Source organism: Labrenzia sp. CP4 (assembly GCF_001579905.1).
GTDB lineage: Bacteria > Pseudomonadota > Alphaproteobacteria > Rhizobiales > Stappiaceae > Roseibium > Roseibium algicola.
In genome coordinates this window covers 2,087,263-2,201,004 of record NZ_CP011927.1, presented here as the reverse complement: position 1 = coordinate 2,201,004, position 113,742 = coordinate 2,087,263, and the positions used below count along the sequence as shown (strand labels likewise).

Here is a 113,742-nt window from a genome sequence, read left to right as displayed (position 1 = left end):
TGTTAGTCTGTCCCTTGGTCCGGATGGGCCGCGAAGCTTGCGCGAGAAAAACGGTCGTTGGGGTCAGGCAATTCGATGAAAACCGAAGAAACGTCAATTGAAGGCGTGATTGTCCATGACCTGGTTTCGCACATCGATGATCGCGGCAGTTTCACCGAAATCTACCGGGAGACCTGGCTCACCGGTTTCAAGTCGATCCAGTGGAACATCGTCACCTCGAAAGAAGACACATTGCGCGGTGTTCACGTGCACAAGGATCACTACGATTATCTGATGGTCCTGTCCGGAAAGATGCTGCTTGGTCTGCATGACATACGCCGCGACAGCCCAACCATTGGAACATCGCAGTTTCTCGATCTTTCAGCGGAAAACAGACGAGCTGTTTCAATTCCGCCGGGTGTTTGCCACGGATTTTATTTTCCGCAAGCCGCGACGCATCTTTATTCCGTTTCCACCTACTTTGACCCGACGGACGAATTGGGCTGCAAGTTCGATTGTCCGGAACTGAACCTGTCTTGGCCAACGAAGGACCCTGTCCTTTCCGATAGAGACAGAACAGCCGACAACTATTCGCAGATGATTGTTAAATTCTATGCGGACGCCAATGCCTGATTACGCAGTCACCTGCAATTTCACATCGCCGGCTGTTGGACACAGCCATGACTGATATCGGTCTGGTTGGCTTTGGCCGGTGGGGAAAGCTCATCTTTCGCGATCTGCGCAGCTTGGGTGTAAACGTGCATGTGGCGGTGCCCGGTTCGGACAGCCAGAACGCAGCCCGGGAGGTCGGAGCCGCTTCGGTGTGCGATAGCGCTGCCAAGCTTCCTGACTGCGCGGGATATGTCATTGCGCCACCAACAGTGCTTCACGCAGCCTGCATCGACGCACTTGCACCGCGGAACCGGCCGATCTTCTGCGAGAAACCGGTCACCAACGACGCACAGACGGCGCAAAGACTTGCCGATACGCTGCAGGAACGTCTCTTCGTCATGGACAAGTGGCGCTATCATCCCGGCATTCTGAAACTTGCGGAACTGGCAAAATCCGGCGCTCTGGGCCAGATCGAAGCGGTGCGCACCTATCGGCTCGGCTGGGGCAATCCTCACAAGGATGTCGACAGCCTCTGGATCCTGATGCCGCATGATCTTTCGATCGCACTCGAAATCCTGGGAACATTGCCCAAGGCTCATTCGGCGATCGCCCAGATCCCGGGCCTGGGTGGTGAGGACCTGATTGCCCGTCTTCAAAACGATGGGGAACCGCTCACCGTCACCATGGAGATCTCTTCCCTCCATCCGGCCCCAAAACGCTCCGCCGTCGTGATCGGCAGCAAGGCGGTGGCCCAACTGGCCTCATCCTATGACGATCGCATTCTCCTTGCTCCGAGAGATCACGGCCAGAAGCCTCAGCAAATCGAGGTTGGCACGAAAATGCCTCTTCTGGCCGAACTGGAAGCATTCGTCGCGCACCTGGAAGGGGGGGCTGCTCCAAAGTCCTCGGCTGCAGAAGGCGCATTGATCGTCAGGCGCATTGCCGAACTCAGAGCGCTCGCAGGATTGCCGTGACCCATCCGCGCTTCACCGTCCTGCTGCCGGTCAACAGACCTCCCGCGCTTCTGCCTTTCGCCGTCGAAAGTGTTCTGGGCCAGTCCCTGCAAGATTTCGAACTGTTCATCGTTTGTGACGGCGCGCCCCAAGAGACCGTGCAGGAAGCGGAGAAGTTGGCTGGGCGTGACGAGAGGATCCGTGTTTTTTCCTTCCCCAAGGGAGAACGGCACGGCGAAGCTCATCGGGACACGGCTCTCAAGCAGGCAAACGGCAAATTTGTTGCCCAGATCGGCGATGACGACATCTGGTTTCCCGAACATCTGTCGGAACTGGGCCGCCTGCTGCAAACCTGCGACTTCGGTAATCTGCTTCAGGCTGAAATTCTGCCTGACGGGACGTTCAAGGTTCATATCGGACACCTGTCGGACGCGGACACGCGCCGCAAGATGCTGGAGACGCGTTGGAACTTCTTCGGCCCGTCGACGGTTGGCTATTCCCTTGAGGCCTATCGGTCTCTGGATGTCGGCTGGAGCCCGGCACCACCTGACTTCTGGACCGACCTCTTCATGTGGCGGAAGTTCCTGGCACGCCCGGACTTCACCTTTGCAACACGGCCCACGGTTCAATGCATCAAGCCTTCCGCCGTGCACCGTCAGGACATGTCGCTTGCCGAGAGGCAGGGTGAAATGATGGCGCTGATGCAAAGGTTTGCCGATCCGGCGGAAAGGCAGGATTTCCAGACCAGCTGCAATGAAATGCTGATCAAACACCTCAGGTCCGAAAGCCGGCAGCATGCGGACAACGCGGCCCGGCAGACGCAAACGATTTCCGCCCAGCAGGGGAAGATCCGAGAATTGCAGGCCGAACTCGACCTGCAGAAACGCCGTTACGACGCAATCCTCGCCTCGTCTTCCTGGAAGATGACGGCGCCCTTTCGCAAAAGTGGCAAGCTGCTTCGCAAACTCCTGTCGAAGCGTCCTTTTTGACCCCTCGACAGGCAACTGCCGGGAACTTACCTTTCGCACATGTTCATTACCTTCTTCACCGAACTGAAATCGGCCGGCATCCCGGTCTCGCTCCGCGAATATCTGACGCTGATGGAAGCGTTGGATAAGGATCTGGCAGAAAAGAGCGTCGAGGATTTCTACTATCTCGCCCGGCTCACGCTGGTGAAGGACGAGAGCAACCTGGACAAGTTCGACCGCGTCTTCGGCCACGTCTTCAAGGGGCTCGACCTCATGAGCGAGGTTGCCACCACCGAGATACCGGAGGAATGGCTGCGCCGCCTGGCGGAAAAGCATCTCAGTGAAGAGGAAAAGGCCCAGATCGAAGCACTCGGCGGCTTTGAAAAGCTGATGGAGACCCTGCGCGAACGCCTCAAGGAGCAGCAAAAGCGGCACCAGGGCGGCAACAAATGGATCGGGACAGCCGGCACGTCGCCGTTCGGTGCCTATGGCTACAATCCGGAAGGTGTGCGCATCGGCCAGCACGAAAGCCGGCACCGTCGTGCGGTCAAGGTCTGGGACAAGCGCGAATTCAAGGATCTCGACGACACCCAGTTGCTAGGCACCCGCAACATCCAGGTCGCCCTGAAGCGACTGCGCAACTTCGCACGAACGGGTGCTGCTGAAGAACTGGACCTCGATGACACCATCCGCGCAACAGCCCACAAGGGCCTTCTGGACATCAAGATGCGGCCGGAACGCCACAACGCGGTCAATGTGTTGTTGTTCTTCGATATCGGCGGGTCGATGGACGATCATATCCGGGTCTGTGAGGAGCTGTTTTCAGCCGCACGTTCCGAATTCAAGGTGATGGAACACTTCTACTTCCACAATTGCCTTTACGAGTATGTCTGGAAGGAAAACCGCCGCCGCCATACCGAGCGCATGCCGACGATGGACGTGCTGCACAAGTACCCTGCCGACTACAAGATCATCTTTGTCGGCGATGCGTCCATGAGCCCCTACGAGATTGCCTACCCTGGCGGCTCGGTAGAGCACTGGAACGAGGAAGCCGGAGCCGACTGGATGCAGCGGATCACCGGGCTTTACAAGAGCGCGGTCTGGCTGAACCCGGTTCGGCAGGAACACTGGCACTACACGCATTCCATCCAGATGTTGAACGAACTCATGGAAGGCCGCATGTTTCCCATGACCGTCGAAGGTCTGACGGACGCCATGAAGGAACTGGCCAGGTAGATTTTCCGCACAAAAGGCGCAGAAAGGGAACACATGGAACCGACCCCAAAACCCGTTCACCCTTTCGCGCAACCTGTTTCCCACGCAACCACCACCGGCATGTCCGGCGGAGGATTTTACAACGCCAACTCGGCTGCCCAATGGTCTGCCATCGAAAAGATATTGCCACTCGTTGAAGAGGCGATTGCGAGCCTGCCGGTTGAGGGTAGCGGTCCCGTTGGCATTGCCGACTACGGCTGCTCGGAAGGCCGTAATTCTGTTGCCGTCATGAAACACGCCCTCCCGGCATTGCTTGCACGCACCGAACGGCCGATCCAGACCATCCATTCAGACCTTCCCACAAACGACTTTTCTGAACTTTTCCGCAGCCTCAGACCGGATGGCGGCTCGGTCTTCGGGTCTGAGAGGGTTTACTCGGCCGCAATCGGTGGCTCGATGTACGATCAGCTCTACCCGCCGCAGAGCTTGCACCTTGCCACCACCTTCAACGCCATCGGCTTTCTCTCCTGCCGTCCCGTCGACAGGTTGCCCGGCTATATCCTTCCCAACGGCCCAAGTGTGGCACGGGCAAACGGTTATGTTTCCGAAGAAGACCGGCATGCCTTTGCCGAACAGGCGAAGAACGATATCGCCCGTTTCCTCACCGTCCGCGCAAGGGAGCTGGTTCCAGGTGGCAAGCTGCTGGTCCAGGTGTTTGGCTCCAAGGGACCGGCTCGAACCTGTGATGGCCTTTATGATCTTCTGAACGACGCGGTTCTGGACTTCGTCGAGGCCGGAGACATCAGCAGGGACGTCTACGACCGCTATTACCAGCCGGTGTACATGCGAGACCTGCAAGAACTTGCAGGCCCGGTCACCAACGATACATATGGAGCTGCCGGCCTCTATTCACTCGACCGGTCAATGGAGTACGAAATTGCGGTCCCGTTCGTCGACCGCTTCAAGCAGGACGGCGATCTTGACCGCTATGCCCGCGACTATGTCAATTTCTTCCGCGCCTTCACCGAAGCGGTGTTGCGCGCCGCCCTGCCTGAAAGCCCATCACGGAAGGATCTGATCAACCGGATCTTTGCAAGGGCCGAAGACCGCCTGAAGGCTGACACCAGCCTCTACCCCTTCCGTTATGCAGCCGTCGCCATGTTGCTGACGCGCAATGGCTGACGGCTGGGGTTCACGAGCCGATCGACCTTTCAAGGCCCTACAGCATCGAACAACCTGATCGCGGCTTGTCGCTCTAGCTGCGCAGCACCATGACCGAACACGGTGCATGACGGACAATGTGAGCGGCATTCGAGCCGATGAAGTAGGTCGACAGGCCGGGCTTGTGCGATGTCATCAGCACCAGGTCACAATTCGCCTTTTCGGCTTCCTCGATCACTTCATGATACACCGACCCCATACGCACGGTCACATCGACAGTGCCTTCAGGAACGTCCAGATCAGATGCGATCTTGTCGAGGATTTTCGCGGTTTCCTCGAATTCCCGCTTTTGCCAGCCTTCCGGAAGCTGGCTCGCCACGAAGCTTTGAACTTCCGGGCAAACGGCCATCAGGTGGATCTTGGAGCCATAGTCGCGGGCAAACTGCGAGGCTTTGGCAAGCGCCTCCGTGGCAAAGCCGCTTTCGGCCGGGTCAACGGGAACGAGGATTTTCTTGAACATGTCTTGTCTCCCCAAAAAATCAGGTCGACTTTTTGTGCGCCCGGAAGAGATGCACCGCCATGACAAGGATCAATCGGCTTCGACACCGTCAAAGTATCGGCCGGGTGTCACGCCGAAGGCCTTCTTGAAGGTCGAGACGAAGGCACTCGGCCCCTCGTAACCGAGCTTGTGGGAGACGTCGGAAACGCTTCGCCCGGACGCCAGCAACTCCAGAGCCCGGAACAGTTTCACCTGGCGGCACCAGGTTCGGTAGCTGAGCCCCGTCTCCGCTTTAATGCGCCGCTCGAAAGAACGCACGGAAGTCGCACACCGGTCCGCGGCCTCGCTGAGCGAGGGAATATGTGCCGGGCATCGGACGACGCCTTCGCACAGTTCGCGCAGACGGGCGTCCTGCGGCATCGGCAGTTGCAGGGGGGCAACCGGCAGCATCTTCAGCTGATCCAGGATTACCGCGGCGATCCGTGCCGCCGGTCCCTTGTCCGTCTCGGAGCGCGGATAGGACATGAATTCGAGAATGAGTGCCCTGAGCAGGGTCGTCACCTGCATCACCTGCGGTGTTTGCGGCAGATCCCTCGTGTAATCATACTGGACATAAATGTAACGCAGCTCCGTGTCGGTCAGATACCGGGTCTGGTGGCTGACCCTGGGCGGCAACCACACCGCCCGCTCGGGCGGCACGAAATAGGTGCCCATCTCCGTGTCGATGGCAATCGATCCCCTGATCACATGGAAGAGCTGCGCTGCATCATGCGAATGCCAGCCATTGTTCCGGCCCTGCAACTGGGTCCGCGCGTATCCGATAATCGGCGCGGCGACAGCCTCTTTCGGAAACTCGGCAAGTTCGGGATGAATGCTCATGCGCCGGATCGTATACCTTCACCCCGATATTGCACAGAGGGCCAATAGCACCAGAGGACCCGGCAACGCAGCACAATCGCGGCAACTATGCCCAGTTCCTGCCGGAAAGGTGAAAGGCTTTCCCTGCGCCAAGCCATGATTAACAAGGATAATTTCGCCTTATTACCGGATGCCTAGCGCAGCACCAGCCAGAATTTGGCGTGTCGGAAACATCTCATGACAAAACAGCGCTAACACGCAAACCCCAATTGGCGTTAGAAACGGCTCGCAACACTGCCGAACGTTTTCTTTTTCCACGGCCACACAATGTCTTACTTCACCCAGAATGCTCACCCGAACGAGGCGACCGGCTGGCGGTCTCCTGTGGTTCTCCTTATGATCATGGCAGGTGCCATGCAGCTCTCTTTTGCTGCCTGGTGGAACCTGATGAACAACTTCGCCGTCCAGGAGCTGGATTTCACCGGCCGGGAGATCGGCATTCAGCAATCGATCCGGGAGATCCCGGGCTTCCTGAGCTTCCTTGCGGTCTATCTCTTGTTGATGATGCGCGAGCAGACGCTCGCCTATGTGTCGCTGCTGCTCCTGGGCGTCGGCGTTGCCGTCACGGGCTATTTTCCGACCGCGATCGGCTTTTATGTAACGACGCTGATCATGTCGATCGGCTTCCATTACTACGAGACGATGGCGCAGTCGCTGTCGCTGCAATGGCTGCCCAAGGCAACGGCCGCTGCAAGCATGGGCAAGATCCTGGCCGTTGGCGCCTTCGCCCAGTTGATCGCCTATGGTGTCATCTTCCTGGCGTGGAAGATGTTCGAACTGTCCTTCACGGTGGTTTTCGCCATTGCCGGTGGGCTGACACTGGTCGTTCTTGTTTTCCTGATCTTCGCCTATCCGCATTTCCGTGAAGGCGTGCCGCAGCACAAGAAGCTGATCCTGAGAAAACGCTACTGGCTCTATTATGCCCTCACCTTCATGGCTGGTGCGCGGCGGCAGATCTTCACGGTATTCGCCGGCTTCCTGATGGTTGAACGCTTCGGCTATGACGTTCACGAAGTTGCAGGCCTGTTCCTCCTGAACGGCGCCTTCAACATGGTGCTGGCACCCAAGATCGGAAAACTGATTGTTCGCTTCGGCGAGCGAAAGGCGCTGGTTCTGGAGTATGTCGGCCTGGTCCTGGTGTTCATCTGCTATGCCTTCGTCACCAACGCGACACTGGCGGCCAGCCTTTATGTGATCGATCACGCTTTCTTCGCGATCGCCATAGCCATCAAGACCTACTTCCAGAAGATCGCCGATCCTGCCGACATTGCCCCCACCGCCGGTGTCGCCTTCACGATCAACCACATCGCCGCGGTGTTCATCCCGGTGGTATTCGGCTTCATCTGGCTGGTGTCCCCGGCTGCGGTCTTCCTGGCCGGCGCTGCCATGGCCCTGGTCAGCCTTGTGCTGGCAACCCTGATCCCGAGCAATCCGGAAGAAGGCCATGAAGTCGACTTCTGGTACCGCAAGCCTTCTGCCCAACCTGCAGAGTAAACTCTGTACCTGGACAAAACAAAACGCCCGCCGGAGTGATCCGGCGGGCGTTTTGTTTGAAATCCTGTCTGAACTGACCTGATCAGGCCTGCCGCTCAGGCACATGCACCACAAGGCCGTCGAGATCGGAAGTCACCTTGATCTGGCAGGACAGGCGCGAGGTCGGCTTCACGTCGTAGGCAAAGTCGAGCATGTCCTCTTCCATCGGCTCCGGAGATCCGGTCTTGCCGCTCCAGGCATCATCTACGTAAACATGGCAGGTAGCGCAGGCGCAAGCACCGCCGCATTCCGCCTCGATACCCTGGACCATGTTCTTGATGGCGTTTTCCATCACCGTAGAGCCTTCAGCGGCGTCAACGTCGGTCCGGGTTCCATCGGCGGTAACAAATGTGATTTTCGGCATATGTCGCGTCCAAGCCTGAATTTGCGGGTCTTCGAAGCACGACATAAAGATTTACGGCAAAAGGTCAAGGACCGTGCCATTTCCACGCGGCAATCTGCCTCTCCCCGTCCTGGGCGGGGTCTGTCCTTCAACCTTCCAGAAGGTCTCGGATGTAACGGTTTGCCTCATCGACCGCCGCAATCAGGCCTTCGGTGGCCGTATCGGTGCTCGAGCGCATCTTGCCTTCCAGATTTTCGCAAACGATCGCGACCCGCTCCGCGCCGATGGCCCGGGCAGACCCTTTCAGTGTATGCACGAGATCCAGGCGAACGGAATTGTCGGTTTCCTGTTTCAACCGCTCAAGCGTCGAGATGGACTGTGACTTAAACAGATGCAGGACCTGCACTTCTAGATCCCGGTTACCCAGCGTATTGGTTGCCAGCTGCACCAGATCGATCGGTGCCTCCGGACCGGCGCGTCCGGCGACGCGGGCCATGGAAGAAGGGGCCATAAGGGTGCTCCACATTACTCGATACCTGCCTGACGGCACCCCGCCGCAAGCTGTAGAGCCACAACAATGCGCCCCAAGCCCAAACACCCGGTTAAACCGGTTGCTCAAACCGTCCCTTTCGGCCCATGTCCCCAAAAAATTGATTTCATGGTTAATGCGTTTTAACGCAGGTTACGAAACAGGATTAAAAAAGTCCTTGCGTTTCCGCCGATTTCCTGAATCGCTAAAATTTTAATGATCTGATTCGCCGTTAACTTTTTTTGACTTTTTGACTTGCAGAAAGTGCTTCGATGGCGGCGGGCGTGAGCTTGCAGACCAGCCAGTCGGGCTTGATTGGGTTGGAAAACCAAGGCTCTGCCCAACCTGCATCGATACAGGAGCGGATTGTGCGCGCCGGAATTTCCCGGCCGTTGTCATCGAACAGAGGCAGCTTGCCTCCCGCCTGCCCGAGCCCTTTTTGCAACCACCGCTTTTGCGCAGCCGTCAACTTTCCCGCTTTGAGAGTAACTTCCAGAACCGTATTTTCAGCATCTGCCGATGCGTCAACCTGCTTTGAATCCGGCATCCAATCCGCCCCCTAAGTGACTCACGCTATTGCCGTTTCTTGTTCGTTAGGAGAGATTGTGCCATTACAGTTACTGATGCGGCAAGGTGGGGAGTGTACCGTCGAACGGAAAGTTCACGGTCGGTCAGCGGCGGCCCTCTCGCACGAACAGGTTTTGCGGCGTTGCCACAGCTGGGCAACGCTCGCAACGAGGACGCATCCGGTAGATAACTGTAAGGAGCTGCGCCAGCGGCTCTGCACGATTACCGGTGTGTAATGAGTACGGATGTGAGGCGACCCTAAATGGCAAATCCGACAAAGGCGAAAGATCCGGCAGAAGCGGCTCTCTCAGCAGTTGAAGAAGCCCTGAAACTTGATTTCGGCGGCCCGGATACCACAGAAACAACCTCCGCGGCAGAGGCTAGCCCTGCCCAGGCGGAACCGGCACGCCGGTCCCAGGGGGAAACGCGAGGCCAGTCCCAGCGCGAAGAGCAGCATCAGTCAAGACGCCGTGGCCGCGGCGGACGCCCGCCGGCAGCCAACGATGATCGCCGGAACATCGGCAACCTGATCTACTCCTTGCAGCGCCGTCCGTCTTCAGCGCCGTTCTGGGGCGCCCTCGCCCTCAGCGCCCTTTGGGCCGCGCTTGGCAGCAGCCTCTTCATGACAGCGTTCCCCGACAAGGTCGGATCGCTGACCGATCCCCAGACGCTGCTCAGCTCTCCTGAAATGATCCTGGCCGTCGTCGGCATCGTCGTTCCGATCATCTTCTTCTTCGTCATGGCAATGATGATCTGGCGCGCGCAGGAAATGCGCATTGTCGCCCGTGGCATGACCGAAGTGGCCCTGCGTCTTGCCGAACCGGAAGACATGGCCAAGGAAAGCATCCTCAGCGTTGGCCAGGCCATCCGCCGCGAAGTCGCCGCCATGGGCGACGGCATCGAACGCGCGATCGCGCGCGCCAGCGAGCTGGAAGTCCTTGTCCATAACGAAGTGTCTTCGCTGGAACGCTCCTATAATGACAACGAACTGAAGATCCGCGCCCTGATCGACGAACTGATCAGCCAGCGCGAGTCCATCGTCATGAACGCCGAGCGCGTGCGCGAAACCATCGCCGGTGCCCATGAGAGCTTCGCCTCACAGCTCTCCAGCACCTCCGGTGAACTCGGCAGCACCGTGGACCATGCTACCCAGCGCATGATCGATGCGGTCAACAGCCGTGTTGAAGAACTCACATCCACCGTCGACAGCCGCATCGAGTCTCTCGGTGCAACGCTGAACGCCTCCGGCAATGAACTGGTCGACAGCCTCACGGTCCGCGCGGAAGACTATGTTGCCCGCCTCTCGTCTACCGGCAACGATCTGGTCGACAGCCTGGCGGAAACCGGTTCCACCATGTGGGAAACGCTCACGGCACGTGGCAACGAGGTCAACGAACGCTTCGCGGACACCGCGAACACGTTCGTGGAAACCCTGTCCGCTCGCAGCACGACGATCAACGAGACCCTGGCAACTTCCAGCAACTCGGTGATCAACACCTTGAGCGAAAAGGCGGACGAGTTCCGGCTCACCCTGGAAACGACCGGCAACAACGTTGGCGAAGTGATCACGGCGCGCGGCGAGGAAATCAACGCCAACCTGTCGCTCACCTCCGGCCGTCTCATCGACACCATCACCTCGCGCACCGAGGAACTGGTGGCAACCGTCGACAACCGCGTCACCACGCTGGACGAGTCCCTTGCCGAGACCGGCAACCGTGTGGTCGAGAGCATTTCCGAAAAAGGCCAGGCAGTTACCGACACCATCTCGATCCGGGGTGCGGAAATCGTCGAGACCCTGTCCAGCCGGTCTACGGAAGTTGCGGAAATCCTGCGTGGCACCGGCGAGAGCATTGTGGTCGATCTGTCGCTGCGCGGCGGTGAAATCGCCTCCAAGCTCGACGAAACCGCAGGGTCCCTCACCCAGACCATCTCCGTTCGCGGTGGTGAGCTGGCCGAGAAACTCGACAATATCTCCGAACGTATCTACACCGCCATCTCCATCAACGGCAGCGAACTGGACGAACGTCTGGCTGCCCGCAGCAACGAGATGGCCACCATCCTGGAACAGCAGACCATTGGCTTCCGGGAGACCCTGGAAAGCGTCTCCGGCGAATTCTCCGCGAGCCTCGGCGACCAGACCGGAGCACTTACCCAGAAACTGGCGGAAACCGGAACCCAGCTTGCCGAACTCATCGGCAGCCGCGGCGACCGTGTCGCCGGCGACATCAACCAGATCAGCGGCAAGATCGCCGAAACTCTGGAAGTACGTGGCCAGGCGCTGCAGGACGGCCTGTCGAGCCGCCTCACCGAGCTGGAAACCATCGTCACCGATCGCGGCGGCCAGCTGATCGACGCTTTCGACACCAAGACCCTGCTGTTGTCCGAAGCGCTGGATTCACGCCTGTCCACGCTGGACACGACGTTCGCTACCCGTATCGACTCCATGGACGCCTCTCTGGGCGATCGCATCGCGACAATGGATGCATCGCTCGACCAGCGCTATTCGGCAATCGATGCAACCCTGACCGACCGTATCGCGGCCATGGATGCGACCCTCGAGCAGCGTTACACCGCCATCGACACGACCCTGACCGATCGTATCGCCACCATGGATGCGACCCTCGAACAGCGTTACACCGCCATCGACACGACCTTGACCGACCGTATCGCCACCATGGACAGCTCTCTGGAGCATCGCTTCACGACCATGGATGCGGGCCTTGGCGAGCGGATCGGCACCATGGATGCTTCGCTGGAACAGCGCTACGCTCTGATGGACGCCACCCTCACAGATCGCATCAGCACGCTGGACAATTCGCTTGAGCATCGCCTCTCGTCGATGGACAGCTCGCTCAGCGAGCGGATCTCCACGATGGACTCCTCTCTCGGCAGCCACATCAACACCCTGGACCTGACGCTCGATCAGCGGACCGCGGCCTTCGAGGCAACCCTGGAAGCCCGTACGCAGATCCTGTCCGATGCCATCGAGAACCGCACCACCGGCATCAGCGATGCGCTGGAGGAAAAGACCCGCAACATCACCGATGTACTTGCGGACCGTTCCGACGCCATCACGCTGCAGCTTGGTCAGCGCATCGAAGCGGCCGGCAACACCCTTGCCGAACGCGCCGAGGAAATCGGACAGTCCCTGTCGCAGCGCGTTGATACAGCAACGTCTGCAATGGCTGACAAGGCCGAGCTGATCTCCGCCTCCATGACCAGCGGGACCGACCGGATCGACGAGACCCTCGATGCACGTGCCCGCCAGATCTCCGAAACCCTGATTTCCCGCACAAAGGAAATCGCCAAGGCCTTTGTCGACGGTCAGGACGAGATGACCTCTGCCCTCGACAACCGTCTGGCGGAAGCCGGCAGCGTGCTGGGCAAGCAGAGCGAGCAGCTGACGGAATCCCTGTCCGAGCGGATCGCCGAGATCAACGTCTCCCTGGGTGCCAAGGTGTTCGAGGTTGCCGAAACTCTCGACAGCCGCGCCACCCAGCTGGAAACGCTGCTGAACGAGCGTCTGGAAAGCATTTCCGGCACCCTCACCGGCGAGAGCGAGCGTGCCCGTGACATTCTCACGGCCGTTATCTCCGAAGCCGGAGCAACGCTCTCCACCGAAAGCACGCGTCTGCGTGATGTGGTTCAGGAAGCGGTCACCGCCGCTGTCCAGACCCTCTCCGACGAACGCAATCGTACGGTCGAAATCGTCGACAGTGCTCTCAGCCAGGCGACGGAGAAGCTCTCCGGCGAAGGCGATCGCATGCGCCAGATCGTCCTGGGCTCCGTGGGCGAAGCTCGCGGCGTCCTGGTTGGCGAAAGCCAGAAGGCAGCCGATGCGGTTACCTCTGCAATGAGCCAGGCTACCGGCGCAATGTCCGGTGAAAGCGGCAAGATCCGCGAGCTGGTGCTCAGCGCGGTTGGCGATGCCGCCCGCGCCATGGCCGCCGAAAGCGAAAAGGCCCGTACACTCTACGCTGGCACCCTGGCGGAGTTCTCCGGGTCTCTGACCGGCGAAAGCGACAAGGTCCGCAACGAACTGTCCGGCCTGATTGCCGAAATCTCCGGCAACCTGTCCGCCGAAAGCGAGCAGGCCCGCATGACACTGGCGAAAACGCTGGAGGAAATCCGCGGCCAGATGTCGAGCGAAGCCGGCATGGTTCGTGCCCGCGTCAACAGCGCCGTTACCGAAGCAGCAGATCTTCTGGTCGGCCGCGGCAACGAGGTCGCCAACGAACTGCTGGACAAGGCAACCGCGCTCAACGAAGCCTTCGGCGCCCGTTCCGGCGAGCTGGCGAAGATCGTCGGCACCGACGGCAACGAACTCATCAGCGCCATCGAACTGCGTGCCAACGACCTTACCGGACGCCTGTCCGAGGTCCACACGGCGATCCTGGAAGCCATCACGGTCAAGGGCCGCGATGTCACCGATACATTCGCCCATACCGGCCTCGACGCGACCCGCTCGCTGGTGGAAGCCGGCGACCGTATCGTCGCCAGCATCAACGAGCGCAGCGAACAGGCAACCACCCTGCTCACCGACACCAAGCGTCGGCTGGAAGCGGACGTTACCGAGATCCTCAACAAGATCGAGACGTCCAACAGCAACCTGCAGGGCATCGTCGCGACTGCGGGCGAGAACCTCAACGAGGTTGAAGGCAACCTGGCCCGCCGCGCCGGCGAGTTCCGCTCTGCCGTCGACCGGGCGGTTTCGGAAACCAACTCCACCACGGCCCTCATCACCGAACAGGTTGCAAACCTGCGCGATGTGACGGACACCACGCTGGCGGACATCAAGAACCTCACCGGCCGCTTCGGCGACCAGTCGGAGGAACTGACCAAGGCAGCCCGTCACCTTGAAGACACCAACCGCTCCGTCGAGAGCCGTGTCTCCGAGCGCCGGACCGCAATCGAGGACGTTGCGGACACGCTTCTGGCGAAGACCGAAGCCGTCGACACGCTCATGCGCTCCTTCACCAAGACCCTGTCCGAAACGCTGGAAACAGCAGACGACAAGGCACGCGATGCAGCCAACATGCTGTCCGCGGCGGCTGAAGCAGCATCCAAGCAAGTGTCCGAGCAGTTCGAATCCATGCGCCTCACGGCAGGCATGGAAGGCCAGAAGGCCCGCGAAGCTATCCGCTCCGCACAGGACGACATCATCGCCGAGATGACCCGCACCGTTACCGAAGCGTCCGATCGCTTCAACGATGCGGCCGCCCGGATGCGCGATGTTGCCCGCGACGTTCACCGCGAGCTGGAAGCAACCCGCAGCGAACTGAAACAGGGTGTCCTGAACCTGCCGGAAGAAGCGGAAGAATCTTCCGCAGCGCTGCGCAAGGTGGTCAACGAGCAGATCCGCGCTCTGACGGAACTCTCCGAGATTGTCGCCAAGCAGTCCAACGCGCTCGACATCTCCCGGCCGCAGGCTCAGGCAACAGTGGCAAGCGCCGCTCCTGCTCCTGCCCCGCAGCAGCAGGCTCCGGTGAACTATGCGCCGGCAGCCCCTGCCCGTCAGCAGAGCGCTCCGGCAAGCGAACCGCGTCCGGCACCGGTCACCACTCGCCGGCAACAGCCGGCCCCTGCCGAAACCACCAGTTCCGGTGGCAAGGGTTGGGTTGCCGACCTGCTGCGCCGCGCCTCGCGCGACGACGATGCCGGTTCGGACACGGACATGAGCCGCACGCCGCTGCACACGGTTGAAAGCCTCAACTCGCTGTCGGTCGACATTGCCCGCGCCATCGATCACGAAACCTTCGTCGATCTGTGGAACCGCTACCGCAATGGCGAACGCCACGTGTTCACCCGCCGCCTCTACACACTGCAGGGTCAGCAGACCTTCGACGAAATCCGTCAGAAGTACTCTCGCGATCCGGAGTTCCGCACTGCCGTCGAACGGTATGTGGCAGACTTCGAGCAGCTCCTGGCCCAGGTATCGCGCAACGACCGCGACAACATGCTCGGCCAGACGTACCTGACGTCGGACACCGGCAAGGTCTACACCATGCTGGCCCACGCCAGCGGCCGGCTCGACTAAGAGACGGACAGTCAGACACGAAAAAGGCGGCCACTGGCCGCCTTTTTTATTTGCAGGGGCAAAAAACGGCCGCCGACTTCATCGCTGTACGCAAGCAACCCGTTCAAGGCCAATTACCTGCATGAGCTCAAAACGGTATCAAAATCCTCCCAAGCGAAGCAGAGCGTCGGGGGACACCCGCATTTCCGCTTGGATGGGACTGCGGGCATTCCAAAGTAACGCCCGCACCGACCCACCAACGCTCTGCAAACGAGTAGGCCCCGGGTCTCACTTCGTTCGCCCGGGGTGACGCCCTGCCTGGATTGATCCAGGGACGCAAAGCGACCGACGCCGCTTGACTTGAAGATGCAAAACGGTTGTACCGTCAAATGCAATTCACTTCAGAGGTGAAGCTTGACCTATTACGTTTACATCCTGGCAAGCCGGATGAACGGCACGCTCTACATCGGGGTGACAAACGATCTTGCCCGGCGCGTTGAGGAGCATCGCGGTGGGTCAGGCGGCGATTTCACCCGCAAGCACGGCATCGGCAATTTGGTATTTGCAGAAGCGTTCGACGATGTGAGCGAAGCCATCGCCATGGAGAAACGCCTCAAGAAATGGCGCAAATCCTGGAAAGTTCAACTAATCGAGAAGTCCAATCCCGAGTGGCATGATTTAATGGCACCCTAACCCCGGTGTCACCCCGGGCGAGCAGCGCGAGACCCGGGGCCTACTCGTTTGCAGAGCGTATGAGAGCTGGATGAGGCGATGCCTCTTTCAAGTCGGACGCAAGATCCGGCACGCAATGCCGTCTTAGGGCATCGCCCGGCCGCGGGAAGTCGAATGACCACCGCCTCTCAATCACTCACCCCGTCCAATTCGTCCGAGAGGTTTTCCCGGATCCGCCGGGTAACCGCGAGAAACCCCTCGATTTCCGCAGGTGAGAGGCCGCTGAGCATTTTCTGTTCGACGGCTTTCAGCTTGGGAGCAAGATCCTCGAAAGCCGCGCGTCCTTCCTCTGAAAGCTGCAAAAGAAAACTGCGGCCGTCGGCCTCGTTGCTTTCGCGTGTCAGAAACCCACGCTCTTCCATACGTTTCACGGCCCGGCTGACAACCACCTTGTCCATGCTGGAGCGGGCAACGATCTCGCTTGCCTGCAGTCCGCCAGAGGCCGAGCCGAGAATGGCCATGGTACGCCATTCGGCAGGCATCATGCCGTAATCGCGCTGGTAAACCGCTGAAAGAGCCCGTGTGACGTCGGAATAAAAGACACGCACCCGGTAGGGAAAAAATGTTTCCAGCTCGAAGTCGGGCAATGGCGTCTCCGGCGTTTCGCTCGCAATCCCAATGGCTTCTTGGGTCTCGGTCTCCGGATTGGTCAGCTTGGTCATCGGCGCTCAACAGTATTGGTTAGGTCGTCTGCACGATTTTACGATTGACTTGGTTTCATGTGTAACTATTTTGTTGCATATGTAACTATGTTTGGCATCACGTTTCAAGTCCGGGATCATACCGGCAAGAACGGCCTTCATGAAATGAAGGGGAGGAGAAAATCGTGAAACAGTTGAAGTGTCTTTCCATTCTCGCAGGTGTGGCAGCGTCCGCATTGACCGGTTTCATCGCCAGCGCATCCGCCGACGAACTGGTTCTGTCGTCCTGGCTGCCGCCGAAACACCCGCTCGTTACCGACGTGATGGAGCCCTGGGCAGCAGAAGTTGCCAAGGCTACCGATGGCCGCGTAACCGTGCGCATTCTGCCCAAGCCGGTCGGCTCGCCGCCCGAGCATTTCGACCTTGCCGCCGAAGGCATCGTCGACATCACCTACGGCCTGCACTCCTTCACGCGCGACGACCGTTTCCTGCGTTCGCGCATTGGCCAGTTCTCCTTCATCGCAAACACCGCAACCGAAGGCTCCAAGGCCTATTGGGACGTCTATGGCGGTACCCTCGACGCGCAAGGCGAACACAAGGGCACCAAGCTGCTCGGCCTTTGGGTTCACGGCCCCGGCATGTTCCACAACAACCAGCGCAAGATCGAAAAGCCTGAAGATTTTGCCGGTCTGAAGATCCGCACGCCGGGCGGCTATGTTGCGGACCTGTCTCAGGAACTTGACATCATCACCCAGTTCATGGGCCCGGGCGAAGTCTACGAGAAGCTGTCCCGCGGTGTCATCGATGGTGTCACCTTCCCCATGGAAGCGTTGCAGGCCTTCAATCTGACCGACTACACCAAATACTCCATGAGCCTGCCGGGTGGCTTCTACAACACCTCCTGGTTCATGGTCATGAATGAAGATGTCTGGGACGGCCTTTCGGAAGAAGACCAGGCGGCCATCGACAAGATTTCCGGTGAAGCCCTTGCCGAAATGGCCGGCGGCGTCTGGGATGGCGCAGATGCCCGTGCAGCTTCCTACATTGCCGACAAGGACATTGAGGTCTACGACGCACCGGCCCCGGTTCTGGAGGCGGTGAAGGAACTTGCAGCCAAGCATGAAGCCACCTGGGCGGCTGCCGTTGCCGAAACCGGCTTTGACGGCACCGCCGCTCTGGCCGAGTTCCGCGACAAGACCGGCATCAAGCACTAAGCATGTCTGCCGAATCCAACGGCCAGGCCCCTCGCCGGATCGATACGATCCGGCGAGGGGCCGGTTTCCTGCTCGGGCTGGCCTGTTTATGTGTGCTGGCCGCCCTGATCGGGCTAACCTGTGTCGACGTCGTCGCACGCTATGCCTTCAACAGCCCCGTGAACGGTGCCTATGAGCTGACGGAGCTGCTGCTGGCCACGCTGATCTTCCTGGCCCTGCCACTGACGACCGCTGCCGGCGAACATATCGAGGTGGAGCTGCTCGACGGGCTCAAGAGCGCCCTTCTCAAACGGCTCGGCACATTGGTTGCCGCTGTTTGCACGGTCGGTGTCCTGGCCCTGATCGCATTCAAGCTGTTCGAGCATGCCGAGAAGATGGACCGTCGCGGACAGGTGACGGATTCCCTTCAGATCCCGCTCTCGCTGATCGGTTGGCTGGGAGCTGCCTCCTTCGCGCTCTCCGCCATCGCCGCCATAGTCTTCGCGGCCAAGCGGTTCCGCGAAAAAGCTTGATACCAGTGAGTATTGAATATGCTTGAAGCTCTGATCGGTTTCGTTGCGCTCTTCGCGCTCGTGCTTCTGCGCGTGCCCATTGCAATTGCAATGATCATCGTCGGCACTGCCGGGTTCGCGGCCCTGCGCAACTGGAATGCCGCGCTGAACCTGCTCGGAAATGCGGCCTTCGAAACCGGCCTTTCGTTCACCCTTTCGGTGATCCCGTTGTTCATTCTGATGGGCAACCTGCTGACCATTTCCGGTGTCAGCCAGTCGCTATTCTCGACCGCTCACCACATGCTTCACCGCATGCGTGGTGGCCTTGCCATGGCGGCCATTGTCGCCTGCGGCGGCTTTTCGGCAGTTTGCGGCTCGTCTCTGGCAACGGCCGCAACCATGTCCAAGGTGGCCATGCCTTCCATGCGCAAGGCAGGCTATGCCGACAGTCTGGCAACCGGCTCCATCGCTGCCGGTGGCACGCTTGGCATTCTGATCCCGCCTTCCGTCATCCTGATCATCTACGGCCTGCTGACCGAGGCCGACATCGGCAAATTGTTCATTGCCGGCATCATCCCGGGCCTGCTGGGCGTATTGTTCTATCTCGGCGCCATTTACGTCACGGTTCTGCTGAAACCCGAGCTTGCGCCAACCGCGTCCGAAGACATGAAGCTCGAAAAGCGTGACGTCTGGGGTGTTCTGGCAGTTGTCGGGCTATTTGCCGTGATCATGATCGGCATCTACGGCGGCTTCTTCACACCGACAGAAGCAGCCGGCATCGGTGCTGCCGCCGCCTTCGTGATCGCGCTCGTGTCCGGTGGTCTGACGTTTGAAAAGCTCTACACCGCCGCGCTCAACTGTGCGCGTACCACGGCGATGATCTTCGCGATCATCATTGGCGCGGAAGTCTTTTCCAACTTCATCAGCTATGCCGGTGTGCCTGACGCATTGTTGACCTTCGTTCAGTCGCTCGACGTCAACGCCTATGTCGTCATTCTGGTTCTGGTACTGATCTACGTGGTGCTGGGGGCAGTGCTGGAAAGCCTGTCGATGATCCTGCTGACGGTCCCGGTCTTCTTCCCGCTGGTCAGCTCGCTCGATTTTGGTGGCGGTTTGCTGGCAGATCCGGAAATGGTGCTGATCTGGTTCGGCATCATCGTGGTGGTGGTGACCGAAATCAGCCTGATCTCGCCGCCGATCGGCCTCAACGTCTTCGTGCTTCGCTCTGTGCTAACGGACGTGCCGTTGAGGACGATGTTCGCCGGCATTCTGCCGTTCTGGCTGGCCGACATCCTGCGCCTGGCGCTGTTGATTGCTGTTCCGCTGCTGTCACTGGCGCTCATCTGAGGCTTTACCGGCCGGTGCATGGCCAGGAAAACCGAACGCCAAAGAATTGCCGGACGGTAGCCACACCGCCCGGCATACCTTTCATCAGGCCGCCAGCGCCTCTGCGTCGCTGCCGGCAGGAAGGTGGGCGGGACACGACGGATCGGTTACCGCCTGCCAGATGGCTTTGACCACATCTTCCGACCGGGTCGGTTCCTTGTCGGCATCTGCCATGAAGGCCCCCATCACTTCCTCGACAAAGGGCTTGTAGGCCGCAGGCGCCTCCATCGCGTCCGCCATCAACGCTCGTGCATTCGTGCCAAAGCTGGTCGAAGGTGCGCGGCCCGGCAAAACCAGCTGGACGCGGATGCCAAGCGGCGCAAGCTCCAGAGCCAGGCAATCGGTATAGGCATTCACGGCCGCCTTGCTGGCGGTATAGACCGGTAGCAGCGGCAAGGACTTCAGCGTGACACTGGAGGACACGTTGACGATAACGCCCTCGCCCTTCTCCCGCATCTGCGGCAGCACCGCGCGGATCATCTCGAAAGTCCCGAAGGTGTTGGTGTCGAATATCCTGCGCACCACGTCTTCCGACGTTGCCTCGAAGGGCGACAACCAGCCAACACCAGCATTGTTGACCAGCACGTCAACCGGGCCGGCGGCAGCCACGGCCTCGGCAATGCTGGTGTGATCTGTCACGTCCAGCGGCAGTATGCGCAAATGTTCGGAGGCCGGCAGCAAGGTGGCGTCGGGTTTGCGCATGGTCGCAACCACCCGCCAGCCCTCGTTCAGAAAATGCCGCGCCGTTTCCAGCCCGAAGCCGGAGGAACATCCAGTAATCATGATGGTCTTCATGACAAAGTCTCCTGTTGTTGGATGCTCCCCATATCGACACGACGGACAAAACTTTCTATCATGAGAAGTCTCAGTCTTTTTATCGAAAGTCCGAAATGGCAGATCCCCTGTCCGAAGTGATCACACTTCTGCGGCCCAGAGCCCCCTTCTCGAAAATCGGGGAAGCCTCCGGCCCCTTCCGGGTGCGACGGGACGATGTCAACGACGCGTTCTATTGCCTGGTGCTGATGGGGCGGCTCAACCTGGAAGTGGACGGTAGAGCACCGGTGATATTGTCAGCGGGTGATTTTGCACTGCTGCCCGCCGTTGGCGGGCTGACTGTCACCAGTCTCGATCCGCCACCACCTCCAGGCTATTTCAGCCAGCCTGTTTACGGGGAAGATGGTGTTGTGCGCGTCGGCATGCTGGACCCGCGTGAAACCCCGCCCCAGGTTCAGCAGCTGGTTGGCCATTGCAGCTTCGGCAGTCCGGATGCCGAGCTGCTGGTCTCTCTTCTGCCGGAGATGGTGGTTGTGCGCGGCGAAGATCGTCTGGCGTCGCTGGCAGCCCTGGTACGCGACGAGGCACGGGCCGATCGCCCTGCAAGGGATGTGGTGCTGGAAAACCTTCTACAGGTCCTCCTGATCGAGGCTTTCCGTTCAAGCGTCCAGTCCACTGCTTCCACCGGGCTTCTCAGCGGCCTGGCGGATGCTCGGGTGGCCCCTGCCCTGCGTGCCATGCACGGCGCACCGCAACAGGCCTGGTCGATCCGGGCGCTGGCCGGCGAGGCAGGCCTCTCCCGCTCCGCGTTCTTTACCCGTTTCAACCGCATTGTCGGCCTGCCCCCAATGAGTTACCTGCTCAACTGGCGCATGACGCTAGCCAAGCACATGCTGCGCTCAGGTCTCCACAGCATCGGCGAGATTTCCAGCCGGACCGGCTATGGCTCCACCAGCGCCTTCAGCACAGCCTTTACCCGGCACGTAGGCTGCCCGCCCGTCAGATACGGCAAGGCAGGTGCAACGACCTGAACACCGTCTATTGTTCCGAGAAACCCTCCCAGGATGGCTTCACCCGGCGCGTAATCGGCAGAAACTGACCGGCTTCGTAGTAAAGGTTCGGCGATATGTATCGGGCGCTGACCCAACCTGTCTGCCCTTCGAACTGTCCCTGGTACCAGATGCCGACCTTGTCTGCGCGGATCATGCAACCGGTCAAGGAGAGCGTGGCGCCGGCAGGCAACATACCCAGTACCTGCCCACCCACATCAGGGCTGGAGCGGAAATTCACATTGCTTTTCACCCGGCCGGACAGGCCACCGTTTTCACTTGCCCAGCTGTTTTTGGAAACAAGCCTGTTGTCCGAGCACCCAAGGACGTTCCCCATCAGACCCAGCGTTACAGGGTCTGAAACGACTTTCCTGGAAGCACACCAGCCCTGCAAGCCACCGTCGACCTCCTCGTTTCCGGGGCCCTGTTGCAGACAAAGAGGTTTGCCACGCCAGAGTGCAACGGACAGAGCCCCTTCTGGCGTCATCGACAGCTGGCAGGAGAACGTATCGGTATAGAGGGTTGCCGTTCTGCCTTTCAAAGCTTTCAAGTCCGAAAGCGAGAACTCCGAGTTCATGAACTGAAACAGGTCGGCGACCTCGTAGTAGGCCTTGAAGGATCGCCCTGCAACGTTGACGGTGTTGCAGATTTCGTTGGCATCGTAGTCGACACCATCTCCCACATGGACAAGGTTTGCTTCAGCTTCGTTGGAAACGGGAGAAAAGCCGAGGTTCCAGGTGTTAATTCCGCCGCGCAGATAGAAGAAGCTGTCTGCCGTCGAATGCTTCAGGGCTTCCATCATCAGTTCAGGCGGATTGATGTTGAAGCCAATCAGCTTGCTGTATTGTTCGGTCACCTGATAGCCAAAGGCCAGGATCTTGTCGATACGCTCGACCTGCGCGCCCTGATTTCCGGCCAGATATGCCATGTGAAAGCCAAGCTCCGCACCTTTTTCAACGTAGCGGGCATCGCTGGCAAAGGGGTGCACCATGTCCACGGACAGGGAGAATGCCAGAGCACAGGCAGACACACAGCTGGTATTCTTCAGCACGAAGACGCCACCGATGTTCGGATCCTGACTTTCAAGATTGTACCGGATGCTGTCAGCTATCTTGAACCCTTCGAGGAAATCGCCTCCAGGACTGTTGAAAACGAGGTAGCGTATCGACGGGCCACTTATGCTGTCCAGAAAGGCAGACAACTTGCCGGCATCGCCCTTTACGATCGGGCCTGAAAGCTCGATCACATGCGTTGCCATTTCCGGTTCCGCAGGATAAAGCGCAAACTGATCGATCTGCCCAACCTCCCCATCTTCCAAGTTCGGAAGCTGCGCCAGAACGCTGTGCGGTCCTTCAGGGGGATAGATAAGCTTGAGGCTTCTCAGGTGCGGCTCGAGATCCGGCCGCAGCCTGAAGTCGGCTGCATTTGCAAAGGGCATGGAAAACGCCCCCAGCAGAATAATGAAAAGCACGGCACCAGCCTTGCACCAGAGATCACCCGCAACTCTCGTCATGTCTCGTCTCACGTTGAACATTGGCCACCTGACTAGCAGGCAGCCGCCTTGTTCACTGCCCCCAGATAGGGAAGACGGCAACGATTATTTGTTCAGGACGCTGGATTTCAGACTGCATCAAGCAGACAAGCGCACACCGGAGAACGAGGATCATTCTCCGCCGCATGAGAGCCGGAGGCAACATGCGGATAAGGTTTCCCAATTGCGGCTGTTAAGGGTACCCGCCTCAGACGTTCTGCAGCGTCCAGGCAGCCATTTCTGCAAACACCCGGTCGGCTGAAGCGTTCATGGCCTCGACCGCCTTGTCGACGGTCGTGCTACCGGAAGACGTTTCCGCCCGGAAGACCTTGTTGGCAACTGTTCGACCGTTGCGGTCGTTGACGATGCGGGCCGAAATTTCGACGACACCGCGATTGGCACCCGCCACCTGCAGTTCGAAGGCACGGATTTCCGTCTGGAGCTGATAATCGATCAGCAGGCCGTCGCCCGGCAGGCCAACCCCGCGCAGGCGGTTGGTGTTTTGCAGGGTTTCGACCAGTTTCAGCTGCACCACGTTGGGCAGCGTGTCGGCCCAGGCAGAATCCGGGAAGTAGCTGTAGACCGGCCCCTTGTCGACAACCGCGATGTAACTGGTGTCGAGTGCTTTCAGCGCCCGGGGCGCGGAAACGAGAACCTGAACGCGGCTGGACCGGCCCTGAAGGCCACCGACGTCGGCCGCACCGATGCTGTAGTAGGCCGATGGCGCGGAACTGGCGCATCCGGACACAAGCACGCCGAGCCCGAGAGCGGTCAAGACGCCCCGGCGGGTCATGTCAGTGGTTGCCTTCGTCATACGCCCCTGCCTCTGCACATTCAGTCTCACCGGCGCCGCCCGCCGGAATATGTCGGCACATCTTCACCGCCGAAGATCACCCGGTTCGGACTGCGTTCAAAGCTTTCCGCCGCCCGCTGGATCGAGATCAGTGTCCGGTTAACCTGCGCCAGCGCCGCAGCGAAATCCGCAGAGCCCTGGGTCGCAAACTTGGAAAGCCCGCCGGCGATCGAATCTGCCCGGCTTTCAAACGCAACCGCAACCTTGCGGATTGCCTGCGCGGCCAACGTCGCTTCCTTGATCAAGCCTTCACCATCGCCGTCCACCATGGTGGAAACCTTCTCGACCAGGCTTTCGACACGCACCGAGGTGGAATTCAGCGTCGCAGTCATCTGCTTGGCATCGGTGATGATCTGGTCGACGTCAGGTGTCCGCTTCGAAAGATCGTCCGTCATCTGCTGAACGTTGTCTGCAGCCTTGCGGGCACTTTCCAGGATGGCCGGAATGCCGTCTTCCGGATTTGCAAGACCTGCTGTCGCCGTTTCGACGGAACCGACGATATTCGCAACCTTTTCCGGATCCACGGCCTTCATCAGGTCGTTCGCGGTCTGAAGCGTCGTCGCAAAACGTTCGGCAGCCGCCTGAACATCCGTTATCAGCGCCGCGATCCGGTCATCCTGGCCACGAACCGTCGCTGAAACCGCCTCGAAGTTCTGAACGGTGGACTTGGTGGAAGCGATGATCTCGTTGATCTGCGTCTGCTGATTGTTGAAGTTGTCGATGATGCTGGAAACATTGTCGACGGCCTTGCTGACCTTCTCCGGATCGACACTCGCCACAAGCTCGTCGACCTTACCCAGCGATGCATTGAGGCTGTCGGTGAAGGTGCTGACATTGGCAACCACTTCCTCGACCTTCAGCGGATCAATGGCAGCGGCAATTTCCACGCCGCGCGTCATGATGGCATCCACCTTGACCACGACATCACGCCCGCCTTGCACGATATCCTTGATCGCGCCTTCCTGGTTCCGGATGTTTTCCACCACTGCATTGACGTTCTGCATGGTTTCGCTGGTGGAACTGATCAGCTTGTCGATGTCCCCGGTGCGCTTCTGCAGCACCTCGCCAAGGGCTGCGGCCCCTTGCACCACCTTCTGCACATCTTCAGGATCAACCGCGCCAACAATCTTGTGAACGCGATCCAGCCCTTCATTCAGGTTCACCGTGAAGGTCTGCAGTTCCTTGGCCGCGCTCTGGGCATCGGCCATCAGGAGATCGATGTCGCTGCTGGCCTTGCCGAGACTTGCAGAAAACTTGGAAAGGTCATCGACAATGGCGGTGACCTTGTCGGAAGGCACGGCAGCCAGCAGGCGTTCACCTTCCTGCACCAGCGTCTCAAGCCGGCCGGACAGGCTGGAAAACGCATCGGAAGCCTTGCCGATGCTGGCCATGAAATCCTTCACGCCATCGGAATTGGCGGCCAGCGCGGCGGAAAAGGTCTCGGCGTTGTTGACGATCTCGGTGATTGCGGGGCCGTTGTCCTTCAGCAGGTCGTCGACCGTCTTCATGGTCGAATCCGCACGCTTGAGAACATCGCGGGCACCATCCACGATGTCATCGAAGAAGGACCGTTCGGCGTAGATGACCGGAACTTTGTCCTCGTCCTGGTCGTCGGCCATGCTCAGCAGAAGCGGCGATTCAGATGATCCGCCACTGAGGTCGACATAGGCGACGCCTGTCAGGCCGGTGAAATTCAGCGTTGCCTTGGTATCTTCGCGCAAGGGCGTCGAGGGCTTGATGCCAACGGTGGCCACAACCTTGGTCGGATCCCCCGGTGCAAAGTCCAGCGATTTCACATCGCCGACCTTGATGCCGTTGAAAAGCACCTGCCCCCCGACCGGAAGCCCCGTCACAGGTCCGGGATAGACGATTTTCAGTTCAACATTCTGCCTGGATTCCGCGGTGACGGCGAGCCAATACACAAAGCCGAACGCACCGATCAGGATTGCGACCATGAAGGCGCCGATCAGAATATAGTTCGCGCGGGTTTCCATTCAGTCCAACCTATACTCGGCGCAGGGCCCGTTCACCCCTGAAGTAAGATTTAATCCAGGGATCATCATTTTTCATCATATCGTCCATCGTGCCGATGGCCAGAACCCGCTTTTTCCCAAGAACAGCAATCCGATCACAGATAGAATGCAAACTATCAAGATCATGGGTGACCATATAAACGGTCAGTCCGAGGGTCGAACTGAGATTTGCAATAAGCGAATCAAAGGCCGCCGCCCCGATCGGATCGAGTCCGGACGTCGGTTCGTCCAGAAACACCAAATCCGGGTCGAGTGCAAGGGCGCGAGCCAGGCTGGCCCTTTTGATCATTCCCCCTGAAAGTTCCGACGGCAGCTTGTCGGCGGCATCTTGCGGCAGCCCGACCAGTTCCAGTTTCAGGGTCGCCAGTTCGTCCATCAATTGCGGTGAAAGTTTCAGGTGCTCCCGCATCGGCACCTGAATGTTCTGCTTGACCGAAAGCGAGGAAAACAGCGCGCCCTGCTGAAAAAGCACGCCCCAGCGGCGTTCGATTGCCGTGCGTTCCTTTGGGCTCGCGGTCGACAGGTCGTGTCCGAAAACCGAAATCTGCCCGGTTCGCTTGGGAGTCAGGCCCAGGATGGTGCGCATAAGCACGGACTTGCCGGTTCCCGATCCACCGACGAAACCAAGCACCTCGCCCCGGCGCACATCCAGGTCGAGATCCTGCAGAATGATCTTGGAACCGAATCCAACTGTGATGTCGCGCACGGACAGGACATTGTCCGACTTCTCGCCCGTCGCGGCGGTCTCTTTTGCAGGCGTCACGCTTTGGCTTGGCGTCATCGGTCGGTCAAACTCCAATCGCGGCAAAGAATATGGCGAAGAAACCATCCACCACGATGACTAGAAAAATCGCCTTCACCACCGACATGGTGGTGTGACGGCCAAGAGATTCGGAGGAGCCTTCGACTTTCAGCCCTTCCACACAGGCGATCAGGCCGACGATCAGCGCCATGAAGGGCGCCTTCACCAGCCCCACGACCAGCGTATTGATCGTGATTGCCGCCTGCAACTGGGTCAAGAAGGCGGCCGGTGGAATGTCCAGATAGGCCCATGTCACGATGCCGGACCCCAGCAGAGCCGCGAGATCCGAAATGAACGTCAGGATCGGCAGAGCAATCATCAGCGCCAGAATTCGAGGCAAAACGAGGACTTCAGTCACACTGAGGCCGATGACATGCAGTGCGTCGACTTCCTCCTGCATCCGCATCGCCCCAAGTTCTGCCGTGAAGGCGGATCCCGAGCGCCCTGCCACCATGATGGCGGTCAGGATCACGCCGATTTCCCTGAGGACCAGGATGCCTGCAAGGTCGACCACGAAGATGTCGGCACCGAATTGCCTGAGGTAGAAGCCGCCCTGCTGCGAGATGATGGCACCTATGAGAAAACTCATCAGCGCGACGATCGGCACGGCTCCAATGCAGCTCCGGTCGAACTGAACCGCGATCGATATGCTGCGCAGGCGTTTGGGCTGCAGCAGAACTGTCGACAGAACCAGACCGAGCGAGCCGAGAATATGCAGCATCGCCAGGGCGTCGTGATAGACGTCCACCATCTGGCGGCCCGTGGCTTCCAGGAAGCCGGCAATGGAAAATCCGTTCCTGTCAGGCTTGTATCTCGGAGGATGGTGGCTCTCGATTTCCTCGAACAGGGTCTGGCGGACGGGAGAGACACCGGTCAGGCCAACCTTGCGTCCCTCGAATTCCAGTCGGCCGCGCGTGCGGTGGATCAGCCAGGCGCCGCTCGTATCCAGATGCTCGATCTGGGACACATCGATGCAGGTCAGGCTTTTTTTGTCGATCGTGAGGCTGTTCAGCTCTTTTTCTGCGTCGGCGATGGTGCTGACGGTCCAGTCGCCGGAAAGGGCAAGGTATTGATGATCCGGCCCGTCTGCTTCCAGAACCATCTCCGGTGCGATGTTTTTTTCCAAGAATGCCATTCCGGCTGGCTGCCCTCTTGCCGCTGGTTCACCATCCCTCGTATACCTGATGGAGAAGTTCAATACCAACCGTCATTCACCATGAAGTTGGTAAACCCTCCAGCAGCCACTTGAAAGCTTAATCCATGGAAATTGCACGTCCTTACCTGTTGTTTCTCGGTGATGTTCCCGATGCCCTCGCCGCCAAGACCGCGATCGGCATCGTTGATTGGCGCAAGGACTGGTGCCTGGGCCAGGTCCGCATGCCCGGATGCGCCGCCGACACAGGCCTTGCCGACATGTCGATTGCAGAGGGGGCGGAAGCTGGCGCCAAGACGTTCATCATCGGAGCTGTGAACGCCGGTGGGCGCCTGCCGGAGCACTGGGTCGAATCTGTCGTCGAAGCACTCGATGCCGGCATGGATGTCGCTTCCGGCCTCCATGTGCGCCTTGCCAGCGTGCCGGCGATCAAGGAAGCCGCAGAACGGAACGGTCGACAGCTCCACGACGTGCGTCACAGCAGCATGGCTTTTGCCACCGGCAAGGGCACCAAACGCGCAGGCAAACGGATCCTGGCCGTGGGTACCGATTGTTCCGTCGGAAAGAAATACACCGCCCTTGCCATGGACAAGGCAATGAACGACCGGGGCTATTCCAGCACCTTCTGCGCCACCGGCCAGACCGGCGTGTTCATTTCCGGCCGCGGTGTCGCACTTGACGCGGTAATTGCCGACTTCATTTCCGGAGCTGCCGAGTGGATCTCTCCGGAGACCGATCCCGATAACTGGCAGATCATCGAAGGCCAGGGCTCGCTGTTCCATCCGTCCTTCGCCGGCGTCACACTTGGTCTTCTGCACGGCTCCCAGCCGGACGGTTTCATCGTCTGCCATGAACCGACACGCACCAAGATGCGCGGCGTCGAAGCGGCACTTCCGACGATCCAGCAGGTCATCGACATGACCATTGCCTGCGGCAAACTCACCAATCCGGACATCCGCTGCGTCGGTATTGCGGTGAACACCACCGCACTCGATGACGATGAGGCCCTCGCGTACCTGGCAAAGGTCGGTGAAAAGCACGGCCTGCCGGCAACCGATCCGGTCCGCTACGGCATGGAAGCCATCGTTGACAAGGTCTCGGCGGAATTCGGTGCGCCATGAGCCTTGAGGTCAGCATCGAAGCGCAACGCTTCGAAATCGCGGGAGGTTTCAGGATCTCCCGCGAGACCCGAACCCATGCCCAGGTCGTGGTCGTCACCCTGAGTGACGGCAAAGCAACCGGCCATGGCGAAAGCGTGCCCTATCCGCGTTACGGCGAATCGCTCGAAACCGTTCAGACGCAGATTGAGGAAATCGCACCCCTTTTGAAAAACGGCCTCAGCCGGGAACAGCTTCTGGAGGCGATGCCCGCCGGAGCAGCCCGCAATGCCGTCGACTGCGCTCTTTGGGACCTGGAAGCAAAACGATCCGGAACACCGGCAACGGACATTGCCGGTGTCGGTCCGCTGAAGCCGGTCACGACAGCCTTCACCATCAGCGTCGACACGCCGGAAAAGATGGCTGAAAAGACCCGCGCAGCAGCTCACCGCCCGCTTTTGAAAATCAAGCTTGCCGGGCCCGGTGATGACGAGCGGATTGCCGCCGTACGCCTTGCCGCACCTGAAAGCACCCTGATCGTCGATGCCAACGAAGCCTGGGACGAAAGCTGCTTTGAGATCAACATGGCCGCCTGCGAAGCTGCGGGCGTTGCCCTGATCGAACAACCATTGCCGTCAAAGAACGACGGCTTGTTGGCAGGGCTTGAGCGGCGTGTGGTGATCTGCGCGGACGAAAGCCTTCATCCGGGCAAGAGCATCGATGGCCTGCGCGCAAAATATGACGCGGTCAACATCAAGCTCGACAAGGCAGGTGGTCTGACGGCTGCGCTGAAGCTCTGCGATGAAGCGCGCGCCCAGGATCTCAAGGTCATGGTCGGATGCATGCTCGGCACGTCTCTCGCGATGGCGCCTGCGGTCCTGATCGCCCAGAAGGCGGATTTTGTCGACCTCGACGGACCTCTGCTCCTGGCCGAAGACCGCTCACCGGGACTGAAGTTCGAAGGCAGCACGCTCTATCCGCCTCAGCCGGAGCTGTGGGGGTAAGAACTTCAGCGCTGAACAAAAGAAAAGCGCCGGTTCCTTGTCATTGGGCCGGCGTTTTTTGTGGGTATGCATATCTGGACTATCGAAGGGCGCTGAAATCCCTCTTCAGCGGGAGAATACGGAAATTCCCCAAGCTCACTCCGCCGCCATGCGACTTCGCAGCATTGGCGTCATCGCCAGTGTCAACAGCGTGCCGATTGCCGCAACCACAGACATCACGAAGAAGGGCCAGTCCGGATTGATCTCGTAAATGGCGCCGGAAATGCTGAGGCCGATCGCCATCTGGATGCCCACGGAAGTCGCAAGCAGACCCTGCCCCGTTCCCGCCCAACGGCTCGGCACGACCCGTGCAAGGATCGCGACGGCCCCCAGATGGGCCGCGCCGAAAGAAAGGCCGTGCAAAGTCTGCAAGGCAGCCATGGCGGGGAGCGTGTCGGCGAAGGGGAACAGCAGCCAACGCAAGGTTGCCGCCACCCCGGCAGCCAGCAGAAAGATTGGCGGATCAAACCGTTGCGCCAGTTTTCCGGCAACCGTGAACAGGGCGATTTCAGCCGCAACACCCGTCGCCCACAAGAGACCGATCGCAAAGTCAGGCACATCCATTGCCTGCCAGTAGAGCGTCCCGAAGCCGTAAAAGGCTGAATGGCTCGCCTGGTACAATCCAAGTACCATCAACAACGGCCAGAACCAGACACTTTTGAACGGCGTGTCCTTGTGGTCGTCCGAAGTCCCGTCGGCCGCTTCGGAAGGCGTTGCACCACGTTTTTGCCGTGGAAGCGACATGGCAACAGCACCCGTTGCCAGGGACGCAAGGCCGACGGCAACCACGATGAGCCAGGACGTACCTTCCGCAGCCAGCGAACCTCCGAAGATGCTGGCAACCACGAAACCGGCTGAACCCCATAGCCGCATGCGGGCGTAATCCGCTCCCGTATTGCGCTGGACATCCAGCGCATAGGCATCGCTGAGCGGCACCACCGGCGCATTCATGACCATGTAGCCGATCACGGCGATGGAAAGAAACACAAGCCCCAGGGGCAGGAAATAGAGCCCGATGAAGGTCGCAGCCGCCAGCGAATAGATCAGGATCGACAGCCTGCGCTGGCCGGTGCGGTCGGAGAGATTCGACAGAAGCGGACTTGCCGCGATCCGGGCAATCGTGCCTATCCCCAGAACAAATCCGATTTCAGCCGCTGTCAGCCCGCGAAACCCGAGCACGACCGGAATAAACGGCAGAAACAGGCCAACGCCGAAGAAATGGCTGGCGAACAGGGCCGAGACACGGCTGCTGATACTGGAACGGTCAAGCGACATGGGATACCGGGCGAAGTAGCGCCCTAAAAGGATGTTAACGTTTTCCGCCTTACCTTGGGGGCGAAGTTGTCCGTGTTACGGCAATAAACGACCCTTAGGCAAGTTGAGATTCGCGTCCACATGAAAGCGGCAGCAGCACAGGAACAGCCGGAGCTGATCGGCGAAGCCGAATACCAGACTCTCGAACAGACCCTGATGGAGTCCGATCGCGGGCGCAGGTTCCTGAAAGAATTCCTCAATCGCAACAAGACACCGGAAACCACCGAAATTCTGACTGCGATTGGTCGGCTGGAAAAAATGATGACCCGGCAACGCAAGGTGCCGGATCTCGACAAGATCCGTCTCGACATTGCCGACATGCACGAGGCTATCGAGCGTACCAAGGCCGAGATTGCCAACATCAAGGCGGAAGGCGAGGAAAGCAACCGCTTTGTCGACGCCTCTCACGAACTCGATGCCATCGTCACCCAGACCGAAGGCGCGACCCAATCCATTCTGGAAGCTGCAGAGCAGATTCAGGAGAAGGCCTGGGTCCTGCGCGAGAATGGTGCGGACGATGCCGTGTGCGACGACATCGATGCCAAGGCGACCGAAATCTTCATGGCCTGTTCCTTCCAGGATCTGACCGGCCAGCGGACCAACAAGGTTGTTCAGGTACTGCGCTATCTTGAAAGCCGCATCAACCTGATGATCAACATCTGGGGCATCCAGGAGCTGGAAGCCGAAGCAACGGCTGGCCCGGTCGACACTCGTCCGGATGCACATCTCCTGAACGGCCCGCAGCTTGCGGGCGGCGTTTCCCAGAACAACGTCGATGAGCTGATGTCCGTCAGCGACGACGTGTTTGACGCCGCACTGAAGGAAACCGGCGCGGAATCAGCCCCGGCAGAAGCTCCGAAGCATGCCAGCGAAGCTGATGTTGATGCCATCATGGCAAGCGAAGCCGACGTCGATGCCATCATGGCCGGCGGTGACGAGCCGATGGACGCAGCCGCTATCGACGACATGTTCGCCTCCGCTCCTGCCGCCGACGAAGAGGAAGAAGACGACGAGTTCGCCGGTGCCGACCCGGACGCCACTCTGGATGAAGCTGCCATCGAACGCCTGTTCGACAGCGAAGTGGGTGGTGGCACTCATGAAGCGGCAGACGAAGCCGAGGCCGACGCCGAATGGGAGCTGACCGAGGAAGTCAGTGAAGAAGATGGCGAAGATCCGCTGAAACAGCTGTCCGAAGCCGAGCGCCAGGCACTCTTCAACTAAGAATGCATCCGGCAGGAAATTCGAAAAAGGCGCCCGTTACGGCGCCTTTTTTGTTGCCTCTACTATCGATTCTTGCGGATGGACCGCTACGGAATGCCGGGATCGGTGAACTGAAGGTCGGCGATAGTAAGGTCGCGAAAACGGTTGCGCCTCGGCTCTCCGGTCCCGGCTCGCGCTATGCTTGGCCGGGATGACGATGGGGAAGCTGGTTTTCCGGGCAAGCTAAGGTTTGGCGCTCTTTCCGCTTCTCGCACTCCCCCCCTCTCAGTCGGTCATCCCGGACGCAGCGCAGCGGAGATCCGGGATCGGGGAGCCGGGGCGCGCGAGCGGAAAACCCTTTGCCTCCGAGGTCCCGGCGCAAGGCCGGGACAGCAAGGTGGCGATCAGCGGCCGGAATTGATCTTGGCGAAGAACTGTTCCGCCTGCTGGCCGAGCTGGCCGGCCTGGTCTTTCAGCGCCGTCGACATGTCCTGAATGGTGCCGACAGCCCCCTCGACATTCTCGACCGACCCGCGCACAGCGGTAATCTCGTCGGTAAAGGCTTGGGTGCCCTGTGCAGCGATCTGGACGTTGGCCGAGATTTCTGCCGTTGCCGACGCCTGTTGCTCCACCGCGGAGGCAATGCCGGTCGCGATTTCGGACAGGGCGCCGATTATCGAGGTGATGCCTTCGATATCCTGCACAGACTGTCTGGTCGCCTGCTGAATGCTGGCGACCTGTTCGGTGATTTCTTCCGTCGCCTTGGTCGTCTGGCTGGCGAGTTCCTTCACTTCGGCTGCGACAACCGCAAACCCGCGGCCCATTTCCCCGGCACGCGCCGCTTCGATAGTGGCGTTCAGTGCCAGCAGGTTGGTCTGTTCGGCAATTTCAGAGATCAGCCCGATCACTGATCCGACCTGATCCGCGAAGCCGGCAAGTTTCGTTACGGAAGCGTTTGTGCTGCGTGCACCTTCCACGGCCTTCAGCGCCATCTCGCGGGACTGGCCTGCCTGGCGACCGATCTCGGTGATGGAAGCGGACATTTCCTCCGTTGCCGTCGCGCTTGACTGGACACCGCTTGCGGTTTCGGCAGACGTATTGTCCATCTTGACCATCCGCTCTCCGATGGAGCCCGTCTCGCGGCGCAGACTGCCCGAAGACACTTCAAGTTGTTCGGATGCCGCGCCAAGCGTGCCGACAGTACCGCCCAGAACGCCCTGAAATTCCTGGATGGCGGCCTTCAGTTCGGTCTCGCGTCCGACAGCGTCTGCCACCATTTTCTCGTGATAGGTGGAGATCGCGACATCCATGTCCAGCATGACCAGCTTCGTCATCACCTGCATGGCCCGAACGCGCTTGCCCGTCGACATGAAGCGCTTCTTCAGGACCGTCTCCGTCAGTTGCGTGAGGGCGAAGGAATAGCCACCGATGTACCAGCTGGGATCGAGGCCGATCCGCACATGCGTGAGGCCAATCTGCACAGCGCGCTCGTGGTAGGCTTCATCCGGACCAGATGCGAACAGCCCTTCCCAGTGGCTCATCTGTGCCTTCACCAGGCGCGACTGCTGGTTGCCGACAAGCGCCGCCAGATGCGGCACGGTTTTAACGTGTGCGTAGAACCCGTCCAGAACGCTCGGCAAGGCTTCCTTGATTGCCGGCCACACGGACTGAGCCACAGCCCGATCCTCGTCCGTGAAACGGAAAAACTTCAGCCGATCTTTCAAGGTGTTTGTCTGCATGAATGCCTCTTGGATCAGCCGATGGAGGTCCGGTTTGACGGGCCCGTGAGCTGATCGCTCTTTAGTTGCCGGATCTCCGAGCCTCTCAGTGAAGAGGCAGGAGATCCTGATTCAATAAAGCACGTGTCACCTGTTCCCTCGCGAACCCAAGTGGGCTGTTGAAAGGCACAACAAGGCGTTCCGCGCCATGCTCGATGCATCGGTACGCTGGCAATGTTCAGGTGATGAAAGGAGAAGACGCGGCGCCGTTGCCCGGCAATCCACGCTGGAATTCAATTTTCAGCAGCCCTGTTCGCGCCGTCCCGACGAAAAGGCAAACAGGACTGCCTGGTCCGGTCCCCTCCACCCGACTTCGGCAAGTCATGCTTGTGGAACCGCTCTAGCGGGTAGCCCCCTAAAGGCGCGTTAACGGGACAGCGCAGTCTTTAGCATTTGTGGATCGATGTTTCCGCCCGTCAAAACGATACCGACGGTCTTGCCCTTGAAAGGCAGCTTTCCGGCCAAAAGTGCTGCAAGTGCAACGGCTCCGCCGGGCTCAACGACGAGCTTCAGTTCAGTGAACGCAAAGGCGACGGCAGCCAGAGCTTCCTCGTCCGTGACAGTCACGCCTTCGCCCGCTACGCGGCTTAGAATTGAAAAGCCGATATCACCCGGCGAATCGGACAGGAGCGCATCGCAGACAGAGCCGGTCTTTACGGCATTGGAGAGCCGCTCACCGGCGTCAAGCGAGCGCTTGTAGTCGTCGAACAGCTCCGGTTCAGCAGTATGGAAGACCGTACCGGGCGACTTGGCTTCCAGCGCCAGGGCAATGCCGCTGGACAATCCGCCACCGCCGGTACAGGCGAGCACATCGTCCAGATGCAGGCCCAGCGCAGCTGCCTGGGCTGCCATCTCCAGTCCGACTGTACCCTGCCCTGCGATGACACCGACATCGTTGTAGGGGTGGACAAACGTCGCTCCTGACTTGGAGCACAGGTCTCCTGCAATCGCGTCACGGTCTTCGGTCTCACGATCGTAGGTGATCACGGTCGCCCCGTAGCCGCGTGTGCGCTCCAGCTTGATCCTTGGAGCGTCGGACGGCATGACGATGGTTGCGGGCATACCGAGCAGCTGCGCGCTTGCAGCAACGCCCTGCGCGTGGTTTCCGGACGAACAGGCCACAACGCCCCTGGGTCGGTCTGCCGGCGGGATGAGGCTGAGGCGGTTGAACGCCCCGCGAAACTTGAACGAGCCGCTACGTTGCAGGTTTTCCGGTTTCACGACGACAATTGCCCCGGTTACCTCATCCAGCAACGGATGCCTCAGAAGCGGTGTCACCAGCGCCTCGCTTCGGATCCTCTCCGCTGCGGCTTCAACATCCTCTATGGAAACGGTTTTACCGGCCAACTTCGAACCTGCTTCAGACACAGGCAGCGATTGCATATTCGTCATCGGAACTCGCTCTAAACGTCAAACAACTGCTCGGAGGCCTGCCGCAGAAGCGTACAAGGCAATGCCTCGGCCCCTTTCAGGGCCGGGTCTCGATGCAAGTGTTTTCACAGGAAAGCGGGCAGTTCCAGCGGGAACTTGTCTTGGTGTCAATTTCGTTTGCCGCACTGCGCGACGTCATCGCACATCAGGGCAGCCGCCTTATTCGGCGGCTTTTCCCTGCGTCGTACGGGCGTTGTGTATGTCCTGGGCTTCAATGCAATTGTCCAGGAACTGACGTGCGCTGGCCGCCCAGGTGTAATTCATGGCAATCGTGCGGCAATGTTCGCGTGGGATATCCAGCGCGGCTTCAGCCGCTTCGCGCAGATCTTCCGACAAGACACCCGCCCCCGTATCGCTGATGACGTCGAGCGGGCCCATTACCGGGAAAGCGGCAACCGGCACGCCGCAGGCCAGGGCCTCAAGCATAACGTTGCCGAAAGTGTCGGTGAGTGAGGGAAACACGAAGACATCCGCGTCGGAATAATGCCTTGCGAGATCCTCGCCAACCTTGGAACCGGTAAAATGCACCCCCGGGTACTCCCGGCGCAGACTGTCGAGCTGCGGGCCACCACCGACCACCACTTTCGATCCCGGCAGGTCGAGATCCAGAAACGCCTTGATGTTCTTTTCGATTGCGACCCGGCCGACATACATGAACACCGGGCGCGGCAGGTCGGCTGGCAGAACGGACCCCTCGTAAGGCTTGAACTGCTGCTCATCCACACCGCGCGACCAGCGCATCAGATTGGTAAAACCACGGTCACGCAGATCCTGCTCCAGCGACCGTGTTGCGACCATGCAGCCGCAGCCGGAATTGTGAAACCGGCGCAGCCAGCTGTAGGACCAGGTCAGCGGAACCGGCAGCCGGGCTGAAACATATTCGGGAAACCGGGTGTGGTAACTCGTGGTGAACGGACGCCCAGCCTTCTTGGCGACGCTTGCCGCCAGAAGCCCGAGCGGGCCTTCCGTTGCAATGTGCAGATGCTCGCAGCCGTAATCCTCGATCTTCCGACGCACGATGCCGCGATGGGTCAACGACAGGCGAATTTCCGGATAGGTCGGACATGGCAGCGTCGTGAATTCCTGAGGGGTCAGGAATTCCACCCGCACGCCGATTTTCTCGAGTTCTTCGGCCGTGCGCTCAAGCGAGCGAACCACACCGTTTATCTGGGGATGCCAGGCATCCGTCACAATCAGAATGGAACTCATGCGGCGACCGGTGCTTCCTTGGCTTTCGCCGGCACGGCCTCCTCCTGGGTACGGTCCACCCATCGGATCACCTCAAATGTTCCATCGTGGTGCTCGGCAACCGCAGTGCAGCTTTCCACCCAGTCACCCGTGTTGATGTAGTGAATGCCGTTCATATCACGGTCCGCGGCGTGGTGAATATGACCACAAATGACGCCATCGACGCCCTGCCGGCGCGCCTCGTCGGACAGGGCTTCTTCGAAACGTCCAATAAAGCTGACCGCGTTCTTTACCTTCAACTTGGCCCAGGCGGACAATGACCAGTAGGTCAGGCCGAGACGGCGGCGGACCACATTGAGCCAAGTGTTGACGCCGAGCGCGGTCACATAGGCCTTGTCGCCAAAGAAGGCCAGCCACTTGGCATGGCGGATCACCACGTCGAACTGGTCACCATGAATGACCAGGTAGCGTTTGCCGTTGGCAGCTTCGTGAATGATGCTGTCGGTCACTTCGACACCGCCGAAATGCGTACCGAGGAAGCTGCGCAAAAACTCGTCGTGATTTCCCGGAATATAGATGACCCGGGCTCCCTTGCGCCCCTTGCGCAGGATCTTCTGCACCACGTCGTTGTGAAGCTGTGGCCAGTACCAGGACCGCCGCAGACGCCAGCCATCGGCAATGTCGCCGACCAGGTAGATGGTCTCGGCTTCATTGTCCTTCAGAAAGTCCAGCAGCATCTCCGCCTGACAACCGCGCGTGCCAAGATGGACGTCGGAAATAAACAAGGCCCGGTAATGCCGCGATGCCTCAGCGGTAGACATAGCACTTCTCCAAATTCCCTTTGGAGCGCTATAGACGCGATTCAAGTATCACTATTATGACAAACGGCGTGACTTCCCCGGGCCTGTTTGTTTTCCTGCTTAATGATTAACACCGGCACGGATCGGGTATTGGCCTCCCTCACTTCATTCCGTTGCTTCACGAACATCTTGCCGGATGCTGACCGGCTCCATATGTCCCTGACGGCATTTGACAGCATCGGGTTTTGCCAGCAACAAAGCATGTCCAACCTGCATCAAGGAGAACGTTCATGGACCTCGGCCTCAAGGGCAAAAAGGCAATCATCTGTGCGTCAAGCCGCGGCCTCGGCAAGGGCTGCGCCGAAGCACTGGCGGAAGCAGGCTGCGACATCGTCCTGAACGGACGTAACGAAACGGTTCTGGAAGAAACCCGCATGCTGCTGCAGAACCGCTTCGGCGTGAGCGTTGCCGCCATCGCAGCGGATGTTTCCACACGGGAAGGTCAAGAAGCGCTTCTTGCGGCCTGCCCGGACCCGGACATCCTGGTCAACAACAACGGTGGCCCACCCCGGCGCGACTATTCCGAGCTGGACCGTGCGGCGTTGATGGAAGGTGTGGTGCAGAATTTCGTCACCCCCATCGAGCTGATCCAGGCGGTTGTTCCCGGCATGAAGGAGCGCGGTTTCGGCCGCATCGTCAACATCACTTCGCTTTCGGTAAAGATGCCGATCGAAGGGCTCGATCTGTCCAGCGGTGCTCGGGCGGGGCTCACGGCATTCCTGGCCGGCGTCTGCCGCCAGCTTGCCCCCCACGGCGTGACGGTCAACAACCTGCTGCCCGGCAAGATGGACACCGACCGTCTGAAGGGCGGCTTCGAGCGCGCCGCGCAGCAGTCAGGCAAAAGCATCGAGGATGTCCGGGCGGCACAGGCAGCGGAAATCCCGGCAAGACGTTTCGGTTCAGCCGAGGAGTTCGGCCAGACCTGCGCTTTCCTGTGCTCCCGCCACGCCGGTTACATCACAGGCCAGAACATCCTGATGGATGGCGGACTCTATCCGGCGGCGTTCTAAGCGTCCCAAGTCATGAAGAAAGGCCGGAGCATATGCCCCGGCCTTTCCTGAATGGCTGATCTTTCTGATCAGAACTTGTAGCGCAGCGCGGCAGAAATGATGTTGACGCTGCTGTCTACATCCCCCGAATAGGTACCGAATGCCGCGTTGTAGTCCTGGTGACTGGAATCGATGTTGATATCGGTCGATTCCGGAATGATGTGCGTGTAGCCGACATCGAACGCCAGGTGCTCGTTGAAGGTGTAGCTGGCACCAGCCGACAGCCACCAGCGGTTATTGTCCGGCAGACGCGTGGAGCGGATCTTTTCATCAATCGGCGAGATTTCGTAACCGACACCACCGCGGAAGGTCAGCTTTTCGTTGAAGTCGTATTCACCGCCCAGAGAGAAGAACCAGCCGTCGTCATAGTTGAAATGCAGGACGGTGGCCTCTGCGCCGGTTGCATCGTTGATCGCACGTGGCGACTTGAGCCGGCTCCAGTTGGTCCATTCCACCGTTCCAAGAACGCGGATCTTGTCGGTCACTTTCTGTTTTGCGGAAAGGTTGATCATGTCTGGCGTAACGACACCCAGGCCGATCGCCGTTGTGACACCACCGGCGAACAGGTCGCCGTCGAGATCGTGACCGACACCGGAGCGATATCCAAGTCCGATTTCAGTCCCCTCGAACGGTCTCACCGTCAGACCAGCCGTCACACCGAAACCGATGTCATCACCAGTGATCTGGTTCGAACGGGGGAAGCCCGCTCCGGAAGTGGCGTCGGCGGATTTCAGCGACACGTCCAGGTATTGCGCCTGAACACCGATCGCGATCGCGAACATGTCGTTGATCTGAAGCGCAACCGTCGGGTTGACGTTCAACGAGAACACGGAAGACGAACGGGAATAGAACTGGGCCGCCCAATTCTGCTCCGGTTTTGTCGACAGGCCGAAGGGTGCGTTGATACCGACACCGAAGATCAGCTTTTCATTCAGCCGGTAGGCTGCGTACGAAGCGGGAATGAACGCGTCGGAAGCAATGTCGCCACTGCCGATCGAAGACGTACCGAGGAACCCGCCGGACAGCGTGCCGTTGATATCCGAACTTGGAAAGAGCCCCGTATTATGCGCTTCGATGGTGAGACCCTGCTGAGCACCGATAAGCGACGCCGGGTTCCAGTACATCGAAGAGATCGAACCGCCGGACGTACCATACCCGGCAAAAGACATACCCTGAAAGTACGAGCTCTGCTCTCTAAGTGCGAAACCACCTGCGAACGCAGAACTTGCAACCATTGATAGAGCTACAGCTGTAGAAGCAAGTAGAACTGATTTCTTGTTTACCCACGGCATTGAGTTTCCTCCCATCCCCTAGCCACCGGATGCTTGATGACAACCTGAGACAGGGTTTTAGGAGAATGCCGTCCGTTTCAACTGAATATTTACGTCAGTTATGGGGTCGTTTTTTCATGCTGCAATGCGAAATGCGCGGCTTTTCTGGTAGGTATTGCTGCGTAGACATTCAAAACACTTCAAAAACGACAGGTTCAGAGTCTCTTCGTCATCGCACCGACACACTTTCAGACATTTGCCTAAAAAACAGGCACTCGAAATGTCAGTTTCCGATAACGTAATTTAACGGTGAATCGTTGCGGCTTTGCCACAGGTTTCGTGACGGAATGTGGATCTTTTGTAGGACAAGTTCCTTGATATTCCTTGGTAAAAACGCCAATCACCTTTCCTAACGGAAATCGCGTCGGCACACCGTTGCGCGGTAGCCTTTCCTTTCGAAATTGAATTTTTGTCAGGAAGTTTGTCAGCAGGCGACGCGCCACTGTCCGGCCAATTACCGCTTTTCCGGCAAGGCAGGTTGCAAGCTGCGAACCGGTGGGTTGCACCGGCTCGCAGAAAGAGACGGTCCAGGACCGCACTCCATTCCTTGTTTGCAGCCTCAAGCGGCAAGCCTAGCTGTCGCGAGCTTCGAGGAAGCGGCGCATGGCAACGTCACTCCAGGGGGCAAGGCGTGCCCGCGCAGCCATATGACTGTCGTAGATCCTCTGGCTAAGCGCATCCTTGCTCGCGAACTCGGACAGCACGACTGCCGAAGTCTCCCGCAAAGCGTCCAGAACGTCGTCCGGATAAGGACGGACGGTAACGCCGTCCTCTTCCTGCAGGAGCTTCAGTGCGCCTGCATTCTCCCAATCGCTTTCTGCAAGCGAGCGGCCGTTTTCTGCCTTGCAGGCCTCCAGAACGATGGCGCCAAGGTCTTCCGGCAGACCTTCCAGCGCCACCTTGTTGAACAGCGCTTCACCGGTGCCGTTGGGTTCATGGAACCCCGGCGTGTAGTAGGACTTGGCTGCTTTCTGGAACCCCATTGCCCTGTCCGACCAGGGACCCAGGAATTCGGTGGCGTCCAGCACACCGCTGTCCAACGCCTGGAACAACTCTGCAGGCGGCAGGCTGACAGGCGTCGCCCCAAGCCGGTGCATCACTTCACCGCCAAGGCCCGGCATGCGGATCTTCAGCCCCTTGAGATCGTCAAGAGTGTTGATTTCGCGCTTGAACCAGCCACCCATCTGGACGCCGGTGTTGCCGGCCATTACGGGCCTTAGTCCGAACGGGGCATAAAGCTCGTCCCAAAGCGCCTGGCCGCCCCCCTGCTCAATCCAGGTGATATGCTCATGCGGCAGCAAACCGAAGGGGATCGCGGTGAAATAGACCGAAGCTGGGATCTTGCCCTGCCAGAAAAACGAGGCCGTGTGCGCCATCTGCGCCGTCCCCGCCGAGACAGCCTCGAACACGCCCAGAGCCGGCACCAGTTCCCCTGCTGCATAAAGCCGAACGCGCAGGCGACCGCCGGACATCAGCTCGATCCTGTCGGCAATGCGCTGCGCCGTGATCCCGGGCCCCGGCAGGTTCTTTGGCCAGGACGTGACCATCTTCCATTCCAGCGTCGCCTGCTCCTGCGCCACCGCCGGGGCGGCCAACGCGCTTGCACCGGCGGCGGCGGAAGCCCCCAGAAGTCCGCGACGGCTGATCCGTCCGGTTTCTGTCTTTGGCTGATCGGTCATCTCACTTGCTCCAGAACGCGTGGAAATGATGGACTGGCCCGTGACCACTGCCGATGTGAAGCGTGTCGGCAGCGGCGATGGCGGCCTGAATATAGGACTTGGCGGATCTGACGGCCGCTTCCATGCCCTGCCCCTTGGCGAGACCCGAGGCAATCGCGGATGACAGGGTGCAACCGGTGCCATGCGTGTTGTCGGTCTTGATCCGCTCTGACCTGAGCCAGACCGCATTGCCGTTGCGATCCAGAAGCAGGTCGGCGCTATTCGCACCAGACCCGTGCCCGCCCTTGAGCAGAACCGCATTGGCTCCAAGACCGAGCAGACGTTCTGCCTGCGCCTGCATTTGCGTTTCGTCCGCGGCAACGTTGCCTTGCAACATGCGGGCAGCTTCATGCAGGTTCGGGGTAACAATATCAGTCAGCGGCAGCAGCAAGGCAATCAGCGTGTCGACCGCACTGTCGGCAAGCAACGGGTCACCGGAGGCAGCCACCATCACCGGGTCAAGCACGACCGGACCTGTCTCATGTGCCCGAAGCCCTTCAGCTACCACCTCAATCGTATCGACACGCGACAGCATGCCGATCTTTGTCGCCTTGACGGCAAGGTCCGAGAAGACGGCTGTAATCTGGGCCCGCACGAACTCCGGCGGCACATCATGGATGGCGCTGACGCCAAGCGTATTCTGCGCCGTCAGGGCTGCAATAACACTGGCACCAAAGACGCCGTTTGCGGAAAAGGTCTTGAGATCAGCCTGAATGCCGGCTCCGCCGCCGGAATCCGATCCTGCAATGGTTACCGCAATTGCGGTCATGGGAACCTCCTGGGAGTAGATGCCGAAAAGGCTGCGTCAGCCGGTCTTGAGACGGGCTTCAATGTCGCGGTCAGTCAGGCAATAGAGTGCGTCGAGCAACTCCGGCACCAGACTGCCAGGCCCGCCTGACCGGCTGGCTGCGATTTCGCCGGCAATGTTGAAGACGGACAGTCCGCATGCAGCTGCAAGCGCCCTGTCCTTTTCGATGCTCAGGAACGCCGCCAGAACAGCACCGCCGGCACAGCCGGTGGCCGTCACGCGTGACATCAGTGGATCGCCGTTGCGCAGCAGGAAATCCTCGCCGCGGCTCTCGACCCTGTCTTCCGGGCCAGTGACCGCAAAAACCGTTCCGGCCTCGATCAATGCATCGGCATCCGCCCGCTCCGGCAAGAGAGCAGTGAGTTCTTCCGGATTGAGCCGCACCAGATCCGGCTTCACGCCCAGCAATTCGCGCGCATAGACGCAGCGCACGGGTGACCGGTTGACGAAGACCGGATCGACACAAACCGGACGTCCGGCAGTCCTGGCAGCTTCGATCGCTAGCGGAATGGCCGCACGACGTTCCTCGTCAAGGGTGCCGAGGTTCACCAGCAGCGCATCAGCCCCGCCGGCAAAAGCCGCAACTTCCTCCCGCGCGATGGTCATGGAAGGAACCGCGCCGAGCGCAAGCAGCACATTGGCAGTGAAACTCTGGGCGACCGCATTTGTGATGGCGTGAACGCGCGGCGTTTTCTGCCGCACCCTTTCCAGAAGGGTGAAGACCTGTTCGGCGCACAGGGCTTGCGTGGAAGCAGCAACGGAAAGGCTCATGACGGCTCTCCTGCGACAGAAAGCCCGTTGCCGGTATTCCGGAAAGGACGCGTTGAAGGGAGTGGTGTGTGCATCATGATCTCAAATCCCTCCGCCGGTATCAGCCGGATCAGGTTCAAGGAGTTGGCAGGCCGCCTCTCAGCCCGGTCCAGGATAGCCGGGCACCCCCATGAGATGATTGCACTGCTAACAAGCCGGCCGTGCGATTGCAAGACCCGGCTTGTGCAGAGCGACTACTCGGCAATTGACTGACGGGAGGAGATAGGCGATGTCCTAGTCTGCTTTCGTGAATCTGTTGCCCGGCATGTTTGGCTGACCGAACAGCCCGGCTGATGGTTCAGGTGACACGTTCACCCCCTTCAAACACCAACTGCCCGGAGCGCCCCATGGTACCGTTTTTCGTGATGATCAAATGCCAGTTGGGCAAGACCTACCAGGTCGCCAATGCGATCGCCGATGCGGAAATTGCGTCCGAAGTCTACTCCACCTCCGGCGACTACGATCTTCTGGTGAAATTCTATGTCGACGACGGTTCGGACATTGGCCACTTCGTGAACGAGAAGGTCCACCCGATCGACGGCATTCAGGACACCAAAACCATCATTACCTTCAAGGCCTTCTGAACTCAGACCCGGAAATTTCCATGAAACTCATTAAAATCGCCGCCCTTTGCCTGCCCCTCGCTCTTGCTCCGATCGGATCGACCGCGTCCGCGCAAGGCATGCCGCCGGAGCAGATCAAGCAGATCCTGGACCTGACCAAGGCCAACTGGGTGTCATTCCGCGACTGGCAGGGCCAGGAGCTGATCTATTTCACCCACCTGGAATCCTGGAAGTGCGGCATCGACTATGTCTTCTACGGACTGAACGACGACCCGATTGAGCAGGAATGGCAACTGGAAGCCTGTGACCCGGACAACCAGAATGTCGTTCTGAAGGACAAGCCCTATCTGGAGCTGCCCCTGGGGTCGGCCCAGTCGATCAGCGTGCAGCTGATCTTCAAGGACGGCACCAAGAGCGCTGTCGAGCGGTTCGAATACAAGTCGCAGTAAGGCCGATTTCGGAAACCACCCGCATTCGCCGTCATTCCGGACAAGCGCAGTAAAGCTGCGCGCCGATCCGGGATCCAGCGCATCAGCGTGAGCAAAGCGAACTCTTCTCTCTTTGTATAATGCCGCGCCTAAGGCGCGAAATAAGTCTGGATTCCGGATCTGCGCACAGCATTGCTGCGCTTGTCCGGAATGACGGGGAAGACAGCGTGACCTGCCCTTTGTCTCTTCCTCCCCCCTACGAACGCGAGGGTGATGACGCCCGGCGTGCCTTTGTCCGGTCCAGCCCGAGCTTGTGCTCGCGGTAGATGACGAAAATACCGGCGGCTATCACGATCAGCGCCCCCAGCACCACTGCTGGCAATGGCGTTTCGCTGAACACCACCCAACCGACAATGATCGCCCACAGCATGTTGACATAGTCGAACGGGGCAATGGTGGAGGCATCCGCGAACCGGTAGCTCTGCGTCAACAGGATCTGGCCGACACCGCCCGCAAGGCCGATCAGCAGAAGCAGACCTGCCGTGGGCAGGTCCGGAATGATCCAGGCCTGACCCGGCAGCAGAAAGCCCAACGGCAGCGTGAGCAGCGACAGGACGGACGACATGCCCGCAAACCAGGTAACGATCGTGGACGTGCGCTCCGTCTCGCACAATTTGCGCACAGTGATCATGGCGAGCGCGGCAAAGCCGGCTCCTGTCAGGCCGATCAAGGCCCCGATCATCGAGTTGCTGTCCAACTCCGCGTCACCCAGATGCGGTGACAGCACAACCAGAATGCCGACAAAGCCGACACCGACTGCGCTCCAGCGATAGACCCGCACCTTTTCACCAAGGAGCAGAAACGCCAGCACCACCACGAAGAGTGGCGATGCAAAGCCGATCGCCGTCGCATCCGGCAAGGGCAGCAGAGACAACGCGGTAAAGCCGCAAACCATCGCCGTCAGGCCGACGGACGCCCGGGTAAGATGTCCCAGCGGGTTGGCCGTTCGAAAGGCGAGCCCCAGCTCCCGGCGCATCGCCACCATGATCAGCACCGGAAACAGCCCGAAGAAATTCCGTGCGAACACAAGCTCACCGATCGGCACCGTCTCGGCGGCGATCTTGAGGGCCGTTGCCATGACGAAGAACACCATGGTGGAGGCCACTTTCAGCGATATTCCGATAAGAGGTGCCTGCCGGGTCATCCCGGTGGGCGCCGGAGGTCCGGAGAAACGGGACTTCTGGCTCAAGAACGCCATGACAACTTCCAGGCCCGGCGCTCTTCATGAAGCCACGGGCGGTGCGTCGGACCGCGGAACCGCCGGGACAGAAAACTGGCTTGAACGTCTTGCGCAGACCTGACCTTAAGCTTGCGCCCCCGGTTCAGGAGTGGTGCCGCCGGCAACCGCGAGCTCCCGCTCGGCAATGGAGACCTCAAAGCCTTTCAGACGTTTGTAGATGGACAGGAGCTCGATGATCGTCGTCCAGGAATTCACCAGGAACTGGAAGGACGAGGACACCTGGCTGAAGGCCGTCAGGATTTGCTGCACGATACCAAAGGTGATCTTGCCCACCACAATCGTCGGAATGAGGATGAAATAGGAGAAGATGTTGTCCGACTGAAGGTAAATGCCGCGGGCCAGGTTAAAATAGAGATAGTGGAAGTAGAGCCGGAAATAGTTTTGACGGACAAAACCGAACAGCTCGCGCAAGGTCGCCGGATTGGCGCGATCTTCATGATCTTCCCCGTACACAAGTTCCTTACGGTAGGCTGCCTCAACGCGCTGGTTGTGGAACTCCAGTCCGGGCAGCTTGATTCCGACAAGGCCGAGCAAAACCGTCCCAAACAGCGACCAGATGATTGCCGCGGTGAACAATGGCGCCGGAATTTCGCCTACGATCGGCAGGGACGAGACATGACTTGAAAGCGCAAACAGCACCGGCAAGAAGGCAATCAGTGTCATGATCGAGTCGATGAATGCAACGCCAAGCCCTTCCATGATGGAAGCAAAGCGCATCGTGTCTTCCTGAATACGCTGCGAGGCACCTTCGATGTGGCGCACATTCGACCACTTTTCGACGTAGTAGTCGTTCATCGCCGTGCGCCAGCGGAAGACGTAGTGGCTGACGAAGAAGCGCGTGAAGATATAGAGAATGACCCAGACCGATGTAATCTGCGCGAAGATCAGCATCAGGTTATAGAAATCTGCTGCGGTGACACCGCTTTCCTCTCCATTGAGCGCGTTTTGCAGCGTATCGAAGAACGGTCTGCGCCAGTTGTTGATCGCGACTGACACCTGAACGCTGTAGTAGGTCATGAAAATGATCAGGGACGAGCCCCAGATCGACCAGATCTGCCAGCGGTGGTCGCGAGAGAACATCCACCAGAAACCGCCGAAGAGCAGCGTGCAGATGCCGTAATAGATATAGAACCAAAGAAAATCAGGTGTGACGAAATAGGGCAGCCCGATGGGTGGTTGCTCACCCTGTGGCGGCGTGCCGAAGCCCAGTGTTTCTGTCAGTCCTTCAGCAAACCCGTACCAGGCAAGGATTGCGGCGAGTGACCAGAGGAAGGCAGACAGGAAGAAAAGTTTGGGCTTGGGAAAGAAGGACTGAAACAACGGGAGGATCCTATTTCTTGAAGCGGAAGGATTCGCGCCACGCACCGATGAACCGCAAGATTGCGGCAAGAACCGGATAATTCATACGTTTATTTAAAAGAAACCACAGACACAATCTTGAGAACCGGGCTTCACCGGCGTCAACTTGCTGCCTGAAAGATAAAAGGCGCCTCGAAAGGGCGCCTTTTTCAGTTTCGGTTATTTTCCTGCCTGGATGGCTTCCCACACACGAAGCGGGGTTGCCGGCATGTCGATCAGCTCGTTGACCCCTGCCCCGTCCTTCAGCGCCTTCTGCACGGCATTCATGACCGATGCACAGCCGCCGATGGTTCCGGCTTCACCCGCGCCCTTGATGCCCATGGCATTGGTGGTCGATGGAACGTTGCGGGTCTCGAAATGAATGTCCGGCAGGTCTGCCGCACGGATCATGCGGTAGTCGAGCAGCGAAGCCGTCAGAAGCTGGCCGTCTTCGTCGTAGATCGTCTGCTCGCACAGGGCCTGGCTGAGTGCAGAGGCCGCACCGCCATGCACCTGACCGGCCAGAAGAAGCGGGTTCACCGTGACACCGAAATCATCGACGATCACGTAGTTGACGATGGCAACGTCACCGGTATCCGGATCGATTTCCACCTCGCACACGTGGGTGCCGTTCGGATAGGTCGCCTCGGTCTGATTGACCTCTTCGCGGGCGGTCAGGGTTTCCCCGGCGCCTGCCGCAATCTCGGCTAGTGTCACCTGCTGGTCGGTTCCGACCACACGAACCATGCCACCGTCGAGTTCAAGATCCTCGATCCCGGCCTCAAGCCGATCAGCGGCAAGTTCCTTCACCTTCTTGACCAGCGCAATGCCCGCATCGCGGACAGACGGCAGGCCGATGGGGATGGAGCGCGACCCACCCGTTCCGCCCCCCTTGCGCACCCGGTCGGTGTCGCCCTGGATAACGTCGATGTCCTCGATGGAGATGCCGAACTGTTCCGCAATCACCTGGCTGTAGGCCGTTGCATGGCCCTGGCCGTTGGTCTGTGTACCGATCAGCAACGTCAACGTACCCTTGTCGTTGAGCTCAAGGGTGGCTTCCTCGCTGCCAGGGAAGGCACAGGCCTCGATATAGGAACAGATGCCGATGCCGCGGTACTTGCCGTGCTTCGCACTGTCGTCCTGCCGGGCATTGAAGCCGTCCCAGTCGGCAACTTCCAGCGCCTTTTGCAGATGGCCGGAAAAATCGCCGGTGTCGTACATTCGCCCCGTCTGGGTCGTGTAAGGCAGTTGCTCCGGCTTGATGAAATTGCGCTTGCGGATCTCTACCGATCCGACACCCGTTTCCTCTCCCGCCTTCTCGATCAGGCGCTCGATCAGATAGGCAGCTTCCGGACGGCCCGCGCCGCGGAAGGCATCCGTCGGCACCGTGTGCATGTAGACGCCCTCGACCTTCGCAAAGACGGCCGGAATGTCGTAGAGACCGGAGGTCATCGATGTGCCGACGAAGGGAATGAACGGGCCGAACTGGTGCAGATAGGCACCCATGGCAGCCCTGACGTGCACCTTGAGCCCCAGGATCCGGCAGTCGGAGTCCAGCGCCAGTTCCGCGTGGGAGACATTGTCCCGGCCATGTGCATCCGTCACGAAGTGGTCCATGCGCTCACCTGTCCAGCGCACTGGCCGACCAAGTTCGCGAGCCGCGACCATGCTCAGCGGGTATTCGCGGTAGCAGAACATCTTGGTACCGAAGCCACCACCGACTTCCGGCGTGATCACCTGCAGTTTTTCAGCTTCCAGATCCAGAATGCTGCAGATGATGTCACGCAGACCGTGACCGCCCTGGGTGCCGACCGTCAGCTTGAACCGATCGCTCGCAGCGTCGAATTCGGCAACGCAGCCGCGCAGCTCCATGTAGTTGGCGACGATCCGGTTGTTGACGACGTCGATGGAAACAACCTTGTCAGCCTTTTCGAAGGCTGCGTCGGTCTTGGACTGATCACCCTGACCGTATGTGAAGGCAACATTGGTCCCGAACTCCGGCCAGACCTTCACGGCGTCCGGTGCAAGGGCCTGATCGATCCCGACGACAACGTCCAGCGGGTCGTAGTCGATTTCCAGCATCTCGGCGGCATTCCGGGCTGCGTTGACATCGTCCGCGACGATGAAGGCAATCGCATCGCCCACATAGCGTACTTCGTCGGAGCACAGGACAGGCTGATCGGGCGCCGCGAAATTGGAGCCGTCGATCTGCTTTGGACGCGCCCGGCAAGGCATCGTCCGGCCTTCCAGCTCGGCTCCGGTGAGCACGAGCCTGACACCGTCCATCTCACGGATCTCGTCCACATTTCCAAGGCTGATGCGCGCATGTGCCATGGCGGACCGAACGACGACCCCGTGCAGGCAGCCTTCCGGCATGTAATCGCCCGTATAGATGCCCTTGCCCGTTATGAGCGGCTCATCTTCCTTGCGGCGCAATGGGGCGCCAACACCGAACTTCGGAGTGACCATCTGGTTCATGAATCTGGACCTGCTTTTTTTGGGAAGACTTTCCCTTGGGAAATATCCACGCGCCGGGAGCGCCGGTTTTGTTCAACATAGTGCCCGAAAGCCGACGTGGCCAGAGGTTTGGACAATTCTGCTTCGCACAATTGTTTTTCCGGGCAAGCTGTGGGGGCTGAGACGGCTTGCTCATTCGGTGCCAGTGGCCCATCCATCAACATGAGCCAGCCCCTCCCCAGGAGCATGCGATAGGTGGGTGAGCTGCTGCACACGCGGAGGAACCCTGAAACCAAGCCGTCTCTAGATGATTTCGTCTTCGTCGAACAGCGGATCGGCCTCAAGCTGGGAAGCCAGGCTGTCGAGGGTCGTTTCAGCGTCGTATCGTTCGTTGAACTCGGCGATATGAAACAGCCCGTCCCCTTCGTTGACCACCGGAAGGTTGGTTCTGCCCACGATGAGCCCACCCAGTTCGGCCAGCACGTTCCGTTCCTTCTCGCCGAACGGATCAGAGGTGATGCCAAGCAGCATACCGGGTTCGACAACATCGCCGACCGATTTGAACGGCCGCAACAATCCACCGGCCGGCGAACGGACCCAGTAGCTCGTCTTGCTGAGGATCGAGCGGGCCTTTGGCCGCGTGATGCCTTTGGCTCCCAACATCTTCAAGGACCGCATCACGCGCAAGACGCCGGAAACGCCGGCCCTGATCGCCATTTCGTCAAACCGCAGGCCTTCGCCCGCCTCAAACACCAGGACGTCGGTTCCCTTCAGCTGTGCGGCCTGTCGCAACGACCCATCGCGCACCTTGGAAGTCAGGATGACCGGAGCACCGAAAGCTTTCGCGAGCGACAGCGTGTCTGCCCGTGAAGGCGAAACGCGGATCTGCGGCAGGTTGGTCCGGTGAATGGCCGCCGAATGCAGGTCGATGCCATAATCAGACCGGTTGACGATCTCGCTCATGAAAAGATGCGCCAGCCGCCCGGCCAGCGAGCCGCGCAGGCTACCGGGAAACGAGCGGTTCAGGTCACGCCGGTCAGGCAGATAGCGCGAATGGTTCAGAAAGCCGAACGCATTGACGATCGGGATGACCATCAGCGTACCCTTCAGCTTGTCCAGTTCCTGGATTTCGAGCTGTGGCGCTTTCAGGACACGGCGTGCGATCTCCACACCGATAACCTCGTCACCATGCACAGCCGCACTGACGAACATGACCGGCCCGGGTTTGCTTCCATGCAGGACATGCACGGACATCGTCACGGGCGTGTGGTCCGACAGCACGCTGACCGGCAGATCGATCGTACGCCGGGTTCCCGGTGCGATCTTGTGGTCGCCGATCTCGAAGGCTTTCACTTTTGTGGTCAACCGCGTCCCTTGGTCTTGGTTTTGCCAACCTGGGCATTCTTGGCAATAAAGTCGATGATCTTGCCGGCAACATCAATACCCGTTGCCTTTTCAACGCCCTCCAGCCCGGGCGAGGAGTTGACCTCCATCACCACCGGGCCATGGTTGGACCGCAGCATATCGACACCGCAGACGTTCAGCCCCATGGTCTTTGCCGCGCGAATGGCGGTCGAACGTTCCTCGGGAGAAATCTTGATGGCGGCCGCACTGCCGCCGCGGTGCAGGTTGGACCGGAATTCGCCCTCCGCACCCGTCCGCTTCATGGCCGCAATCACCTTGCCGCCAACCACCAGCGCACGGATGTCGGTGCCGCCGGCTTCCTTGATGAATTCCTGCACCAGGATGTTCACGTTGGCACCGCGAAACGCCTCGATCACCGACTTGGCAGAGCGCTCCGTATCGGCAAGAACCACACCGATGCCCTGCGTGCCCTCCAGCAGCTTGATCACAACCGGCGCACCGCCAGCGGTCGCCAGCACTTCCTCGGTCATCTTCGGATCGTGAGCGAAGGTCGTAACCGGCAGGCCGATCCCGTCGCGGGCAAGCAGCTGCATCGAGCGAAGCTTGTCGCGCGATCGTCCGATGGCAACGGATTCGTTCAGCGGGTAGACGCCCATCATCTCGAACTGGCGCAACACGGCCAGACCGTAAAAAGTGACCGATGCGCCGATCCTCGGAATAACCGCGTCGAAGCCGGTCAGCTTGCTGCCGTTGTAATAGATTTCCGGCCGCCGGGAGGCGATGTTCATGTAACAGCGCAGGGTGTTGATGATTTCCAGTTCGTGACCGCGCTCCTCGGCAGCGTCCTTCAGGCGCTTGTGCGAATAGAGCTCGGGATTCCGTGCCATCATAGCAATTTTCATTGGTTCAAGTCCCTCGGTCTCAGCCTCGTTCCGACCGGTGTTGCGACACCGAATTTTCAGTGATTGTTGTTTGCCACGTAAACGCGTGGCTTAGGGTATGGACCCATAAATGAAGACGAAATGGCATGAAAAATAGCAAAATCGCGCTAGGAAGTGTGCGCAGAGCGGGCTTTCTGCCCGGTCAAGCACGCTGACGACGCGCGGTGAAGCCATTTTCATGTCCTTCGGATTTGATCGGATTGGTCCTCCTCAGCGTTGCGAAAGCTTGAAAATGGGTCACATTTCCTGCGCTTCCGCGCCTTGAGGAAGACCAATCCACCTCAAACCATTTCATCTTCATTTATGGGTCCACACCCTAGTGTTTTGTTGCCAGCGCGGGCTTTCCCGCCAGGAAAGACCGGCCCGCATGCACCAGCACGTTGTGCCGCCTGATCGCCGTCCGGCCGAGGATCATGTCGAACCCCATGTTCGACCTGTCCGCCAGCGACACATCCACATGCCAGTGATGTTTTCCAAGATGAAGTAACGTCCGGATGACAATGCGCCGCTCGGGAACACCGCTGGTGTTCTTGATGTTGCGCTCGTCCAGAACCGGAACCTCCGCCCGGAAATCGCTGTGATGACGCGAGGCAGGCACCCGGAAACGTACCCAGGTCCGACCCTCGCGTTCGAACACTTCCTGTTCTTCGGCATGGAGCGCCGAGGTGCGTGCGCCGGTGTCGATCTTGGCACGCATATCGAAAACGCCCAGTTCGGGAAGGCTCACGATTTCACGCCAGCCGATGATATCGGCAGCGGCCAAGGGACGCCCCTTCTTAGCCATTGTCATTCAAAAAAACCCTGGAGCCCCCTTGCTGGGGCCTTTCCCAAACGACCTTGTTAACCGAGCATTGCATGGCCCGCCGGAGAGCGCAACACAGGTTGCGGTCCGGTCTGGAAACAAGATTTCGGACGCAGCTCATCATCATGATTCACATCGGCGCGCAAGCGAATTTGCGAGCGAGTGCAAAGAACGTCTGGCAGGTGCAACACCCGGATGACGCCCTACCGCTTGTACGGGTTCTTCGGGCGCCGGTCGTCAGACAGGCTGCGCCTCGTTTCGCGCGTCAACTGCTCGATGGCATCGGCAAGATGGACTTCCTGAATGTTGTAGTCGCCCCGCGCCACCCGGATCTTGTGTGCTTCCAGCATGACCTCGCCCATGGCGACGCCTTCCGGCGGTACGAAGCGATAGCTGGCCAGTTCGATCAGCAGCCCGAGCGGGTCACGAAAATAGATGGAATCCATGAAGCCGCGATCCTTCGGACCGCTGTGGGATATGCCGCGTGCATCAAGCCGCTCGGCAATCTGCCGAAAGGTTGCCTGCGATACGGCAAGCGCCAGGTGATGAACGCAACCGATTGTCTGGGGGGCCGGCTCCGGGTCCGGTTTGCGGTCTTCGTTGGTGAAGATCGTGATGAGACGGCCATCGCCGGGATCGAAATACAGATGGCTCTGGTTTTCATCGTCCAGATTGGGCTGCTCGAACACGAAAGGCATTCCCAGCAGCCCTTCCCAGAAATCGATGGAAGTCTGCCTGTCGGCCCCGACAAGAGTGATGTGATGCACGCCCTGCGTCTGGATTTTTTCCATGGAAGTCCTCCCTGTTCGGCGCAGTTTAAATTGCATCCGCTTGCAATGGCAAACAGCCGCCCTCTTTCCTTCTCAGCGAAAAGCGCTAAGCTTGTTTCAACTGCAACAAACAGCCTTATCCGAGTCTTGCCTGTGCTCCGGCCCCAATGCGCCGCCGCATCCGCATACCCTCCGGCAAGGATTCACGATGGACATGCCCACCCAACAGCCGGAGCCTTCCGAGGCAACCGGCAACCGTCTTCGGCGCAAGGTGACCAGCCTGACGGAGAACCTGCCGTCGAACACCATCGGCGCGCTCTGGATCCTTCTGGCCGCCTTTCTGTTCTCGATCATGGTCACCCTGATCAAGCTGCTCGGCAAGGACCTGACGGTGTTCCAGATCCTGGTGATCCGCCAGGGCATCATGCTTGCCATCGTTGCCCCGAAGATCCTCAGCGGATTGCCGACCTCACTGGCAACAAAACGTCCCGGACTTCAGCTGACCCGTATCGTGGTTGCCGCGACCGCCATGCTCTGCGGCTTCACGGCCGTCATCGAACTGCCGTTGGCCGATGCCACGGCAATCAGCTTCTCCAAGACGTTCTTCCTCACGATCTTCGCCATCTGGTTGCTGGGAGAAACGGTCGGTGTGCACCGCTGGGGTGCCACCATCGTCGGCTTTCTTGGGGTTGTTCTGATGCTCCGCCCGCAAGGCGACGGGCTGATCGATCCCTTTGCGCTGCTCGCCATCGCCGGGGCGGCCTGTGCCGGCCTGGTGATGATTGTCGTCCGCCTGCTGACGCGCACCGATCCCCCGGTCACCATCCTGACCTATCAGGCTTTCGGCGTCGGGCTGATCATGATCATCCCCGCCATCCTGACCTGGCAGAGCCCGACCCTGGCACAATGGGGAATTCTTCTTGGGATCGGCATCGTGTCCTGGGCGGCCCAGATGGCGAATATCCAGGCATTCCGCGCCGGCGAAGCCACCGCAATTGCCTCGCTGGACTACACCAGGCTGCTCTATGCCACCGTTTTCGGTGCGCTGGTGTTCCACCAGTGGCCGCGCGTGGAAACACTGGTGGGCGCTGCCGTCATCATCGCCGCGTCGATCTACACGGTCCGCCGCGAGGCCAAACGCGGCCAGAAACTAGCCAGGGCCTCGGACGGACGCGGGTACAATAGCTAGAGCAGCAGGCGATAAGGTTGCCTGCCGGCTCAGGCAAAAAGGTTGCCTGCCGGCTCAGGCAAGCACGTGCCAGAAATCCAGATCGACGCTGGCGGGATCAAACAGGCTCAATAGCGGCGCACAGGCCGCGTTCGACACATAGCCTCCGCAGATCTCCCTGGCAGCGCCTTCCGTTTCCACAAAGCAGATCTCCGAATAGGTATCCTCCCCTGCCCGCGCCATCAGATGCGCCCTGGTTTCCGGCAAGGGGGCAAGATACTCCCTCTCGATCCGTCCGGACGCAGCCATCAGCGCCTCTTCTGAAAAGCGGCCGTCGTCCCTGGGACGAAACGTACCGAATTCGATGGCGGAAAATCCGTTCGGCACCGCTTCGAGGTCTTTCATCAGACGGTTGAGACACAGGCGAATGCTGCCGGGCTCCAGCAGTTCCATGAATGCCCTTGAGCACGCAGCCTGCATATGCGCCTCGGACATGGCTGCGAAACTGGCCTCGTCCCTTGCCAGAATTGCATCGGCATAACCGCCTGTTGCATTGCCTAAGAAGCAGTGAAAGGCGATGCCCGGCTGGTTGCTCAGGAATTCCTTCTGCCACAGGCGGGCGGCCGCTATCAGTTCCGGCGCGCCAACGCCTGGTTTCGCCTCGTAGCGGGCAAACCCCATCACTTTCATCGGTCCCAGTTCTTTTCGCAGCATGAGATGTCCTTCCGTGTTTCTGCTGCCAGCTCTATAGAAGAGGTCAGAGACAGTTTCTGTCAGGGGGATGCGTCTATGGTCGCCAGAAACTGGACCGCAGCGAGCGCCTTGCAGAAACCTGCCGGAGACCGAAGCCCATGCGAACCATCAGGCTGTTTTCCATCCTGGATACCCTGCGCAGCCGCAGAGGCGCCGTTCCGGCCGCCATGCTTGCGGAGCTGCTGGGCGTGACGGAACGCACCATTTATCGGGACATGGCCACGCTTAAGGCGATGGGCGCTCCCATTCGCGGTGAAGGCGGTGTCGGCTACGTTCTTGAACGCGGCTATTTTCTGCCGCCAATGCAGTTCGATCCGGACGAGCTGGATGTCATCCTGCTCGGCATTCGCATGGTCAAGGCACGTGGCGACAAAACCATGAGCGAAACGGCCGAGCGGGTGCTCGGCAAGCTTGGAGCAGTTCTGTCCGAAGGCGAACGCTCGCTGAACCGTCCGTTGCTTGCGGTCGGCAAGGCCTCCTCGGCACAAGGACATGACGCCCTGTCTCCGCTGCGCGATGCCATCCGCAAACGGCGCAAGGTGCAACTCGGCTACAGCGACCTGCAGGACCGCTTCAGTGAACGCCTCACCCGCCCGCTGGGACTGACCGCCTTCGAAAGTGTCTGGGTGCTGACTGCGTGGTGCGAAGTACGGAATGGCTTCCGGAATTTCCGGCTCGATCGCATCACATCATTTGCGATCACCGACACACGGTTTCCGAAGGAGCCGGGCAAGGAATTTCAGGACTATTTGAAGACACTGTGAGGCAATCACGCCACTTCGTTGCAACGGGTTTATGCGACAGCAGTGTGACTGCTTGTCAGGTGGAATCCCGCTCTGCGTGACATGAAAATTGTGCCGGTTTAGACAGAAAGCATTGCGCGGAAGCGCTCGATTGAGAGCGCTCCCAGTGTTTTCAGGAACGGAGCGCTCAGGCGCTCCGGGCTTCCGCCGCTGCCCGCTTCTGGGCTTCTTCCTCGACTAGTTCCTTCTTCGACAATTTGCCGACCATGGTTTTCGGCAACTCGTCACGGAACTCATAGTCTCTTGGCAGTTCGATCGTCGACAAATGGTCCTTCAGGAAGGCCTTCATGTCATCGGCGGTGAGCGAATGGCCTTCCTTCAGCTTGATGAAGGCCTTCGGGCTCTGGCCGCGATAGGCATCCGGCACGGCAATGACGATGGTCTCGTCCACGGCCTTGTGCTGGTAGATCGCTTCCTCGATGACGCGCGGATAGACGTTATATCCAGAGCACAGGATCAGGTCCTTGATCCTGTCGACCAGATAGATGAAGCCGCCATCATCCTGATAACCGACATCACCCGTATGCAGATACCCGTCATGGGTGATGGTCTCGGCGGTCGCGTCCTCGCGCTTCCAGTAGCCCTTCATCACCTGGGGCCCATGCAGCAGCAACTCGCCCTTCTCGCCTGCCGGAACCACGGTTTCGCGGTCCTCGATACTCACGAAGCGGGCACTGGTCCCCGGCACCAGCCTTCCGATGGACCCCGCCCGGCGGCTGTCGTCCAGCGGGTTGACCGCGGCAACTGGCGACGTTTCGGTGAGGCCGTACCCTTCCACCAGAATGCAGCCCGTGATCTTTTCAAAGCTTTCCTTGACCTCCACCGGCAAAGGCGCGCCGCCCGACAAGCAGATCCTGATGCTGGTCAGATCGTAATTCGCTGTCATGGGCGAGTTGTTGATGGCCGTGTAGATCGTCGGCACACCCGGAAAGAGGGTCACTTTCTTGCGCTTGACCGCTTCCAGCAGTGACTTCAGCTCAAAGCGCGGCTGCAGCACCATTTCAGCGCCCAGAATGATTGACAGGTTCTGCCCCACCGTCATTGCGAAGACGTGGAAGAACGGCAGAACGCACAGCATCTTTTCTTCGCCCGGCCGCGCCTTTTCGAAGACGCAGCGCATCTGCTCGATATTGGCCGACAGGTTTCTGTGCGTCAGCATCGCGCCCTTGGGAACGCCGGTGGTGCCCCCGGTATACTGCAGCACCGCGATATCGTTTGCCGGATCGATTGCGACCGGCCTGGGCTTGTCTCCCCTCGTCTGCAGGTCTTCGAAACGAATGTGGGCGTCATCACGGGGAATGTCCGCCAGTTCCTTTCGCTTGAACAGACTGAACAGCACCTTCTTGATCGTCGGCAGGCACCAGGCCATCGGGCAGACGATGATCTTGTCGAGCGCCCGTTCCCTGCGAACCTCCTCGACCTTGTCGTAGATCACCTTCAGATCCATGGTCACCATGATGCGCACATCGGCATCTCGCGCCTGGAACGACAGTTCGCGCTCGACGTAGAGCGGATTGAAGTTGGCGACCGTGGCGCCGATCTTCAGAACCGCGAAATAGAAGATCGTGTAGAAAGGCGTGTTTGGCAGGCACAGGCCGACGTGAACACCCGGGCCGACGCCCATCGCCTGCAATCCGGCAGCCGTCCTGTCGACCAGCGCGCCGAACTCGGCATAAGTCCACACCTTGCCCATGAAATCACAGGCAGGACGGGTCCCGTATTGGGCAACGGTCGTCTCGAGATACTCGTGTACTGGACGGGGCTTGAACGCCGCGTTCCACTCCTCCGCAGTCGTCATTACGTTCTCCAACGCGTTTTATCGCTTCACTGCGCGGACGGGCCTTTATCCTGAAATTTCGTGATCCGGACAAAATCCGTACCGCGAAATGGTCCTCCTCAAGGGCCCGGCCACCAATGAGGCGTCACCTCTTTGGGTCTCTTCTGACATGACGCAACCTTCCGTTCACGTCAACTCGCGACGTAACGACACCTCGTCGTTTTTTTGCGCGTGAAGAACCATCCGCTTAAGATAAGCCAGCTGAGCCGGTTGGCAATAGAGACGTCAAATCAAAAACTTATAGACAACTCCGCAAAACAGGCGGTTTATCTCTTTGGCCAATTCCAGCGAGGTGTGTCAGCGCTATCCACAACCGTCTCGCCAAGTTCCTTGCGCAGATCGTAGCGCATGCAGCCTCTTTCCGACGACAGCACGGACACCAGTTCTTCCGCATGGGAAACGACGATCACCTGCGTCTTTTCCGCGGCCCGTGCAATCAGCCGGGCGAGAGGCTCCAGCAATGCCGGGTGGAGGCTCGTCTCGGGCTCGTTCAGCACCACCAAGGGCGCCGGGCGCGGCGACAGGAGCGCCGCCGTCAACAGGAGATACCGGAGCGTTCCGTCAGACAATTCACTGGCTCGTAGCTCGCGCAACAGCCCCTTCTGTTGCATTAGCAGTTCAAAATAGCCGTCGTTGACCGAAATCCTCACGGATGCTCCGGGGAACGCATCATCGACAGCCTCTTCCAAGGCCCTCTCGTCACCAATTTCCAGGATGGTCTGAAGAGCGGCTGCCAGATCCCCGCCATCCCCGCTCAGCACAGATGTCCGTGTTCCTATCTTGGGAAACCGCGCGGGAGCGTCCCTGTCGGTGCGCAGGTGATCATAAAAACGCCAGGCGCGCATGCGCTCGCGCATGACCAGAAGTTCCAGACCGTCTTTCGGATCGGCGGCATGGGTCATCATGCTGTCGAAGCGGGCAAGGTTCTGGAAAACCGGTATGCGCTGCCCGTGGGCATTGAGAACCCGAACCGTCGGGCCGTTTCTGGCCGCGATCTCGTTCGAGCGGGACAAGGCTTCGCCGGCCCAAAGGACCTCGGCCTTGATTTCCGGATCCATGGAAAACAGCGACCGCCCGGCGTCCGCCGGCAGACCGAGATCTATCGCATAGCCGTAATCCTCATCGGCAAAGCCGAGCTTCAGACTGACCACGCCCTTGCGCACGGTTCCCTGAACCGGCACTTCGCCCTGTTTCATGGCCCGGGAAAAAGCTTCAGGCCCTGCCCAGAGCGTCGAATTGAGGCCACCTTCCGCGGCCAGCGAGGCAATCGCCTGGCCTTGCGAGACTTCGGCCAGCAAACGAATCGACCGGTAAAGGCTCGATTTGCCGCTGCCGTTTGCGCCCGTCACCAGAGTGATGCGGTCGAGCGGCAAGACGATGTCGCGTAGCGAGCGGTATCCGGAAACGGCAAGAGTGAGGATCATCGAAAGACCTGTTTCAGCTCCCCTGATCCACCAGTTCGAACTTGTTGACATCAAAGATGCCGAAATCGGTGATCTTCAGATGCGGAATGACCGGCAACGGCAGGAAGGCGACCTGAAGGAACGGTTCGGCCAGCGTGCAGCCGAGATCCTTGGCGGCGGCGCGCAGGTGCTCCAGCTCCTCCTTCACCGTTTCAAATGGTTCGAGGCTCATCAGTCCCGCCAGCGGCAGAGCAAGTTCGGCTTTCACTCCGCCCTTGTCGGCAACCGCAAATCCGCCCTTCATGGCGATCACCCGGTTGACCGCGTGGGCCATGGCTTCCTCATCCGCGCCGACCACGCAGATGTTGTGGCTGTCATGGCCGACGGACGAAGCAATTGCGCCCTGTTTCATGCCGAAACCATTGACGAAACCGAGCCCGATGTTGCCCGTGCCCTTGTGCCGTTCGACGACAGCGACCTTCAGCACATCCTGGTCAAGATCGGCCAGCGTCTTGCCGCCGGTCACCGGCAGGGTGCGCTTCAGGTGTTCGGTGATGATCCTGCCCGGCACCACACCGATAACGTCGGCCTCGCTGTTGCGCGCCGGTATATCGAACTTTGACGCGGTGACCTCGCCGACATGCACGCTGTCGAGGCCAACCGGCGGGACAATGGTTCTTTTTGCAAAAGCTTCGTCCGTCGCCTGAACACCGCCGCAGATCACTTGCGCCACGCGGCAATCGGCAAAGTCGCTCAACAGCGCAATGTCTGCGCGCTTACCCGGTGCAATCACGCCCCTGTCTTTCAGGCCGAAGGCATTGGCTGCCGACCAGCTTGCGGCCCGATAGGCGTCAAGCGGACGAATGCCCTTGGCGATCAGGCGGCGGATCATGCTGTCGAGATGGCCTTCCTCGGCAATATCCAGCGGATTGCGGTCGTCCGTGCACAACGCGACGAACGCGGAAACATCCGGTGTCAGGATCGGGGCCAGCGCTTCCAGGTCCTTTGAGACGGAGCCTTCGCGCATCAGGATCGTCATGCCCTTGGCGAGCTTTTCCAGCGCCTCCTCGGCGGAGGTAGCCTCATGGTCGGTTCGGATGCCTGCGGCCAGATAGCCGTTGAGGCCGATGCCCTGAAGCAGAGGCGCATGGCCGTCGATATGACCGTCCTGAAAGGCGGCAAGCTTCGCCAGCACCTTGGGATCGCGCGCAAGCACACCTGGAAAATTCATGAATTCAGCAAGGCCGATCACGCTTGGATGATCGCGGAACGGTAGCAGGTCCTCGATCTCCAGACAGGCCCCGGCTGTCTCGAAAGCCGTTGCGGGAACGCAGGACGAGAGATTGACCTTGAGGTCCATCGCCGTTTCCAGAGAACTGTCCAGGAAATAGCGGATCCCTTCGGCACCCAGAACGTTGGCAATCTCATGCGGGTCGCAAATGGCGGTGGTGACACCGTGCGGCAGCACGCAGCGGTCAAACTCGAACGGTGTGACCAGAGACGATTCCACATGAAGATGCGTGTCGATGAAGCCGGGAACGGCGGTCAGTCCCGAACCGTCGATCGTTTCGGCCGCTTCATATTGCCCGTGCGTGCCGACGATCCTGTCACCGACGATCGCAATATCCGTTTCGACCGTAGATCCGTCGACAACGCTGAACAGGCTGACATTCTTTATCACCAGATCGGCAGGACGCTCCCCTGCTCCAGCGGCAATCGCCCGTTCAAGAAACGCTTCGTCATGTGTGGCCGGCATTTTTTGTCTCCGATTCTCGTCCCTCCCCGACAATACGGATGTTGAAAGCTCCGGCAACGATTTCGCGAAGGTGTGTTAGGATGTCCTGCACGAAAGAGCTGAAATACGGATCGCCCGTCAATCCCGTGCGCACCCAGGCTGCGCGGATGTGCCAGACCGGCCCCTGCCGGAAAAATATTACCGAGGCAGGCGAGAATTTTTCGTGTTGTTGCGCAGAGACTTACCGCGCCACAATATCGAAAACGTGCGTTGCAAAACAGATTGCGATTGACAGCCGGGCCACTTGGGCGAATAATTTTATCAAACTTATTTATTCTGATGCCGCCGACGAGAGCAGGCAGTTCCTGGGGAGGAGCAAGACCGGTGGAGGACACGCCAAAAAGCGGCCGTGGTTCGAATTCCGCGCAATTGCGCCGGTACAACGAACGCATCGTACTTCAGATCCTTCGGCGTGCCGGTGAGGCCTCCAAGGCGGAACTCGCCCGGGCGGTACAGCTGACAAACGCGGCCATCGGCGCCATCATCCAGAACCTCATCGAGGAAGGGTTGATCGTGGAAGCCGGCAAGCGTCACGACGGCAGCCGCGGACAACCGGCAACCATTCTCCGGCTTGCCCCGCGCGGCGCCTATTCCTTCGGGGTGCGGCTGGACCGGACCAACATGGAAACCGTGTTGATGGATTTTTCCGGCCAGCTGATTGCCCGCCGGCTTCATGACATGATCCTGCCTGCGCCCGAAGAGGCCATGGAAATCCTCAAGGACGATCTGGAATTCCTGCGCCAGCATCTGAGCAAGGAAGATCAGTCCCGCATCACCGGCATCGGCCTGGCGCAACCGTTCAACCTCGGTGCCTGGCTGCATGAACTGGGCCTGCCCCAGGCCGATTTCATGAAGTGGGAAGACTTCGACCTGACCGACGCCCTGGAAAAGGCTACCGGCCTGCCGGTGTTCAGCGAGAACGACGGCACGGCGGCCGCTGTGGCCGAACTCTTCTACGGGCTGGGCCGGCAGAACGACAATTTCGTCTATCTTTTCCTTGGGCCTGCGATCGGTGGCGGCCTGATCCTGAAGGGCGATGTCGTGCGCGGTGTATCCGGGAACGCCGGCGACGTCGCCATGATCCCCGTTCCGCCAAGCACGCTGACCACCGCACCAAAGGCCCGCAATTCCTGGGACCTGCTGCTGACCCGCGCATCGCTGGTGGCACTCGCCCGGCACATGTCGCCGGAAGATTTTCCAAAGCTCAACCGCTCCGATTTGCAGCACGCGGTTGAAACCGGAGATCCGAAATACACCGAGTGGCTGGAAGACTGCGCCGAAGCTCTCGCACTTGCCCTGCGCTCGGCCTATGCGCTTCTGGATGTTCCGCTGGTCGTCCTCGACGGCGACCTTGGCGGCCCGTTCCCGGAAACGTTCCGGGCCGCCTTGAAGAAGGCCGTGGAAAAGGCCGCGCCTGAGAAACGCCATTCACCCGACATCGAAATCGGCAGCTTTGGCCACGACGCAGGCGCCATCGGCGCAGCCAGCCTGCCGCAATTCTTCAATTTCTCGCCCAGGGCAGCAATCCTGACGGGCGGGAAAGACACCGGACCCGCCGGGGCTGGCAGCTCGGAGGATAGAGCCAGCTTTCCGGCACGGGCAGCACGGTTGGGGTCACATCTGGCCACACCCAACCGTTCAACCTGAATTGGCCAGGGAGGAAAAACGCAAATGATCCGCAAACTACTCGCGACCGGTTCCGTTCTCGCCGCCATGGCTGCCACCCCGGCAGTCGCAGCAGACATCTCCGCCTGCCTGATCACCAAGACGGACACCAACCCGTTCTTCGTGAAAATGAAGGAAGGCGCCACCGCAAAGGCTGAAGAGCTCGGCATCGAACTGAAGTCCTTCGCAGGCAAGATCGACGGCGACCATGAAACCCAGGTGGCAGCGATCGAAACCTGCATTGCTGACGGTGCCAAGGGCATCCTGCTGACCGCATCCGACACGTCGTCCATCGTGCCGGCTGTCCAGCAGGCGCGCGACGCTGGCCTTCTGGTGATTGCACTCGACACGCCGCTCGATCCCATTGATGCAGCCGACGCAACCTTCGCCACCGACAACTTCAAGGCAGGTGAGCTGATCGGCCAGTGGGCCGCGGCCAGCCTGGGCGACGAGGCAGCCAATGCCAAGATCGCCATGCTTGATCTCGGCATCAGCCAGCCAACCGTCGGCGTGCTGCGTGACCAGGGCTTCCTGCAGGGCTTCGGCATCGAGCTTGGCGACCCGAACAAGTGGGGTGACGAAACCGATCCGCGCATCGTCGGCAACGACGTGACCGCAGGTAACGAGGAAGGTGGCCGCAAGGCCATGGAAAACCTGCTTGCCAAGGATCCGATGGTCAACGTGGTCTACACGATCAACGAACCCGCTGCTGCCGGCGCCTATGAAGCACTGAAGGCCATCGGCCGCGAAAACGACGTGCTGATCGTTTCTGTCGACGGCGGTTGCCCGGGTGTTCAGAACGTCAAGGACGGTGTTATCGGCGCCACCTCGCAGCAGTATCCGCTGCTCATGGCATCGCTCGGCATCGAGGCCATCAAGGCCTGGGCCGACAATGGCACCAAGCCGGAGCCGACCGAAGGCAAGGACTTCTTCGATACCGGTGTTGCCCTTGTGACCGACAAGCCGGTTGAAGGCGTCGAATCCATCGACACCGCCAAGGGAACGGATCTCTGCTGGGGCTAAGACACCCCTGGACGAGATCAAAAGGGGCATGGGCGACCTTGCCCCTTTTTTCAAAACCGGCGCAAAGAAGGTTAAACGGGCATGACCTTAGAAAGCAAAACGGCCAAGGGGCCGGCGGACTACGAATCCGCTGCCACCTCCGGACCGCAAGCTGTCGCCTCATTCGATGACGAGCGTCATGGGATCGGGCATAAAATCCAGCACACGCTGCACCAGACCCCATCACTGGTTCCGCTGATCGTCCTGGTACTCTCCCTTGTCGTTTTCGGGCTGCTGCTCGGATCGAAACTGTTCTCCCCCTTCGCACTGACGCTGATCCTGCAGCAGGTCCAGATCGTCGGCATCGTGGCGGCAGCACAGAGCATCGTCATCCTGACCGCCGGCATCGATCTGTCGGTCGGCGCGATCATGGTGCTGTCCTCCGTCGTCATGGGGCAGTTCACCTTCCGCTATGGTTTGCCGGTGGAGGTCTCCATCGTCTGCGGCCTTATTTGCGGTACCTTTTGCGGGTATCTCAACGGCTTCCTTGTCGCCATCGTCAAGCTGCCCCCCTTCATCGTGACGCTCGGCATGTGGCAGATCGTGCTTGCCACCAACTTCCTTTATTCGGCCAATGAGACCATCCGGTCGCAGGAAATCGCCGAAGTGGCACCGCTGCTTCAGTTCTTCGGCAACAAGGTCAATGTCGGCGGCGCAGTCTTCACCTACGGCGTCATCTTCATGGTGCTTCTGGTGCTGGTGCTGGCCTACGCCCTGCGTCAGACAGCCTGGGGCAGGCATGTCTACGCCGTTGGCGACGATCCGGAGGCCGCGCAGCTTTCGGGCGTGCAGGTGAAGAAGGTTCTGATATCGGTCTACATGCTGTCCGGGCTCATCTGCGCCTTCGCCGGCTGGGCGATGATCGGCCGCATCGGCTCGGTCTCCCCGACCACCGGTCAGCTTGCCAACATCGAATCCATCACGGCCGTGGTGATCGGCGGCATCTCGCTCTTCGGCGGACGTGGATCCGTGCTCGGCACCCTGTTCGGGGCGCTCATCGTCGGTGTGTTCACGCTCAGCCTGCGCCTGCTCGGCGCCGATGCGCAGTGGACCTACCTGCTGATCGGCATCCTCATCATCGGCGCGGTCGCGATCGACCAATGGATCAGAAAGGTATCTGTGTGATGGAACCTGTCCTGCAAGCGCGTAAACTGGTCAAGCGCTACGGCCGTGTCGTGGCCATGGACCGAGCCGACTTCGAACTCTATCCCGGCGAGATCCTCGCCGTGATCGGCGACAATGGGGCCGGCAAATCCACCTTGATCAAGGCTCTCAGCGGAGCCGTGCAGCCAGATGGCGGAGAGATCCTGCTCGATGGCAAGCCCGTCCACTTCACCTCCCCCATCGATGCCCGTGAAGCCGGGATCGAGACGGTGTACCAGACCCTGGCCATGTCCCCTGCCCTGTCGATCACCGACAACATGTTCATGGGCCGTGAGTTGAAGAAACCCGGCTTCCGCGGCACCTGGCTGCGCCAGCTGGACCGAAAGAAGATGGAAGAGATCGCCCGCGAAAAGCTGAACGAACTTGGGCTGCTCACCATTCAGAACATCAACCAGGCCGTTGAAACGCTTTCCGGCGGTCAGCGCCAGGGGGTGGCGGTGGCACGGGCGGCTGCTTTCGGCTCCAAGGTCGTGATCATGGACGAGCCGACCGCCGCTCTCGGCGTCAAGGAAAGCCGGCGCGTGCTGGAGCTGATCAAGGATGTCAGGGCCAGGGGCTTGCCCATCGTGCTGATCAGTCACAACATGCCCCATGTCTTCGAGGTTGCCGACCGTATCCACATTCATCGGCTGGGCAGTCGGGCTTGTGTCATCAAACCGTCGGACTTTTCCATGTCCGATGCGGTGGCGATCATGACCGGAGCGATGGATCCGCCGGACAGCATGGCGGCCTAGGCCAGGGAAGACAAACGGGAGGTGCCTTTCATCCGGCGCCTCCTACCCGGGACCTCGTCCCGAAGAGAACCGAAAGGTTCATCCCGAAGGACGGGCGGCAAATTCGGTGCTTGTGGCCTATCCTTCGAGACGGGCCTATGGCCCTCCTCAGGATGAGGTGGTGGTTTGATAAGCCGCTGTAGGGAGGAGAAAGGTCATTCAACGGGTGCCATTGGCAGGCCTCGTTGGAACCAATAAGGGAACGGGAGACACCGGGTTCAGCACCTCTCCCACCCAAATCCTCATCCTGAGGAGAACCGAAAGGTTCGTCTCGAAGGATGGGCGGCAAATTCAGCGTTCGTGGCCCATCCTTCGAGACGGGCCAATGGCCCTCCTCAGGATGAGGTGGTGGTTTGATGAGCCGTTGTGGGGGCAGAGAAGACACATGCAACGAGCGCCATTGGCGCGCCTCGTTGAAACCAATAAGGTGGCGGGAGACACCGGGTTCAGCCCACTCCTACCCACACCCTCATCCTGAGGAGAACCGAAAGGTTCGTCTCGAAGGATGGGCGGCGAGTTCGGCGCCTTGCGGGCCTCCTTCGGATGAGGCGGTGGTCTCAAAGGCCGCTGCCGCGAAATGACACAAAGCCATGAATCCGCCGTCGATGCGGTTCCTGACAAACGACGAAAGACCAGAACGTATATGTTTTTGATTTGCGGCGAAGCACTGTTCGATCTCTTTGGAGAAGCCGGTTCCGGCGACAGTGTTTCTTTCGACGCCCGTATCGGCGGATCCCCCTTCAACGTGGCCATGGGGCTGGCGCGCCTTGAAGAGGACGCCGGGTTTTTCGGCGGCATTTCACGCGATGCCCTTGGCGAACGTCTGGCCCAGAAGTTCCGCAGTGAAGGCGTTTCGGAACGCTATATCCTGAGGACTGATTACCTGACGACGCTCAGCCTCGTCCAGAAGGATGAGCACGGCTCTCCTGCCTATACGTTCTACGGCGAGAACGCGGCTGACCGCATGGTAACCGTCGATGACCTGCCGCAGTTCGACGAACCGCCATTGTTTCTGCACATCGGGTCCTACACGGCACTGGTCGAGCCGGTTTCGGCCGCCTTCAGGGCTCTGATCGAACGCGAGCGAGACCATACGCTGGTCTCCTTCGACCCGAACATACGCCCGACCGTGGTGCCGGACATGGCGCTCTGGCGCCGCAATACGGAAAGCCTTGTTCCGTTGACGGATGTCGTCAAAGTGTCGGACGAAGACCTTGCCCTGATCGCTCCCGGTGAACCCGTCGAAACCATTGCCCGCGCCTGGCTCGGCATGGGGGCTTCGCTGGTCATCGTCACACGGGGCGGCGACGGTGCAACCGCATTTGCCGAAGGCATCGAAGTCAGCCGTCCGGGCATCAAGGTAACCGTTGAAGACACCGTTGGCGCGGGCGACACCTTCCAGGCAGCCCTGCTTGCAGGGCTGAAACATCTAGGTGCAACCAACCGTGATGCGCTTGCAGCCCTTGACGCCGGCCAGCTAAATCGTCTTCTTGACTTCGCTGTCGGGGCAGCTGCCATCACTTGCTCCCGGAGGGGAGCGGATCTGCCGCGCAGGAGCGAATTGGAAAAAGAGTGGTCGGCCCTGAAATGAGGGGCTGACAAGAGAATTAAATCGATTTAAAAGGCAGTCGAAAACGGTCCAGGCCGGAGCGGCCCATCGGACTGGCAGCTGTGAGAAGGGATGTTTTATGGCGGTACGCGTCATTGAAGTTGAAGAATTCGACCTCGTCGTTTTCGGAGCCTCCGGAGACCTCGCCCACCGCAAGCTTCTGCCTGCCCTTTACCACCGCGACGCGGACGGCCAGATGCCGGAAAACGCCCGCATCATCTGCAGTGCCCGCCGGGACTATTCCGACGACGACTATCGCGACTATGCCAAGGCCGCGCTTGAAGAACACGTCAAGGATCTGGACGACGAGCATCTTCAGCAGTTCCTGAAGCGCCTGCGCTACGTCAAGATCGACATCGCCACAGGCGACGGCTTTGAAGATCTGAGAACCATCCTGGACGAACGTCCTGAAGTCATCCGCGCCTTCTATCTTGCAGTCGGTCCGGATCTCTTCGGCACGATCTGCGAGAACCTCGGCCGGATCGGCGTCGTCAACGACCATTCCCGCGTCGTCATGGAAAAGCCCATCGGCAAGGACGGCAAGTCCGCCAGGGCGCTCAACGACACGGTCGGTGCTGTGTTCAACGAACACCAGATCTTCCGTATCGACCACTATCTCGGCAAGGAAACGGTGCAGAACCTGATGGCTCTGCGCTTTGCCAATGCCCTGTTCGAGCCGCTGTGGAACGCGGCCCATATCGACCACGTCCAGATCACCGTGGCCGAGTCGCTCGGCACCGGTGGCCGTGCCGGCTACTACGATACCGCAGGTGCCCTGCGCGACATGGTGCAGAACCACATCCTGCAGCTGCTCTGCCTTGTTGCGATGGAGCCGCCGGAAAGCATGAACGCCGACAGCGTGCGCGACGAGAAGCTGAAGGTTCTGAAAGCTCTTGCCCCGATCGACGAGCAGAGCATCGACAAGCTGACCGTGCGCGGCCAGTACCGCGCAGGGGCTTCGGCCGGAGGTGCGGTTCCCGGTTACCTGGAAGAGCTCGGCAACAACGAAAGCCGGACGGAAACCTTCGTCGCCCTGAAGGCGGAAATCGCCAACTGGCGTTGGGCCGGTGTGCCCTTCTACCTGCGCACCGGCAAGCGTCTGGCGCAGCGCGTATCGGAAATCGTCGTCCAGTTCCGTCCGATCCCGCATTCAATCTTCGACGCGGAAGCCGGGGCGATCACCGCCAACCGCCTCATCATCCGTCTGCAGCCCGATGAAGGCGTCCAGATGCAGATCATGATCAAGGACCCCGGCCCCGGCGGCATGCGCCTGCGTCAGGTTCCGCTCGACATGAGTTTTGCCGAAGCCTTCAAGGTGCGTAACCCGGATGCCTACGAACGCCTGATCATGGACGTGATCCGCGGCAACCAGACCCTGTTCATGCGCCGTGACGAAGTTGACGCCGCCTGGGCCTGGATCGACCCGATCCAGGCAGCATGGGCTGCGTCCAAGGAAACGCCGAAAGGCTACACCGCCGGCACCTGGGGCCCGTCCGCCTCCATCGCTCTGGTCGAGCGTGACGGCCGCACCTGGGCCGAAGACGACAGCAACTGATATCACTCGCGCAAGGCCCGGCCTTGCGCGTTTCCGGCCTCTTAAATCGATTAGAGAGCGGCAAGCTCGCCGCAACGCCCTATGTGCCGGACATAGGACCAGCCAGGCCGCGGCGCGGCTAGCAAAGGATTTGAAGCAATGACCATCCAGGATCGCATTGGCGACGTCACCGAACGGATCGTCAAACGCAGTCACGACAGCCGCTCAAGATATCTTGACCGCATCGGCAAGGCCGCCGACAAGGGCCCGCAGCGTTCGCGCCTGTCCTGTGGCAACCTCGCCCATGGCTTCGCCGCCTGTGGCCTCTCCGACAAGCAGGCCCTTTCCGGCGACGTGGTACCGAACCTCGGCATCATCACCTCCTATAACGACATGCTGTCGGCCCACCAGCCCTACGAGACCTATCCAGCCCTGATCCGCGAAGCCGCACACGAAATCGGCGCGGTTGCCCAGGTTGCCGGTGGCGTTCCGGCCATGTGCGACGGTGTCACCCAGGGGCAGGACGGCATGGAACTGTCGCTGTTTTCCCGCGATGTGATCGCCATGGCTGCTGCCGTCGGCCTGTCGCATCAGATGTTCGATGCAGCGGTCTTTCTCGGCATCTGCGACAAGATCGTTCCCGGTCTTGCCATCGCGGCCCTCTCCTTTGGCCATCTGCCGGCCGTGTTCGTTCCCGCTGGTCCGATGCCGACAGGCATTTCCAACGACGAGAAGGCCAAGATCCGCCAGCTCTATGCCGAAGGCAAAGTCGGCCGTGACGCCCTGCTGGAAAGCGAGTCCCGCGCCTATCATTCGCCAGGCACTTGCACATTCTACGGCACGGCCAACTCCAACCAGATGCTGATGGAGATCATGGGCCTGCATATGCCAGGTGCCTCCTTCGTCAATCCAGGCACGCCCCTGCGCGACGCCCTGACCAGGGAAGCGGCCAAGCGCGCTATCGCGATTTCCGCTCTCGGCAACGAGTTCACCCCCGCCGGTGAAGTCATCAGCGAAAAAGCGATCGTCAACGGCGTTGTCGGCCTGCACGCCACGGGTGGATCCACCAACCACACCATGCATCTGGTGGCTATTGCTGCTGCTGCGGGCATCAGGCTGACCTGGGACGACATCTCCGATCTCTCCGATGTCGTGCCGCTTCTGGCCCGCGTCTATCCGAACGGCAAGGCCGATGTGAACCACTTCCAGGCCGCCGGTGGCCTTGCCTTCCTGATACGCGAACTGCTGGGTGACGGTTACCTGCACCAGGACGTGAAGACCGTCTACGGCACAGACCTCTCCGGTTACACTGTGGAAGCGAAACTCGACGCAGACGGCAACGTGCAACGCGAAGAGGTTCCTGAGACCTCCGGCGACGAAACGGTGCTGGCTCCCGTTGCCAAGGCCTTCCAGCCGACGGGCGGCCTGAAGATGCTCACCGGCAACATGGGCAAGGCCGTCATCAAGATCTCGGCTGTTGCCAAGGAACGCCACATCATCGAGGCACCTGCCCGCGTCTTCCACGACCAGAACGATTTCCTGACCGCCTTCAACAACAAGGAACTGACCGGCGACGTTGCCGCCGTGGTCCGGTTCCAGGGCCCGAAGGCAATCGGCATGCCCGAACTGCACAAGCTGACGCCCTGCCTCGGCATCCTTCAGGACCGCGGCCACAAGGTCGCCCTGATTACCGACGGCCGCATGTCTGGTGCTTCCGGCAAGGTCCCGGCAGCAATTCATGTGACCCCGGAAGCTGCTGCCGGCGGCCCGATCGCCAAAATCCGTGACGGTGACATGATCCGCGTCGATGCGGTGACTGGTAAATTGGAAGTGCTGGTCGACGAAGCCGAATTCAACGCCCGCCCGCTGGCGGAAGCTGACCTGAGCCAGAGCCAGTTCGGCACCGGCCGGGACCTTTTCGCCGCCTTCCGCGGTGCAGTTGGTTCGGCCGATACTGGCGCACATGTGTTTGGTGAGTAAGGATCAGGCCCCGAACGGCCAGGTGAATTCGGCACGATAGATTTTGCGATCCGCTCTGATTGGCTTCGGTGCGGACGCGACAAGAAAGAGATTTTGGAGGCGATATGGCCCAGGACATTGAAAAGATCGAGAAGGTAATGTGCGCGGCACCGGTGATCCCGGTGCTGATCGTGGAGGATCCCAGGAAGGCCGTCCCCATGGCAGAAGCGCTTGTGCGCGGCGGCCTGCCTGCTATCGAGATCACCTTGCGCACGGCCCATGCCCTGGAAGCGATCAACGCGGTCAACGAGCACGTGGAAGGCGCGATTGTGGGTGCCGGCACGGTGCTGGACGGCAAGCAATATGATGCCGCCGTTTCTGCAGGTGCCCGTTTCATCGTCTCTCCTGGCGCAACCGCCAACCTGCTGGACGCCGCCGACCAGCACAGCGTGCCTCTGCTTCCAGGTGCAGCCACCGCATCGGAAGTCATGTTTCTGCTGGAACGCGGCTATGAGCGGCTGAAGTTCTTCCCCGCCGAACAGGCAGGCGGAGCGTCCTACCTCAAGTCTCTCTCCTCCCCGCTGGCGGCGGCCAAATTCTGCCCCACAGGCGGCGTCAGTCTCGACAAGGCTCCGGACTATCTGAAACTGCCGAACGTCCTGTGCGTTGGCGGTTCCTGGATTGCCGACGCAAAGGCGATTGCGGAGGACGACTGGTCCGGCATTGAAACCCACGCAAAGGCGGCAGCCGCCCTCAAAATCTGATCAGCAACCAGCAGATCAGCAATTTCGAACAAAAAGAGCCGGGCGACGGATCGCCCGGCTCTTTTTCATCTGTTCGACGATCAGTGGCGACTTGCCCACTCATCGACTTCGCGCTCTGCTTCGTCGCGCGACTTACCGTAGAGCTCCTGGATCTTGCCGGCAAGCTGGTCGCGATTGCCTTCGATCCGGTCCAGATCGTCGTTGGTCAGCTTGCCCCACTGTTCCTGGGCCTTGCCTTTAACCTGTTTCCAATTGCCTTCGATAATGTCCCAGTTCATTTTCATCACTCCAGTCAGGGTGCAGTCAGCTTCTCGACCGGATGCTCCCGGCCAACTGCTGCAGGTGTTGAGGTTTGAGAAAGTGACAGACGCCTGTTGAAGCCATCTGTCTCGGGATAGGCGTCCGGATATCGGGAAGGATCTCGATAGAACCGGACGCTGTGTCAGGCTGCCCCGGGTGATGACACCCGGAGCAGTCCACTACTCTTACTCAGCGACGTAGTCCGGCTGAGCTTCCAGTTCTTCCTTGGTGGCGCCTACATAGACGCGCAGGTCGGAACCGTCTTCGTTGCGAATGATCTGCAGCTCGTCAAAGGTGACGGCAACTTCACGCTCGCCGATACCCAGGAAGCCGCCAACATCAAGGATGACCTTTTCGATGGTACCGTCCTGGCTCACGATGAGTGAATCGATCTCACCGATGTCTTCATCGTTGGCGTCGTAGATGGTGGCACCTTCAAGATCATCTGCCGTAAGTTCGGCAACAACTGCTTCGGTGTAGCCATCACGCTCGACTTCGGCACGCGGCAGAAGCGCACGACCATCAGCATCGGTCTGGGGCGTCATCGCAGTTTCCGGAGCAGCCGTCACGCCGGCGTCGCTATCCTGGCTCATCGCGGTTTCGGTCGACGTGTCGGTTTCCGTCGTCATTGCCGTATCAGCAGGCTTCTCCATACCTTCGGAAGTCTGTGTGGCAGCCGTTTCCGCTTCGTCAGCATACGGGTTCTCATACGCCGCAGCATTGGTCAGCACGTCCTTATTGGCGTTGACCACCAGGAAGTAGCTATCGGCGTCATCCTGCTCGCGGACAACCTTCAGCTGCTCCATCGGAAGGGCGATGTCTTTCTCGCCAATACCAAGGAAGCCACCAACACCCAGGATAACGGCCTTTACCGAGCCGTCGAAGCCAAGGATCACATCGTTGACTTCACCGATGTCGTCCCAGTCTTTTTCTTCGTCAGCCTGAGCCTGATAGTCTTCGTTGAACCGGTCATAGTTTTCTTCGACCGAGTAGATCCGCATGCCAATCAGATCAGATGCAAGAACATCACTCATGTTTGCAGACTCATTGAATTCATAAGTCTGGAGCGGTTTTACTTCGTTTGCCGCGTAAAGTGACGTTGTCAGCATCAAGGACATCGCGGTAGCGGTGATAATCCGTTTCATAATATTACATCCTCTCACAGTGATTTCCCAAGCCGGCAACATCAGTATTGCTATTGATGAGGCGGTTACTGTGAGAACAACCGAGAGAGAAAGAAGTTCCGGCTTAAAAACTAAATTTTTGAAAAAAGTGACAATTGCCTTTTCGAAGACAGGCGGAAAACTCGCCCAGCACCCAAGGTACGGATGGACGCGCGAAACCACCGCTCGCCGCGTTTCTTTCACGTCCTCGCGGGAAGTTCAGTCAATTGTGGGAAGTTGATTGGGACACACGCCGACCGCAGCATAAGCGGGCCATGTCAGACGCTCTGGGATTCTTCGGTATCCGTTTCTGAGGTGACGTCGGTCTCGTCGTCGTCTCCGTGATCGTCGTCCTGCTCAAGCGTCCGATCCCACAAGAGACGCATGCCGGCGGAGGTGTCATTGCGCCAGGCGAATTCGGCGACGACCGGCCTTTCGAATTTTTTCATCGTCAGCAGAACTTCCTCTGGAAGCGCTGTCAGACCTTTGGCAGTTATGCGGCAACCGTTCTTGCCGGCATCAACGATCGTGCCACTGATTTCCGTAATTCCGTCCAGGTCCGCGATCTTTACCGGAATGCTGACGTTGTTCCGTTTCTCGCGACGCTTGTCCGAAACGGATTTCTCGCTTTTGGCGAAGACCACAGCGGCATCATTGCCCTTCACGGAAGTGACGTGAGCCTTCACCAGTTTGCTTGCATCCTTGGGCCGAACCCCGATGTTCTTGTAAAGCTCGCCGATATCCGGAGAGGTCAACCGGAAGCCCCACTCGCTGACGTTGGATGCAACCGCGTTGATAACCGAGAGATTGTCGAAATCAACCACGAGGACTTCTTCCTCGGCATCAGGTTGATCGAGCAGATGGGTGAGGCCGTGTGATTTGTTTTCGGAATTCATAGATTTAGTTTACCTTGAGCAAACTTTCATTTCACTTAAAATACAGTCAGACAATTCAATTTATCGTTGTTTTCCGCCAACTTCGGAGCTTTTTGCCCTGAACGGCGATTTACCCTGAGCAATTTTTGCAATTGGCGTTCCTTTCAAATGCGCGTTCAAATCATCCTCGCCTCTTCGGCTATCTTTTCTTGAAATGCGCCCAACAGCCTGCCTCAACCACATTCGCAGGAGACTACCATGGCGAAATACATCGGACTCACAATTGCGGCCCTCGCAGGCCTCGGTTTTCTCTCCCATACACAGGCAGAAGAGCTCTGTCAGGGTTTCGGCCCGCAAACTCCACGCGATATCTCGCAGACAGCAGGATTGAACACGTCTTCTGTCTCGATAGCGCCGTCCGCCGACAAGCTGAACCTGTGCAACATCCACACGCACACCAACGCGGAACACAAGGGGCCAGGCTTCACCGTCTTTGCCGGCGATGGAGATCATGGCGGTTACAAGTGCAACGAGACCGCCGACCTGACCGAGGCTGAATTGGCAGAACCCGCAGGGTCAGCTTTCCATGGCGTCAAGCCCGGCGACACGATCGAAGTCCACTGGGTGCATACATCCTGCAACATCACCCCGGGTGAAGGACTGGGCTCTTGCCTGAGCGATGCCTGCGCCAATCCGCAACTTCGTGTCGAGGCCCAGGTTTTCCTTGTCGTGAATGATCCCAAGGCACTGAGCTTTCTCGACTTCGATTATGACGGCAACATCGTGAATGGCCTGCATCAGGCCAAGTCATTGCCGGAAGGCACGGGTACGCCGGTCACCTTCATCGGGTCGACAACAGGGCCCAGCTTCACCCAGTCGACATGCTCCCCGCTTCAGGTGACCTGGAGCGTGCATCCACAATGCGCCAAGCTGGACATAAACTCGCTCAACGCCTGGGCGGAAAAAGGCAATGTCTTCAAGGAAGACCATTCCCACGGTATTCGCCAACTTGTGACAGCCCCAGAATTGCTGGCCCCTATTTCCAATTGATTGGCCTTCAGCCGCCGGAATCCACCTGCCTGTTTCCGGCGGCATTCTCCTTGAATTTCCTCTCCCCCTCGCAGGGCGGGTATGCTAATGGATGCCCCGCGCGCGTCGGCGCGAAAACAAGCTGTTAAATCGATTTAAGAGGATTGTTCATGGCGCTAGAAGCAGCATTTCAGGCTCTCAACCGGCAGGCGGAACAATTGAAGGGTACCTCCCTGCGGCAACTGTTTGCGGCCGCCCCCGACCGGTTCGACACATTCTCCGCCAGGACAGACGACCTGTTGCTCGATTATTCCAAGTCGCGGATCGACGACAAGGCGTTCAACCTGCTGCTCGACCTTGCCCGCGCTGCGGACGTGGAAGGCAAACGTGCGGCCATGTTTGCCGGCGAGAAGATCAACGGCACCGAAAAGCGCGCCGTCCTGCACACTGCGCTTCGCAACCAGTCGGACCAGCCGGTTCTGGTCGACGGTGCGGATGTGATGCCCGATGTACGTGCGGTCCTGGATGCGATGGCGGATTTTGCCGAAGCCGTTCGCTCCGGCGAACTGACATCTTCCACCGGCGACGCCTTTACCGACGTGGTCAACATCGGCATCGGCGGCTCGGACCTCGGGCCGGTCATGACGACAATCGCGCTCAGCCCCTATCATGATGGTCCGGAGCTGCACTATGTTTCGAACGTGGATGGCGCTCACATTGCCGATACGCTGGAAAAACTCGACCCTGCCACGACGCTGATCATCGTCGCTTCGAAAACATTCACCACCATCGAGACCATGACCAACGCGCAGACCGCGCGCAAATGGATTGCCGGCACTCTTGGCGAAGAGGCTGTCGGCGACCACTTCGCAGCCGTTTCCACCGCCCTCGACAAGGTAGCCGCCTTCGGCATCGACGAAAGCCGCGTCTTCGGTTTCTGGGACTGGGTCGGCGGCCGGTATTCCGTCTGGTCGGCCATCGGCCTGCCCCTCATGATCGCCATCGGACCGGACGCCTTCAGTGACTTTCTGTCCGGCGCCCATGCGATGGACACCCATTTCGCTGAAGCACCGCTTGAAAAAAACCTGCCGGTTCTGATGGCGTTGATCGGCGTCTGGAACCGGGACGCGCTTGGCCTTTCCGCCCGCGCCGTCCTGCCCTACGACCAGCGCCTGTCTCGCCTGCCCGCGTACCTGCAGCAGCTCGACATGGAATCAAATGGCAAGCGCGTGAAGCTGGACGGCAGTCCCGTGACCGAGGAAACCGGTCCACTGGTCTGGGGTGAACCAGGCACGAATGGTCAGCACGCGTTCTATCAGCTCCTGCACCAGGGCACGACTGTCATCCCGTGTGAATTCCTGATCGCCGCCAACGGCCATGAAGAAGACCTGAAACATCATCACGACCTTCTGGTCGCGAACTGCCTGGCCCAGTCCGAAGCCCTGATGCTCGGCCGGACGCTTGACGAGGCAAAGGCACTCCTCAGCGCTTCGGGCATGGCTGCGGACGAAGTCGATCGTCTGGCACCCCACAAGGTGTTCCCGGGCGACAGGCCATCCATGACCCTTGTCTATGACCAGCTGACACCTTTCGCACTCGGCCGTCTGATCGCCCTTTACGAGCACAGGGTTTTTGTCGAAGGCGTGATTTGGGGAATCAACTCCTTCGACCAGTGGGGCGTGGAACTGGGCAAGGAACTGGCCACTGCCCTGCTGCCAATGGTCAAGGGTGAAGTCTCTTCAGATTCGAAGGACGCCTCGACAAAAGGTTTGCTTGCCGCACTGAAAAGTTGACGCGGGAACCACACCTTTGTTTACGCGTTAATACGTGAGGCGATCTCGTCATAATTTTGCCCAACCGGCCCTATCTGGTTCACATCGTTGAAGAACTCTTATTGGTATTCACGATGAACACGAGCCGGCTGCGGCAAACAGAGATTGCCCCAACGTGCAAAGCAGCTTAGGCTTGGAATGATTTTATACATTCGACCCGCCGAGGTTGCGGTCCGACAGGGAGACTGATTTCATGAAAAAACTAGTTCTGCTCGCAGCAGTAGGCCTTGCCCTGGCGGGCTGCCAGTCCGATAGCCAGCGCGACCGCGCCCTCGTAGGCGGTGGTCTTGGCGCGGCAACCGGTGCAGCAATCGGCGCTGCGGCAACCGGCGATGTCGGCGGCGCCCTGGTTGGTGGTGCAATTGGTGCGGCCGGTGGTGCTATTGTCGGCAGCGCAACGACTCCGAAGAACTGCGTCGCCTATGACCGCTACGGCAATCCTTACCGGGTCGCTTGCCCGTAATCGGGGGTGATCCTTTTTCGTTTCGGTAATAGACCGTTGGGAAGAAAACTATGAAGAAACTCCTTCTGATTGCCGCTTCGGCCGCATTTCTGGCAGGTTGCCAGTCTGACAGTCAAAGGGATCGCGCGCTTGTTGGCGGCGGTCTTGGTGCGGCAACCGGTGCCGTGATCGGTGCCGCCGCCGGTAACGGCGTAGGCCCGGCCCTCGCCGGTGCGGCAATCGGTGCAGCAGGCGGTGCCATCATCGGCTCTGCAACGACACCCAAGAACTGTGTCGCCTACGACCGGTATGGCAACCCGTACCGCGTCGCCTGCCCCTGATCTCAACTGACCTGAGTCAATCGGGTCTTCACAGGTTTACGAAATGAAAAAGATCCTGCTGGTGGCCCTTGCGGCCATCGCCCTCGCCGGCTGTCAGTCAAGCAGCCAGAGAGACCGCGCGCTTGTCGGCGGTGGCCTTGGTGCCGCGACCGGCGCCATTGTCGGTGCCGCCGCCGGTGCCGGTGCAGCTCCGGTTCTCGCCGGTGCCGCTATCGGTGCTGCGGGTGGCGCTGTTATCGGCGCTGCGACCACGCCGAAAAACTGCGTGGCGCATGACCGGTATGGCAACCCTTACCGAGTCGCCTGCCCGTAAGGCCAGGCTCTCTGTCGTCCTGACCACCGTCAGAGCGGACGAATTTAGCGACAATACCGGGCATGCCCATGGATTCATGGGCATGCCCGTTCTGCTTTCAGGATCTGCCTTGGATAAATCCGCCTTGGTAAGAAACTGTTAACCATAGATCTCCACCCTTGGCAGACACATGTTTTTCGCCAAGGGGTTCTGGATGAGATCCGTCCTTGCAGCCGCAAGTCTCGCCATTGTGCTGACAGGCTGCGCCAACACCGAAAGTCAACGGGACAGGATGCTGATCGGGGCAGGTCTCGGCGCGGCAACGGGCGCCACGATCGGCGCCGTTGCCGGTTCCACGGTGAACGCGACCCTTGCAGGCGCTGCTCTCGGTGCCGTCGGTGGTGGCCTGATCGGTGTCGTCACCACCCCGCGCAACTGCATTGCCACGGATGAACAGGGCACACCTTACAAGGTCCGCTGCCCGTAAACCCTTCGCACAGCAAATAAGGTTTCTTTGCCCCCTGCGAAATCAGGAATGCAATAACCTGCGGAACAGCCGGACATTTTCGACGCAAGTTGCACAGAACAGCAGGTCACGGGCTCACCGCTGTCACGTCAGTCCAAAATCCCATTGTGAAAGCAAAAAGCCGGCCCAACGGACCGGCCTTTCTTATGTATGAAGCGAAGTTCCCTTATCAGGCAGCAGCGCTTTCCTTGGCCTGCTCAAGAGCAACCTTCGGATCGACGTAGGCATAGCCGAGAGCGGTTGCGACCGCCTCACAGGTCACCTGACCGCCGATCACGTTAAGGCCCGGCAGGAAGTGCGGATCATCGAGCAGCGCCTTCTTGGCACCCTTGTCTGCCAGTGCGAGAGCAAACGGCAGGGTGGCGTTGTTCAGCGCGTAGGTGGACGTCTTCGGCACGGCGCCCGGCATGTTGGCGACGCAGTAGTGAACGACTTCATCGATGATGTAGGTCGGCTCGGAATGCGTCGTTGCCTTGGAGGTTTCGAAGCAGCCGCCCTGGTCGATGGCGACATCAACGAGAACCGATCCCGGCTTCATGCGGCTGACCAGCTCGCGCGAAACCAGCTTTGGTGCCGCCGCACCGGCAACCAGCACCGCACCGACGACCATGTCGGCTTCCAGCACATGCTTCTCCAGGGCAGCCTTGGTCGAATAGACGGTTTTCAGTGCCGGACCGAACGTCTGTGAGAGATTGCCCAGAACGGCGGTAGACCGATCGAGAACGGTGACATCGGCTCCGAGGCCAAGCGCCATGGTAATGGCATGCGAGCCGACCACACCGCCACCGATGACAACGACCTTGGCCGGTTCGACGCCGGGAACACCGCCCACGAGCGTACCGGAGCCACCCTGGGCCTTTTCCAGCGCCTTGGCGCCGGCAATCACCGACAGGCGGCCGGCAACCTGGGACATCGGCACCAGAAGCGGCAGACCGCCGCGAGCATCGACAACGGTTTCATAGGCAATGCAGGTCGCACCGGACTTTACCAGGTCCGCGGTCTGCTCCGCGTCTGGCGCCAGGTGCAGATAGGTGAAGAGAATGTGGTCGGGGCGCAGCATGGCGCGTTCGACGGCCTGCGGTTCCTTGACCTTCACGATCATGTTCGCGGCATCGAAGACTTCCTTGGCTGTTGCCAGGATCTTCGCGCCTGCTGCTTCGTAGTCGGCATCGCTGGCGCCGATGCCGACACCGGCATTGGTTTCAACGACAACTTCGTGGCCATGAGCCACCATTTCAAGAACACTGTTCGGGGTCAGACCAACCCGGTACTCGTGGTTTTTGATTTCTTTCGGCACACCAATGCGCATAACTCGACTCCTCTGGAAGCATTATTGATTGCCGACGATTTTACGCCTGTTTTCGTCGAATGTGCTTGCGTTCCCGGGGGCCTCCATTCAAATACGCGCAATTTTATTGTGTCGAATTGATATTTCTTCAAATTATCTGCTATGTATTATCTTGAACTCGGCATTATGTGCGGTGCAGCAAAAATGAAACTCGATCGCCTCGACCAGAAGATCCTGAACGTTCTGCAAAGCGACGGCCGCATCGCCAACGCGGACCTGGCGGAAAAGGTGGGGCTTTCCCCTTCCGCCTGTTTGCGGCGCATGCGCGCGCTGGAAGAAGCCGGCATCATCGAAAAATACGTCGCGCTTCTGGACCAGAAGAAACTCGGCCGACACATGGACGTTTTCGTGGAAATCTCGCTGACCGGCCAGTCCAAGGAAACGCTTGAGAATTTCGAACGCGCCGTGGCCCGGTCCGGCGAAATCATGGAGTGTTTCCTGATGGCGGGTGATGCCGATTACATTCTGCGCCTCTCGGCCCGGGACCCGATCGACTTCGAACGCATCCACCGCGACCACCTTGCCCAGCTTCCAGGCGTTCTCAGAATGAAATCGTCCTTCGCAATCCGGCCGATCGTCAGACGCACAGCGATTCCCCTGAACGGCGAAACATGAGTTCCTTTCAGGGCCGGTCCACAACCAAACCGCCTGCAATTCCGCCACTAAATCCAGCGTCTCGACGCAGCCAGCACTGGCAGGTATAGTCCGCATCCATTCAACTGCCCGGCTTTTCAAGGAACCCGCTCCGGTGACCCATACGATCACCCGTTTCATCGACACGACTTACCAGCTTGCAGAATGTCCGACCTGGGACGACAGATTGAACCGCTTGCTCTGGGCCGACATCCAGGGCCGCTCCATCCAGTCCATGGATTGGGCCAGCCGCGAGATCACCACATGGCAATTCGACAATGAGGTCGGTTCCTTCGGCCTGACGGATGACGATCGCCTGATTGTCAGCGTGTGGGACAAGATCGTTCTGTTCGATCCCGAAAGCGGTGCCAACGAGGTTCTGGCGGAAGTTCAGGCGGATGAGCCGCGCACACGGCTGAACGACGGCAAGGTCGGTCCGGATGGGGCCTTCTGGGTCGGCACCATGGACACCAGCTCACCGCGTGAACCGATTGCCGGTCTTTACCGGGTCGACGGCAGCGGCGACGTTGCCGAGATCCGGGACGAACTGCAATGCTCCAACGGGCTCGCGTGGACGCCGGACGGCACCTACATGTACCACTCCGACACCTCCCCCGGCTGGATCGAATATTACGGCTTCGACCCGGAGACCGGTGCACTTGGCTCCAAGATGCTTTACGCCCAGCAGACCAACGACACCGGACGGCCGGATGGCGCAGCGGTCGACACCGAAGGCAATTACTGGAGCGCAGGGGTTTCAGCTGGCGTTCTCAACTGCTTTGCTCCGGACGGCAACCTGCTTGCCGCCATCAAGCTTCCGGTCGACAAGCCCACCATGCCCTGCTTCTGTGGCCCGGATCTGGACCATTTGATCGTCACCAGCATCAAGCAGCCCGCCGACCCGACTGCGGTCGAACCCGACACATTGTCAGGCGGCCTGTTCCTGGTGGAAGGTCACGGCAAGACCGGTTTGAAGACCTACCGGTTCAGGACAGCAAAAAGCTGATCAAAAGCAACGCATTGCACCATCAAAGGAAAAACATTCCTGAGATCTGGACGGAGCGGCAGCAGGCGCAGGGCGACGTTGCGCAGGTTGCTCCCTGACAGCAATTTGCGGACAGACCATCCCGTTCTCGGATTTCAAGGCCTGCAGAAGCTTGAGGTCTGCTCCTAAGGAATTCACCTGGAGGTGGGTATAGTTCTTGTAGCGCCTCAACGCAGTGCGGCTGTTGTTGCCCCACACCCCGTCTGGTGTACCGGCATTGCACCCGACCCTGTTCAGCTCGGTCTGCACGGCCTTCGCCATCACTGGGTCTTTGATGTCGTCAGCAACATCGTTATTCAATCCATTATTCAAAACAACCAGACCGGTCAAAAGATCTTCCGTCCAGGGGAGCTGGTCGCCGTTGGTTGACGCCTTAACTTCTTCCCGCACTCTCCTGATAATCAGACCGAAGTCCAATCCCGGAGATCCGATGTGCTTCAAAAGAGCTTCGGTGAACGGACTGTGCTCACCAGCACCGTCAAGGGCAACATTGCCGGGCTGTGTAGAGTAAGCGATCAGCGATCCCGACCCCATTTCCACTGCAGACAGGCCTTCCATCGACTGCAACGAACGTACGGCACCGTTTTCTGCAACCTGCCATTCGAAAGGATTGTTGCGGCAAGCATCCAACAGAACCAAATTGATCCGGCTCTTGTCCTGCATTGAAGTTAGAAGCTTTTGAACCGCAATCGAGTTTTCTTCAAGCGTGTTGCTATTTTCCAGCTGGACGTCGATTGGAACAAGGTAGTTCCTCTTGTTCACTTGGACTGCATGCCCGGCATAGAAGAAAACTGCGATGTCAGCTCCCTCAATCTTGCGCAAGAACTGCTCGATACCCTCATTGAACCCTTGATAGTCGGCATCAAGTGTTTCAATGACATCGAACTCGAGCCAGCGCAGTTTCTTCGCCATTTCACGAGCATCATTTCCCGAGTTGTAGAGTTCTGCACTTCCTGGGTAGCCGGCGTTACCGACAACCAAGGCAACTCGTTTTCCAAGTTCAGTCTGACCTGTTTGCGCGACCGCCGAAAAATTCAACGCAAGCAACAAAAGCAGTGGCAGAAAAAATCGCATCAACATTCCTCCTATCCTTTGTTGCGTTGCGCGGATATTACCTCGTCGTAACGTCGATATAGGACTTCGAATGGGTCAGTCTCAGATTGACCACCGGAGCTGCAAATACACCGAACGTTTTCCAGACGGTTGGCTTGGATTTGCCTTTGAACTGGTACTTGTCGAAGCATCTCATCGTATAAAAGAAATCTCCGTAACTATAGGAATACGTACCTCTACAAAGCACCTTAAGGCTCGAAGTCACGAGGGAGACCTTGACTCGACGCTCACCTTTCTGAAAATGGCCAAAATCAGGGAGAAACATACCCTGAATCTTGTTCTTGCTACCGTTCACACCATCATACATCTCTATTGAGACAGGCATCGCAAGTCGTGACGTTAGAAGTTTCCTTCCATTTGAAACAACGAAATTTCCATCGACATCAATAAGATAGCATGGGTGACCACCAAAACCTCTTTTTGATCTGGCATTGCACCTGCTAAGCGCTTCTGCTTTTGCGAATTCGACTGAGTTTGCATGAACAAAGGTAGCCCAAGCACCGCTGGCAGAGATTGCAGCTGCCTTGTGGTTTGCTTCACGCAGGTATTGCTTGAAAGCGTGCGGATAGCCTTTGGTGCTTTCGGCGCAACTGTCTCCAGCAAATCCGCAAAAAATCACCACCATGAAAAAAAACAAAAACAAATTATTCGAAGAATTCATCCAACTGCCTTCATAATACTTTATATAGAAACACCATCTCAATCCAAACACCGTAAAGGTATAATAAATAACCTAAAATTAAAAGCACACCACTTCATCATAGTCTGAAATAGGTAAACCTACTAACTTAATGCCTATTTCTTTTCGCATGACTTCAGAGCCTCGATGATCTGCTCCGCTTTCACACCTGGCACCTGGATTTTCGTTTCACCGTAAAGGTGAACGACTGCTCCCTCCCCCTTCACCGATTGCTCGTTGAAAATGCGGACCGACTGGTTTTCGGGAATGAGCACGGCCATGGAACCGTCCTCCATGCTGAGCAGGATGGAAGACGCAATCAATGTGCAAATCATGTTTCAGCCCCACAACTGGTCAGGTAACCGGCTTTCAGCCTGCCCCGGAAAACGGACAGAGAACCGATCTTGGCCCAGTCACCTAGTAGCGGCAACCCCGCACCTTTACGGGCTTCCAGACTGTCTGGGCGGGTTGAACCAGCACCTGGCGGCTGACCGTCTGGTAAACCGCGGGCTTTTGCACCCGGTAGCTCGTGGCAGGCTGAACCAGCACCTTTTCCTTCACGGAGCTGTAAATGGCAGGCTGGCGCACTGCGACACGGGAGGCCGACTGCACGAGAACCTTCTGGCTGACAGTTCGATAGACGGCGGGGTTCTGCACCTTGCACAGGATGTTGCGACCGTTGATGACCCGGTATTCCCAGCCGACGCTGGCGGGTTGAACCAGAACCCGGCTCTGCCGTGTCTGGTAGACGGCAGGCGATGTGCGATAGCTGACCCGCTCCGGCTGCACCAGAACACGCCGGGCCTGATAACTGTAGACGGCCGGCTTCTGCACCACGTAGCTGGATGCCGGCTGGACGAGCACGCGCTCATTCACAGTTTTGTAGACGGCGGGCACGGTGGCCTGTTCATAGCAGGACAGTGCCTTGCCCCCGGCCAGCACGGACGTGCTGACCAACGGACTGACGATCAGCGCGGCAAGCGCGCTCCAGAAGCTGTGACGCATGTACTTTCCCCCAGTCTGGCGCAGGAGATCTCCCGCAACCCTGACTTTAGGGAAGTTCCACAAGGCATTAAAGCGAAAAAGTTAATATCCGTTAAGAAACGGCCCTGACGATCTGCTGTTCGCCCTCTTCGTCATCAGCTTCAGCGCGAGCACTCTTCTCGTAGTCGGTGTCCTCGTTGATGATGTGACGGGCCTCTTCGGGGATCCATTCTCCCCAGCGCGGCTGCAGCTGATGGTCGACGGACACCCGGTCGTCGAAGACGAAACATTCGCCCTTCCAGAGGCTGTCGGCTTCCGGCACCTTCTCCAGATAGTTCAGGATACCGCCTTCCAGGTGATAGACTTCCTCGAAGCCGTTTTTCAGCATCCAGGCCGTCGCCTTTTCACAGCGGATGCCACCGGTGCAGAACATGGCGACCTTCGGCTTTTTCTGAAGCTCGTCTTCGCGGTCCACCCATGCCGGGAATTCCCGGAACGACTGGGTTTTCGGATTGAGCGCCCGCTCGAACGTGCCGAAGGCGAATTCGTAGTCGTTGCGCGTGTCGATGACGACGACATCCGGATCGGAGATCAGCGCATTCCAGTCTTCTGGCTTGACGTATTCGCCGACGATCTCGTTCGGGTCGATACCGTCAACCGCAAGCCGCACAATCTCCTGCTTCAGCCTCACCTTCATGCGCTTGAAGACATGTCGGTGGGTCCAGGCTTCCTTGTGGTTCAGCCCGGCAAGCCGCGGATCCGACCGCAGATGCGCAAGAACCTCTCGCACACCGGCTTCCGGCCCGCATATCGTGCCGTTGATACCCTCTCCTGCAAGCAGCAGGCTCCCGCGCACATCCCGTTCCTCGCAATAGGCCTTGAGCGGACTGCGAATGGCCTCGAAGTCGTCGAGCGGCGTAAACATATAAAGGGCGGCAACGAGAAATTCGTTCATGGGGCTTGTTCTGTTTCTTGAAAGACGCCGGGCCCAAGGGGCAAAAGCACCACCCGGCTATTGGCGCCCTCTATACAGCCTAAGCCCCCCTTCTGAAAAGTCCGCAGTTTCTCGGACCCGGTTCTCTGCAGTCGAGGCCGCCCTGCAGGTTTTGCTTGAGCACAACCGAACATGCGCCAGGGGCCATGCAACGCGGAACTTGCCGATTGAAGTTCCTCGAAAGGAACATCGCCCAAACCCTTCGGAAGAATCGAAGAATAGCGTCAGAGCAACAGAAAGATCGGCAACAATTCGCCTCAACAAAACTCTCTAAAGAGAAAGATGACATCGTCAGAAATACGAATGAATTCATATAGTTAAAAATCAAACCTCATCCGCTTTCATTTAAGGATCATTAAGCACGCAACCGTACCCTAACCCTGAATTGCCAACATGAGCGGGCGCACCAAGGATGACCCAGTACAAGGTCACCCCGACGGGGGTGGAACGGTTCTTTTCCGAACGGGACCTGATCGTCTCGAAAACAGACACGCGCGGGCGCATCACTTACGCCAACAACATCTTTCGGGATATTGCGGGTTTCGATGGCAAGGCTCTGGAGAATGCGCCGCACAGCCTCATCCGTCACCCGGACATGCCACGCTGTGTCTTCAAGCTGCTGTGGGACACGATAGAGGCCGGCGGAGAGATCTTCGCCTATGTGGTCAACATGTCCGCGAACGGCGATCACTACTGGGTGCTGGCCCATGTCACGCCGTCCTATGGCGAGAGCGGCAAGATCATCGGCTACCATTCCAATCGCCGGGTGCCCAACCGCCGCATCGTCGACGACATCATCACCCCGCTTTACGCCCAGTTGCGACAGACAGAACAGCAGGCGGACAACCGCAAGACCGGCATGCAGGCCGGTCACGATCAGCTGGTATCGATCCTTCAATCGAAAGGCGTGAGCTATGATAAGCTCATTCACACTCTTTAACGCCACGATCGCGTCGGGTGTCGCACTGGTGGGCGGCGCGGCGACGGTGGTCTGTGCCCTGCTGGGCCTGACCATGGCTACGGTCTTCTGTGGCGCCATCGTCATGCTGGCCATGCTGTTCGCGCTGACCGCGGTACATCGGACCCGGCGGGGGCTTGGTGCTGCGACGGAGGTCTGCAGCCAGATCGGGTGGGGCAACTTCGAGGTGAGAGCCAAGGATTACACCGAAGCCGGTGAAGTCCGTGAGCTGATGACCTCCATGAACCACATGATCGACCGGACGGACGCCTTCCTGCGTGAAGCTGCGGCCTCGATGACCGCGATCGAGAACAACCGCTACTACCGCCGCATCCAGCCAGGTGGCCTCAATGGCAGCTATCTGCAGAATGCGGAAATCATGAACATGGCCATCGAGACCATCAAGGGCCGGGTCGGCGCTTTCCGCCAGTCGACGGACTCCTTTGAAAGCCAGATCAGCCAGATTGCCCAGAGCCTGATGGCTTCCGCCGAGCAGATGACCGGAACGGCCGAGGAAATGGAAACCTCTGCCGTTTCCAATTCGGAAGTCGTGACCGCCATCGCCGACGCAGCCGACCTGACAGCGGAAAATGTGAATGCGGCGGCATCCGCGGCCGATCACCTGTCCTCGACGGCCAGCGAGATCAGCGGCCAGATCGAACGCTCCATCGAAATCGCCCGTGCTGCCGTCACCCAGGTCACGCAAGGCCAGGACAAGGCAAACAGCCTTCGGACTTCCGCCGAAGCTATCGGCGAGATCATCGACCTGATTTCCTCCATTGCCGACCAGACAAACCTGCTGGCACTCAATGCCACCATCGAGGCGGCCCGCGCCGGTGAAATGGGCAAGGGCTTTGCGGTGGTTGCAGCCGAGGTCAAGGAACTGGCAACGCAGACAGCCAAGGCGACACAGGAGATCACCCAGTCTTTGGAAGAAGTCGACGCGGCCAGCCGCGATACGGCTCAGTCCTTCGACACGATTTCCAAAACCATTACGGAAATCGAATCCATTACCACGATGATTTCCAACGCCTCGGTAAAGCAGGCGGAAGCGACACAGGCCATACAGGAGAACGTGACCAACACCGTGGCCTGCACCAACAAGGTGACCGGAATTGTGGATGGTGTCGCCCAGAATGCGGCAACCACTCACGCGGCCTCCAAGACCGTGCTGAGCTCCGCGGAAAGCATGTCCTCCAACGCCGGGCAGCTAACCGAAGCAGTGGCGGCCTTCTTCAAATCACTGAAGAAAGGCCCGCTCGAGCAGCAGAACAGCGAAGCCGCCTAGGCACACTGGCTGTTAGGCAATCCAACCCGGGCGTTCGTGCCCGGATTGCCTCTTTTGGGGAATTGGGTCAAAGCCTCACACCTCTTATCTTCAGGACAGAGCCCACCCCTCACTGGACGTTCTGGAGGCCCACATGACCATTCTCGGCGACCTGCTGTCGACCATCTTCGAGCGCCGCTATCGCACAGCGGCGCCGGACCGGCGCGACAATCGGCCGATGGAGGATCTGGTCAGCGCACTTGTCGGCACAGCTGGCGACGTGACGGGCCTTGCCGCGGCCAGCACGCTCCTGCAACGGTTTCAGGAAATGGAGGACAGCGACAAGCTGCAGTTCTTCCGCCACCTTGCCCACGACATGAACATCGATCCAGCCGGCGTGCGCACTGCCCTTGATGCCTATGAGGCGAGCCCGAACCGGAAGACATACACGGCCTTCATGGCGGCTGTGGAGCCCAAGCGCCAGGAATTGATCCGGCGGCTGAACCAGATTCCCGGTGCCACCGAACAACTGGTGCGCATGCGCGCCGACCTCCTGCGCCTCGGCGGCGCCGACCCGGAATTGCAGGCGCTCGACCAGGATTTCCGACACCTGTTCATTTCCTGGTTCAACCGGGGCTTTCTGGTGCTGCGGCCGATCAGCTGGGAAAGTCCGGCGCATATCCTTGAAAAGATCATCGCCTATGAGGCCGTGCACGAAATCACCAGCTGGGAAGACCTGCGCAGCCGCCTGGCCCCTGGCGACCGCAGATGCTTCGCCTTTTTCCACCCGTCCATGCCCGACGAACCGCTGATCTTCGTGGAAGTCGCGCTCACCGCAGACATCCCGGGTTCCATCCAGGACCTTCTGGCAGGTGACAGGGAACCCATCACAGCGGCCACGGCCCGTACCGCCGTGTTTTATTCGATTTCCAATTGTCAGGAAGGCCTGGCCCGCATTTCCTTCGGCAATTCGCTGATCAAGCAGGTGGCGGCCGATCTTTCGGCAGAATTGCCGGGATTGAAAACCTTCGTCACCCTGTCGCCGATCCCTGGCCTGACGAAATGGCTGTCGGCGGAAGGCATTGCTTTCCAGGACGCGGACCCGAAACTGCTGCGAACCCTCGCCGCGCATTATCTTCTGTCAGCCCGCCGCGAGGACGGACAACCGGTTGACCCGGTGGCGCGCTTCCATCTGGGCAACGGCGCATTGGTGCATGCCGTCCATGCAGAAGCCGACACCTCCGCAAAGGGCCGTGCCCAATCTGCCGGCGTGATGGTGAATTACCTCTACGATCTCGGCAAGGTGGCCCAGAACCACGACCGCTATGCGGCGGCAGGGGAAATCGCCGCCTCTTCGGACATCAGGTCTCTGGACACGGCCGCAAAGAAACTGGATTTGCGCGAAGCGGAAGCTGCACAACAGGCCTGAAGGCGCACGGGTCGGGAGCCAATCGCAGCTCATGCTGCCGGTGCCCTGCCTGCCGAGCCGGCGCCATTCGTCCACCCTGGCGCGCTAACTGTCCTGATCAGAACGACAGCTGGAACCGGGCTTGGCGCATCACGGGTCAAAGCGATTCCCGCCGCTCCTCTCTAACCGGTGGCTATCGGTCCCGGCGTTTTCCTGACGCTGCCGGAAAGGCGGATTCCGGCTGTCTTGGCCTTGTCTTCGGCTTGAAAACCGTCAACTTGCAGGTGACGTGACAGTGCCCGGGCGACTACTTCTTCGCTTCTTGGGTAACACCTAAGGAAAGTTGAAGAAGAAATCTCGCGTGCAGCAAAATTCTTTGCTAATCTGCGATTGGCGAAACGGGATCCATACCAATCTCGGATTGAAGCGGCCTCTGCACATCAGGGGACGTCTGGAAGATGTACCGGCGCGAAAAGCCGGCCGCTTTCCAGGCGAGCAGACCGTTCAATGGGTTTCTCGACGCCGGAAATTGTCTGAAAGGCAAAACAAAAAATGACATGTAAAGACAAGGCGGCAGGGATGAGCGAAGATCAATACACCAAAGAGCAGCTCGAATTCCTGGAAATATTTGAAATTGCAGCAAGATATGACTGTCTGTTCCTGCTCGATTTCCATTGCTTCGATCTGTTCGACCACGACCAGACCAGCCTGCTGAGCGACGGCGAACGTGCCCAGTTGGCGGCAGCGGCAAGATATGACATCTATGCCGAAGCCATGCAGAAGGGGTTTCTTCCGAAATCCAGTCCCTTTGGAGGCGTCCATGAGCATCAACACTTTTGTTGAGCCGCTACCCTTCTCGCTGATCGAAAACGGATTGGCGGGAGACAAGACGCAGTTTCTGTTCAAGACCTGGCGCGAAAACGAAGGCATCATCGTGCAGGACAGCCGCATGACGCAGCTGAGCCCGTATCTGCTGATGACCTTGCCGACCGCCGAGCCGGGCGATGTGCCTCCGCTGACCTTTGTGGGCAAGCACAGCACCTTCCGCCGGTTCTTTCCACAGGCTCTTGACCCGGAAACACCACGTCCGCCGACCAGCTTCCTGCCCTCAGTCTACCGCCAGGGCGTTGCTGATGCCTACCAGATCGCCATGGAAGGCGAGCCCTGGTTCGATATCCAGCGCACAGGCAACAAGCTGGGCGAAGGTGTGCCGGACATGACGCTGCAGCGTCTCCTCGTGAAATTCCGCACCAGTGCCGGGTTCACGCGGATTTTCTGCCTCATGACTTTGCTTGAAGTCCATTCGCGATCCTATCAATCAGATCGCACACATCGTCAGCTGTGTTCGCAACAAAAATCAGATTGGCATCCAGCGTACCAGGCAGCGGCTCAACCCAGTTCAGTGCATGAAAGTGTGCACGGGTAAAGCCGCAGTCGCGCCAGAAACCGTCCATGAAGTTGAAACCCTGCACCCAGCCGTAATAGAAGCCGGCGCCCCACTCATCCAATGCCTCGATCTGGGCCATCTGGTTGAGCAGGCCGCCGAGCTTCGAACCGCGCCACTCCTTGGCAACTTCCGTTCCGCCCAGATAAACAACGTCGCCGGTAATGCGCCGGCCAACGCGCGGCTGCTTGTCACTCAGCACAACCTTGCCGCCCTCCGCATCCGGGTAGCAGCGGTGAAAATACTTGCGCCAGAAATCGGTCAGCGTCATCGGATAGGCCATTCTGTCGAAACGGGCGCACACCCGCCCGACCATCCGGTCTTCCTCATCCACCAGCGCCAGCCAGAACGCCTGTGAAGGCGTATAGGTGTTGAGACTGGGGGTGAAATGCCCCTCCAGCCGCTTCAGGCCGCTGGCCGCCGCCATGGCCTCGACAACATCGAAATCCGACCCGCGGCGCAGCATCAGCCCCAGGCGTTGAAACTCCCTGTCTATAACGCCCCAGGCACGTTTCAGCTGTGCCTTGTCCAACTCGAAATCCAGTTTATGCATGGATGTCCCGTCTGATGTTGCCCTTCATCCGCATCCTGCAAAGAGCGGCCGCGTCAAACGCGGCAATCGCCTTGTTTGCCAATAGATTAAATAGGCACCGATTTTCCCTGCTTGGCAGCACGTTAAGTTGTCTGCCAAGGCGGTCAAACAAGAAAAAATATCAAGGTTAAAACTTGCGGGTACCGGTTTGAAAGAACGGGAGTTTTCAACCGGAGATTCACTGCCCGCAAGGCAAGCCGGTTTTCCACCGCCGTGCGAATGAAACTCCACGCGGTCGGATTTCCCCTTCACGAAGGGGTCATCCTCCCTCCTGGATTCGCACGGCCAAACACATCCTTTGATCAAGTTGTCACCGTCACCGGTCACAACTACAGTTCAGACGTTACTGTGCAAGGACTTGTTGATTGATATTGAACTTGATTGGAGAACACGATGATGAAGCAACTTTTCTTGCTTGCTGCAATGTGTGCAATTTCAACTGGCTCAATCGCCAAGGATCTTCCGGCATCAGCCAAGCCGATGACAGAAGCCGAACGGATCGAGATCTTGTCCGGCAACAAGATCGAAGGAATTTTCTACGGAAAAAACTGCAAGAAAGCCGGTGACTGGATTGTCGAGTGGAACGACAACGGCAGCAAGATCGCCGTGGTGACCGTGACGGGCAAAAAGCCCGCGAAGAAAACACTGAAATGGGAAGTGAAGGACGGCCAGTTTTGTGAACAGGGCTTCCGGGACGAGACAATGGTCTGCGGCCACGAGAACACCTACTTCAAGGACGGCAACACCTGTTTCACCACCTTGAAGGATTCGAAATTCATCACGAACGAGTTCCCCTGCTGATCGCAGCAACCACGCACTGAATCTCGTGGCCGTCGACCGGCGGCCACGGATCTCGACAAAATGCACAATAAGAAGCACGGCGCGAACTCGCGGCGCCTTGGCATTTGCATAATTTCCAGGAGAAGAAAATGGTGGGTGAGTGGGGGCTCGAACCCCAGACCCGCTGATTAAGAGTCAGCTGCTCTACCAACTGAGCTACACACCCAAAGAGACAGGGCCGCGAGAACCGCGCGGCACGTCGGATGGCGGGTGTATATAGTGCGATCCGATTTGGCGCAACGGTTTTTATGACAATTTTTTATCATGGCCGGTCTGCGGGGAACGCAACCCTGAGAAAATCCGCAGCCGCCGGAAGGAAAGCTCGTTAACGCCGCCCAAAAGGCAACTTTCAGAAACATCTTCGATCTTTTGCGCAATTTTCGAAATTAAGGCTTGACCGGTTTTATCCGCCTGACTAGGGTGCGGCGCATCAAGACCGGGGCAGACGTGACGGGCTTGGGCCAGCTTGTTGAAGTCGCTGTCATATCGGCTTGCCTCAGGTTGGCGGGACAAACCCGGTTTCGGGAGTTCCACAAAGACGTCGAACCGGGCCAGACGGCCTGCAGCATCAAAGGACCGGGACGACATGGCAATGTCGCTCATTCTAGTAGTAGTAGGAAAGCGCGCCTCCGCGGCGGGATAACCCCGTACGGACAGGATGGCGCGCGACCAAGGCTCCCAAAGGGGCCTTTTTTTGTACCCGCCTCCTGACCACGCATTTTCCACCACTGCCCGGATCTTTGACGCCGCATGCGTCAGGCCAGACAGACAGTGTTGTATCAGTCCGCGCCCGATCGGGCAGGATTGACAGAAGAACAAACAGTTATGTGAGCCAAAGCCTGATCCACAGGCGAGAATGCAAGGACGAAACGAATGACACGGGAAATGACCGGCGCCGAAATGGTCATCCAGGCGCTGAAAGACCAGGGAGTTGACACGATCTTCGGCTACCCGGGCGGTGCTGTGCTTCCCATTTACGACGAGATCATTCAGCAGGAAGGTCTGGAGCATATTCTCGTACGGCACGAACAGGGCGCAGGCCATGCCGCCGAAGGCTATGCCCGCTCCACCGGCAAACCGGGTGTTGCCCTGGTCACCTCCGGTCCCGGCGCCACCAACATGGTGACTGCCCTGACCGACGCCATGCTGGATTCCATTCCGCTTGTCTGCATTTCCGGCCAGGTACCCACCCATCTGATCGGCAACGATGCATTTCAGGAGTGCGATACGGTCGGCATCACCCGCCCCTGCACAAAGCACAACTGGCTGGTTCGCGATGTCGACGACCTGCCGCGCATCCTGCATGAAGCCTTCTATGTCGCCACTTCCGGCCGTCCGGGCCCGGTTGTCGTCGACATTCCGAAGGACGTTCAGTTCGCGACCGGCACCTACCAGGGCCCGACGCCGAACCCGGCTGCCGCGCACAAGAGCTACCGTCCGCAGCTGAAGGGCGATGCCTCCAGCATCCGCATGGCCGCCGAATTGATGGCGAACGCCAAGAAGCCGGTTCTCTATACCGGCGGCGGTGTGATCAACTCCGGCCCACAGGCCTGCCAGTTGCTGCGCGAACTGGTCTCGCTGACCGGCTTCCCGATCACCTCCACCCTGATGGGCCTCGGCGCCTATCCGGCGTCCGGCGACAACTGGCTCGGCATGCTGGGCATGCATGGCACCTACGAAGCCAACATGACCATGCACGACTGCGATGTGATGATCTGCATCGGGGCCCGCTTCGACGACCGCATCACCGGCCGGACCGATGCCTTCTCGCCGAACTCCAAGAAGATTCATATCGACATCGATCCGTCCTCCATCAACAAGACGATCAATGTCGACCTGCCGATCATCGGCGATGTCGCCCACGTTCTGGAAGACCTGGTGCGGATCTGGCGGTCCTCTTCGCTGAAATCCGATGCCAAGGCCATGAAGGACTGGTGGACGCAGATCGATCAATGGCGGGCACGCAACTCGCTGGCCTACAAGCCGAACAGCGACGTCATCATGCCGCAATATGCGATCCAGCGGCTCTATGAACTGACCAAGCACCGCAAGACCTTCATTTCCACCGAAGTCGGCCAGCACCAGATGTGGGCGGCCCAGTTCTACGGCTTCGAGGAGCCGAACCACTGGCTCACCTCCGGCGGCCTCGGCACCATGGGCTACGGCCTGCCGGCTGCCATCGGTGCGCAGGTGGCCCACCGCGACGCGCTGTGCGTGGACATTGCCGGCGATGCATCGATCCTGATGAACATCCAGGAAATGTCGACTGCCGTTCAGTTCGGCCTGCCGGTCAAGGTGTTCATCCTCAACAACCAGTACATGGGCATGGTGCGCCAGTGGCAGCAGCTGCTGCACGGCAACCGTCTGTCCCATTCCTACACCGACAGCCTGCCGGACTTCGTCAAGCTGGCCGAGGCCTATGGCGGGGTTGGGTTCCGCGTCGAAAAACCGGGTGATCTGGACGGGGCAATCGAGGAAATGATTGCCGTCGACAAGCCTGTCCTGTTCGACTGCCGCGTTGCCAATCTGACCAACTGTTTCCCGATGATCCCCTCGGGCAAGGCTCACAACGAAATGCTGCTGCCGGACGAAGCCAACGACGAAGCGGTTGCCAACGCCATCAGCGCCGAAGGCAAGTCGCTCGTTTAAGGTGAAATAGGCAAAAGGACTTTAAGAAAATGAACGCACAGAATGTTGATGCGCCTTCCGCCTATTTCCTGGCCGAAGTCAGCAACGAAATCGAAACCCACACCCTATCGCTCCTCGTCGACAACGAGCCGGGTGTCCTCGCCCGCGTGATCGGCCTGTTCTCCGGCCGTGGCTACAACATCGACAGCCTGACCGTGTCGGAAACTGAACACGAGAAACACCTGTCCCGCATCACCATCGTGACCACCGGTACACCGATGATCATCGAGCAGATCCGCCACCAGCTCGACCGGCTGGTGCCGGTGCACCGGGTGACCGACCTGACCGTTCGCGCCAAACGCACCAACCAGGACAAGCCGCTGGAACGTGAGCTCGCCCTGGTGAAGGTGGCAGGCACCGGTGAAAAGCGCCTGGAGGCCCTGCGCCTTGCAGATGCCTTTCGCACCACTGTGATCGACGCGACGACGGAACATTTCGTCTTCGAGATCACCGGCCGGACCTCCAAGATCGAGCAGTTCATCTCCATCATGAAACCGCTTGGTCTGGTCGAAGTTTCCCGCACCGGCGTTGCTGCCGTTCAGCGCGGACCGGAAGGCCTTTAAGAGGTCGCTTTCTGATCGCAAGGCCCGTCGCATCCCGTGCGGCGGGCCTTTTTTGTATTCCTGCGCATGTTGAGGCAGCACACAGCAGGCCAGGCGAACTCCCGCCGCCGTGTTCCTTGGCAGCAGCCGAAGACTTGCCTACATGCAGCGGACACCTCGAAACCGGACAGAGCCTGCCCATGCCCTTCGATCTTAATTTCTATCTTGAGCGAATTGGCCTGGAGACCTGCCCGGCCACCCTGGATGGCTTGCGGGCCCTGCAGGCAGCCCAGATCAGCGCAATCCCGTTCGAAAACGTTCTGCCTTTTCTTGGCAAGGTTCCAGAGCTTGGCCGGGACAGCCTCTGGCAAAAGCTCGTTCAACACCGTTGCGGCGGTTACTGTTTCGAGCTGAACTCTCTGCTGGGTGACGCACTGGCAGCCATCGGCTTTTCCTCCCGGCAGGTGCTTGCCCGGGTGCGCATGGGGGCGGCGGAGGGCGGAGCACGCTCACACCTTGCCCACGTCGTGACATGTGATGGCAGCGAATGGCTGGTCGATGCCGGGTTCGGCGGCCAGGCTCCAGCCGAGCCTGTGCGCATTTCAGAGGAACGCCAGCAGATCCGCGACCAGGTCTACAGGATACGCCTTGAAGCTGTGTCAGGAGAGCACGTACTGGAACGACAGACTGAGGAGGGTTGGTTCGCGCACTACGGATTCGACCGTGTAGACGTCCGCCCTGTCGACATTGAAGCCGCCAATTTCCTGTGCGCCGCCTCGCCCAGGCAGTCCTTTGCGGGCAGCATGAAATTCTACCGGCTGACGGATAGGGGTTTCATCAGCTTTCTGGACGGCCGGGCCCGGTTTGTCGGCGGTGGCAACAAGCGGGAGTGGCTGATTGAAGAAGCGGAAGACCTTGGCCGCTTCATGCGCAACGACCTTGGCCTCGGATATGACGACGACACGGTGCGAGCCATTGCCCTGCGATTGAGGGATCTGCCCCGTCTCGACTGAATTGGGTGCAACAGCACCGCAATACCGAGAGGCCTGCGGGATCTCCACAGGCCTCGCCTTCCCTAAAGCTTGCTCTCGATGTTGATCGTCAGCGTCTTGCGCAAGGGGGCGTCGTCCGGTCCGCTCATCGGCGCGACGTGGTGCCAGGAATTGTAGGTCTTCACGAACAGGACACACTGGTTTTCCTCAAACGGGAATGTCTTCAGCGTATCTACCTCCTCAAGAGGCATCGCCTTGTTGATGTGGTTGAAGACCTTCGTCCGGTCCTTGGGAAGGCACACCGCCGTGCCGCCACCCCATGCGTGATCCCAGGCGCCCGGCTCCATCATGGACAGAACCAGCGTGATCAATTTGTGCGGAGCGTCGGTGTGCGGCAGGATCTGACCGCCGTTTGCCGGCATCATCGAGAACTCGAACCGGGCACTGATCTCGGTCTGGCGACGGAGGCGACTCAGCAGGCTGGCCTTCCGCTGCCCATCCTTCGCAATCACCTTGAGCCGGCGCAGGCCCAGGTCGATATTGTTGGCGGTCAACATATCCAGCACGTTGTCTATGAAGTTCTCGGATTTCACATAATCGTAAAACGCTTTCCAGCCAGGTGTCTCCGAGAGGAACTTGTAGTATTTATCCGGGTTATTGATGTCGGACAGAGAATATTTGTGTCCGAGGTTTGGCATGTATTTGAACAGATCCTTGTCAGGATAGCTCTCGACGAGTGACCGGTACATTTCCGGCGGCAATACATCTGTTACATAGCAAACGGGATATGGCTCGTAATCGAATTGAGGCCCGCTCAATTTCAACATGGATCGGGGTCCCTGCTCTCGCTTGGTGTTGGATTTTATTCAAGCAGCCGGTTGGAGATCCGGCCGTAACGCGCCCCCGCCGCTTATTGGCACAGGCTGTCGTCCGTCAGCAACCGCTTTCACAAACACCGGGGTGACAAAACGCGCGGTGTCGGCTTGCGTTCCATCAAAACGGCGCCCTAGACGCGACGTGAACGAGCGCGTATACGACACGCGCGCTGTTAGCGCCGATCCGGCGCGATTCAAACCAATCAGACCAAAAGGCATTTCGCCATGATTCACGGTCTCTCCCGGCCGAAAAACCAGATCCGCTGGCTGCTGCTGGAAGGCATTTCGCCGACCGCGCGCGCGGTTCTTGAAAAACACGGTTATACAAACGTTGAAGTCCTGTCCGGAGCCCTGGAAAAGGACGCGTTGATCGACAAGCTGCAGGGCGTCCAGATGCTCGGCATCCGCTCCCGCACCCAGGTAAGCGAAGAGGTTCTGGAAGCGGCCAAGAGCCTGGTTGCCGTCGGCTGCTTCTCCGTCGGCACCAACCAGGTCGACCTCAAGGGCGCGCTTACGCGCGGCATCCCGGTGTTCAATGCCCCCTTCTCCAACACGAGATCCGTGGCCGAACTGACCGTTGCCGAAATCGTCATGCTGATGCGCGGCGTCTTCCCGAAATCCACCGCTGCCCACGAAGGCCGCTGGATGAAAAGCGCTGCCGGTTCCCACGAAGTTCGCGGCAAGACACTTGGTATCGTCGGCTACGGCAATATCGGCACCCAATTGTCGAACCTGGCCGAGGCCATGGGCTTGCGGGTGATCTACTTCGATCTCGTCGACAAGCTGCAGCACGGCAACGTGATGCCGTCCGAAAGCCTCGACGGCCTGCTGGCTGAATCCGATGTCGTGTCCCTGCATGTTCCCGATACGCCGGAAACGCGCGACATGTTCGGTGCTGACCAGATTTCGAAGATGAAGAAGGGCGCGTTCCTGATCAACAACGCCCGCGGCAAGGTTGTCGATATCGACGCTCTGGCCGCCGCGCTGAAGTCCGGTCACCTGGCGGGCGCTGCCATCGACGTCTTCCCGGTCGAGCCGAAGTCCAACAAGGACGAATTCCTGTCGCCGCTGCGCGGTCTCGACAACGTCATCCTGACCCCGCACGTGGGTGGTTCGACGGAAGAGGCCCAGGACCGGATCGGCGAGGAAGTCTCCAAGCGACTGGTGGAATACTCCGATGTCGGGTCCACCATCGGCGCCGTCTCGTTCCCGCAGGTTCAACTGCCCAAGGGCACGTCGGCCACGCGTTTCATCCAGGTGCACCACAATGCTCCCGGAGCCATGCGCACGCTGAACGACCTCTTCACCCGGCACAACCTCAACATCTGTGCCCAGTACATGCAGTCCCATCTGGACATCGGCTACGTTGTTCTGGATGTCGACAGCCCGGTGGAAGATCCGGTCAGCATTCTGGAAGAGATACGCACCCTGCCCAACACCATCCGGGCAAGGCTGCTCAACCGGGTCTGATCGTCCCGGCCTTCAGAAACGACAAAAGCCCTGGAACATTTCCAGGGCTTTTTCTTTTTCAAATGCTTTGGCTTACCAGATTGGTCTAATCCACCGTGACCGGGCTGAAGACCCGGTTGCGTCCCTGTTTCTTGGCTTCATAAAGACGAAGGTCCGCCTGCCTGAACAGGGCCTCCATGGTCTCGCCGTCCTGCGGCGCACTGGCCAGACCGATGCTGACCGTTACCTTTTCCGGAAGATAGATCTTGCTGAAGCGCTCGATCGCCTTGCGCAGCCGCTCGGCCATGGAGGTCGCGCCTTCCACCGACAGTTTCTCGCACAGAAGCACGAACTCTTCGCCGCCCACCCTGTAGAGGTGATCGTCGGAACGCAGATTGTCGGCCAGAAGCCGGGCAACCATCTTCAGGATCTCGTCCCCGGCCTGGTGGCCATGCCGGTCGTTCACCTGCTTGAAGTGATCGATGTCGATCACAAGCAGGGACAGGGGCCGGTTTTCCTGCAGGTTCTTGGCAAGGATCTTGGGCGCATTCTGGTCGTACTGGCTGCGGTGTAGCGTGCCGGTCAGGTGATCGCGAATGGAAGCTTCCAGAAGCTTGTGATAGCGCTCCCGGTAGGTCAGCACCTGAAACACGTCCTTGAAGGACCTGTTGGTGAGCCAGCTGCTCTCGTTGTCGAAATACTTCAGGTAGAGGATGAACAGCGCAGTATAGACCAGCGTAGCCACCATCTTGGCCGCCCAGCCGCCGACAAACACATGCCAGGGCGCACCGGAAACATAATGCAGCGCCAGGAAGAACCCGGCCTGGTCGAAAGTCAGCACTGCCGCGCCGCAAATCAGGAAACGCAGGCCCAGGTGCCGCCCGACCCAATTGCCGATCCGCTCATAAAGCACGATGATCGCGATCGCGTCGACAAACAGCAAGATGGTGCCCCAGACCATCAGCAATCCCATTTCATCGATAAAGGCGAAATCCGGATTTCGGCCGTCCGTCACCGAGATGGTATCGTGGTTCCGCAGGATCATCACCAGTGCGACGATCAGGAAGTTACCGATCAACAGGCCGTAGATCGGCTGGCGGACGATCAGCGCATCCTCGCGGATGTAAAGCAGCAGGATCATCAGAAGCTTGCCGGAAAAAAGCACTGTCGACCCGGGAGAGACGATACCGAACGGCAACTCGATGTAAAAGACGCTGGCGAGATATGTTTCCAGGAAATGCATCACACCAAGCGCGCACATGAAGACGCCGATACCGATCACCTGACGAGCCCGCAGAAGGCTCATCATGACGATGAAATAAACGGCTGCCTGGGCCAAGAGGAGGAGCGCGTTGGAGATGGCCATGGATTACCTGGTAGTTTTCTCGATCCGAGACCTCGATGTATGCATTGATTCTCGTTCGGATCGACACCGAAATCGGTTTCAGTCCGGAACAAGCTTAAGAATCGGGCCCCTTGCGGCCAGTCTTAGAGGAAACGGCGGAACCTGAAAACCTAGTCGTAATACTGTACTGCGACCTTGTGCGGGCTCGCCGAACCCTGCGTTGCAACCCTACATGAGAGGCGGAAACCTGTCATTGCCCGCGAAAGCCCCAAGACGATGGAAACCAGACGCAACGTCAAATCGGCCCCGCCTGCCCTTGCACATCTTCCCGACAACCTGATCGTCTTTGATGGCATTTGCGTTCTGTGCTCCGGCTTTGCCCGGTTCGTCGCCAGGCACGACCGGACAGCAGGCTTTCGCTTTGTCGACGCCCACTCGGAAATCGGTCAGGCACTCTACCGGCACCACGGGCTCGACCCGCAGAAGATGGAAACCAACATCGTTATCTGCCGCAGCCGGGCCTACACCAAAATGGCGTCCTTCACCGCAGCCATGAAAAGTCTCGGCTGGCCCTGGAAGGCGCTCACGGTGCTGGATCTTCTGCCGCGCAGGCTCGCGGACTGGACTTATGACAGGATTGCCCAAAACCGCTATCGACTCGGCAGACGAACCTGTCCCCTGCCGTCGGCGGCTCTGAAGGAACGGCTCCTTGACTGAACTTTCCCGAAGGAAGCGGATCGTCGTTCTCGGTGGCTATGGCGTTTTCGGCGGAAAGCTGGCCGAGGCGCTGCTGAGACACGAGCATCTGGAGGTCATCGTCGCAGGCCGCAGCCAGAAAAAAGCTGAAGACTTCTGTCGCCGGCATGGTGGCACTGCCGCCGTTCTGGATCGGACGGCACCTGATTTCGCTGCTGACCTTCTCACCCTTCGTCCTTTCGTCACCGTCGACGCCGCCGGTCCGTTTCAGGCCTACCGGCAATCCACTTACGCTGTTGCGGAAGCAGCGCTTGCCGCCGGCAGCCATTATCTGGATCTGTCGGACGATGCCGGGTTCACCAGCGGTATTACCGCGCTCGACGAGCAGGCACGCTTGCGCGGACTGACCGTGTTTTCAGGCGTTTCCAGCGTACCGGCTCTCTCTTCGGTTGCGGTCGAAGCTCTTCGGCATGAGTTCTCACAGGTCGACCTGATCGAAAGCACCATCCTGCCGGGTAATCGTGCGCCTCGTGGTCTCTCCGTCATCGAAGCGATCCTGACCCAGTCCGGCAAGCCCGTTTCCGTCTACCGCGATGGCAGATGGACAAAGGTCATCGGCTGGTCCGGTCTCTCCCGGCGCCGGATCCGCCCGGAAGGCAGCAGCGGCCTTTCAAAGCGCTGGTCGAGTTTCATCGGCGCGCCGGATCTGACACTCTTTCCCAGGGTCTACAACGCCCGAACAGTGCTGTTCCGGGCGGGACTTGAACTCTCCCTCCTTCATCTGGGCCTCTGGGCTCTCTCCTGGCTGGTGCGTCTTCGCCTTGTCAGGTCGCTGCAAGCTGCCGCTCCACTCCTTCGTACTGTCGCGGGCTGGTTCGAACGGTTCGGGTCCGACCGCGGCGGCATGGAAGTCCGGCTTGCCGGGCTTGGCAAGGACGGCCAGCCTTTGGCCGCCAGCTGGTCTCTGATTGCGGAAGCTGGCGACGGGCCGCATATCCCGGCAGTCCCGGGCGCTATATTGTGCAAGCACCTTGTCGAAGGTGTTGTTCCAGCCGGAGCGCGGCCAAGCCTTGGTGAATTCAAGCTGGCAGACGTCGAGGAGGCCACCGCTCATCTGAACGTCCGCACCTTCGCTGCAAAGCAGGCTGCACCGGTCTTGTTCCAGCAGGCACTCGGCAGCAGCACCTTCAAAGCTTTGCCTGAAGAGATCCGCTCCCTTCACACAGTGTTTGATCGCCGGCAATGGACCGGTGAGGCAATGGTCACGCGCGGCACCTCATGGCTCGGCCAGTTGCTGTGTCGTATCGTCGGCTTTCCGCCCGAAGCAGATGCAACTCCGGTGAAAGTGACAATCGATCGGCAGGGCGACAAGGAAATCTGGCAGCGCAATTTCGGCGGCAAGACTTTCCGCTCCGTGCTCAGCCTGTCAGGTGCACCGGGGTCCGGCGTGGTTCAGGAGCGTTTCGGACCAACAACGTTCAACATTCACCTGAACCTGACAGGCGATGCGCTCGCCTATCCCGTTCGCAGTGGCAAACTTTTTGGCATTCCCTTGCCGCGCTGGTTGTTGCCGATCAGCGAAACAGCCGAGACGGCACCGGATGGCATCTTCCGCTTTGATGTCGAGATCTCCCTGCCTGGCCTCGGGCGGCTCGTGCGATATCAAGGGTGGCTGAAACCCCTCCAAAACAATCTCACGGGAAATCCGACAACGACCAACACTGAAAAACATTGTCTCTAGTGACAATTCCTCGTTTGACTTCAACGGCTTTTGACACAATCTTGCGAACCTGACCCAGTCTCTTAAAGCCAGATCAGAACCGTTTTCACCGGACTATCAATCATGCCTGCCGTTTCGCGCCTTTCCGTCAATGTCAACGCCATCGCCATGTTGCGAAATCGCCGGGATCTGCCCTGGCCGAGCGTGACTGGCCTTGCGGCCATCGCGATGGAAGCCGGCGCCAAGGGCATCACCGTGCATCCTCGTCCGGACGAACGCCATATCCGCAAGACGGACGTGTTCGAGCTGTCCGAGCTGATCGAGGACCGGTTCCCGAACAAGGAACTGTGCCTGGAAGGCTATCCGGCCCCCGATTTCATGAAGCTGGTGGAGGAAGCTCGCCCCGAACAGGTCCTGTTCGTGCCGGACGACCCGCAGCAGTCCACCTCGGACCATGGCTGGGACTTTTCGAAAGACACCGGCGCGCTGGAAACGGCGATTGCCGCCGCCAAGGAGTGGGCGGTCACGGTCTCGCTCTTCTGTGATCCGGACCCGGCGGCTCCCGAACACGCTGCCAGGCTTGGGGCGGAACGTATCGAGATCTACACCGGCCCCTATGGTGCCTGCTACGACGATCCGGCACGCGCCGAAAAGGAACTCGACATGATTGTCGCCACGGCGGAAGCCGCCCAGGCCTGCGGGCTCGGCGTCAATGCCGGGCATGATCTGACCGTCGAAAACATTCCTGCCCTGATGGCGCGTGCCCCCTTCATTCGGGAAATGTCGATCGGCCACGGCTTTACCGCCGATGCGCTGATCCATGGCTTTGCCGAAAGCGTTGCCCGCTTCCGCCGGGCCATGGGCGAGATCTGATGAACGACACTTTGGCAAAGCAGGTCGCGTTTCTTCTGGAAACCGACAAGCTGAAGGAAGTCGTCCGGCTGAACCAGCTCACGGGTGGCGCCCGGCGCGAGACCACGGCCGAGCACTGCTGGCACGTGATCCTGCAGACGCTGACACTTGCTGAGCACGCCCCTGCCGGCACCGACATCAACCACGTCGTCAAGCTGCTTGCCGTTCACGACCTGGTCGAGATCGACGCAGGCGACCACTGGGTCACTGACGACAACCGGGCCGGCATCAAGGATCTGGAACAGGCAGCCGCAAGCCGACTGTTCGCCCTGCTTCCCTCGTCGCAGGGCCTGGATTTCAAGGCTCTTTGGCTGGAGTTCGAAGCCAACGAAACACCGGAGGCCAAATTCGCCAACGCGATGGACGCGCTGCATCCGATGGTGCTGGTCTTTGCATCCGGCCTGGACGATCCGACCCATGAACCCATTTCCGCCGAAGCGTTGAAGCTGACGAAGGAATCCCGTCTGTCTCCCTTCCCAGGTCTTTGGGATTTTGCCCAGGACTTGTTGAACCAGGCCGTACGCGACGGCCAGCTGCTGCCCTGAAACATCCTTCCGGCTGCACCCCGCAGCCTTTTCTCGAGAACCGAAATGCCGATAGATCTTTGGCTCGTCTTTATTGCCGTCTCGCTCCTGCCTGCCGTCAGCCCTGGTCCGGCAGTCATGCTGGCCATTTCCAACACTCTCCGGTTCGGCCGTAACGCGACCCTCGCTTCCGCCGCAGGCAATGCCACGGGACTTGTAATCCTGGGATACGCGGTCGCCCTCGGCTTCGGCGCCCTGATGGCAGCCTCCGCCGTGGCCTTCACGGTGCTGAAGGTCATTGGTGCCGCCTATCTCATATTCATCGGCCTCAAGATCTGGCGCGACAAGTCTGCCTTTCACGTGGAGGACGGGGTCCTGATTGCCCGCAAAAGCCCCAGAAAGCTGTTCCTGGAGGCACTTCTCGTTTCCGTCACCAATCCGAAGGCCATTCTTGTCATTACCGCGCTGTTCCCGCAATTCATGCGCGCCGACGGCATCGATCTCACGGAGATCTCGGTGCTGTCCTTCACCTATGCCGCATTGTGTTTCGCCAACCATGCCGCAATTGCCTACGCAGGTGGCCATATGCGCCGCTTCCTGACGTCTGCAAAGCGCATGCTGTGGGTACGCCGGATCACAGGCACGCTCTTTGTCGGCTTTGGTGCAGCACTGGCCGCTGCCAGCCGGTAAAAGGCGCAAACTGGTCGGTCGTTGGGGGATCACGATACGGGGCGAATCCGATAGGCTCGCCCCCAACCTCCTTCAACCGGACCAGTCCCTTGCCCTTAAGGATCCTTACATTTTGCGGCAGTCTTCGTGCTGCATCGTCCAATCTGGCCCTGCTGAGCGCAGCAGAACGACTGGCGCCCGACGGGCTCGTTCTCAACCGCTATGACCGCATCGGCGATCTGCCGCATTTCGTGCCGGATCTGGATATTACCGACCACCTGCCGGAAATCGTCATCGACCTGCGCGAACAGGTTGCGCGCGCCGACGGGCTGCTGTTCGCCGTGCCGGAATACATGCATGCACTGCCTGGCAGCTTCAAAAACACTCTCGACTGGATGGTTGGCTGTCAGAAGTTTCCCGGCAAGCCGGTCGCCCTTGCCCACGTCACCTCCCGTCACGCCTTTGCCCCGGTTCAACTGGAAGAGATCCTCCGGACCATGTCCGCCGAAATCGTCAGCGAAGCCGGATTTTCGCTTGGCCTCACCAGCAATGCCATCACCCCTGAGATGATCTGTACGGATGCCTCCCTTGCCGCGATCGTCACGCGACACCTGGACCGATATCAAACCTGGCTAAGCCGAGAGCGTGGCTGCCCCCCTTCTGAAATGCAGCCCGCCTAGTCTGCCGGATCGATCACCAGAAGAAGCCGCGGGCCACCTGCCGGGGTTGCGGCCGGAGACCAGTGCAAGAGAGCGGTTCTTTCGCCGCAAGACCATTGCCGGCCGCGAAAAACGGCAACGCCCCCAAGCGGAACCTGACGGATACGGACAGTCTCCTCGGCCACATTTTCCGGAACATATTCCGTTCCCGGCCCGCGATAGGTGCACAACAACCGGGCGCGAACATTGTCCAGGTGGAACTTCGGACACATGACGTCATCCGAAACATCCAGCCGCAATCGTAGGAGACGCACTGTAAGCGTCTTTGCCAGCATCAGGGCAAGTGCCCCGACATCGCTTGCCAGCATGTCCGTCTCCCGACACGCAGGAATTCCATGGCTCTCGCAAGCCGCCCGGACAGCCGCCTCTGCCAGATGCACAGGCACCACCGTGCGCAGGTCCGGCAAGTTGCCTTTCGGCAAGGCATTCATCCACTTCTGAAATTCGGGATCCGGCGTTCGCCGCCAGATAGCGGCGGCAATGCCCGGATCGCGAATGTCGGCGAGGATGTCCGGATCCCGGCCGATAATCACATCCCGTGCGGCAGGCCCGCTCGAAAAGGCGTCCACCTTCGGTTCCAGCGCTTTCATGCTGCGCGGTCCGCATGGCGGAAGGCAGGAAAGGGATCCGGCAGATGCACAAAGGCCGACAGTTCGTCACCCGCGTTTTCGCCGATCAGGCACGCGTCGAGCCGGCTTTTCAGAAGCAGCCAGTCGATGCCCGCACCGATGAATACAATTTCCTGCCGCCGGTCGCCAAACGGCTCCACCCAGAGCGACTTCGCATAGGCCCGGGCGCGTTCGTCATCCGGCCAACGCTCCTGCGGCACCGACGCCCACCAGGTGCCAAGCGGACTGATGCTGGAGAGCGCCCCGGCCAACGAGAACTCGATCACCCACTGCGGCCGGCTGCCAATCCAGAAATGGCCCTTGGCGCGGATCACGCCCGGCAACTGCCCGTTGAGCAGCTCATGGATCTTTTCCGGATCGAACGGCCGCCGTGCCCGGTAGACGTAGGAGGCAACGCCATATTCCTCGGTTTCGGGAATGTGGTCGGCAAAGCCGTAAAGCTCCTTGGCCCACATCGGGTGTTCATGAGCCTTTTCAAAATTGAAGAGCCCCGTGTTCAGGATGTCGGAAGGCGAGACTTCCGAGTAGTCGGTCTCGATGATCTTCGCATCCGCGTTGAGACTGCGGATGATCTTGCGGGCCGCATCAACCTGTCCGGCCGACGCGGCCCCCACCTTGTTGAGAACCACCACATCGGCAAACTCAATCTGGTCCGTCAGGAGATGCACCAGCGTGCGTTCGTCCTCCTCGCCCAGCGTCTCACCCCGATCGCTCAGGAAATCATGGCTGGAGTAATCCTTGAGCAGATTGACCGCATCGACCACCGTCACCATCGTATCGAGCCTTGCCACATCGGCGAGGCTGTCGCCGGCTTCGTCTCGGAATTCGAAGGTCGCTGCCACCGGCAACGGTTCGGATATTCCCGTTGATTCAATTAGCAGGTAGTCGAACCGTCCTTCGCCAGCCAGACGGCGAACCTCGTTCAGCAGATCGTCGCGCAAGGTGCAGCAGATGCAGCCGTTGGACATCTCGACAAGCGTTTCCTCGGTCTTGCTCAGCTCCGCACCGCCAGCCCGTACCAGGTCTGCGTCGATATTCACCTCCGACATGTCATTGACGATTACAGCCACCTTCAACCCGGAACGGTTGTTGAGGATGCGATTGAGCAAGGTGGTTTTTCCCGCTCCAAGGAACCCGGACAGAACGGTTACAGGCAGGCGTCGATCGGACATAAGGCCTCCAGCAAGTTTGATATGTTATGTTATTACATATCAAGTCTGTACTTTATTGCCGGTGACCAAGGCAACCGTTTTTTGAACCAGGGCGATCGAGGCTAACTGGCGGCAGGACAATGGAAGGGAATTCCAGGCAGCAGATCCGGGGTGCTCATCAGTCACCCGGTCTGCGAGGCGGGCGACCTGCCGGCCAAGGAAGCCGAAATATTTCAGAAAGGCAGCGGCGCGTTGTCCGTCACTTCCTTCATGACAAAAAACGTGCGGGTCTGGCGCACACCCGGCAGTGCAATCAGCTTTTCGCCGTGCAGCTTGTTGAAGTCCGCCATGTCCCGTGTACGGATCTTCAGGAAATAATCGAAGTCGCCTGCCACCAGGTGGCAGTCGAGAACAAAGTCCGCCTTGCGAACTACCTCTTCAAACTCTGCAAAACTTTGTGGCGTCGACCGGTCCAGCACCACCCCCACAATCACAAGAGCAGATCTGTCGACCTTTTGCGGATCGATTTGCGCGCGCACGCCCTGAATGAACCCCTCTTCGAACAGCCGCTGCGTCCGCCTGTGACAGGTCGCCGGGCTGACATTTACCAGACCGGCAAGTTCGGCGTTGCTGAGACGGCCATCTTCCTGCAGCAGCTTGAGAATTTTGCGGTCGATCCGGTCGAGCTCACCAGCCATGGAAGAATCTTTCAGTTTTTTGACCTTAATTCGATGATTGAGGAATCAATATACGCTTCCAGTTCTCATTGACAGAAAAAATACATCAAACTTTGAAAGCACCTTTCTGAAATTTTCTGCAAGGCTCAAAGGGTCAACAATCAATCCGGTGTGCTCCATGAACCTCAGCAAGTTTGAACGCTATCCCCTCACCTTCGGCCCAACGCCCATCGAACCTCTACCCCGGCTTTCCGAAGCGCTTGGCGGCAAGGTGGACATTTATGCAAAGCGGGACGACTGCAACTCCGGCCTTGCCTTCGGCGGCAACAAGCTGCGGAAACTGGAATATATCGTACCCGACGCGATCGCTTCCGGCGCGGACACGCTGGTTTCCATCGGCGGTGTCCAGTCCAACCACACCCGCATGGTTGCAGCCACCGCCGCCAAGATCGGCATGAAATGCGTTGTGGTGCAGGAAAAATGGGTACCGCACTACGATGCGGTTTACGACCGGGTCGGCAACATTCTGCTGACGCGTCTCATGGGGGCGGATTCCCGTCTGGTCGACGACGGCTTCGACATCGGCATCCGCCAGAGCTGGGAAGACGCAATGCAGTCCGTTCACGATGCGGGTGGCACGCCTTACGGCATTCCTGCCGGGGCATCCGTCCACAAATACGGTGGCCTTGGTTACGTGCGCTTTGCCGAGGAAGTGAAGCAGCAGGAAGAAGAGCTCGGTTTCACCTTCGACTACATCATCGTCTGCGTGGTCACCGGCTCCACCCAGGCCGGAATGATCGTGGGCTTCGCCGACCAGAACCGGGCGGACCGTGTAATCGGCATCGACGCCTCCGGCACCCTTGACCAGACCCGTGCGCAGGTTCGCCAGATCGTCGACAACACGGCCTCCCTTGTGGAACTTGGCCGCGCGGTCCGGGACGACGAGATCGTGATCAATCCCGACTACGCCTACCCGGCTTATGGTGTTCCCTCTGAAGAGACAAACGACGCCATCCGGCTTGCCGCCAAGACCGAGGCAATGATCACCGACCCGGTCTATGAGGGCAAATCCATGCAAGGCATGATCGACCTGGTCAAGCTTGGCAAGATTCCCGCCGGATCGAAGGTACTCTACGCGCACCTCGGCGGCGCCCCTGCCCTCAATGGCTATAGCTACTATTACAAGGACGGCTGATCATGAGGCGGCGGCCGCTGCCTTATCGCACCGGCCGACTTTTTTTTCTGCGGTCTGACAGGCGGTCAAAGGCCTGTCAGCTTCGCACCTTGCAATCGAAAGACGTGCCCTGAGGCCAGTCCACCATGGCCTCGTCTCCCTTGATCCAGAAAAGAATGCCGAAATCGCCTTCGTAGCGCGCGCCGGATCCGCTCGGACCCTGAACCACGATCTCGGTCGTGTCACCGCGCTCCAACCGTGCAGACGGTGGCTCGGTATCGAAGAAGGTCGCCACGATCTCGTCTGCCGGATTTTCGTTGCAGGTGTAAAAGACCGGGGCCTGTCCCTTGATCAGTTGATAGCGCGCTGTCAGTTCCGCGATCCGGCGTTCATAGGCAGAGCGGACGCAGGAGAGTTCGTCGTCGCTCTTCCAGCATTCGTCGCGCCCTTTCACCCAGCCGCGTTGATAGGCCTTCAGCGTGTTGAGTTCCTCTTCAGCGCCCGCATCCAGCGACTTCACGACGCCGACCGCGCCTTCATAGATATCGGCCAGTTTCTGGTCCAGTGCTCCCAGATCATCATTCGAACAGACCAGCTTTTCGGCCGAACTTTCCGCCTTCGCACAATCGAAGGCCGGACCGGCCGCCCAGGCCGCCGGCACAAAGGCGAACCCGGCAACAACGAGCCCAAGACCAACTGCAAAACCACGCATGAGAATGCCTCCCGAAAGACCTGTAACAACAGATCTAACGGATCTCAGGTTGATGGCAAGATTTGGATCGCCGGAAGATATTCGACCACACGGTCAGACCGGACTTCTGCATCCCCCCGGTTGGAGCGAGCCCAACCGGCGAGAAGTGGGATATTCAAGCAAGAGGCCTCAGGCGGCTTCCGCCCGTTTGAGCTGCTGATGCTCGTCCTCGACAAGTCCGATTTTCCAGTAGCCGGAAATGTAGGTGTCCGCCTTCGGCACTTTCCGTTCGTTGTGAAGATGATCCCGAAGAGCCCGAATGACGGAGCTTTCACCTGCAATGCAGGTCTGGATCGTTCCCGCAGGCCATTCCAGAGATTTCACGAGGTCAACCTGCGCGGTTGAAGGCAATTGAGGGTTATCCTGGACCAGCCATCTGATTTCCACGCCTTCTGGTGCTGCAATCTCGCGCTTGTCGGCTTCTGACGGAACTTCGAACAGTACGAGACCGCTTGCCTCGCGCGGCATAGCCTCCAGCGTCGCCTCGACCACCGGCATTGCCGAAAGGTCTGCGGCCAGCAAATACCAGTCGGCATGAAACTCGGTGATTTTCGGCTGGCTTGGGCCGAGAAAGCCCAGGAAATCTCCTTCTGCCGCCCGCTGCGCCCAGCGCGTTGCAGGCCCTTCGTCGCCGTGAGCAACAAAGTCGATATCGAGTTCCAGCGTATCCCGGCGGAAAGAACGGACAGTATAGGTGCGAACCGGATGGACGCGTTCGGAAGGCCCGTCCGGCGCATAATGCGCTTCAAAGGCCTCGCGGCTTTCGCCGTCGCGCGGCAACAACAACTTACAGTTCGCGCCCTCGTGCCCTTCGGGAAAACCCTGCAACTCCGGGCCGGCAAAGGTGACACGGATAAGATTTGGACTGAGGTAGTGCGTCGACTTGACGGTTAGAAATCTGGGCTGGCGTTTCGCAGGAGTGGCCAAGGAGGACCTCATAAATCTTGAGTTATAATCTCAAGATTTAACATCGACGATAGCCGATTTAAAGATCTGCCTTTCGGAAAAGTGTAACGGCGCCTTGCAGAAACGCCCTGCGCGGTCCCGAGTCAGGTTCGCGTGAGGCTTGGCCTGGATGGCGCGTGCCCGCAACATGTCATTCCCGAAAAAAGCCTGAGCCCGCCGATTGACGGGCTCAGGCCAGGAAAACACTCGGCAGATCAGTCGCGGATGATCGGCTCTTTCAGATCGCCCGGGTTCTTCTCCTTGATGATGTCCCAATTGAGGGTCGCCTTGCGGATATATCCCGGCACATCTTCCTCGAACCGCTCCTGCACCTTCAGGGAGTTGTTCAGGTAAAGCTTGCCGTCGACGATCGACCAGGCTTCCGGCACCACCGGAACCTTGAAACCCATGGCCGCACCGAAGGCACAAAAGCCGCCGTATTGAGGGGCATATTTCGCCGGGTCGGCAACGAACTTGTCACGGTTTTCCGCGGACGAGAACTTCCAGGTCACATCGTCATATTCTGCGGTGAATTCATCGGAGCCGGCAACAGGCTTGCCGTCCGTGAAATAGGCAACCGGATCGGTGCCGCCGATTGCAGCCCCGCCTTTGGTGAAAGTGGTGATCTCATCAGCGGAAGCGGTAAAGGCAGCAGCGGAGAAGAGCGCGGTCAGTCCCAGCAGAACGGATTTGGACGTATAGAGCGGCATGTGCGTCTCCATTGGGGTGTGAATGGCGTGATCAGGTGAAGCCTAACGCTCCACGCGGAAAAAAACATGTCTTCTGACGCAGAATTTGGCCAATCACCCTTGATCACAGAGCCGCTAACGGCGGGCGAGAAAATCGTGATGGCGGCTGGCTTCACAATCCGGGGAGGCCCGGCAGATCCGGGCGTGATACGGGTTGGCGCGGTGCCACCAGCCCCAGCACCAGATAGATGGCCGTTTCTATGTCCCTCGTCTCGATCCTGATATTGCGGATCAGCAGGCGGAAATAGATGAGGCCGAGAAGCAGGTCGATCCGCGCTTCCATGTCAGCTTCGAACGGGGTCGCGATGAAGATCTGCCGCAGGACCAGACGTCTGGCAGCCTCCGCCTCATCGAGTACGCCAGCAAGGTCCGGCCTGCTTCGATAGGGAACCAGTGCCCGAACCGCCGCGCCCAACGCGGTATCCTGCAAGGCGGCAACGGTGTTCGACAGACATTGCCGCAGATCCTCCGCAACACTGCCCCGCTGAGGCGGAGCCGGGTTCACGCTGGCAAGTGCTGCTTCGACAGACGCCGCAATCAGCGCCCCCTTGTCCGCATAGCGCCGGTAGACCGCCTGCTTGCTGGTGCGCGCTCGCGACGCAATGGCGGCAATCGTCGTCTTTTCGTAGCCGTTTTCGGCAAGCTCAATCAGCGAGGCCTCCAGAAGTGCCTTGCTGACCCGGCCCTCCCGCGGCCGGCCGGCAATGCCTTCCTCAGGCATCTCCAGCCTCCGCAACCGCAGCACTTTGAAGATTTGCCTCGTAGTCCTGAAAGCCATTCTCGATGCCGGTCGTCACGTTGACGATCCGCGCATAGGGTTTTGAAAAGATCACCGTATCGCGCAGTTCCTCCCACAAGTGATGATAGGCGCGCATGTCGGAAAACCGGCAGATCGCGAAATCGGAAAACCCGCCTGCCAGGGCATCGGCGTCGAACCATTCGAAGGCAACCTCTGGATGGCGCGCCAGGATTGTGCCGATCTGGCCGGCAATCTCGCCTCTTTCCTGGCGGCTGAGCGCCAGCCAGGCTGGTTCGAAAGCCAGATAGACGATGGCCGCCATCGGCAACGGCCGGATCGTTTCGCAAGACTGGATCACGCGCAAATCCCTATTTCGGTTCCCATTGGTACCGATTTATTCCGATTTCTCCCGCAAGGCAAGCCTGCGCTCTTGCCTTCCCCGCGCGGCCACCGCAAGAAGAGCGCAAGCCATGAGCGGATTTCCGCTTCAGGCACCAGTAACGACGAGGAACACATGTCTGTTGATACCGATACGGTGAAACGCGTTGCCCGGCTGGCGCGCATCAAGGTGAGCGAAGAAGACGCGACCCGCATGACTGGCGAACTGAATGCCATTCTGGGCTTTGTCGAGCAACTGGACGAAGTCGATATTTCCGGCGTCGAGCCGCTGACGTCCGTTGTTGAACAGACCATGAAAAAGCGCGCCGACGGCGTGACCGACGGCAACAAGGCTGCAGACATCACCCTGAACGCACCGGCCTCCGAAGATCATTTCTTCATGGTGCCGAAAGTCGTCGAATAAGCGGACCAACCCGGATGATCGCACCCGTTCCAGCTATTGCCGTCGAAACGCCCTTGTCTGCCGACATGGGCGAGATGATTGCCGAGCTGAACGACCTGCTGCTAACACTTAGCCCGCCCGAGGCCTGCTACCACATGACGGCCGAAGAGATGTCCGGCGAGGCAACGACTGTCTTCGTTGCACGGATTGACGGCAAGGCGGCAGCCTGCGGTGCCCTGCACCGGCACGCCGACGGCATTGCCGAGGTCAAGCGCATGTACACCAGACCGGCCTATCAGGGCTTCGGCCTGGGAGGCAGCATACTGGACCGGATCATTGAGCTGGCAACCCGGGAGGGCATCTCCATGCTCGTTCTGGAAACCGGCGACAAACACCCGGCAGCCTGGCGCATCTATGAACGAGCCGGCTTCAGCCGCTGCGGACCGGTGCTCGATTATCCCGACAGTCCCTATTCCATCTTCTATTCCCGGCCGCTGGCGGCCGCCTGAGAGTTCAAATCCATGACCGATCTGACCAAACTGACCATTGCCGAGGCCCGCGAAGGCCTGAAAAACAAGGACTACACGTCCCTGGAACTGACCGATGCCTTCATCAAGAACATCGAAGTCGCCAATGAAAAGCTGAATGCCTATATCACCGTGACCACCGACAAGGCGCGCGACATGGCAAAGGCATCCGACGCCAGGCTTGCCAAGGGCGAAGGCGGTGCGCTGGAAGGCATCCCGCTTGGCATCAAGGACCTTTTCGCCACCCAGGGCGTACACACCCAGGCCTGCAGCCACATTCTGGACGGCTTCAAACCCGCTTATGAATCCACCGTTACGTCCAACCTGTGGGCCGACGGCGCGGTCATGCTCGGCAAGCTGAACATGGACGAGTTCGCCATGGGGTCCTCCAACGAGACCTCCTATTACGGCCCGGTGATCAACCCGTGGCGGAAGAAGAACTCGAACCAGGACCTCGTACCCGGCGGGTCTTCCGGTGGTTCTGCCGCCGCCGTTGCCGCCCGCATGTGCATGGGCGCTACCGCAACCGACACCGGCGGCTCCATCCGTCA

109 protein-coding genes, 1 tRNA gene and 1 riboswitch (1 of these 111 only partly in view) are annotated in these 113,742 nt (G+C 59.3%); of the genes, 55 read left to right on the top strand and 55 right to left on the bottom strand.

The annotated features are described in order from the left end of the window. The first annotated feature begins 75 nt into the window (after positions 1–75). The 5 genes from ACP90_RS10200 to ACP90_RS10180 are packed head-to-tail and all read left to right on the top strand — an operon-like array spanning position 76 to position 4,909. Positions 76–612 (top strand): dTDP-4-dehydrorhamnose 3,5-epimerase family protein, encoded by a 537-nt coding sequence (locus tag ACP90_RS10200; RefSeq protein ID WP_062488253.1) that lies wholly within the window; start codon positions 76–78, stop codon positions 610–612. A gap of 47 nt (positions 613–659) precedes the next feature. After that, positions 660–1,565 (top strand): Gfo/Idh/MocA family oxidoreductase, encoded by a 906-nt coding sequence (locus ACP90_RS10195; RefSeq protein ID WP_062488252.1) that lies wholly within the window; start codon positions 660–662, stop codon positions 1,563–1,565. Then, on the top strand, positions 1,562–2,533 hold the full coding sequence (locus ACP90_RS10190) for a glycosyltransferase family 2 protein (protein ID WP_062488251.1): 972 nt from the start codon (positions 1,562–1,564) through the stop codon (positions 2,531–2,533). Before ACP90_RS10195 ends, ACP90_RS10190 begins: the two co-directional genes overlap by 4 nt. 39 nt (positions 2,534–2,572) lie before the next feature. Further along, the gene (locus ACP90_RS10185; RefSeq protein ID WP_062488250.1) at positions 2,573–3,748 is read left to right on the top strand and encodes a VWA domain-containing protein; all 1,176 of its coding nucleotides are present in this window, start codon (positions 2,573–2,575) and stop codon (positions 3,746–3,748) included. Between the two features lie 33 nt (positions 3,749–3,781). Further along, positions 3,782–4,909 carry a hypothetical protein gene (locus ACP90_RS10180; protein WP_062488249.1) on the top strand — a complete coding sequence of 376 codons (1,128 nt, stop codon included), beginning with the start codon at positions 3,782–3,784 and terminating at the stop codon, positions 4,907–4,909. Positions 4,910–4,982: 73 nt separating this feature from the next. On the opposite strand, the gene ACP90_RS10175 is transcribed toward ACP90_RS10180, so the two are convergent. Continuing rightward, complete coding sequence (locus tag ACP90_RS10175; protein ID WP_023000675.1) at positions 4,983–5,408, bottom strand: universal stress protein; 426 nt, start codon at positions 5,406–5,408, stop codon at positions 4,983–4,985. Between the two features lie 69 nt (positions 5,409–5,477). Next, on the bottom strand, positions 5,478–6,266 hold the full coding sequence (locus ACP90_RS10170) for a helix-turn-helix transcriptional regulator (RefSeq protein WP_062488248.1): 789 nt from the start codon (positions 6,264–6,266) through the stop codon (positions 5,478–5,480). A 306-nt stretch (positions 6,267–6,572) separates the two neighbouring features. Between ACP90_RS10170 and ACP90_RS10165 the strand changes: the two genes are divergently transcribed. Continuing rightward, positions 6,573–7,799 (top strand): MFS transporter, encoded by a 1,227-nt coding sequence (locus ACP90_RS10165; RefSeq protein ID WP_023000673.1) that lies wholly within the window; start codon positions 6,573–6,575, stop codon positions 7,797–7,799. An 82-nt stretch (positions 7,800–7,881) separates the two neighbouring features. Here the strand turns inward: ACP90_RS10165 and ACP90_RS10160 are convergent, their stop codons facing one another. The 3 genes from ACP90_RS10160 to ACP90_RS10150 all read right to left on the bottom strand — a co-directional run bounded on the left by ACP90_RS10160 (position 7,882) and on the right by ACP90_RS10150 (position 9,257). After that, positions 7,882–8,202 carry a 2Fe-2S iron-sulfur cluster-binding protein gene (locus tag ACP90_RS10160; protein ID WP_023000672.1) on the bottom strand — a complete coding sequence of 107 codons (321 nt, stop codon included), beginning with the start codon at positions 8,200–8,202 and terminating at the stop codon, positions 7,882–7,884. 127 nt (positions 8,203–8,329) lie between these two features. Continuing rightward, on the bottom strand, positions 8,330–8,692 hold the full coding sequence (locus tag ACP90_RS10155; protein WP_208984210.1) for an Hpt domain-containing protein: 363 nt from the start codon (positions 8,690–8,692) through the stop codon (positions 8,330–8,332). A 250-nt stretch (positions 8,693–8,942) separates the two neighbouring features. Further along, positions 8,943–9,257, bottom strand: a complete 315-nt coding sequence (locus ACP90_RS10150) for a hypothetical protein (protein WP_062488247.1) — start codon at positions 9,255–9,257, stop codon at positions 8,943–8,945. A 282-nt stretch (positions 9,258–9,539) separates the two neighbouring features. Between ACP90_RS10150 and ACP90_RS10145 the strand changes: the two genes are divergently transcribed. Both ACP90_RS10145 and ACP90_RS10140 read left to right on the top strand, forming a co-directional pair. Continuing rightward, positions 9,540–15,314 (top strand): antitoxin, encoded by a 5,775-nt coding sequence (locus ACP90_RS10145; RefSeq protein WP_062488246.1) that lies wholly within the window; start codon positions 9,540–9,542, stop codon positions 15,312–15,314. 393 nt (positions 15,315–15,707) lie between these two features. After that, complete coding sequence (locus ACP90_RS10140; RefSeq protein ID WP_062488245.1) at positions 15,708–15,986, top strand: GIY-YIG nuclease family protein; 279 nt, start codon at positions 15,708–15,710, stop codon at positions 15,984–15,986. A 167-nt stretch (positions 15,987–16,153) separates the two neighbouring features. On the opposite strand, the gene ACP90_RS10135 is transcribed toward ACP90_RS10140, so the two are convergent. Next, on the bottom strand, positions 16,154–16,687 hold the full coding sequence (locus ACP90_RS10135; RefSeq protein ID WP_062488244.1) for a MarR family transcriptional regulator: 534 nt from the start codon (positions 16,685–16,687) through the stop codon (positions 16,154–16,156). 164 nt (positions 16,688–16,851) lie between these two features. On the opposite strand from ACP90_RS10135, the gene ACP90_RS10130 reads away from it, so the two are divergent. The 3 genes from ACP90_RS10130 to ACP90_RS10120 are packed head-to-tail and all read left to right on the top strand — an operon-like array spanning position 16,852 to position 19,718. Continuing rightward, a complete protein-coding gene (locus ACP90_RS10130; protein WP_228148033.1) occupies positions 16,852–17,880 on the top strand; it encodes a TRAP transporter substrate-binding protein in 1,029 nt (342 codons plus the stop codon). A gap of 2 nt (positions 17,881–17,882) precedes the next feature. Next, a complete protein-coding gene (locus ACP90_RS10125) occupies positions 17,883–18,392 on the top strand; it encodes a TRAP transporter small permease (protein ID WP_062488242.1) in 510 nt (169 codons plus the stop codon). Positions 18,393–18,410: 18 nt separating this feature from the next. Next, on the top strand, positions 18,411–19,718 hold the full coding sequence (locus ACP90_RS10120; RefSeq protein ID WP_055655294.1) for a TRAP transporter large permease: 1,308 nt from the start codon (positions 18,411–18,413) through the stop codon (positions 19,716–19,718). An 84-nt stretch (positions 19,719–19,802) separates the two neighbouring features. Here the strand turns inward: ACP90_RS10120 and ACP90_RS10115 are convergent, their stop codons facing one another. After that, the gene (locus tag ACP90_RS10115) at positions 19,803–20,552 is read right to left on the bottom strand and encodes an SDR family oxidoreductase (protein WP_062488241.1); all 750 of its coding nucleotides are present in this window, start codon (positions 20,550–20,552) and stop codon (positions 19,803–19,805) included. A 95-nt stretch (positions 20,553–20,647) separates the two neighbouring features. Here ACP90_RS10115 and ACP90_RS10110 point away from each other — a divergent pair, with 95 nt between their 5' ends. Then, positions 20,648–21,562, top strand: coding sequence for an AraC family transcriptional regulator (locus ACP90_RS10110; protein ID WP_062491508.1), 915 nt, complete (start codon positions 20,648–20,650; stop codon positions 21,560–21,562). 7 nt (positions 21,563–21,569) lie between these two features. Here ACP90_RS10110 and ACP90_RS10105 read toward each other — a convergent pair whose 3' ends face one another. From ACP90_RS10105 to ACP90_RS10085, 5 genes are all read right to left on the bottom strand, one after another. After that, a complete protein-coding gene (locus tag ACP90_RS10105; RefSeq protein ID WP_062488240.1) occupies positions 21,570–23,093 on the bottom strand; it encodes an SH3 domain-containing protein in 1,524 nt (507 codons plus the stop codon). Positions 23,094–23,319: 226 nt separating this feature from the next. After that, entirely contained in the window at positions 23,320–23,925 is a 606-nt protein-coding gene (locus tag ACP90_RS10100; RefSeq protein WP_023014540.1) for an ABC-type transport auxiliary lipoprotein family protein, read from the bottom strand. Positions 23,926–23,951: 26 nt separating this feature from the next. Beyond that, positions 23,952–25,958 carry an MlaD family protein gene (locus ACP90_RS10095; protein ID WP_023000658.1) on the bottom strand — a complete coding sequence of 669 codons (2,007 nt, stop codon included), beginning with the start codon at positions 25,956–25,958 and terminating at the stop codon, positions 23,952–23,954. 10 nt (positions 25,959–25,968) lie between these two features. Beyond that, the gene (locus ACP90_RS10090) at positions 25,969–26,778 is read right to left on the bottom strand and encodes an ABC transporter ATP-binding protein (RefSeq protein WP_023000657.1); all 810 of its coding nucleotides are present in this window, start codon (positions 26,776–26,778) and stop codon (positions 25,969–25,971) included. A gap of 7 nt (positions 26,779–26,785) precedes the next feature. Continuing rightward, a complete protein-coding gene (locus ACP90_RS10085) occupies positions 26,786–27,934 on the bottom strand; it encodes an ABC transporter permease (RefSeq protein WP_023000656.1) in 1,149 nt (382 codons plus the stop codon). A gap of 125 nt (positions 27,935–28,059) precedes the next feature. On the opposite strand from ACP90_RS10085, the gene dgcN reads away from it, so the two are divergent. After that, entirely contained in the window at positions 28,060–29,073 is a 1,014-nt protein-coding gene (gene dgcN, locus ACP90_RS10080) for an N-acetyltransferase DgcN (protein WP_062488239.1), read from the top strand. Further along, complete coding sequence (gene dgcA, locus ACP90_RS10075; protein WP_055655302.1) at positions 29,070–30,053, top strand: N-acetyl-D-Glu racemase DgcA; 984 nt, start codon at positions 29,070–29,072, stop codon at positions 30,051–30,053. The genes dgcN and dgcA overlap by 4 nt, the downstream gene beginning before the upstream one ends. A 135-nt stretch (positions 30,054–30,188) precedes the next feature. Here dgcA and ACP90_RS10070 read toward each other — a convergent pair whose 3' ends face one another. Next, positions 30,189–31,367, bottom strand: coding sequence for an MFS transporter (locus tag ACP90_RS10070; RefSeq protein WP_062488238.1), 1,179 nt, complete (start codon positions 31,365–31,367; stop codon positions 30,189–30,191). 120 nt (positions 31,368–31,487) lie between these two features. On the opposite strand from ACP90_RS10070, the gene ACP90_RS10065 reads away from it, so the two are divergent. Then, positions 31,488–32,627 carry a protein phosphatase CheZ gene (locus ACP90_RS10065; RefSeq protein WP_062488237.1) on the top strand — a complete coding sequence of 380 codons (1,140 nt, stop codon included), beginning with the start codon at positions 31,488–31,490 and terminating at the stop codon, positions 32,625–32,627. 383 nt (positions 32,628–33,010) lie between these two features. Here the strand turns inward: ACP90_RS10065 and ACP90_RS10060 are convergent, their stop codons facing one another. The 4 genes from ACP90_RS10060 to ACP90_RS10045 all read right to left on the bottom strand — a co-directional run bounded on the left by ACP90_RS10060 (position 33,011) and on the right by ACP90_RS10045 (position 37,824). Next, the gene (locus ACP90_RS10060; protein WP_062488236.1) at positions 33,011–34,345 is read right to left on the bottom strand and encodes a globin-coupled sensor protein; all 1,335 of its coding nucleotides are present in this window, start codon (positions 34,343–34,345) and stop codon (positions 33,011–33,013) included. Positions 34,346–34,750: 405 nt separating this feature from the next. After that, positions 34,751–35,776 carry a threonine/serine dehydratase gene (locus ACP90_RS10055; RefSeq protein WP_082809718.1) on the bottom strand — a complete coding sequence of 342 codons (1,026 nt, stop codon included), beginning with the start codon at positions 35,774–35,776 and terminating at the stop codon, positions 34,751–34,753. A 198-nt stretch (positions 35,777–35,974) separates the two neighbouring features. Continuing rightward, positions 35,975–37,024, bottom strand: coding sequence for a glycosyltransferase family 1 protein (locus ACP90_RS10050; protein WP_055655308.1), 1,050 nt, complete (start codon positions 37,022–37,024; stop codon positions 35,975–35,977). Continuing rightward, a complete protein-coding gene (locus tag ACP90_RS10045; RefSeq protein ID WP_023000648.1) occupies positions 37,021–37,824 on the bottom strand; it encodes a UDP-2,3-diacylglucosamine diphosphatase in 804 nt (267 codons plus the stop codon). Before ACP90_RS10045 ends, ACP90_RS10050 begins: the two co-directional genes overlap by 4 nt. A gap of 269 nt (positions 37,825–38,093) precedes the next feature. Between ACP90_RS10045 and ACP90_RS10040 the strand changes: the two genes are divergently transcribed. Next, positions 38,094–38,873, top strand: coding sequence for an SDR family oxidoreductase (locus tag ACP90_RS10040; RefSeq protein ID WP_062488235.1), 780 nt, complete (start codon positions 38,094–38,096; stop codon positions 38,871–38,873). Positions 38,874–38,941: 68 nt separating this feature from the next. On the opposite strand, the gene ACP90_RS10035 is transcribed toward ACP90_RS10040, so the two are convergent. From ACP90_RS10035 to ACP90_RS10020, 4 genes are all read right to left on the bottom strand, one after another. After that, a complete protein-coding gene (locus tag ACP90_RS10035) occupies positions 38,942–40,147 on the bottom strand; it encodes an OmpP1/FadL family transporter (RefSeq protein ID WP_208992425.1) in 1,206 nt (401 codons plus the stop codon). Between the two features lie 668 nt (positions 40,148–40,815). Continuing rightward, positions 40,816–41,922: a TRAP transporter substrate-binding protein gene (locus ACP90_RS10030; RefSeq protein ID WP_062488233.1), complete on the bottom strand. Its 1,107-nt coding sequence runs from the start codon at positions 41,920–41,922 to the stop codon at positions 40,816–40,818. Position 41,923: 1 nt separating this feature from the next. Beyond that, positions 41,924–42,730 (bottom strand): bifunctional hydroxymethylpyrimidine kinase/phosphomethylpyrimidine kinase, encoded by an 807-nt coding sequence (thiD, locus tag ACP90_RS10025; protein WP_062488232.1) that lies wholly within the window; start codon positions 42,728–42,730, stop codon positions 41,924–41,926. A gap of 36 nt (positions 42,731–42,766) precedes the next feature. Then, on the bottom strand, positions 42,767–43,540 hold the full coding sequence (locus ACP90_RS10020; protein ID WP_062488231.1) for a hydroxyethylthiazole kinase: 774 nt from the start codon (positions 43,538–43,540) through the stop codon (positions 42,767–42,769). 68 nt (positions 43,541–43,608) lie between these two features. Continuing rightward, positions 43,609–43,719: riboswitch (TPP riboswitch) on the bottom strand. Positions 43,720–43,926: 207 nt separating this feature from the next. On the opposite strand from ACP90_RS10020, the gene ACP90_RS10015 reads away from it, so the two are divergent. Further along, positions 43,927–44,163: an Lrp/AsnC ligand binding domain-containing protein gene (locus ACP90_RS10015; protein WP_023000641.1), complete on the top strand. Its 237-nt coding sequence runs from the start codon at positions 43,927–43,929 to the stop codon at positions 44,161–44,163. Between the two features lie 20 nt (positions 44,164–44,183). Further along, positions 44,184–44,591 carry a hypothetical protein gene (locus ACP90_RS10010; protein WP_023000640.1) on the top strand — a complete coding sequence of 136 codons (408 nt, stop codon included), beginning with the start codon at positions 44,184–44,186 and terminating at the stop codon, positions 44,589–44,591. A gap of 235 nt (positions 44,592–44,826) precedes the next feature. Here ACP90_RS10010 and ACP90_RS10005 read toward each other — a convergent pair whose 3' ends face one another. The 7 genes from ACP90_RS10005 to ACP90_RS09975 form a co-directional block, all read right to left on the bottom strand. After that, positions 44,827–45,828, bottom strand: coding sequence for a DMT family transporter (locus ACP90_RS10005; protein ID WP_051990128.1), 1,002 nt, complete (start codon positions 45,826–45,828; stop codon positions 44,827–44,829). Between the two features lie 105 nt (positions 45,829–45,933). Next, positions 45,934–47,190, bottom strand: a complete 1,257-nt coding sequence (gene sbmA / locus ACP90_RS10000) for a peptide antibiotic transporter SbmA (protein WP_023000637.1) — start codon at positions 47,188–47,190, stop codon at positions 45,934–45,936. A 198-nt stretch (positions 47,191–47,388) separates the two neighbouring features. Next, complete coding sequence (locus ACP90_RS09995) at positions 47,389–49,686, bottom strand: xanthine dehydrogenase family protein molybdopterin-binding subunit (RefSeq protein ID WP_062488230.1); 2,298 nt, start codon at positions 49,684–49,686, stop codon at positions 47,389–47,391. 282 nt (positions 49,687–49,968) lie between these two features. After that, positions 49,969–51,030 carry a succinylglutamate desuccinylase/aspartoacylase family protein gene (locus tag ACP90_RS09990; RefSeq protein WP_023000635.1) on the bottom strand — a complete coding sequence of 354 codons (1,062 nt, stop codon included), beginning with the start codon at positions 51,028–51,030 and terminating at the stop codon, positions 49,969–49,971. Further along, positions 51,027–51,932: a 30S ribosomal protein S6--L-glutamate ligase gene (rimK, locus tag ACP90_RS09985; RefSeq protein ID WP_006932769.1), complete on the bottom strand. Its 906-nt coding sequence runs from the start codon at positions 51,930–51,932 to the stop codon at positions 51,027–51,029. Before rimK ends, ACP90_RS09990 begins: the two co-directional genes overlap by 4 nt. A 355-nt stretch (positions 51,933–52,287) precedes the next feature. After that, positions 52,288–52,761 carry a RimK/LysX family protein gene (locus ACP90_RS09980; protein ID WP_208993495.1) on the bottom strand — a complete coding sequence of 158 codons (474 nt, stop codon included), beginning with the start codon at positions 52,759–52,761 and terminating at the stop codon, positions 52,288–52,290. Positions 52,762–52,976: 215 nt separating this feature from the next. Beyond that, positions 52,977–53,564 (bottom strand): VOC family protein, encoded by a 588-nt coding sequence (locus ACP90_RS09975; protein ID WP_062488229.1) that lies wholly within the window; start codon positions 53,562–53,564, stop codon positions 52,977–52,979. Between the two features lie 193 nt (positions 53,565–53,757). Between ACP90_RS09975 and ACP90_RS09970 the strand changes: the two genes are divergently transcribed. After that, a complete protein-coding gene (locus ACP90_RS09970) occupies positions 53,758–54,732 on the top strand; it encodes a DMT family transporter (protein ID WP_208993494.1) in 975 nt (324 codons plus the stop codon). A 54-nt stretch (positions 54,733–54,786) separates the two neighbouring features. On the opposite strand, the gene ACP90_RS09965 is transcribed toward ACP90_RS09970, so the two are convergent. Then, entirely contained in the window at positions 54,787–55,425 is a 639-nt protein-coding gene (locus tag ACP90_RS09965; protein WP_201030463.1) for a hypothetical protein, read from the bottom strand. A 137-nt stretch (positions 55,426–55,562) separates the two neighbouring features. Here ACP90_RS09965 and ACP90_RS09960 point away from each other — a divergent pair, with 137 nt between their 5' ends. Beyond that, positions 55,563–56,228 (top strand): YafY family protein, encoded by a 666-nt coding sequence (locus ACP90_RS09960; RefSeq protein WP_062488227.1) that lies wholly within the window; start codon positions 55,563–55,565, stop codon positions 56,226–56,228. Positions 56,229–56,394: 166 nt separating this feature from the next. Here the strand turns inward: ACP90_RS09960 and ACP90_RS09955 are convergent, their stop codons facing one another. The 3 genes from ACP90_RS09955 to ade all read right to left on the bottom strand — a co-directional run bounded on the left by ACP90_RS09955 (position 56,395) and on the right by ade (position 61,263). Next, entirely contained in the window at positions 56,395–58,065 is a 1,671-nt protein-coding gene (locus tag ACP90_RS09955) for a long-chain fatty acid--CoA ligase (protein WP_062488226.1), read from the bottom strand. Positions 58,066–58,370: 305 nt separating this feature from the next. Further along, a complete protein-coding gene (locus ACP90_RS09950; protein WP_062488225.1) occupies positions 58,371–59,528 on the bottom strand; it encodes an AAA family ATPase in 1,158 nt (385 codons plus the stop codon). Between the two features lie 13 nt (positions 59,529–59,541). Beyond that, entirely contained in the window at positions 59,542–61,263 is a 1,722-nt protein-coding gene (gene ade / locus ACP90_RS09945) for an adenine deaminase (RefSeq protein ID WP_062488224.1), read from the bottom strand. A 363-nt stretch (positions 61,264–61,626) separates the two neighbouring features. Here ade and ACP90_RS09940 point away from each other — a divergent pair, with 363 nt between their 5' ends. The 8 genes from ACP90_RS09940 (at position 61,627) to eda (ending at position 71,832) form a co-directional block, all read left to right on the top strand. Continuing rightward, the gene (locus tag ACP90_RS09940) at positions 61,627–62,949 is read left to right on the top strand and encodes an ROK family transcriptional regulator (RefSeq protein ID WP_201030462.1); all 1,323 of its coding nucleotides are present in this window, start codon (positions 61,627–61,629) and stop codon (positions 62,947–62,949) included. Between the two features lie 24 nt (positions 62,950–62,973). Beyond that, positions 62,974–63,990 (top strand): sugar ABC transporter substrate-binding protein, encoded by a 1,017-nt coding sequence (locus ACP90_RS09935; protein WP_023000622.1) that lies wholly within the window; start codon positions 62,974–62,976, stop codon positions 63,988–63,990. 81 nt (positions 63,991–64,071) lie between these two features. Continuing rightward, on the top strand, positions 64,072–65,154 hold the full coding sequence (locus tag ACP90_RS09930; RefSeq protein WP_023000621.1) for an ABC transporter permease: 1,083 nt from the start codon (positions 64,072–64,074) through the stop codon (positions 65,152–65,154). After that, positions 65,130–65,927: an ATP-binding cassette domain-containing protein gene (locus ACP90_RS09925; protein ID WP_208984213.1), complete on the top strand. Its 798-nt coding sequence runs from the start codon at positions 65,130–65,132 to the stop codon at positions 65,925–65,927. Before ACP90_RS09930 ends, ACP90_RS09925 begins: the two co-directional genes overlap by 25 nt. A gap of 682 nt (positions 65,928–66,609) precedes the next feature. Further along, positions 66,610–67,557 (top strand): carbohydrate kinase, encoded by a 948-nt coding sequence (locus ACP90_RS09920; RefSeq protein WP_062488223.1) that lies wholly within the window; start codon positions 66,610–66,612, stop codon positions 67,555–67,557. A 97-nt stretch (positions 67,558–67,654) separates the two neighbouring features. Beyond that, on the top strand, positions 67,655–69,130 hold the full coding sequence (gene zwf / locus ACP90_RS09915) for a glucose-6-phosphate dehydrogenase (protein WP_055655338.1): 1,476 nt from the start codon (positions 67,655–67,657) through the stop codon (positions 69,128–69,130). A 138-nt stretch (positions 69,131–69,268) separates the two neighbouring features. After that, positions 69,269–71,089 carry a phosphogluconate dehydratase gene (gene edd, locus ACP90_RS09910; RefSeq protein WP_062488222.1) on the top strand — a complete coding sequence of 607 codons (1,821 nt, stop codon included), beginning with the start codon at positions 69,269–69,271 and terminating at the stop codon, positions 71,087–71,089. Between the two features lie 104 nt (positions 71,090–71,193). Further along, the gene (eda, locus tag ACP90_RS09905) at positions 71,194–71,832 is read left to right on the top strand and encodes a bifunctional 4-hydroxy-2-oxoglutarate aldolase/2-dehydro-3-deoxy-phosphogluconate aldolase (protein ID WP_062488221.1); all 639 of its coding nucleotides are present in this window, start codon (positions 71,194–71,196) and stop codon (positions 71,830–71,832) included. Between the two features lie 80 nt (positions 71,833–71,912). On the opposite strand, the gene ACP90_RS09900 is transcribed toward eda, so the two are convergent. The 3 genes from ACP90_RS09900 to ACP90_RS09890 form a co-directional block, all read right to left on the bottom strand. Then, positions 71,913–72,110 carry a CsbD family protein gene (locus ACP90_RS09900; RefSeq protein ID WP_031269168.1) on the bottom strand — a complete coding sequence of 66 codons (198 nt, stop codon included), beginning with the start codon at positions 72,108–72,110 and terminating at the stop codon, positions 71,913–71,915. A gap of 207 nt (positions 72,111–72,317) precedes the next feature. Continuing rightward, complete coding sequence (locus ACP90_RS09895) at positions 72,318–73,277, bottom strand: PRC-barrel domain-containing protein (protein ID WP_208993493.1); 960 nt, start codon at positions 73,275–73,277, stop codon at positions 72,318–72,320. Between the two features lie 296 nt (positions 73,278–73,573). Further along, positions 73,574–74,191, bottom strand: a complete 618-nt coding sequence (locus tag ACP90_RS09890; protein WP_062488220.1) for a PilZ domain-containing protein — start codon at positions 74,189–74,191, stop codon at positions 73,574–73,576. 237 nt (positions 74,192–74,428) lie between these two features. Between ACP90_RS09890 and ACP90_RS09885 the strand changes: the two genes are divergently transcribed. From ACP90_RS09885 to ACP90_RS09860, 6 genes are all read left to right on the top strand, one after another. Further along, entirely contained in the window at positions 74,429–75,220 is a 792-nt protein-coding gene (locus tag ACP90_RS09885) for a delta-class carbonic anhydrase (RefSeq protein ID WP_062488219.1), read from the top strand. Positions 75,221–75,369: 149 nt separating this feature from the next. Further along, on the top strand, positions 75,370–76,992 hold the full coding sequence (pgi, locus tag ACP90_RS09880; protein WP_062488218.1) for a glucose-6-phosphate isomerase: 1,623 nt from the start codon (positions 75,370–75,372) through the stop codon (positions 76,990–76,992). Positions 76,993–77,224: 232 nt separating this feature from the next. Further along, a complete protein-coding gene (locus ACP90_RS09875) occupies positions 77,225–77,494 on the top strand; it encodes a glycine zipper domain-containing protein (protein WP_023000610.1) in 270 nt (89 codons plus the stop codon). A gap of 50 nt (positions 77,495–77,544) precedes the next feature. Continuing rightward, positions 77,545–77,814: a glycine zipper domain-containing protein gene (locus tag ACP90_RS09870; protein ID WP_023000609.1), complete on the top strand. Its 270-nt coding sequence runs from the start codon at positions 77,545–77,547 to the stop codon at positions 77,812–77,814. Between the two features lie 43 nt (positions 77,815–77,857). After that, positions 77,858–78,127, top strand: coding sequence for a lipoprotein (locus ACP90_RS09865; protein ID WP_023000608.1), 270 nt, complete (start codon positions 77,858–77,860; stop codon positions 78,125–78,127). Positions 78,128–78,320: 193 nt separating this feature from the next. Further along, on the top strand, positions 78,321–78,593 hold the full coding sequence (locus tag ACP90_RS09860) for a hypothetical protein (protein WP_006932815.1): 273 nt from the start codon (positions 78,321–78,323) through the stop codon (positions 78,591–78,593). Positions 78,594–78,801: 208 nt separating this feature from the next. Here the strand turns inward: ACP90_RS09860 and ald are convergent, their stop codons facing one another. Beyond that, positions 78,802–79,941: an alanine dehydrogenase gene (gene ald, locus ACP90_RS09855; RefSeq protein ID WP_023000606.1), complete on the bottom strand. Its 1,140-nt coding sequence runs from the start codon at positions 79,939–79,941 to the stop codon at positions 78,802–78,804. A gap of 183 nt (positions 79,942–80,124) precedes the next feature. Between ald and ACP90_RS09850 the strand changes: the two genes are divergently transcribed. Next, positions 80,125–80,595: an Lrp/AsnC family transcriptional regulator gene (locus ACP90_RS09850; RefSeq protein ID WP_023000605.1), complete on the top strand. Its 471-nt coding sequence runs from the start codon at positions 80,125–80,127 to the stop codon at positions 80,593–80,595. A 133-nt stretch (positions 80,596–80,728) separates the two neighbouring features. Further along, positions 80,729–81,619: an SMP-30/gluconolactonase/LRE family protein gene (locus ACP90_RS09845; protein ID WP_062488217.1), complete on the top strand. Its 891-nt coding sequence runs from the start codon at positions 80,729–80,731 to the stop codon at positions 81,617–81,619. On the opposite strand, the gene ACP90_RS09840 is transcribed toward ACP90_RS09845, so the two are convergent. From ACP90_RS09840 to ACP90_RS09815, 5 genes are all read right to left on the bottom strand, one after another. Next, positions 81,620–82,732 (bottom strand): caspase family protein, encoded by a 1,113-nt coding sequence (locus tag ACP90_RS09840; protein WP_158514173.1) that lies wholly within the window; start codon positions 82,730–82,732, stop codon positions 81,620–81,622. Between the two features lie 37 nt (positions 82,733–82,769). Next, positions 82,770–83,432, bottom strand: coding sequence for a hypothetical protein (locus ACP90_RS28205; protein WP_145915750.1), 663 nt, complete (start codon positions 83,430–83,432; stop codon positions 82,770–82,772). 134 nt (positions 83,433–83,566) lie between these two features. Next, a complete protein-coding gene (locus ACP90_RS09825) occupies positions 83,567–83,785 on the bottom strand; it encodes a hypothetical protein (RefSeq protein WP_145915749.1) in 219 nt (72 codons plus the stop codon). Positions 83,786–83,867: 82 nt separating this feature from the next. Then, positions 83,868–84,455 (bottom strand): hypothetical protein, encoded by a 588-nt coding sequence (locus ACP90_RS09820; RefSeq protein WP_023000602.1) that lies wholly within the window; start codon positions 84,453–84,455, stop codon positions 83,868–83,870. A gap of 91 nt (positions 84,456–84,546) precedes the next feature. Continuing rightward, on the bottom strand, positions 84,547–85,389 hold the full coding sequence (locus ACP90_RS09815; RefSeq protein ID WP_062488212.1) for a rhodanese-related sulfurtransferase: 843 nt from the start codon (positions 85,387–85,389) through the stop codon (positions 84,547–84,549). Positions 85,390–85,840: 451 nt separating this feature from the next. Between ACP90_RS09815 and ACP90_RS09810 the strand changes: the two genes are divergently transcribed. From ACP90_RS09810 to ACP90_RS09795, 4 genes are all read left to right on the top strand, one after another. Continuing rightward, the gene (locus ACP90_RS09810) at positions 85,841–86,368 is read left to right on the top strand and encodes a PAS domain-containing protein (RefSeq protein WP_062488211.1); all 528 of its coding nucleotides are present in this window, start codon (positions 85,841–85,843) and stop codon (positions 86,366–86,368) included. Continuing rightward, positions 86,343–87,674, top strand: coding sequence for a methyl-accepting chemotaxis protein (locus ACP90_RS09805; protein ID WP_082809717.1), 1,332 nt, complete (start codon positions 86,343–86,345; stop codon positions 87,672–87,674). Before ACP90_RS09810 ends, ACP90_RS09805 begins: the two co-directional genes overlap by 26 nt. 133 nt (positions 87,675–87,807) lie before the next feature. Next, positions 87,808–89,082, top strand: a complete 1,275-nt coding sequence (locus ACP90_RS09800) for a malonyl-CoA decarboxylase (RefSeq protein WP_062488210.1) — start codon at positions 87,808–87,810, stop codon at positions 89,080–89,082. A gap of 558 nt (positions 89,083–89,640) precedes the next feature. Beyond that, entirely contained in the window at positions 89,641–89,904 is a 264-nt protein-coding gene (locus ACP90_RS09795; RefSeq protein WP_023000596.1) for a hypothetical protein, read from the top strand. 265 nt (positions 89,905–90,169) lie between these two features. Here the strand turns inward: ACP90_RS09795 and ACP90_RS09790 are convergent, their stop codons facing one another. After that, positions 90,170–90,364, bottom strand: coding sequence for a hypothetical protein (locus tag ACP90_RS09790; RefSeq protein WP_055655360.1), 195 nt, complete (start codon positions 90,362–90,364; stop codon positions 90,170–90,172). After that, entirely contained in the window at positions 90,342–91,058 is a 717-nt protein-coding gene (locus ACP90_RS09785; RefSeq protein ID WP_023000594.1) for a hypothetical protein, read from the bottom strand. The genes ACP90_RS09790 and ACP90_RS09785 overlap by 23 nt, the downstream gene beginning before the upstream one ends. 432 nt (positions 91,059–91,490) lie before the next feature. Here ACP90_RS09785 and ACP90_RS09780 point away from each other — a divergent pair, with 432 nt between their 5' ends. Next, positions 91,491–91,898, top strand: a complete 408-nt coding sequence (locus ACP90_RS09780) for a hypothetical protein (RefSeq protein ID WP_062488209.1) — start codon at positions 91,491–91,493, stop codon at positions 91,896–91,898. A gap of 129 nt (positions 91,899–92,027) precedes the next feature. Here the strand turns inward: ACP90_RS09780 and ACP90_RS09775 are convergent. Both ACP90_RS09775 and ACP90_RS09770 read right to left on the bottom strand, forming a co-directional pair. Further along, positions 92,028–92,103 (bottom strand) — tRNA-Lys (locus ACP90_RS09775). A gap of 80 nt (positions 92,104–92,183) precedes the next feature. Further along, entirely contained in the window at positions 92,184–92,540 is a 357-nt protein-coding gene (locus ACP90_RS09770) for a hypothetical protein (protein WP_062488208.1), read from the bottom strand. Between the two features lie 270 nt (positions 92,541–92,810). Here ACP90_RS09770 and ACP90_RS09765 point away from each other — a divergent pair, with 270 nt between their 5' ends. From ACP90_RS09765 to ACP90_RS09755, 3 genes are all read left to right on the top strand, one after another. Next, a complete protein-coding gene (locus ACP90_RS09765) occupies positions 92,811–94,586 on the top strand; it encodes an acetolactate synthase 3 large subunit (protein WP_055655364.1) in 1,776 nt (591 codons plus the stop codon). Between the two features lie 29 nt (positions 94,587–94,615). Continuing rightward, entirely contained in the window at positions 94,616–95,188 is a 573-nt protein-coding gene (gene ilvN / locus ACP90_RS09760) for an acetolactate synthase small subunit (RefSeq protein WP_023000590.1), read from the top strand. Between the two features lie 179 nt (positions 95,189–95,367). Beyond that, positions 95,368–96,180, top strand: coding sequence for an arylamine N-acetyltransferase (locus ACP90_RS09755; protein WP_062488207.1), 813 nt, complete (start codon positions 95,368–95,370; stop codon positions 96,178–96,180). A gap of 62 nt (positions 96,181–96,242) precedes the next feature. On the opposite strand, the gene ACP90_RS09750 is transcribed toward ACP90_RS09755, so the two are convergent. After that, positions 96,243–96,986 (bottom strand): hypothetical protein, encoded by a 744-nt coding sequence (locus ACP90_RS09750; RefSeq protein ID WP_145915748.1) that lies wholly within the window; start codon positions 96,984–96,986, stop codon positions 96,243–96,245. Positions 96,987–97,259: 273 nt separating this feature from the next. On the opposite strand from ACP90_RS09750, the gene serA reads away from it, so the two are divergent. Further along, on the top strand, positions 97,260–98,504 hold the full coding sequence (gene serA, locus ACP90_RS09745) for a phosphoglycerate dehydrogenase (RefSeq protein ID WP_062488205.1): 1,245 nt from the start codon (positions 97,260–97,262) through the stop codon (positions 98,502–98,504). Between the two features lie 85 nt (positions 98,505–98,589). On the opposite strand, the gene ACP90_RS09740 is transcribed toward serA, so the two are convergent. Next, positions 98,590–99,849: a GGDEF domain-containing protein gene (locus tag ACP90_RS09740; RefSeq protein ID WP_062488204.1), complete on the bottom strand. Its 1,260-nt coding sequence runs from the start codon at positions 99,847–99,849 to the stop codon at positions 98,590–98,592. Between the two features lie 255 nt (positions 99,850–100,104). On the opposite strand from ACP90_RS09740, the gene ACP90_RS09735 reads away from it, so the two are divergent. The 6 genes from ACP90_RS09735 (at position 100,105) to ACP90_RS09710 (ending at position 105,029) form a co-directional block, all read left to right on the top strand. Further along, the gene (locus tag ACP90_RS09735; RefSeq protein WP_062488203.1) at positions 100,105–100,545 is read left to right on the top strand and encodes a DCC1-like thiol-disulfide oxidoreductase family protein; all 441 of its coding nucleotides are present in this window, start codon (positions 100,105–100,107) and stop codon (positions 100,543–100,545) included. Continuing rightward, positions 100,538–102,265: an SDR family oxidoreductase gene (locus tag ACP90_RS09730; protein WP_062488202.1), complete on the top strand. Its 1,728-nt coding sequence runs from the start codon at positions 100,538–100,540 to the stop codon at positions 102,263–102,265. The genes ACP90_RS09735 and ACP90_RS09730 overlap by 8 nt, the downstream gene beginning before the upstream one ends. 102 nt (positions 102,266–102,367) lie before the next feature. Beyond that, a complete protein-coding gene (locus ACP90_RS09725) occupies positions 102,368–103,117 on the top strand; it encodes a pyridoxine 5'-phosphate synthase (protein WP_062488201.1) in 750 nt (249 codons plus the stop codon). Further along, a complete protein-coding gene (locus tag ACP90_RS09720) occupies positions 103,117–103,701 on the top strand; it encodes an HD domain-containing protein (RefSeq protein ID WP_062488200.1) in 585 nt (194 codons plus the stop codon). Before ACP90_RS09725 ends, ACP90_RS09720 begins: the two co-directional genes overlap by 1 nt. Before the next feature lie 45 nt (positions 103,702–103,746). After that, a complete protein-coding gene (locus ACP90_RS09715; RefSeq protein WP_023000581.1) occupies positions 103,747–104,370 on the top strand; it encodes a LysE family translocator in 624 nt (207 codons plus the stop codon). Between the two features lie 89 nt (positions 104,371–104,459). After that, entirely contained in the window at positions 104,460–105,029 is a 570-nt protein-coding gene (locus ACP90_RS09710) for an NADPH-dependent FMN reductase (RefSeq protein ID WP_062488199.1), read from the top strand. On the opposite strand, the gene ACP90_RS09705 is transcribed toward ACP90_RS09710, so the two are convergent. The 3 genes from ACP90_RS09705 to ACP90_RS09695 all read right to left on the bottom strand — a co-directional run bounded on the left by ACP90_RS09705 (position 105,026) and on the right by ACP90_RS09695 (position 107,546). Further along, positions 105,026–105,658 carry a DUF1826 domain-containing protein gene (locus ACP90_RS09705; protein WP_062488198.1) on the bottom strand — a complete coding sequence of 211 codons (633 nt, stop codon included), beginning with the start codon at positions 105,656–105,658 and terminating at the stop codon, positions 105,026–105,028. The two genes, ACP90_RS09710 and ACP90_RS09705, sit on opposite strands and share 4 nt — an antisense overlap. Beyond that, entirely contained in the window at positions 105,655–106,869 is a 1,215-nt protein-coding gene (locus tag ACP90_RS09700) for a GTP-binding protein (protein ID WP_062488197.1), read from the bottom strand. The genes ACP90_RS09705 and ACP90_RS09700 overlap by 4 nt, the downstream gene beginning before the upstream one ends. Positions 106,870–107,081: 212 nt before the next feature. Then, positions 107,082–107,546 carry an Lrp/AsnC ligand binding domain-containing protein gene (locus ACP90_RS09695; RefSeq protein ID WP_062488196.1) on the bottom strand — a complete coding sequence of 155 codons (465 nt, stop codon included), beginning with the start codon at positions 107,544–107,546 and terminating at the stop codon, positions 107,082–107,084. A 157-nt stretch (positions 107,547–107,703) separates the two neighbouring features. On the opposite strand from ACP90_RS09695, the gene ACP90_RS09690 reads away from it, so the two are divergent. Further along, positions 107,704–108,720, top strand: coding sequence for a 1-aminocyclopropane-1-carboxylate deaminase (locus ACP90_RS09690; RefSeq protein WP_062491496.1), 1,017 nt, complete (start codon positions 107,704–107,706; stop codon positions 108,718–108,720). A gap of 76 nt (positions 108,721–108,796) precedes the next feature. Here ACP90_RS09690 and ACP90_RS09685 read toward each other — a convergent pair whose 3' ends face one another. From ACP90_RS09685 to ACP90_RS09665, 5 genes are all read right to left on the bottom strand, one after another. Beyond that, the gene (locus tag ACP90_RS09685) at positions 108,797–109,411 is read right to left on the bottom strand and encodes an MliC family protein (protein WP_062488195.1); all 615 of its coding nucleotides are present in this window, start codon (positions 109,409–109,411) and stop codon (positions 108,797–108,799) included. 168 nt (positions 109,412–109,579) lie between these two features. After that, entirely contained in the window at positions 109,580–110,377 is a 798-nt protein-coding gene (locus ACP90_RS09680; protein ID WP_201030461.1) for a siderophore-interacting protein, read from the bottom strand. A 233-nt stretch (positions 110,378–110,610) separates the two neighbouring features. Next, positions 110,611–111,105 carry a YHS domain-containing (seleno)protein gene (locus tag ACP90_RS09675; RefSeq protein WP_031269160.1) on the bottom strand — a complete coding sequence of 165 codons (495 nt, stop codon included), beginning with the start codon at positions 111,103–111,105 and terminating at the stop codon, positions 110,611–110,613. A 151-nt stretch (positions 111,106–111,256) separates the two neighbouring features. Further along, the gene (locus ACP90_RS09670; protein WP_062488193.1) at positions 111,257–111,865 is read right to left on the bottom strand and encodes a TetR/AcrR family transcriptional regulator; all 609 of its coding nucleotides are present in this window, start codon (positions 111,863–111,865) and stop codon (positions 111,257–111,259) included. Continuing rightward, the gene (locus ACP90_RS09665) at positions 111,858–112,241 is read right to left on the bottom strand and encodes a darcynin family protein (RefSeq protein ID WP_062488192.1); all 384 of its coding nucleotides are present in this window, start codon (positions 112,239–112,241) and stop codon (positions 111,858–111,860) included. The genes ACP90_RS09670 and ACP90_RS09665 overlap by 8 nt, the downstream gene beginning before the upstream one ends. Before the next feature lie 156 nt (positions 112,242–112,397). Between ACP90_RS09665 and gatC the strand changes: the two genes are divergently transcribed. The 3 genes in view from gatC to gatA are tightly spaced (at most 14 nt apart) and all read left to right on the top strand, a layout consistent with a single transcriptional unit that may run on beyond the window. Further along, positions 112,398–112,685 carry an Asp-tRNA(Asn)/Glu-tRNA(Gln) amidotransferase subunit GatC gene (gatC, locus tag ACP90_RS09660; RefSeq protein ID WP_023000570.1) on the top strand — a complete coding sequence of 96 codons (288 nt, stop codon included), beginning with the start codon at positions 112,398–112,400 and terminating at the stop codon, positions 112,683–112,685. Positions 112,686–112,699: 14 nt separating this feature from the next. Next, positions 112,700–113,173, top strand: coding sequence for a GNAT family N-acetyltransferase (locus tag ACP90_RS09655; protein WP_062488191.1), 474 nt, complete (start codon positions 112,700–112,702; stop codon positions 113,171–113,173). A 12-nt stretch (positions 113,174–113,185) separates the two neighbouring features. Beyond that, positions 113,186–113,742, top strand: the 5' portion of a protein-coding gene (gene gatA, locus ACP90_RS09650; RefSeq protein ID WP_062488190.1) for an Asp-tRNA(Asn)/Glu-tRNA(Gln) amidotransferase subunit GatA. It continues 928 nt past the right edge of the window; the window shows 557 of its 1,485 coding nt (coding positions 1–557); its start codon is at positions 113,186–113,188; its stop codon lies beyond the right edge, outside the window.

Coding starts and splice junctions, on each gene's coding strand:
- ACP90_RS10200 (WP_062488253.1), top strand. CDS start 76: ATGAAAACCGAAGAAACGTCAATTGAAGGCGTGATTGTCCATGACCTG.
- ACP90_RS10195 (WP_062488252.1), top strand. CDS start 660: ATGACTGATATCGGTCTGGTTGGCTTTGGCCGGTGGGGAAAGCTCATC.
- ACP90_RS10185 (WP_062488250.1), top strand. CDS start 2,573: ATGTTCATTACCTTCTTCACCGAACTGAAATCGGCCGGCATCCCGGTC.
- ACP90_RS10180 (WP_062488249.1), top strand. CDS start 3,782: ATGGAACCGACCCCAAAACCCGTTCACCCTTTCGCGCAACCTGTTTCC.
- ACP90_RS10175 (WP_023000675.1), bottom strand. CDS start 5,408: ATGTTCAAGAAAATCCTCGTTCCCGTTGACCCGGCCGAAAGCGGCTTT.
- ACP90_RS10170 (WP_062488248.1), bottom strand. CDS start 6,266: ATGAGCATTCATCCCGAACTTGCCGAGTTTCCGAAAGAGGCTGTCGCC.
- ACP90_RS10165 (WP_023000673.1), top strand. CDS start 6,573: ATGTCTTACTTCACCCAGAATGCTCACCCGAACGAGGCGACCGGCTGG.
- ACP90_RS10160 (WP_023000672.1), bottom strand. CDS start 8,202: ATGCCGAAAATCACATTTGTTACCGCCGATGGAACCCGGACCGACGTT.
- ACP90_RS10155 (WP_208984210.1), bottom strand. CDS start 8,692: ATGGCCCCTTCTTCCATGGCCCGCGTCGCCGGACGCGCCGGTCCGGAG.
- ACP90_RS10150 (WP_062488247.1), bottom strand. CDS start 9,257: ATGCCGGATTCAAAGCAGGTTGACGCATCGGCAGATGCTGAAAATACG.
- ACP90_RS10145 (WP_062488246.1), top strand. CDS start 9,540: ATGGCAAATCCGACAAAGGCGAAAGATCCGGCAGAAGCGGCTCTCTCA.
- ACP90_RS10135 (WP_062488244.1), bottom strand. CDS start 16,687: ATGACCAAGCTGACCAATCCGGAGACCGAGACCCAAGAAGCCATTGGG.
- ACP90_RS10125 (WP_062488242.1), top strand. CDS start 17,883: ATGTCTGCCGAATCCAACGGCCAGGCCCCTCGCCGGATCGATACGATC.
- ACP90_RS10120 (WP_055655294.1), top strand. CDS start 18,411: ATGCTTGAAGCTCTGATCGGTTTCGTTGCGCTCTTCGCGCTCGTGCTT.
- ACP90_RS10115 (WP_062488241.1), bottom strand. CDS start 20,552: ATGAAGACCATCATGATTACTGGATGTTCCTCCGGCTTCGGGCTGGAA.
- ACP90_RS10110 (WP_062491508.1), top strand. CDS start 20,648: ATGGCAGATCCCCTGTCCGAAGTGATCACACTTCTGCGGCCCAGAGCC.
- ACP90_RS10105 (WP_062488240.1), bottom strand. CDS start 23,093: ATGACGAGAGTTGCGGGTGATCTCTGGTGCAAGGCTGGTGCCGTGCTT.
- ACP90_RS10100 (WP_023014540.1), bottom strand. CDS start 23,925: ATGACGAAGGCAACCACTGACATGACCCGCCGGGGCGTCTTGACCGCT.
- ACP90_RS10095 (WP_023000658.1), bottom strand. CDS start 25,958: ATGGAAACCCGCGCGAACTATATTCTGATCGGCGCCTTCATGGTCGCA.
- ACP90_RS10090 (WP_023000657.1), bottom strand. CDS start 26,778: ATGACGCCAAGCCAAAGCGTGACGCCTGCAAAAGAGACCGCCGCGACG.
- ACP90_RS10085 (WP_023000656.1), bottom strand. CDS start 27,934: ATGGCATTCTTGGAAAAAAACATCGCACCGGAGATGGTTCTGGAAGCA.
- dgcN (WP_062488239.1), top strand. CDS start 28,060: ATGGAAATTGCACGTCCTTACCTGTTGTTTCTCGGTGATGTTCCCGAT.
- dgcA (WP_055655302.1), top strand. CDS start 29,070: ATGAGCCTTGAGGTCAGCATCGAAGCGCAACGCTTCGAAATCGCGGGA.
- ACP90_RS10070 (WP_062488238.1), bottom strand. CDS start 31,367: ATGTCGCTTGACCGTTCCAGTATCAGCAGCCGTGTCTCGGCCCTGTTC.
- ACP90_RS10065 (WP_062488237.1), top strand. CDS start 31,488: ATGAAAGCGGCAGCAGCACAGGAACAGCCGGAGCTGATCGGCGAAGCC.
- ACP90_RS10060 (WP_062488236.1), bottom strand. CDS start 34,345: ATGCAGACAAACACCTTGAAAGATCGGCTGAAGTTTTTCCGTTTCACG.
- ACP90_RS10055 (WP_082809718.1), bottom strand. CDS start 35,776: ATGACGAATATGCAATCGCTGCCTGTGTCTGAAGCAGGTTCGAAGTTG.
- ACP90_RS10050 (WP_055655308.1), bottom strand. CDS start 37,024: ATGAGTTCCATTCTGATTGTGACGGATGCCTGGCATCCCCAGATAAAC.
- ACP90_RS10045 (WP_023000648.1), bottom strand. CDS start 37,824: ATGTCTACCGCTGAGGCATCGCGGCATTACCGGGCCTTGTTTATTTCC.
- ACP90_RS10040 (WP_062488235.1), top strand. CDS start 38,094: ATGGACCTCGGCCTCAAGGGCAAAAAGGCAATCATCTGTGCGTCAAGC.
- ACP90_RS10035 (WP_208992425.1), bottom strand. CDS start 40,147: ATGGTTGCAAGTTCTGCGTTCGCAGGTGGTTTCGCACTTAGAGAGCAG.
- ACP90_RS10030 (WP_062488233.1), bottom strand. CDS start 41,922: ATGACCGATCAGCCAAAGACAGAAACCGGACGGATCAGCCGTCGCGGA.
- thiD (WP_062488232.1), bottom strand. CDS start 42,730: ATGACCGCAATTGCGGTAACCATTGCAGGATCGGATTCCGGCGGCGGA.
- ACP90_RS10020 (WP_062488231.1), bottom strand. CDS start 43,540: ATGAGCCTTTCCGTTGCTGCTTCCACGCAAGCCCTGTGCGCCGAACAG.
- ACP90_RS10015 (WP_023000641.1), top strand. CDS start 43,927: ATGGTACCGTTTTTCGTGATGATCAAATGCCAGTTGGGCAAGACCTAC.
- ACP90_RS10010 (WP_023000640.1), top strand. CDS start 44,184: ATGAAACTCATTAAAATCGCCGCCCTTTGCCTGCCCCTCGCTCTTGCT.
- ACP90_RS10005 (WP_051990128.1), bottom strand. CDS start 45,828: ATGGCGTTCTTGAGCCAGAAGTCCCGTTTCTCCGGACCTCCGGCGCCC.
- ACP90_RS09995 (WP_062488230.1), bottom strand. CDS start 49,686: ATGAACCAGATGGTCACTCCGAAGTTCGGTGTTGGCGCCCCATTGCGC.
- rimK (WP_006932769.1), bottom strand. CDS start 51,932: ATGAAAATTGCTATGATGGCACGGAATCCCGAGCTCTATTCGCACAAG.
- ACP90_RS09980 (WP_208993495.1), bottom strand. CDS start 52,761: ATGACAATGGCTAAGAAGGGGCGTCCCTTGGCCGCTGCCGATATCATC.
- ACP90_RS09975 (WP_062488229.1), bottom strand. CDS start 53,564: ATGGAAAAAATCCAGACGCAGGGCGTGCATCACATCACTCTTGTCGGG.
- ACP90_RS09970 (WP_208993494.1), top strand. CDS start 53,758: ATGCCCACCCAACAGCCGGAGCCTTCCGAGGCAACCGGCAACCGTCTT.
- ACP90_RS09965 (WP_201030463.1), bottom strand. CDS start 55,425: ATGCTGCGAAAAGAACTGGGACCGATGAAAGTGATGGGGTTTGCCCGC.
- ACP90_RS09960 (WP_062488227.1), top strand. CDS start 55,563: ATGCGAACCATCAGGCTGTTTTCCATCCTGGATACCCTGCGCAGCCGC.
- ACP90_RS09955 (WP_062488226.1), bottom strand. CDS start 58,065: ATGACGACTGCGGAGGAGTGGAACGCGGCGTTCAAGCCCCGTCCAGTA.
- ACP90_RS09950 (WP_062488225.1), bottom strand. CDS start 59,528: ATGATCCTCACTCTTGCCGTTTCCGGATACCGCTCGCTACGCGACATC.
- ade (WP_062488224.1), bottom strand. CDS start 61,263: ATGCCGGCCACACATGACGAAGCGTTTCTTGAACGGGCGATTGCCGCT.
- ACP90_RS09935 (WP_023000622.1), top strand. CDS start 62,974: ATGATCCGCAAACTACTCGCGACCGGTTCCGTTCTCGCCGCCATGGCT.
- ACP90_RS09930 (WP_023000621.1), top strand. CDS start 64,072: ATGACCTTAGAAAGCAAAACGGCCAAGGGGCCGGCGGACTACGAATCC.
- ACP90_RS09925 (WP_208984213.1), top strand. CDS start 65,130: ATGGATCAGAAAGGTATCTGTGTGATGGAACCTGTCCTGCAAGCGCGT.
- ACP90_RS09920 (WP_062488223.1), top strand. CDS start 66,610: ATGTTTTTGATTTGCGGCGAAGCACTGTTCGATCTCTTTGGAGAAGCC.
- zwf (WP_055655338.1), top strand. CDS start 67,655: ATGGCGGTACGCGTCATTGAAGTTGAAGAATTCGACCTCGTCGTTTTC.
- edd (WP_062488222.1), top strand. CDS start 69,269: ATGACCATCCAGGATCGCATTGGCGACGTCACCGAACGGATCGTCAAA.
- eda (WP_062488221.1), top strand. CDS start 71,194: ATGGCCCAGGACATTGAAAAGATCGAGAAGGTAATGTGCGCGGCACCG.
- ACP90_RS09900 (WP_031269168.1), bottom strand. CDS start 72,110: ATGAACTGGGACATTATCGAAGGCAATTGGAAACAGGTTAAAGGCAAG.
- ACP90_RS09895 (WP_208993493.1), bottom strand. CDS start 73,277: ATGAAACGGATTATCACCGCTACCGCGATGTCCTTGATGCTGACAACG.
- ACP90_RS09890 (WP_062488220.1), bottom strand. CDS start 74,191: ATGAATTCCGAAAACAAATCACACGGCCTCACCCATCTGCTCGATCAA.
- ACP90_RS09885 (WP_062488219.1), top strand. CDS start 74,429: ATGGCGAAATACATCGGACTCACAATTGCGGCCCTCGCAGGCCTCGGT.
- pgi (WP_062488218.1), top strand. CDS start 75,370: ATGGCGCTAGAAGCAGCATTTCAGGCTCTCAACCGGCAGGCGGAACAA.
- ACP90_RS09875 (WP_023000610.1), top strand. CDS start 77,225: ATGAAAAAACTAGTTCTGCTCGCAGCAGTAGGCCTTGCCCTGGCGGGC.
- ACP90_RS09870 (WP_023000609.1), top strand. CDS start 77,545: ATGAAGAAACTCCTTCTGATTGCCGCTTCGGCCGCATTTCTGGCAGGT.
- ACP90_RS09865 (WP_023000608.1), top strand. CDS start 77,858: ATGAAAAAGATCCTGCTGGTGGCCCTTGCGGCCATCGCCCTCGCCGGC.
- ACP90_RS09860 (WP_006932815.1), top strand. CDS start 78,321: ATGAGATCCGTCCTTGCAGCCGCAAGTCTCGCCATTGTGCTGACAGGC.
- ald (WP_023000606.1), bottom strand. CDS start 79,941: ATGCGCATTGGTGTGCCGAAAGAAATCAAAAACCACGAGTACCGGGTT.
- ACP90_RS09850 (WP_023000605.1), top strand. CDS start 80,125: ATGAAACTCGATCGCCTCGACCAGAAGATCCTGAACGTTCTGCAAAGC.
- ACP90_RS09840 (WP_158514173.1), bottom strand. CDS start 82,732: ATGCGATTTTTTCTGCCACTGCTTTTGTTGCTTGCGTTGAATTTTTCG.
- ACP90_RS28205 (WP_145915750.1), bottom strand. CDS start 83,432: ATGAATTCTTCGAATAATTTGTTTTTGTTTTTTTTCATGGTGGTGATT.
- ACP90_RS09825 (WP_145915749.1), bottom strand. CDS start 83,785: ATGATTTGCACATTGATTGCGTCTTCCATCCTGCTCAGCATGGAGGAC.
- ACP90_RS09820 (WP_023000602.1), bottom strand. CDS start 84,455: ATGCGTCACAGCTTCTGGAGCGCGCTTGCCGCGCTGATCGTCAGTCCG.
- ACP90_RS09815 (WP_062488212.1), bottom strand. CDS start 85,389: ATGAACGAATTTCTCGTTGCCGCCCTTTATATGTTTACGCCGCTCGAC.
- ACP90_RS09810 (WP_062488211.1), top strand. CDS start 85,841: ATGACCCAGTACAAGGTCACCCCGACGGGGGTGGAACGGTTCTTTTCC.
- ACP90_RS09805 (WP_082809717.1), top strand. CDS start 86,343: ATGATAAGCTCATTCACACTCTTTAACGCCACGATCGCGTCGGGTGTC.
- ACP90_RS09800 (WP_062488210.1), top strand. CDS start 87,808: ATGACCATTCTCGGCGACCTGCTGTCGACCATCTTCGAGCGCCGCTAT.
- ACP90_RS09795 (WP_023000596.1), top strand. CDS start 89,641: ATGAGCGAAGATCAATACACCAAAGAGCAGCTCGAATTCCTGGAAATA.
- ACP90_RS09790 (WP_055655360.1), bottom strand. CDS start 90,364: ATGGACTTCAAGCAAAGTCATGAGGCAGAAAATCCGCGTGAACCCGGC.
- ACP90_RS09785 (WP_023000594.1), bottom strand. CDS start 91,058: ATGCATAAACTGGATTTCGAGTTGGACAAGGCACAGCTGAAACGTGCC.
- ACP90_RS09780 (WP_062488209.1), top strand. CDS start 91,491: ATGATGAAGCAACTTTTCTTGCTTGCTGCAATGTGTGCAATTTCAACT.
- ACP90_RS09770 (WP_062488208.1), bottom strand. CDS start 92,540: ATGAGCGACATTGCCATGTCGTCCCGGTCCTTTGATGCTGCAGGCCGT.
- ACP90_RS09765 (WP_055655364.1), top strand. CDS start 92,811: ATGACACGGGAAATGACCGGCGCCGAAATGGTCATCCAGGCGCTGAAA.
- ilvN (WP_023000590.1), top strand. CDS start 94,616: ATGAACGCACAGAATGTTGATGCGCCTTCCGCCTATTTCCTGGCCGAA.
- ACP90_RS09755 (WP_062488207.1), top strand. CDS start 95,368: ATGCCCTTCGATCTTAATTTCTATCTTGAGCGAATTGGCCTGGAGACC.
- ACP90_RS09750 (WP_145915748.1), bottom strand. CDS start 96,986: ATGTTGAAATTGAGCGGGCCTCAATTCGATTACGAGCCATATCCCGTT.
- serA (WP_062488205.1), top strand. CDS start 97,260: ATGATTCACGGTCTCTCCCGGCCGAAAAACCAGATCCGCTGGCTGCTG.
- ACP90_RS09740 (WP_062488204.1), bottom strand. CDS start 99,849: ATGGCCATCTCCAACGCGCTCCTCCTCTTGGCCCAGGCAGCCGTTTAT.
- ACP90_RS09735 (WP_062488203.1), top strand. CDS start 100,105: ATGGAAACCAGACGCAACGTCAAATCGGCCCCGCCTGCCCTTGCACAT.
- ACP90_RS09725 (WP_062488201.1), top strand. CDS start 102,368: ATGCCTGCCGTTTCGCGCCTTTCCGTCAATGTCAACGCCATCGCCATG.
- ACP90_RS09720 (WP_062488200.1), top strand. CDS start 103,117: ATGAACGACACTTTGGCAAAGCAGGTCGCGTTTCTTCTGGAAACCGAC.
- ACP90_RS09715 (WP_023000581.1), top strand. CDS start 103,747: ATGCCGATAGATCTTTGGCTCGTCTTTATTGCCGTCTCGCTCCTGCCT.
- ACP90_RS09705 (WP_062488198.1), bottom strand. CDS start 105,658: ATGAAAGCGCTGGAACCGAAGGTGGACGCCTTTTCGAGCGGGCCTGCC.
- ACP90_RS09700 (WP_062488197.1), bottom strand. CDS start 106,869: ATGTCCGATCGACGCCTGCCTGTAACCGTTCTGTCCGGGTTCCTTGGA.
- ACP90_RS09695 (WP_062488196.1), bottom strand. CDS start 107,546: ATGGCTGGTGAGCTCGACCGGATCGACCGCAAAATTCTCAAGCTGCTG.
- ACP90_RS09690 (WP_062491496.1), top strand. CDS start 107,704: ATGAACCTCAGCAAGTTTGAACGCTATCCCCTCACCTTCGGCCCAACG.
- ACP90_RS09685 (WP_062488195.1), bottom strand. CDS start 109,411: ATGCGTGGTTTTGCAGTTGGTCTTGGGCTCGTTGTTGCCGGGTTCGCC.
- ACP90_RS09675 (WP_031269160.1), bottom strand. CDS start 111,105: ATGCCGCTCTATACGTCCAAATCCGTTCTGCTGGGACTGACCGCGCTC.
- ACP90_RS09670 (WP_062488193.1), bottom strand. CDS start 111,865: ATGCCTGAGGAAGGCATTGCCGGCCGGCCGCGGGAGGGCCGGGTCAGC.
- gatC (WP_023000570.1), top strand. CDS start 112,398: ATGTCTGTTGATACCGATACGGTGAAACGCGTTGCCCGGCTGGCGCGC.
- ACP90_RS09655 (WP_062488191.1), top strand. CDS start 112,700: ATGATCGCACCCGTTCCAGCTATTGCCGTCGAAACGCCCTTGTCTGCC.